This window comes from Aeromonas sp. OTU364 (assembly GCF_038440395.1).
Classification (GTDB): domain Bacteria; phylum Pseudomonadota; class Gammaproteobacteria; order Enterobacterales; family Aeromonadaceae; genus Aeromonas.
In genome coordinates this window covers 1-82071 of sequence record NZ_JASATR010000021.1, presented here as the reverse complement: position 1 = coordinate 82071, position 82071 = coordinate 1, and the positions used below count along the sequence as shown (strand labels likewise).

The window sequence follows — 82071 nt, the reverse complement described above, 5'->3', positions numbered from 1 at the left end:
CTTGTAAGGCCGCGTTGGGATCAACTATGGGGCGGGGGGGCTTGGGCCCCCGCGCTTTTTCTTTGCTGAGGCCTGCGCCGCCTATGCCGGACGCGGCGGTGCGGGCAGCAGCACGCTCACCTCAAGGCCCCCCTCTGGCCGGTTGTGGATGTCGAGATCCGCGCCGTGCAGCTGCACTATGCGCTGGACTATGGCCATGCCAAGGCCCACCCCGTCCCCCTGCTGGGGGTTGACCCGGAAGAAGCGCTCGCACAGGCGCGACAGGGCGGCGGTGGGGATGCCGGGGCCATTGTCCCGCACATCCACCCTGACCCTGTTGCCCTCCTGGCTGATCACCACGGCGACCTCGCCGCCCACCTGGGTGTAGCGCAGCGCGTTGTCGATGAGGTTGCCAAACATCAGCTCCAGCAACATGGCCTGCCCCATCACCTGCAGATGCTCGTCCCCCTCCAGGGAGAGCTGCAGATCCTTCTTCAGGGCGATGGGGGCCAGGGTGGCCAGGGTGCCCTGCAACAGCAGGCTCAGATCCAGCTTGCCGAGCGCGGGGGCCTGCTGGTTGTCGATGCGGGCCTGGGTCAGCAGCTGGCGGATCAGGCGGTCGCTGCGATCGAGCGCCAGCAGCATCTTGCGCAGCGCCTGCTCCCGGCTCTGCTCATCCTCGGCGGCCAGGGCGTTCTCGCTGTGGATGCGCAGCACCGCGAGCGGGGTGCGCAGCTCGTGGGCCGCCTCGTTGGTGAACTGTTTCTCCCGCTCTATGGTGTCTGCCAGGGTGTGCATCAGCCGGTTGATCTCCGCCACCAGCGGCGTCAGCTCCTCGGCCTTGATGGCCAGGTTGAGCGGGCTCAGGTTGGCGGGATGGCGCTCGCCGATGGCCTGGGTCAGCTGGTGCAGCGGGGCCAGCCCCCGGGTGACCAGCCACCACAGCAGGGCGAGCAGGAAGGGCAGGGTGATGAAGAGCGGCAGCATGGTCAGGGTGGCCATCTTGCTGGCCAGCTCTCCCCGCTCGTCATCCCGCTCCGCGACGATGAGCCAGGTGTGCTCATCCTCGTTGTAGAGGGTGAAGGTGCGCCACTCGTGGTGATCCTTGGTCTCGCTGTCGAAGCCGCGCTCCAGGGTGGCCAGGGGCTGACTCGGCGCATTGGGTGAGCGCAGCAGTATGTTGCCCTGCTCGTCGAGCAGCTGGAAGGTGAGGTTGCGCTCGAACTCGTGGCCGTAGGGGGTGAACTCGTTGTCCCGCCCCAGCTGGCTGAAGCTGCGCTTCTCCTGATGGGGGTCGTCGGGCACGGCCTGCTCCCACTCCTGGTAGACGGCCCCGTTGCTGGGCAGCTCGCCGCGCTGCTTCAGATAACGGCTGAGCAGCTGGTTGGTGATGCGGGCGGACTGGGCGAGACGGGCATCGAACAGCTCCTCCATCTCGTGGTTGGCTTCCAGGTAGCCGATGAGGCCGCTGACGGCCAGGCTGAGGCTGACCAGGGCCAGGATGCCGGAGAGCAGGAAGCGGCGGATGGAGCGGACGCGACTCATCGGGTGGGCATCCCTCTGCTGCCCGGGGTATCTGGCTGCGGCACTATGTAGCCGACGCCGCGGATGTTGCGGATGAGCTCGGGGAAGAACTTCTTGCGCAGGTGGTGAATGTGCACCTCCACCGCATTGCTCTCGGCCCCCTCGTCCCAGCCATAGAGGCTCTGCTGCAGCTGATCCCGGCTCAGCACCCGGCCGCTCTGGGTGATGAGCTCCTGCAGCAGCTTGTATTCGTGGGGGGTCAGTCTGACCGCCTCCCCCTGATAGGTGACCTGCTGGGATTCGGGGTAGATGAGGATGTCGCCATACTCCAGCACCGCCTGGGCCTGCCCCTTGCTGCGGCGCACCAGGGCGCGCAGGCGGGCGTTGAGCTCCTGCAGGGCGAAGGGCTTGACCATGTAGTCATCGGAGCCCGCATCCAGCCCCAGCACCCTATCGTCCAGGGCATCCCGGGCGGTGAGGATGAGCACCGGCAGCGTCTGCCCCTCCCGCCGCAGCTTGCGCAGCAGGCTGATGCCGTCGATGTCCGGCAGGTTGAGATCCAGGATGAGGGCGGCAAACTCCTCGCTCTTGAGCGCCGACAGGGCGGGCAGCCCCTGCTGCAGCCAGTCCACCGTGTAGCCGCTGCTGCGCAGGGCATCCACCATGCCATCCCCCAGCATCACATCATCTTCCACCAACAGGATCCGCATTGTTCTCTCCCTCAAATGACGCTGCCCACCAGTATGCAAGTTGGTGGGCAGAGTTTAAATAGCGCACTGATCTGCTTGTGTTTATAGCTTGGCAAGACGCTCGCGGATTTCCGTCCTGCGCCCTTCGTCCGCCAGCTCGCGGCCCGGTCTGGCCGGGGCGGCCAGGGCCTTGTCCAGGTAGCGCTTCGCCTGGGCCTTGTCCCCCTGATCCAGCAGGAAGTCGCCGTAGAAGAAGTTGGGGTCGATGCCGTTGGGGTTGATGGCGAGCGCCTGCTTGAGCAACTGCTCGGCCTTGTCGTCATCCCCGAAGCCGACCGGCCAGCCCGGCACCTGGTAGTAGAGCGAGCCCAGGCTGGTGTAGGCGGAGCCCTCCAGCGCCTTGGGATCCTGCTTGATGGCGATCTCCAGCCTGGCCTTGGCCTCCTTCACCAGGCTGAGGGCCCCGAGGCCGCCCTTGGCGCCGGCCCAGGTGCTCTTGACGATGGCGGACCAGATCAGCAGATCGGTGCGAAAGGCCTCCTTGGCACTGGCCTGATCCGCCTGGGCGCTCAGGGCCTCCAGGCAGCTCTCCTTGGCCTTGCCGGTCTCCTGATACTGGCAGTGGGCCCACTGCTGCTGAATGGTAGGCAGGGCATCGGCGGCCTGAACCAGGCTGCTTGCCAGGGCGAGCAGCAGGAGGCTGTGACCAAATCGAGGGCGCAAAGTGGCGTGTTTCATCTCAATGTTCCTTCTCGTTCGTGGCACAGGCGGAGTTGTCCCCGTGATCTGTGGCCAGGGGGGCGGGGTGGCGGGCATGGCGTTCGATGACGGGCAGCTGTCTGGCCAGCGCCTTGTCGACCAGGGCGGGCAGCAGGGCATTGAGCCGCACGAACAGCTTCTCCGGCCAGCCGAGCCAGCGGCGGCGCGTCTCGTTGCACAGGGCGATGACGGCCTCCTCGGCCACGTCCTGGGGGCTGTCGGTCCGGGTGCCGAGCTCCGCATTCATGGCGTAGGCCGCCTCGGAGTTGAGGTGAGTGCGGGTGGCGCGGGGGGCAAAGTGCAGCACCTTGATGCCGGTGCCCTCCAGCTCCCGTCCCAGGGCCTCGCTAAAGCCGCGCAGGGCGAACTTGCTGGCGCAATAGACGCTGTAGCCGGGATAGCCGATGGCCCCGAGGCTGGAGCCTATGTTCATGATGACGGCGGGCTTGCGTAGCCGGGGCAGCAGGGCGCGGGTGAGCTGGATAGGCGCCTCTATGTTGAGCAGCAGCTGGCGCGTCACCTGCTCGCCGCTCTGATCCTCCAGCCAGGCGAACTGGTTGCAGCCCGCGCTGTTGATCAGCACATCCAGGCCTTCTTCCAGCGCCGGGTGCTGCAACAGCCTGGCCCGCTCCTGGGGCGAGCCCAGATCGGCGGTCACCGTCTGATGGCGATCCGAATGGGGCAGCTCCTTGCGCAGGCGCTCCAGGGCGCTGGCCCGGCGTCCGTGCAGCAGCAGGTGCGCCCCCTGGGCCGCCAGCTCCATGGCCAGGGCTTCCCCTATGCCGCCGCTGGCGCCGGTGAGCAGTATGCGTTTCCCTTCAAGCTTCATTGGCAGGATCCCGTGAGCTGATGGAGCATGTCGCCATAGAGGCGGTAGACCACCCTGGCCGAGTGAATGATGGCGGCCTGATCGGCGGCGTCTTCCACCTGGTTCATCAGGGATTCGAAGAACTTGAGGTGCTCCTGATCCAGGGCGCCGTGGGAGCTCAGGTAGCTCATCGCCTGGGGCGGCAGGCCCAGACCGCGCTTGAGCTGGTCCGCCACCGTCAGGGCGATGGCGACGCTGGTGCCTTCCAGCACCTGTACCATGCCGAAGAAGCCCATGGGGTTGCCGCGCTGGATCTGGTCGTAGAGGAAGGCCACCATCAGCTCGATGGGCAGGCCGGGCCGGCCGTGGCGCACCGCCTCGGCGTCACCGCCGCAGGCGCGGATGTCGTTCAGGATCCACTCCTGGTGGCCGTACTCCTCGTCGATGTACTCCCGGATGGCGCCGCGCACCCATTCGTACTCCTGTCCCAGCTTGCCGCCGGTGGCCATCAGGAGCGGCACAGTATGGCGCACGTGGTAGTAAGCCTCTGCCAGGAAGGCGAGGTAGGTCTCCCGGCTGATGTCGCCGCGGCGGCAGGCCTCGATGATGGGGGCATTGAACAGGTGCTCGCGCTCGGAGGCGGTGGCTTGTTGCAGGGTCTGGTAGAAGCTCATGAGGTCTCTCCTGTGAGGCCTTGGGTCAGGCATTGGTCGATCTGCCGGGAAAAGTGGTGATAAATCTCGTTGCGACGGGGGCGGCCGTTGGCGGTCAGCAGGCCGGGGTGCTGATCCAGCGCCACCGGCAGCCAGTGATGGATGCGGGCGTAATCGGGCAGTTGCTGGTTGAGCCGGGCAATCTGCTCGGCCAGCTGGAACTGGGTGCCCGGCAGCGGCTGGATCAGGGCCACGTTGGCGGGCTGGCCGTCACCGAAGATCACGATGCGGGCGATGGCCGGGCAGAGCTGGGCCTGGGCCTCCACCCATTCGGGGGAGAAGTTGCGGCCAAAGGCGGTGATCTGCACGTTCTTCTTGCGCCCCGTGATGTGGAGAAAACCATCCTCGTCGATCCGCCCCAGATCACCGGTGGCGATGAGCGGGATGGCGGGCGCCTCTTCCCCCAGATAGCCGAGCATGGCGCTGCCGCTCACCATGACTTCGCCGTCGGCGGCGATAGTCACCTGGCAGTGGGGCAGGGGGCGGCCGACGCTGCCCGGACGGTCGGCGTCCGGGCCGTTGAGCGCCACGACAGAGCCGCATTCCGACAGGCCATAGCCCTCATAGACAGGGAGCCCCAGAGTGCGGGCATGTGCGATGAGCTCGGGGGCCACCTTGCCGCCACCGACGGCGACGAAGCGCAGCCCCTTGAGCCGCTCGGCCAGGGCCGGGGTAATGGCGCACAGCGCCAGCAGCAGGCGCAGCAGCTCGGGCACCAGCACCAGGCTGTGGCTGGGCCAGCGCGCCAGGGCCTGGCCCAGCATGGCCGGGTTGAGGGTGCTGGAGCCGGTGAAGCCCAGCTCGCCGAGGGACGGGATGCGGCTGCAGGCGCCAGTGAGCAGCGGCACGTACAGACCGGTCAGATTCTCGAGCAGGGTGGCCAGGGGCAGCAGGGTCAGGTGCTGTTCGACCCGGGCAGGGGCGACCCGCAGGGCCAGGGACTCGCAGACCGCCGTCATCTGGGCAAGGGAGAGGCAGACCCCCTTGGGCTGGCCCGTGGTGCCCGAGGTATAGGTGATCTTGGCGGTGCCCGCCGGCAGCTCGGGCAGGCTGGCGGGGGTACGGCGCCACAGGGGCAGCGCCTGTTCATCCGGCCTGCCCGTCATCAGGATGAGGGGGGCGGCTGCCTGCCAGGCCTCATGCTCGGGGCCCACCAGGGCATCGGCCCCGCTGCTCTCCAGCAGCCATGCCTGCTGGGCCGGGCTGAAGAAGTGGGGCACCGGGATGACCACTATGCCGGCCCGGGTGCAGGCCAGATCGATCAGCGCCCAGGGCAGGCCGTTGTCGAGCTGCAGGGCCAGGCGGCGAATGCCGGCTTGCCGCAGGCGGTCGGCCAGGTGCTGGATCTGCTGCCACAGGGTCTGGTAATCCAGCTCGCCCTGGCTGCCTTGCAGTGCCGGTTGGCTCGGCGTCAGGCCGGCGTGGCGGGCGATGGCGTCGAACAGGCTCATTGGGCGCACCTCTTGTCATGGCCAGCCTGGTTAAAAAGCATGGGCATGGGCCCCAGCAGGTTGAGCAGCAGGCTGCTCTGGGCGAGCACCTCGCGCCCCTGGTTGATGTCCCCGGCCATCACCTTGGGCTGGCAGCGGTAGTACTCCCCCCAGGCGCTGGCGTCTTCCCCCACCTGATGGGCCTGGGCGGGGGCCAGCTCCACCGGGTTGAGGCGCAGCCGGGCAAAGCTGTTGCGCAGCTTGGCGGTGCCGGTGAACACCACGTAGTCGAGGGCGTTGTCACACAAGAGCCGGCACAGGGCGGCAAACATCAGGCGGGCATTGCCCGGCTCGCTGCAGGCCAGGTTGCCCACTTCGATGATGCGGCTGCGGGCCGGACGTACCCCGAGGCGGGTTTCGATGGCGGCCTCGATGGGTTGCTCCAGATACTGCTCCAGATAGAGGGGCTGCCCACCCTCGCCGTTGCAGGCCTGGTTGAGGCCACAGGCGCCGACCAGCACCCCATCGGCCCGGTAGAGCCCGAGCAGGCAGGGCAGAAAATGGGGGATGCGGGCGTTGAATTCGAGGGTGTAGGCGGCCTGGATATAAGCTTGCAGCGCCATGACCTGCTGCGGGGAGTCGGCCAGGATCAACCTGTAGGGGGCTTGGATCTCTATGGTCATGGTTGGCTCCTTCTCTTGGGATGGCTTGAGAGTAAAAGGGCAAACTTAAGAAACCCTTAAGGAGTAAAAAAAGTTGTCAGGGAGGCGGCGGGCAGGCAATCTGCGCGGCTGTCACCCAGGAGGATCCGTCATGTCATCAAGCGCCAGCTGCCCCCTCTGCTCGGCTCGCCACAGCTACCCCCTGCCGGTGGCGGGCAAGCGCTATCACCGTTGTCTGGACTGCGAGCTGGTCTGGCTGGATGAGGCGGATCACCTTGACGAGGGCGCCGAGAAGGCGGTCTATGACGGGCACGACAACCAGGTGGACGATCCCCGTTATCGCGGTTTTCTGATGCGGGCCTTCGGCGAGGTGCTCTCCCGGGTGAGCCCTCCTGCCAGCGGCCTCGATTTCGGCTGTGGTCCCGGGCCTGCCCTCATCGCCATGGGGCGGGAGGCGGGCTTTGAGATGGCGGGTTACGACAAGTTCTATGCCGACCGGCCCGAGCTGCTGACGCGGCAGTATGACTTCATCACCAGCACCGAGGTGATCGAGCACATCGCCACCCCGCGCGCCGTGCTGGACCGGCTCTGGGGCTGCCTCAAACCCGGCGGCCTGCTGGTGTTGCAGACCCAGAGGGTGCTGGGAGACGAGCGTTTCAGGCAGTGGCGCTACCGCCACGATCCGACCCACATCGTCTTCTTCGCCGAGTCCTCGTTCCGCGCCCTGGCAGCCCGCTGGCAGGCGCAGCTCGAGTTTCCCCACGCCGATGTGGCCGTGCTCGTCAAACCCTGAGACGGGCGTTTTCATTTGGCCATGAGTTGGGCATGCTGGTGGCCTGAAACCTAGGAACGGATGCCCCTATTTCCATGTCGATCCCCCATTTGTCATTGCAAGACGCCCGCCACCTGCAACTCGCCGCCCAGGGGCTGCTGACCCCGCGCCGCGCCAAGGCTTCTCCCTCCGATCTGCTGGCCTGCATCAGGCGCATGGCGCTGCTGCAGATAGACACCATCTCGGTGGTGGCTCGCAGCCCCTATCTGGTGCTGTTCAGCCGGCTCGGCCATTACGATCCGCGCTGGCTGGAGCAACTGCTGGTCGATGGCGAGATCTATGAGTACTGGGCCCACGAGGCCTGCTTCGTCCCCCGGGAAGATTACCGGCTGTTGCGCCATCGCATGCTGGATCCCGCCGCCATGGGCTGGAAGTTCTCCGCCCAGTGGCTCAAGACCCACGGCGGCGAGATAGAGCAGATAGTCGAGCGGATTCGTCGGGATGGCCCGGTGCGGGCCGCCGATTTTGAGCGCAAGGAGGGCAAGGGCAACGGCTGGTGGGACTGGAAGCCCGAGAAGCGCCACCTGGAGGTGCTGTTCACCGCAGGGCGCCTGATGGTGCGCGAGCGGCGCAACTTCCAGCGGGTCTACGATCTCGCCGAGCGGGTCATGCCCGAGTGGGACGACGGGCGGGATCTGCCGAGCCCTGAGCTCGCCCAGCGGGACATGGTGCGGGCCAGCTGCCGGGCGCTGGGGCTGGTCAAGACCGGCTGGGTGGCGGATTACTACCGGCTCAAGCGAGGCAAATACGACTCCCTGCTCCATCAACTGGCGGACGAGGGGGAGCTGTTGCCGGTGCGGGTGGAGGGGTGGCAGCACGGCGCCTTCGTGCACGCATCGCTCTTTGATGAGCTGGCCCGGGCCCAGGCAGGCAGCCTCAAGGCGACCCACACCGCCGTGCTCTCCCCCTTCGATCCCCTGGTGTGGGATCGCAAGCGGGCCAGCGAACTCTTTGGCTTTGACTACCGCATCGAGTGCTACACTCCGGCCCCCAAGCGCCAGTACGGCTACTTCGTGCTGCCCCTGCTGCATCGCGGCAAGCTGGTGGGGCGTCTGGATGCCAAGGCCCATCGCAAGGAGGGGGTGTTCGAGGTCAAGAACCTCTATCTGGAAGCCGGGGTCAGGGTGACGCGCACCCTGGCGCAGGATCTGGGGAAGGCGCTGCAAAAGCTGGCCGACTGGCACCAGACCCCGACCCTGAAACTTGGCGCCATCCCTGCGCCCCTGCTGGCCCTGTGGCCAACGCCGGGCCCTTAGCCCGCCCGCTGCATATCAGCCAAACAAAAACCGGGCACTGGGCCCGGTTTTATCATCTGTTGCTGGCAACTTAAGGATTACTGGAGTACCAGCACCATCAGCAGGCCGACCGTGATGGCGGACACCAGGAAGGCGAAGCCATAGAACACATAGTGGTGCAGCTTGGTGGTGTGGATCCCGAGATCATGCAGGCCGTGGTAGATGCGGTGCATGCCGTGCCAGATGGGCAGGGCTATGATGACCAGCAGGATGCAGGCACCCCACCAGGAGCTGGCGAAGGCGAGCACGCGCTCGTAGCTCATGGTCTCCACGTCCATGATGCCCATGGGCACCAGCAGACCGGTAATGAGGACAATCACCGGCAGCAGCATGGCAACCACCATGCCACCGGCACCAAAGAGTCCCCAGTAAATGGGTTCGTCAGAACGTCTCATCATTAATCTCCTCAAGCCACGATGATCAGGATCAGCAGGGATACCGCCGCCAGTGCCACATATTGGGCGATGACGATTGGCTTCTCCGGCACCAGGTCTTCGCCACGGAAGATGCGCATGGCCTTGGGGGCCAGTGCGAACCAGGTCTTGGCGTGGAACAGGCAGGCGGCCAGGGCGATAACGTGGAACAGGATGGCGATGGGGCTCTGCAGGGACTCCAGCCAGCCGTTGAACGCCTCCTGACCCTGCACCAGACGCATCAGACCCCACATCAGCACCACGGCGTAGATGGAGACGAAGATGCTGGTGCCTTCGCGGATCATGTAGCCGGTGTAGAAGGCATTCTTCAGCCACCAGTCTTTCTTCATCTCGCGCACGTAGGGCTTACGTTTGCTTTGGGTGTTGTTCATGGTCTCACTCCTCAATCCGGCTTGAACATGGCGATCATGTAGTCCTTGGCGCTCTCGACCTTGCCAAGCTGGATGGCGGCGGCCGGGTCCACGCCTTTCGGGCACACGTCAGAGCAGTAACCCACGAAGGTACAGCCCCAGACGCCCTCGTCCTGGCTGATGATCTTCATCCGCTCCTTGGACGCGCTGTCGCGGTTGTCGGCGTTGTAGCGATAGGCCAGCGCCAGGGCCGCCGGGCCGGTGAACTTCTTGTTGATGCCATACTGCGGGCAGGCGGCGTAGCACAGACCGCAGTTGATGCACATGGAGAACTGGTGATACTTCGCCATGTCGGCCGGGGTCTGGGTGTACTCGCCGTCGCACAGGCTGCGCGGCTCGCTCGGGATGATATAGGGCTTGATGCTCTCCAGCTTCTCGATGAAATCGGACATGTCGACCACCAGGTCGCGTTCGATCGGGAAGTTGTTGAGGGGCTCTATGGTCATCTTGCCCGGCAGGTAGTCCCGCAGGAAGGTCTTGCAGCCCAGCTTCGGAATGCCGTTGACCATCATGCCGCAGGAGCCGCAGATCGCCATCCGGCAGGACCAGCGGAAGCTCAGGGTGGAGTCCAGCTGATCCTTGATGTACTGCAGCGCATCCAGCAGGGACATCTCTTTCAGGTAAGGCACCTGGAAGGTCTGCATCCAGGGCTCGTTATCCTGCTCGGGACGGTAGCGCAGGATTTCAATTTCGATCATCTCAGCCATTCTTCTTAGCCTCGTCTTGTTTCTCACCCTCGGAACCGTACACACGCTTCGCCGGTTGGGATTTAGTGATCTTCACATCGGAGTAATCGATGGTCGGGGCCCCTTCCGGTGCATAGAAGGAGAGAGTGTGCTTGAGGAAATTCACGTCATCACGCTCCTCATAACCGTCCAGACGCTGGTGGGAGCCACGAGACTCTTTACGGTTGATGGCGGAGTGGGCCATGGCTTCGGCCACGTCCAGCATGTAGCCCAGTTCGATGGCGTACAGCAGATCGGTGTTGAAGACAGAGGACTTGTCGTTGATCTTGATCTTCTTGTAACGGGCTTTGAGCTCGTTGATCTTGTCGATGGTGCCCTGCATCAGCTCTTCGGTACGGTAGATACCGACGCCAGCTTCCATGGACATGCCCAGCTCGTTGCGGATGTCGGCCGGGTTTTCGGTCCCGTCGATGTCCATCAGCGAGAGGTGCTGCTTGATCAGCGCCTCTGCCTTGGCGGCCAGCGCTTCGGTGTTGCCGTGCTGCTGGGTCGCCGCGAATTCGGCTGCCTGTTCACCGGCCACCTTGCCGAATACCACTATCTCGGACAGGGAGTTGGAACCCAGACGGTTGGCACCGTGCAGACCGACGGAGGCACACTCGCCAGCGGCGTAGAGGCCGGGCATGCGGGTTGCGCACTTGCCGTCAGTTTCGATGCCACCCATGGTGTAGTGGGCAGTCGGACGGACCGGGATCGGCTCCTTGACCGGATCCACACCCACGTAGGCCTTGGCCAGTTCGCAGATGAAGGGCAGGCGCTCTTTCAGGTACTTCTCGCCGAGGTGGCGCAGGTCGAGGTGAACCACGTCGCCCATGGGGCCCTGGATCACGCGGCCTTTCTGCTGCTCCTGCCAGAATGCCTGGGAGAGACGATCGCGCGGACCCAGCTCCATGTGCTTGTTCTTCGGCTGGCCGACTGGGGTTTCCGGGCCCAGACCATAGTCTTGCAGGTAGCGGTAGCCATCCTTGTTGAGCAGGATGCCACCCTCGCCACGACAGCCTTCGGTCATCAGTATGCCGGTGCCCGGCAGGCCGGTCGGGTGATACTGGACGAACTCCATGTCACGCAGGGGCACGCCATGACGGTAGGCCAGCGCCATGCCGTCGCCGGTGACTATGCCGCCGTTGGTGTTGTAGCGGTAGACTCGACCGGCACCGCCGGTGGCCAGCACCACGGACTTGGCCTGGATGAAGCGGGTGATGCCGTTCTGGATGTCGAAGGTCAGTACCCCCTGGACGCGGCCATCGTCCACGATGAGATCCAGACAGAAGTGCTCGTCATAGCGCTTGATGGTCGGGTACTTGATGGAGGTCTGGAACAGGGTGTGCAGAATGTGGAAACCGGACTTGTCTGCGGCGAACCAGGTGCGCGGGATCTTCATCCCGCCGAAGCGGCGGACGTTGGCCTTGCCATCCGGCTTGCGGCTCCAGGGGCAGCCCCAGTGCTCCAGCTGGATCATCTCGTTGGTGGCGTTGTTGACGAAGTACTCGACCACGTCCTGCTCACACAACCAGTCGCCACCGGAGACGGTGTCGTTGAAGTGGTTTTCGAGGGAGTCGTCATCACGGACGACGCCTGCGGCGCCACCTTCGGCGGCCACGGTGTGGCTGCGCATCGGATAGACCTTGGAAATCAGGGCGATTTCCAGCTCCGGGTGGGCTTCTGCAATGGCGATTGCGGCACGCAGGCCACCGCCACCGGCACCGATGATGGCAACATCGGTCTTGATAATATCCACATCTGCCTCCTTAGGGATAGATTTGCTGGGCACGATTTTGCTCTATGAAAAAAATTCAGGCTTGATGCAAGTCAAACTGCTTTGTTTTAGTGCTTGGCAACGGTGATTTTTATTACAACCACCCCATTCCTTGGATGAAAATGCCGTCATTATCGCCATCCATCAGTGATCTGGATCAGCCGTACTCGCTACTCTGATGATTTTAACCCCAAGATTGTACGTAGTTTTCTTTCAAAAAAATGAGAAATGCCTCTCTTTTTAGGTATTGCCCCTAAAGTTTTTAAGTTTTTTATCAAAAATGTTTAGTGATAACTATTATCACCTTGGGGATGCTAAAAAAACATCGAAAAAAGTAATGCGAATATAGTCAGGGCAGGCACCAGTCGCGTCAGAATGATACTCGAATGGAGAGGCGGATCACAGAGTGTCCGGTGTCGAAAGGGAATTATAACCATTGAAACGAAAAGGGTTTATAGAAAAAAAGGGGCCTGGACGGCCCCTTTTCATTGTCTCGATCAGATGCGGAACATGCCGACCTGATTGTTGAGCTCACCTGAAATATTTTTAAGTTGAGCCGAGAGATTGCGGGAGCTGTCCGCATCCACCGCCAGCTCGTCCGAGACGTCCTTGACCGCCTGGATATTGCGGCTCACCTCGTCGGTCACCGCCCGCTGCTCCTCGGCGGCACTGGAGATCTGGGTCGCCATGTCGGAGATCTGGTTGATGGAGGTGGTGATCTGCTCCAGGGCCTGGGTGGCATCGTTGGCATCTTCCACGCTGTTCTGGGCCAGCAGCTGGCCCTCGTGCATGGTACTGACGGCCCCCTGGGTGTTGCGCTGCAGCGTCTCTATCATGCTGCGGATCTCGACGGTGGAGCTGTGGGTGCGTTGTGACAGCACCCGCACCTCGTCGGCGACCACCGCAAAGCCGCGACCCTGCTCACCGGCCCGGGCGGCCTCGATGGCGGCGTTGAGCGCCAGCAGGTTGGTCTGCTCGGCGATGCCCTGGATGGTGGAGAGGATGGTGTTGATCTCCTGGGCGTTCTTCTCCAGCTCCTGGATGATGCCTGAGGCCTGCTTGACCTGGGTGGCGAGATCCGTGATGGAACGCTGGTTGCGGGCGATCACCTGCTTGCCGTGCTCGCAACTGCTGGAGGAGCTGCGGGCTGCCTCCGCGGTCTGCTCGGCATTGCTGGCGACCTCGACGGCAGTGGCGGACATCTCGTGTACCGCTGTGGCTATCTGGGAGATCTCGTTCTGCTGGCGCGCCAGACCCTGGTTGGATTTCTCCGCCATGTCGTGGGAGGACCTGGCCTGCTGGTTGAGCTGCCCGGAGGAGTTGGAGATGTCCTGCACCATGACGTGGATGCGCTCGATGAAGGTGTTGACGTGCTTGGCGACGGTGCCGACCTCGTCTTCCCGCTCGATCTTGATGCGGCGGGTCAGGTCGCCATGGCCGCGGGAGAGATCCGCGATCGCCTCGCCGAGGGTCTTCAGCGGAGCCAGGGAGCTGTTGATGGCCACGTAGGAGAAGCCCGCGACGATGAGGATGGTCAGCAGACCCTGCAGCAGGGCAGAGGTGACCATGCGGGAGACGGACTGGTAGGCGACCGCCTCGTCCACCACTATGCCGAAATACCAGTTGGTATTCGGGATCTCGGTGAGGTCGAACACGCTGGCCTTGCCGCTGATATCCATCTCGGAGATGGTGTTGTCATGGGCCAGCTCGTTGACCTTGGCCGCCGTCAGCTCGGGGGAGAGGGCGGTGGCGGGCTTGAGGGTCAGCGCCTTGTCCGGGTGGGCTATGATGGTGCCGTTGCTGTCCACCAGGATGGCGTAGGTGCCTTCCGAGTTGATGGCCAGCACGTCGCGCACCAGGCCGTCGATGGAGACGTCACCGGCGATGACGCCGTCGGTGTTGCCACGGCTGAAGGGCTCGGCGATGGTGATGATGAGGTTGCCAGACGAGGCATCGGCATAGGGGGCCGTGATGGCGAGCTTGCCGGCGGCCATGGCGTCCTTGTACCAGGGACGCTGGCGCGGATCATAGCCGGCAGGCAGGTTGGTCTGCTTGCTCTGGATCATCCGGCCATCCTTGGTGCCCACATAGACCAGGTCGAAGTTGCCTGCGTTCATGGACTGGGCCAGGTGGCTGAGGGGCTCATCCTCCTTGGTGAAGGCTTCCTTGGTGGCGGTGACGAGATTGATGCGCGCATCGAGCCAGCGGGAGATCCCCTTGACGTTGGAGATGGAGCTGTCGTCGATGAAGCTCCAGATCAGCCGCTGGGTTTCGCTGCGCAGCTGGGTGGTGTTGTACCAGACCTGCAGGCTGGAGATGACCAGGATAATGGCCCCGATGGCGAGGACCAGCTTGTTCTTGATGGATAAATTCATGTTTACATCCTTGTGAGCGTCGGTCTGAGATCTGTGTGGTGTTTGTTATTGTTATGAGCCAACTCTGTATCGGCTGAAAGTGGACTTTATGTATCCCGGTGCACAGGAAATTTTCGATCTTTTTTCACCTCCTGATGGGCCGCCAGGGCGCGCCGATACTCAGCTGAATCGATCTGGTCGGTTGGTAAAGATGCCATCGACACCCATGGCCGCCAAGGCAGCCCCATCACTCAGTTCGTCGACCGTGTAGACCAGGATCTTGAGCCCACGGCGATGGGCATCCGCCACCAGCCCGGCGTCGACAAAATCCACGTCGCAATTCAGGGACCAGGCTCCCAGCTCTTCGGCGAAACGGGCACCGTGCAGCGGCAGGCTGGCGGTCAGGGCGCCAAGCCGGATCTCTGGCCGCAGTGCCTTGAAGTGCGCCAGTTCGGGATGGTGAAAGGAGGAGACGACCCAGTGGGCCGGGGTGAAGCCAAGCTCTGCCTCGGCGCGGAGGGTCAGGGCCGCCACCGGCTCGGCGGTGTGCGCCCCCTTGAGCTCGATGTGCAGCTCGCAGCGCCCCGCCACCAGGCCCATCACCTGCCACAGGGTCGGGATCCGCTCCCCTTCTCCCGCATCCAGGCTCGCCAGATAGTCCCGGGACTGCTCGGTCAGCACCCCGTGGCCGTCGGTGCAACGTTCCAGCCGCCGGTCGTGGAAGACCCAGAGCTCGCCATCTGCCCACTGCACGTCGAGCTCGATGGCGCCGACTCCGAGTGCGATGGCTATCTCCATCGCCTTGAGGGTGTTCTCCGGCGCCAGTTTGCTGGCACCGCGATGGGCAATGATCTGCATTCGTTGCTCCTGTTGTCGTCATTGGGGGATGGTGATGACCCCACCCCGGCCCTCCCCTTCACAAGGGGAGGGGGTCCATCATCCCCGGCTCATCCGAATGTCGATCTGCTGGTGTGGCAGAGGCATGCCGAGCTGGTTGAGTTTCTCCAGGATCAGCGAGTGCACCTCGTGGGTGATCGGCATCCGGTGATCCATGTTGTTGACGTAGAGCCGGATCTCGTAGATGAGGGCCGAGTCGGTGAATTCGATCAGGAACACCTCTGGGGTGGGGGTATCCAGCACCAGAGTGGACTCCTGCACGCACTGCTCCAGCAGCTGTTGTACCCGCTTGGGTTCCTGGGTCAGACCGATGCGAATGCGCAGCTTGACCCGGGTGATGGCGTCAGACAGCGACCAGTTGATGAACTGCTCGGTGATGAAGGCCTTGTTGGGGACGATGATCTCCTTCCTGTCCCAGTCCACGATAGTGGTGGCGCGGGTCTTGATCTTGGTGACGGTGCCGGTCAGATCGCGAATGGTGACGGTGTCACCGAGCCGGATCGGCTTCTCGAACAGGATGATGAGGCCGGAGACGAAGTTCGCGAAGATCTCCTGCAGACCGAAGCCCAGGCCCACCGAGAGCGCCGCCACCAGCCACTGGGTCTTGGACCAGTCGATGCCGAGCATGGAGAAGCCGGTGAGGGCGCCGATGAGGATCACCAGATACTTGCTGACCGTGGTCAGGGCGAAGCCGGTGCCGGGGGAGAGGCTCAGGTGCTGGAGCAGGGTGAGCTCCATCAGCCCCGGCAGGTTGCGGGCGGTGACCACCGTCAGGATGAAGGCGAAGGCGGTCAGCATCAGATCCTGCAGGGTGATGGCGGAGAGCTGCTCTATGCCGGCCACCTTGCTGCTCACCTGCCACACCTCGATGCTGCTGAGGAAGCTGAAGGCGGAGTTGAGATCCGACCATTGCACCACCACCAGCATGGTGAAGCCCAGCATCAGCAGGGTGCGCACCAGACCGAGGGACTGGGCGCTGATGGTGTCCAGATCCAGCTCGGGCTCCTCCACCGCGTCCGGGATCTCGGAGCTCAAGTCGTCCTCGTCACGCTCCCGCTGGGCCAGGATCTCGGCCCGCTTGCTCTTGGCGCGATCGAAGGCGAGGCGGCGGCGCTGGATCAGCATCCAGCGATGGGCCAGGTAGTAGATCAGCAGGCAGCCGAGCCCCGCCAGCAGACTCAGCTCCAGCTGGCGCAGCAGGATGCGGGAGGTATAGAAGTAGCCGAACAGGGAGCCCAGCACCGCCAGCAGGGGGGCCAGCATCAGGCTGTTCCAGATGAAGTGGTGCAGCAGGTGGGGCTTGGTCATGTCCGCCTGGCCCCAGGTGAGCGGCAGCCTCTCCCGGTTGAGGCGGGCGAAGAAGAGCAGCAGCCAGAGGGCACCGATGATGAAGGCGAGGCGACCCAGGGAGTCGTAGACGGCGTGCTCCTGATAGCTGTTGGCCATGCCCTGCACGAAGAAGCTGGGGATCAGCACCAGCAGCAGGGTGCGGAACTGGCCCCAGACCCGCTGTACCGGCTCCTTTGGCCAGCGGAAATGGAGGATGAGGATCCCCTTCTCCAGGGTCAGATGGCGGGCGACCAGCAGCGCCAGCAGCAGGAACCAGATCTCGCCAAGGCCCCGGGCCACCGCCACCGCAAAGGGGTATTGCCAGGCGCCGTCCAGCAGGCCGCGCATCATCAGCACCATGGCGGGCAGCGGCAGGGCCGCCAGCAGGGAGCGCACCAGCAGCCGGCTGGTGAGGCTGAACTTGTCCTGGGTCACCTTGCCGATGCGCGGGGCTATGTAGTGGCTGTACTGCACCAGGTGGCGCCCCAGCTTGGCCCAGCACCAGGCCAACACCAGCAGGCCGAGCCCCGCCAGGGTCAGGGTCATGGGGTTGTTCTCCACTATGGCCCTGGGCAGTTGCAGCCAGTTGACGGGATCGAGCAGCAGGCTCAGGGCGGTGGGCACGCCGAGCAGGACGGCCGGGGTGAGCGGGCGTACGTCCGGCATCCAGAACAGGTGGCTGGCGCTGATCTCGCGGATCTCGTCGATCTTGCTGTTCTGGCGGCTGTAGAGCAGCTTGAGCCGGGTCTGCTCCTGAATGAGGGTATCCGAGGCGTCGTTGAGCCGGGTCAGCAGCTGGCGCCTGGCCTTGAGCAGGTTGTCGAGCACGGCGCGCTGGGCCCTGTCCAGGGTGATCTCATCCCCGCTCAGCAGGTTGTTGCGGATCTGCACGGGATCCTTCAGGGCATCCTGCTCTGTCTCGTATTGGTACTTCGCCATGCGCGCCTTGACGATGTCGGACTCCAGCTTCTCCAGGGGGAAGTAGGCAGGCAGATCCGCCAGCTTGCTGCGCAGGTTTTCGCCGTAGGCGTTGCTTATCTGCAGCCACTCCAATTGCTCCCGCACCGAGTTGACCAGATCGCTCAGCCCTGACAGGGAGGTGTCGATGCCGCGCTGTTCGTCCTGTACCCGCTCTATCTGATCTTCCAGGGCGCCGAGTTGCAGGGAGAGTGCCTGGTTCTGCTGTTGCTGCTCCTGCAGCAGGGGCAGATCCGAGGTGAGCTGCCGGCGCAGCCGCTCGCTCTCCGCCAGCGCCTGCTCCGTTTTTTCTCGCCGCAGCTGGTTTTGCTGGTTGAGCAGGCTGTTCTGCCATTCGTCCTCGTCCGTGATGGCGAGGTTGAGCTCCTGCAGCTTCAGCTTGCCGAGATCGTTGCGTTGCTGGGCGGAGAGCTGCTCCAGCTCCAGCATCTGGATCCGGTCGGAGAGGCTCTGCTCCTTGAGGCGGGTGGCCAGTTGCTGGGCCTCCTGCAGCCTGTCCGACTCGTTGCTGAAGCTCAAGCGATCGAGCTGGGAGCGGGTCTGCAGCAGCTGCTTGCGCAGTTCATCGACCCGGACATGGTACTCCTGGCCCGTGCTCTCCAGCTGGTTGAGGCTGTCGGTCACCGCCTGGCGCTCCTTGCGCAGGTTGATCTGGCGGTTGCTGCTCAGGCTGATGGCCTGGCGCAGCGCCTCCTCCTTGAGGGAGGAGAGGGGCGGGCGGGACTGGGGCTGATAGTTGTGCAGGCTCTCCTTGAGGCGGGCCGACTCCTTGGGATAGTCGATGAGGATCTGCTGATAGGCCTTGCCCTGCTCCCGGTAGCGCTGGGCATCCCGGGCATACTGCAGCGCCTGCTGATAGCTCTCCCGCAGTTGCTGGTTCTCGGGGCTGTCGGTCTTGGGGACGCTTTGCAGCAACTCTTCCACCTGGGTGACGGCATCATCGGCCTGGGCAGCGGAGAAGGGGAGCAGGCTGAGACAGAGCATCAGGCAGAGCAGGCGTTGCAACATGGCGCACGTTTCCGTTCATGAGAAGTCGCCTTAGCCTAAAGCAGGGGCAGGGGTGGGTAAAGCCTTCCACATTAATGATCTGCAACATAAATAACGGGTGATCCGGGTCTTGTTTGGCTATTATTCTGGCCGTTCCCCTCCCTTGAGCAATTTATGTCCACTGTCGAGCTGGGCACGGCCCCCCTCTCTCGTCTCTTTTTGCGTTACGTCACCCCGACGGTGGCCGCCATGCTGGTCACCGGCATCTACGTCACCATAGACGGCATCTTCGTCGGCCATATCCTGGGTCAGGACGGCCTGGCGGGCATGATGCTGGCCTACCCCATCTGCGCCGTGCTCTATGCGGTGGGGGCGCTGATCGGCATGGGCTCATCGTCGCTCGCCTCGTTCTATCTGGGCAAGGGGGAGCAGGCCAAGGCGCGCCACATAGTCGGCAACGCCCTGGTGATGGTGCTCATCGCCTCCGCCGTGCTCGCCTTCATCGGCATCCGGTACGGCAAGGAGATGCTGACCTGGATGGGGGCCGAGGGGGTCATCTTCGACGCCGGGTTCGCCTACCTGCAGTGGTACGCCTGGCTCGGGGTCTTTGCCGTGCTCTCCATGGCGTTCACCGCCCTGCTGCGCAACGACGGGCGACCCGGCCTCACCACCTGGATCCTGGTGGGGGGTGGCGTGCTCAACGTGCTGCTCGACTACCTGCTGATGGCGGTGATCCCCTGGGGACTGGCGGGGGCGGCGATTGCCACCATGCTCTCCCAGGCGGTGACCGGCGGCCTCTGTCTGTGGCACTTCTTCACCCCCCGCAGCCAGCTGCGCATCCGCTGGGATACCCTGGTGCCGGACTGGCGCCTGATGGGGGAGACATTGCGACTCGGGGTGTCGAGCTTCCTGATGTACCTCTATCTGTCTGTGGTGCTAGCGCTGCACAACAAGGCGCTGCTGTCGGTCGGCAGCTCCCTGCACGTGGCCGCCTACGGCGTCATCAGCTACAGCGAAGCCTTCTTCTATCTCATCTTCGAGGGGATCGCCATGGGCATCCAGCCCATCGCCAGCTTCAATGCCGGGGCGGGTAACTGGCAGCGGGTGCTGCGGGTGCGCAACCTGGCGCTGGGGGTGACCCTGGGGGTGGCGCTGTGCGGCATGATACCGCTCTATGTCTGGCCCGAGGGGGTGGTCTATCTGTTTGCGGGCGACAACGCGGCCCTCCTGCCGGTGGCGACGCTCGGCATCTGGCTCTACTTCTGGGGGCTGCCGATGGAAGGCCTGCTGCTGGTGGGGGCCACCTATTTCCAGGCCATCAACCGGGCCCGCATCGCCTCCCTGCTCACCGGGGGCAAGCTGGTGCTGATTGGCGGCTTCCTGTGGGGCTTCTCCTCCCTGTGGGGAGTGGCCGGGGTCTGGCTGGCGCTGCCCACCTGCAGCACCCTACTGGTACTGGTGATGTGGCGGGCCATGGGCAAGGAGGCCGGGTAGCATGCCGCAGCTCCGTGACTAGCCCCCTCTCTCCATGAACGACAAAGGCAGCCCGGGCTGCCTTTGTCGTTTCGTGCTGCCCGGATCAGGGCTTGAAGGCGCCGATGAAGATGGCGGGGTCGACGCGGGCATCGTTGAGGCTGACGTTCCAGTGCATGTGGGGACCGGTGGCGCGACCGGTGGCGCCGACCCGACCGACGATGCCGCCGCGAGGCAGGCTCTGGCCCAGCGTCACGTCCACCTTGGACATGTGGCAGAACATGCTGATGAGCCCCTGACCGTGATCGACGAACACCGTATTGCCATTGAAGAAGTAGTTGCCGATGAGGATCACCTTGCCAGCGGCCGGTGCCTTGATGGGGGTACCGGCACCGACCGCGAAGTCGAGGCCGGAGTGGGGGTTGCGCTCCTCGCCGTTGAAGAAGCGGCGCAGCCCGAACGGGCTGGAGAGGGGGCCCTGGACCGGTTTGTCGAACAGCAGGTTGCTCGGCTGGGCCGGGCTGAAGGTCTGGTAGGCCTCGTTCTGTTCGGCCAGCTCACGGTTGATGCGGGCCATGTCCTCGGCCAGCGGATTGACCTGGCGGGTGTTCTTCAGCTTGATGTGCTGCTCACGGTAGTGCTTGTTGCCGACCGTGAAGCCCAGGGTGCGGCCATCGCTCACCTGCAGCTGATGGGGGCCCGCCTGACTCTTGAGCGGAATGCCGACGATGGCAATCCAGTGCCGCCCCTCTTCCCGCACCACCAGGACCGGTTTGTCCTGATAGCGCGCGGCGGGCGCCTTGGGCCCATCTCCCAGCGGCACCACGGCCACGCCCCCCGGCACCGGGTGGTTAAGCAATCGGCTGATGAAGCCGGGTTCGGCATGAAGGGAGGCGCTGCCGAGCAGCAGAACGAGGAAGAACAGGCGGCGCATGGTGGCTCCATCGAACAAGGCGGTGAGATAAAAGGGGGAAAATGATGCCACATTCTTGCCCGGCTGTCCGTCACCTCGGGCCATGGGGTGCGTCAGGGTTTGCCTGGAACAGGGCAGGAGTGAGAACTCTGTGCTATTTACTAATGTGTCACTAAAGGTGTCTTTGAATGGCACCTATGGCGGCAGGCAGCAAGGCACTGGCAGGAGAAAAGCAGTCGCCAGCGCCATCCAGGGACAGGTGGAGGTTGTGATGAAGACGAAGGCTCTCTTGATACTCGGACTCACCATGGGGATGTCGGCACCCGTTGCCGCCTTCAACGGGGTCATTACCATCAATGGCGAGGTGACCGCCGGGACCTGTGCCATCGCGGTCAATGGTGGGACGGCGTCGGCGACCGTGACCCTGCCGACCGTCAGCACCAATGCGCTCGGCAGCATAGGCCAGACCGCGGGGGCGACAGGCTTCAACCTCGCCCTCACCAGCTGCCCGACCACGGGGTCGGTGCGGGCCTACTTCGAAAACATCGGGGTGGAGCAGACCACGGGCAACCTCAGCAACAAGGCCGTCGCCTCGGGCGGCAAGAACCCGGCCCAGAACGTCGAGGTGCAGATCCTCTCGGCCAACAGCACTCCCATCGATCTGAGGACCAACACAGGCAACAACGTGCTGGTCAACTTCAGTGCTACCGGGGGGGCAACCCTCTATTACAGCGCCCAGTACATAGCCACAGGTGCCGTCGGTGCCGGCCTGGTCTCGGCGGATCTCATCTACTCCCTGGACTACCACTGAGCGCTCTGCCATGAAGGCGCTTCGCATCCATCGGCCCCGCAGGGCGGGGCTGATGCTCATGCTCTGGTGCGTGCTGCTCCTGCCCTGGCTGGCCTGGGGCCATGTCCAGATCTCGGGCACCCGGGTCATCTACCCGGCCAACGCCCGTGAGGTCACCCTGGAGCTGACCAACAAGGGGAACACCCCCTCGCTGGTACAGGTGTGGATAGATGCGGGCGATCGCCGCATCCGGCCCGGCGCCGAGGTACTCCCCTTCCTGGTAACCCCTCCCATCACCCGCATCGAGGCCCAGCGTGGCCAGTCCCTGCGACTGGCCTATGTGGGGCAGGGGTTGCCCCAGGATCGGGAGTCGGTGTTCTGGCTGAACGTGCTGGAGGTGCCGCCGAGCGTGAAGTCGACCCAGGCGGGTCAGAATCTGGTGCAGCTCGCCTTCCGCTCACGGATCAAGATGTTCTACCGGCCATCCGGGCTGCCTGGCAATGTCGAGCGCTCCGCCAAGCAGTTGAGCTGGCGCCTGATCCGGCAGGGGGACGGTTACGCACTGCGTGCCAGCAACCCCAGCCTCTATCACGTCAGCATCAGCAATCTGGAGCTGCAGGCGACGGCGTCGTCGCAGCGCTACAGCAACTCAAGTGGCGGCATGGTGGCGCCGGGGGGCAGCTTCGATTTCCCCCTTGAGCCGCTGTCCGGGGTCGTCCATGCCAAGGCCGTGACCTTCTATTGGCTCAACGACTATGGTGCCCGCGAGGTGGGCCAATTCGTCTTCAATTGATCCCGGAAGATGCCGGAGCGGGACCCTGGGGTCGGCGCTCCCGGTGCACAGGCCGGCGCTGAGGGGGAGGTTTGCCGTGACAGCCAGAATGCCCCTCTCTTGCTGCCTTCATGCCACCGTCCTCTGGCACGCCGCCTGCGGTATCTCCCTGTTGCTCTGGGGCGCCCTTGCCATGGGGGAGGAGCTGGCCGGACAAGCGATCAGCCCACCCGCTGACATCGAGTTTGACAGCCGCCTGCTCGACAGCCTGGGGGTCAACATCGACCTGGCCCGCTTCTCCCGTGCCGACTTCATCCCCCCCGGGCGCTATCAGCTCGACATCACCATCAATGGCAAGGAGAGGATAAGCCAGCAGGTGGAGGTGAGAGCGGGGCAGGACCCCGGGACGCCTCTGTTCTGCTTTCATCCGGATCAGCTGACCCAGTGGGGGCTCTTGGTCGACAAGCTGCCCGACCAGGGGGCGGTGCAGCAGCAACTTCGGAGCGACTGCATCGAGGTGGGGGCCCTGGTGCCCGGCGCCAGCTTCACCTTCGATCTGGCCAGTCTGAGCGGGGCACTCAGCCTGCCCCAGGCTTATCTCGGTCAGGCCAGGCGGGACTATGTGGGGCCTGAGCAGTGGGTGCAGGGGATCAATGCGGCCTTCGTCGGCTATAACGCCAACCTCTATTACAGCGAGCAGGGGAGCACAGGGAAGCCATTGAGCAGCAGCGTCAACTTCAACACCGGCATCAACCTCGGCGCCTGGCGCCTGCGCCACAACGGCTCCTGGCAGGGCAATCAGGGGGGCGGCTATCAGCCTCTCAACAGCTATGCGCAGCGGGATGTCACCTCCCGCAAAGCCCAGCTGACCCTGGGGGAGTACTTCACCCCGGGCGACAGCTTCGACAGCGTGCCCTTCACCGGCGTGCAGCTCGCCAGCGACGACGCCATGCTGCCGGATTTCGAGCGGGGTTTTGCCCCCGTGGTGCGCGGGGTGGCCCAGAGCAATGCCAGGGTCACCATACGGCAGGGCAGCGCCCTCATCTATGAAACCCAGGTCGCCCCCGGCGCCTTTGCCATCGACGATCTCTACGCCACCAGCTTTGCCGGTGATCTGGATGTGACCATCACGGAGGCGGATGGCAGCGAGCGCAGCTTCACCCTGCCGTTCTCCTCCGTGGTGCAGATGTTGCGAGACGACACCTCCCGCTTCAGCCTGACCCTGGGACGCTATCGCAATGATGCGGGCCCCGATGGTCCGGATTTTCTGCAAGGCACCTACAGGCGCGGCTTCTCGGATGCCCTGACCCTGTATGGCGGAACCATAGCCGCCGAGGATTACGGTGCCCTGCTGGGGGGCGTGGCCATGGGCTCGGACTACGGCGCCCTGGCCCTGGATGTGACCGGCTCCTGGGCACGGGCGTTGCCCGCCAGCGCGAACGTGCCCGATTCCCTCGCCGGTCAGAGCTATCGCCTCACCTACAGCAAGCAGATGGAGAGGACCCAGACCTATTTCACCCTGGCCGCCTATCGCTTCTCCAGCGAAGGCTATCTCGACCTCAACGACGTGGCGGCGATACAGGTCCAGGCGCTGGACCGGTTGCAGCGGGAGCGCAATCGCTTCCAGCTCAACATCAACCAGCCGGTGGGGGAGTGGGGGGATCTCTATTTCAACGGCATTCGCCGCGACTACTGGGGGGGCCAGGGGGAGAGCAGCAGCTTCCAGCTCGGCTACAACCGGGGGTTTGACTGGGGCAGCCTGACCCTGTCGGCCAGCCACTCCCTGGACGAGGGGGTGGGGGATCAATACGTGCTGAGCCTCAGCATCCCCATCGGGGACAAGCTGGGATCGCCGCGTCTTGGCAGCACCCTCTCCTATCAGGAAGGCCAGGGCGCCAGCGCCAGACTGGATCTCAACGGAGGGACCCGGGACGGACGCTTCTATTACGGTGTCTATGGCAATCAGAGTCGGGTGAGTGGCAGCTCGGCCCTGAGCTATGGCGCCAACCTGCAGTATCAGACGGCGGCCACCCAGCTGGGGTTGAGTACCAGCCAGGGGGAGGGTTACGCCCAGTACGTGGCCTCGGCCAAGGGAACCCTGTTGGTCCATGAGGAGGGCTGGGTGCTGGGGCAGACGCAAGGGGAGACGATGGCGCTGGTGGAAGCCAAGGGAGCCCAGGGGGCCAGGGTCAGCCACGGGATCGGCAGCGAGGTGGACGGGGATGGCTATGCCGTGCTGGCCGGGCTCAACCCCTATCGCACCAACATCATAGGCCTGGATCCCAGCGGCCTGCCGCTGGATGTGGAGATAGATGGCAGCGCCCAGATGGTCGCCCCGCGCCGGGGGGCCATCGTCAAGCTGGCATACGAGACCCATGTCGGCCAGCCCTTGCTGCTCAAGGCCGTGCGCCAGGATGGCAGTGCGCCGCCCTTTGGGGCCGAGGTGGTCGATGGCCGCGGCGATGCCGTGGCCGTGGTCGGTCAGGGGGGGCTCATCTTCGTGCGTGGCGAGCAGGGGACCCTCCATGTCCAGTGGGGCAGGGAGGGGGATGAACGGTGCCGGCTCGATTATCGGGTCCCTCGGCCGGATCCTGCCGTGCCCTATCAGCAGGTTGCCGCCCGCTGTCTCGCTTCGGGAGCAAGTTCATGAGAGACCCTCTTGATTGCCATGGCTGGCGCCGGGCCCTGGAAGGATACGCCATGCTGTCATGGCTGGCGTTGGGCTCCCTGCTGTGGTGCTCAAGCAGCGAGGCCGCCCTGAACCTGATGCGTACCCGGGTGATCTATGAGGGGGGCTCTGAGGCCAGCCTGATGGTGCGCAACGACGGTAGCGAGCCCAGCCTGCTGCAGGCCTGGATCGATGGCGGCAATGAGCAGCAGGGACCGGCCGATGTCTCGACCCCCTTTCTGGTGGTGCCGCCCATGATGCGGCTGGGGTCGCAGAAGGGGCAGGTGCTGCGCATCCTGGGAGCGGATCTGAGCGGGCTTCCCCAAGACAGGGAGTCCCTGTTCTGGCTCAATGTCCTCGGACTGCCCCCCAAGGCGCAGGCCTCGCAGGGGAGCGTGCAACTGGCGTATCGCACCCGCATCAAGCTGTTCTACCGGCCGTCCGGCCTGGCGGGTTCCCCGGCCGACGCGGTGAGCCGGCTTGGCTGGCAGGGGCTGGCGGGGGGCGGACTTAGGGTCAGCAATCCTGGCCCCTTTCACATCAGCCTGAGCGAGGTGCTGCTGCGCGCACCGCACCTCGCCTGGCGCGAGGGCGGGGTGCTGCCGCCTTATGGTTCCCTGTCGCTTCCCATGGCGGAAGCCGTGCCGACGGGGGCCCGCGGGCGGCTGCGCTGGATAGACGACGATGGCAATTATCATGAGCAGGAATTTGTCCTGGGCAGGCATGGAGGAGAGCGGGATGAGTGACGGCGTCGGCAACCTGGGCCTGCCTTCCTTGCTGGTGGCGGCGCTGCTGTTGCTGGGGAGCTTGTGGGCGGACGAAGCACGGGCCGTCAATGGCCAGTGCACCAGTCCCTTCGTGGCGACCGGCGCCATCACCGCCGATAGCGGTCTCTATCAGCCCGGGGGGACCAACGCTCCCACCTCCTTCTCGACCACGGGCACGGCCACCTGTGATTGCACCGGCATCTCGGTGGGGCTGCTGGTGACCGTCTATTACCAGGGCACCACCAGTCTGCCCACCGTCTCCGATCCTCTGGGGACACTCATCAAGCTCAACCCCTATTTCGGCCTCAAGGTCGAGTTCAATGCGGCAGGGAATTATCGGACTATACCTTTCAACGCGACCAGCAGCGGGTTGCTGGCCGTCTGCATCGGCAACGTGTTGAATCTGGCCTTGGGCGGGATTGATGTTAACGGCGGCCGCTATACCCTGAAACTGCTCAAGGGGGTCACGGGTACCCAGACCTTCAGCGGCACCGTCGCCCATCTCTTCGTGCGCCGCGCCAGTGCGCCGGACACCAGCCCGGTCAATGCCTTCAGCACCCTGGCGATGAACATCAGCGTCACCTCGACGCCGACCTGCCAGTTCCCCGCCGGCACCAGTATTCCCATCGATCTTGGCGCCGTGGCGCAGAGTGCCTTCGTCGAGGGGGAGATCCCCAGGGGCTATGCCCCGCGCAGCGTCAATGTGAGCGTGACCTGCAGCCAGGTCCCGAGTGACTACCTGGTGCCGCTGCAGTACAGCTTCGGGGGGGCGCTCAGCAGCCAGAATCGCTTCATCACCACTAGCCTGGCCGGGGTCGGGGTGGGCATGGTCGAGCAGGATACGCTGACCCCTATTCCATTTGATACTGCCATCGCGGTACCCTACTCGGCGGCCAGCCACAACACCCAATATCAGGTGAGGCTGTATCCGACCCGGTTGCCGGGTCAGGTGGTGCGCACCGGTGCTTACACGGGCACCATCATGGTCACGGTGAGCGTGCCCTGATGACAGGGTTATCTGCCCCTATTTTCGACGAGGTCAATGATGAACAGTGACAGCGCCCTGCGCCGCGAACCCAGACGCCACACCATAGGGCAGGGCTGGATCTGGATCCGCACCGGGTTCGACATCTTCAACAGGGGCATGGGCGCCAGCGTGGCCATGATAGTGATCTGGTTCCTGGTGGGCATGTTGCTGGAACAGCTGCCGGCAGGGGGCTTCATCTCCCAGCTGCTCTACATGGTGTGGGGCGCCGGCTGGGTGGCGGTGGCCCGCCGGGGTCATGAGGGCCACCCCCTGCAGTTCGCCGACTTCTTCGCCGGTTTTCGTCACCGGCTGACCCCGCTGATGCTGGGGGGACTGATGGTGCTCGCCCTGTTCATGGGGATACTGCTCATCTGTGCCTTCATGCTGCATCAGTGGGGCCTGACCGGCCTGCTCTCCCAGGATCCGGAGACCCTGACCCTGACGCCCGAACAGGCGCAGGGGTTCCTGCTCTGCCTGTTGCTGGGGCTGGCCTTGCTGGTGCCCGTGCTGATGGCCATCACCTTCGCTCCTGCCCTCATCTTCTTCCACGGCGTGGGGGCCTGGCAGGCGGCCAGGCTCAGCTTCAAGGGCTGTCTGTGCAACATGTGGCCCTTCCTCTGGTGGGGGCTGCTGGGGGCCGTGCTGATTTTCTTTGGCGCGCTTTTGATGCTGGTGGGTCTGCTGGTGGTGTTGCCGGCCATCAACTACTCCATCTACGCCGCCTATCGCGACATCTATGTGGACGAGGAAGCTGCCGACGACGGCGAGTCGCCGGTCAAGGCGTTTGGCTTCGAGGCATAAGCCGACACAGGATGACAGGGGCCGACAGGCCCCTTTTTCATGGGCCCTCAGCGGGCCTGCCACAGGGGATCGTCCGCCATGTGCGCGATCAGGAAGTCGAGGAAGCTGCGCAGCAGGGGGGACATCTGCTTGCGGGTGCCATAGACGGCATAGACGCCGAGCTGCTTGGGCTGCCACTGGGTCAGCAGAGGCACCAGGGCGCCGCTCTCCAGGTGGGCCTGCACCGAGTAACGGGGTTGCAGGCTGATCCCCGCCCCATCCAGGGTCGCCGCCAGCAGCAGGTTGGAGATGTTGGCGCTGAGGTTGCCGCTCACCGGCACGGACTCCGGGCCCCCGGGCCCCTGAAATTCCCACAGGCTCTTGCCGAAATAGGTGTAGGTGAGGCAGTTATGCAGGGCCAGATCCTGCACCTGCTGCAAAGGCGCATGGCGGGCCAGATAGGCGGGGCTGGCGCAGACGACGGAGTGGCAGGTGCCGAGGCGGCGCGCCACCAGGTTGGGATCCAGATCGTTGGTGATGCGCACCGCGAGATCGATCCGCTCCTCCACCAGGTTGACGGTTCTGTCCAGCAGCAGGATGTCGATGGCCGTACCGGGGTAGCGAGCCAGGTAGTCGTCCGCCACCTTGACCAGCAGGGCTTCCGAGAGAGAGTAGCTGCTGGTGATGCGCAGTTGCCCCTTGGGGGCCTCGTCACTGCGGATGGCCAGATGCTCCATCTCTTCCCCCAGCGCCAGCATGGCCCTGGCCCGGTTCAGTGCCTCTTCCCCCGGTCCGGTCAGGCTCAGCCGACGGGTGGTGCGGTGCAGCAGTCTGGCCCCCATCCAGCGCTCCAGCTCGGCCAGATAGCGCGAGACCATGGCGCGGGACATTTCCAGTTTCTCTCCGGCGCCGCTCAGGCTGCCCTGTTCGACCACGCAGACGAAGACCCGCAATGCGGTCAGTCGGTCCATGCTCAGTGCCTCTATATGTTCGATATGTGCAACAGTTATGCGCTTTTTATGCTGTATTTGCACATTAGGAGATCCAATACACTGTGTCCATCACATGAACCCCGAATACTTAATGAGGAATAGATGATGAACAACACCCTGGTCCGCAACCTGACTCTGGCCACCACCCTGTTGAGTGGTGCCGCGCTGGCCGCTCCCCTGAATGTGACCGTCTACAACCCTGGCGAGAAGGCGATCTTCCCGGTCTCCTCCTCACTGGTGACCGGTGACAAGGAGGCGATCCTGATCGATGCCCAGTTTGACGTGCAAAATGGCCAGGCGCTGGTCGAGATGATCAAGCAGAGCGGCAAGAAGCTGACCACTGTTTATATCAGTGCCGGTGACCCCGACTTCTACTTCGGTCTGGAGCCCGTCATGGCGACGTTCCCGGATGTCAAAGTGCTGGCCGACCAGCATGTGGTTGACCATATCAACCAGACCAAGGATGCCAAGCTGAGCTACTGGAGCCCGATCCTGGGCAAGGGCGCACCGAAGAGTCTGACCGTGCCGCAGGTGATGACTGCCTCCCACCTGACCCTGGATGGCGAGAAGATAGAAATCAAGGAGATGAACACCCCGAATGCCTACCTCTGGGCTCCCTCCATCAAGACGGCGTTTGGCGGCGTGCCGGTATACAGCGGGGTGCATGTCTGGATGGCGGACAGCCAGACCAAGGCGGCCCGCAGCAACTGGGTCAAGGCGCTGGACAACCTGCTGGCCTTGAAACCCGAGCGCGTGGTACCGGGCCACTTCCTGGGCACCGCGCCCAAAGGCACTGCCGCCGTGACCTTTACCCGTGACTACGTCCAGCGCTTCGAGCAGGCGTTGGCCTCCGCCAAGAACAGCGATCAGCTGATCGACGGCCTGAAGAAGGCGTTCCCGTCCCTGCCGGTGGACGATGGCCTGGCCATAGGTGCCAAGGTCAACATGGGCGAGATGAAGTGGTAATGGCCTGAGTCCCTTTCCCTGTGTTTTTACCGGGCCCGAGGGCCCGGTTTTTTATCCAAGATTGAAGCGAGAATGACGATGAGCGAACAACAAACTACCCTCCATTATGTCTATGACCCCCTCTGTGGCTGGTGCTATGGCGCCGCCCCCCTGCTCGAGGCCGCAGCCGGGATCCCGGATTTGCAGATCGCGCTGCATGCGGGCGGCCTCTGGCTGGGCCCGCGCCGCCAGCCCATGGGCCAGTCCCTGCGGGACCATGTCCGCCCCCATGACGAGCGGATCCAGGCCCTGACCGGCCAGCCTTTCGGTGAGCGCTACTTCAACGAGCTCCTGCTCAGGGACGGCCTCCTGCTCGACTCAGAGCCCCCCATCCGGGCCATACTGGCGGTCACCGAGCTGGGTGGTGATGGTTTGAGCCTGCTGCATCGCATTCAGCAGTCCCATTACCTTGACGGTCAGTGGGTCGGCGACCAGGCCCATCTCGCGCGGCTGGCGCAGGAGCAGGGGATCGCGCCGGAGGCGTTCGCCCTGGCCTTTGGTCAGGTGGATCTCGCCGGGCATCTGGCCCAAAGCCAGGGCTGGCTGCGTCGGCTTGGCGGGCAGGGGTTCCCGACGCTCGGGCTGATGCGGGGGGGAAGCCTCATCCCGCTGCCCGTCTCCTCATTCTTGGGTGAGCCGCAAGCCTTCGCGAGCCGTCTCGCCGCCCTGATGGCGGCCTGATCCGGGCTATGCCCGGGTTTGCCGCATCGGCCCTCAGGGTCACGGCAATGGGCATGTCGGGTGAGCGGGGCAGGGGAGAGCACTCCCCGTTTCGGGCTTCCCTTGTCCCCCGCACCGTTCTTGGGCATGCTAACGGCCTCTTTGATTGGCAGGATGCAGTACCTATGAACCTTCGCGATCTCGAGTACCTGGTAGCGCTGGAAGAGGAGAAACATTTTCGCAAGGCGGCGGAGCGCTGCTTCGTCAGCCAGCCGACCCTGAGCGGCCAGCTGCGCAAGCTGGAAGATGAGCTGGGGGTGATCCTGATCGAGCGCACCTCCCGCAAGGTGTTGTTTACCCCGGCCGGCGATGCCATGGCCCGGCAGGCCCGCAAGGTGCTCAAAGAGGTGCGCGAGCTCAAGAGCATAGGCCAGCACTTCGCCGAGCCCATGTCAGGCGAGATCCACATCGGCTTCATTCCCACCGTGGGTCCCTATCTCTTGCCCCACATCATTCAGGATCTGCGGGAACACTTCCCCAAGCTGGAGTTCTATCTCTACGAAGAACAGACCCAGGTGCTGCTCAAGCGGCTGGAGGAGGGGGAGCTGGATTGTCTGGTGCTCGCCGAGCTGGAGGGCATGGACGGTTTTGGTTCCATCCCTCTCTATCAGGAGCCCATGTGGCTGGCGGTGCCCCAGCATCACCCGGAGGCGAGCGCCAAGGCGGTGCCCCTGCACAATCTCAAGGGCAAGAAATTGCTGATGCTGGCCGACGGTCACTGCCTGCGGGATCAGGCGATGGGCTTCTGTTTTGCCGCCGGCATCGGCGAGGATCAGCGCTTCAAGGGCACCAGTCTCGAGACCCTGCGCAACATGGTGGCGGCCGGCAGCGGCATGACGCTGGTGCCCAGGCTGGCGGTGCCCGCCAACGCCGAGGAGGGAGGCGTCAGCTATCGTCCGGTGATAGACCCGGTGCCGGGGCGCACCATCTCCCTGCTCTATCGCCACTACTCGGTGCGTCGCCCCTGTTTCAATGAACTGGCCTCCCGCATCTCGGCCCTGATGAAGGGGCTGCTCGGCTGAGGGCAGATAAAAAAACCGGCGCCAGGGCGCCGGTTTTTTTTGCCTCAACGGGCAGCTTAGAAGATGTCGTCGGTGGAGACGGGGCCATCGCTGCTGGAGCCATCGCCGCCGTAGACCTGATTGCCATCGGAGAGCTGGCTCGCATAGCGGGTCGGTTCAGTCCCCTCCTTGAAGAACTCCTCCATGCTGGCGCCATCGGTGCGGTTGGTCAGCAGACCGGTCTCCCGATCGATGCGTACCTGCATGATCCCTTCGGGAACTGGCATCTTGCGCTCGGGCACTTGCTGCAGAGCCGTCTTCATGAAGTCGATCCAGATGGGCTGGGCGGCGCCGCCACCGAATTCGGCCCGGCCGAGACCGCGCTGGTGGTTGTCAAAACCTATCCAGGAGGTGGCCACCAGATTCGGGGTGTAACCGGAGAACCAGGCATCCCTCGATTCGTTGGTGGTCCCCGTCTTGCCCGAGATGTCGTGACGCTTGAGGTCACGGGCCGCACGCCAGCCGGTACCACGCCAGCCATTGCCACCCCAGATGGCGGTGGTCAGGGTGTCGGTGATCAGGAAGGCGCTCTGGGCACTGATGGTCTGGGGGGCCATGTTGTTGGGCACGACAGGGTCAATCGGACACTGGGCCTTCCAGTCAGGGACGGTATTGGCGTAGGCATCGGCGCTGTCGAGCCCGGCGGCGGCCAGCACACCGCAGTCGCGGCAGGCGGCGGCCGGATTGGCCTGATACAGGGGGGTGCCAAAGCTGTCGGTCACTTCGGTGATGAAGTAAGGCGTCACCTGGAAGCCGCCATTGGCCAGCACCGAGTAACCGCGCACCACTTCCAGCGGGGTGAACTCGGCGGCCCCCAGGGCCAGGGATTCGTTGGCCGAGATGTGCTCGCGGGCGAAGCCGAAGCGGGTCAGGCCATCGATATAGGTATCCAGCCCGATGGCGCGCATCAGCCGGACCGACATCACGTTCTTGGACTTGGCGAGGCCAAGGCGCAAGGTGGTCGGGCCCTCATAGATGGCCGGCGAGTTCTTGGGCTGCCACATGGGGCCCTTGGCGGGATCCCACTGGTTGATCGGGGCGTCGTTGATGAGGGACGCCAGGGTATAGCCCTGCTCCAGCGCGGTGGCATAGAGGAAGGGCTTGATGTTGGAGCCGACCTGACGGCGAGCCTGATCGACCCGGTTGAACTTGGAGATCTCGAAGCTGAAGCCGCCGACCAGGGCCTCGATGGCACCGTCCTGCGGGTTCATGGCGACCAGGGCGGCGTTGACGTCGGGGATCTGGGAGAGCAGCAGCTCTTCCCCTTTCTCCCGCACCCAGATCTGGGCGCCGACCTTCAGCACGTCCCGTGCCGATTTAGGGGGATAGGTCTGGCGATCGTCGGTGATGAAGGTTCGGGCCCACTTGATGCCGTTCCAGCCGAGTTCGGCCTGCTTGCCATTCTTCAGCACCAGAGTAGCGCTCTTGTCGCTGACCTTGGTGACCACGGCGGCCATCAGCGGCTGGTAGGTCGGTTGCTTGGCCAGGTGGGCCATGATCTGGTCGTAGTCCCAGGCCGTTTCCCCGGCCTTCCACAGCAGGGCGGTCGGGCCGCGATAGCCGTGGCGGGTGTCATAGTCGAAAACGCCATCCAGCAGCGCCTGGTGAGCGGCACGCTGACGCTTGGCGGTGACAGTGGTGTAGACGTGCAGCCCCATGGTGTAGGCATCTTCGCCAAACTGCTCCACCATCTTCTGGCGCACCATCTCGCTCAGGTAAGGGGCGTTGAGAGTCGTTTCGGCACCGTGGTAACGGGCCTTGACCGGCATCTTGGAGGCCTCGTCAAACTGGGCCTGGGTGATCTTGCCGGTCTCCAGCATGCGACCCAGCACCACGTTGCGGCGCGCAAAGGCACGCTCAGGCGAACGTATGGGGTTCAGCATGGAGGGGGCTTTCGGCAACCCGGCGATGATGGCGATCTCGTCCAGGGTCAGATCCTTGACGTCTTTGCCGAAGTAGACCTGGGCGGCGGCGCCGACCCCGAATGCCCGGTAACCCAGGGGGATCTTGTTGAGATAAAGGGTGAGGATCTCGTCCTTGGAGAGATTCTGCTCGATGCGCCAGGCCAGGAAGACTTCCTTTATCTTGCGCACCAGGGTCTTCTCGTTGCTCAGGAAGAAGTTGCGCGCAACCTGCTGGGTGATGGTACTGGCGCCCTGGCGGGCCTGGCCGGAGACGGCCCAGACGGTGGCGGCCCGGATGATGCCGATGGGGTCTATGCCCGGGTGCTCATAGAAGCGGGCATCTTCGGTGGCAAGCACGGCATCTATCATGGACTGGGGAATTTCATCCAGCCGCAACGGGATACGACGAATTTCGCCAAATTGGGAGATCAACTCCCCATCCCGGCTGTACACCTTCATCGGGGTGGCCAGTTTGACATCGCGCAGGGCGCTCACATCCGGCAACTGGGGCTTGATGTAGAAGTAGATGCCGATGAGGCTGGCAACACCCAGCACTGCACCCAGCATCATGACAATAAACAGGCGAACGAGCCATTTCAGCATGGAAGAACTACCAATCGTCTTAAAATTAGCCAACGGGCGCAGAGTATAGCCTTTTTACCCTCGCGGATTCGAGGTTTTCCTGTCCGGGGACATCGACCTCGAGAAGAGGCGGGAGGGTAGCATTCCAGGACGCAATTACCAAGGGGGCCGCATTCAAGGCCGAAAGGAGAGGAGCGTCAACTTTTGACATAAACTTTATGACATTGATAGATAGAGCATTATATTGAGTTAAGTCATCACGTCGTGATGCGCTGTCCTACAATAAGTCCTAAAACCCAATAACGCATGGATGTGTATATGTTTGGGCTACTAAGTAAGGGATCCCTCCTCTCCTTGGCGGGCATTGATTTTGGCAGTCAAACCATCAAGGCCGTCACCCTCAGCGGACGTCCTGGCAAGGTGCATCTCGAATCGGTTGCCGAGATAACCATGCCCAAGGGCACCCTGGTCGATTATCAACTGCAGGACATTGAACGGGTCAGCCAGTCCCTCAAGTCGCTCAAGCGGCTCATTCAAGGGGACTGTCAGCTCGTGGCCACGGCCGTGACGGGCTCCAATGTCATCACCAAGGTCATTCAGGTTGATGCCAACATCAACGAGAACGAGCTGGAGAACCAGGTTCACCTGGAGGCAGAACAGCTCATTCCCTTCCCCCTCGATGAGGTCAGCCTGGATTTCGAGATCCTCGGTCTGACGGCCGACGAGAGCCGCCAGGAGGTGCTGCTGAGCGCGGCGCGTACCGAGAGCGTCAACGGCCGGGTCAGTGCGCTGATGGAAGCCGGCATGAAGACCATGGTGGTGGACGTGGGGGCCCATGCGCTGGGGCGTGCCGTGCTGGCCTGTTTTCCCGAGCTGAAGACCTGGGACAAGCCGGTCGGTATCGTCGACATAGGCGCCAGTGCCATGACCTTTGCCGCCCTGCTCAGGGGGGAGGTCGTCTACTCCCGCCTGCAGAATTTCGGTGGCGATCAATACAGCCAGGCCCTGGCCTCTTTTTACAGCATGAGCCTGGACGAGGCGGAGCTTGCCAAGGTACAGGGTCGCTTGCCTGCCGACCATGAGGTGGATGTGTTGTTGCCTCATCTCAGCACCCTGGTGTTGCAGGTAAAGCGCAATGTGCAGCTATTTTGCAGCTCGTCTGGCAACAAGGAGCTGTCAAAACTGGTGCTGACGGGAGGGGGCAGCCTGCTGCCTGGTCTAGTCGGGCAGATAGGCAGCGAGCTCAACTGTGAAGTGCTGCATCCCGACCCCTTCGCCTTGTTTGGCAAGCCGAAGGGGGAAGGCGGCCTCATCCATGGAGCCAAATACATGGCGGCATTCGGTCTGGCACTGCGGAGCTTCACACCATGTCAAATATAAACCTCCTGCCCTGGCGGCTGGCCAGGGCCCAGCGCCAGAAGAAGCAGTTTGGCATCATGATCGGCCTTTTTCTGGCGGCCACCGCCTCTCTTGCCTTTGCCGTCGACTGGTTGGTGCAGCAGCAGATCGGGTCTCAGCAGCAGCGCAACCAGCGTCTGCAGCAGGAGATGGCCACGCTCGATACCCAGCTCGGCGAGATCCGGCTGCTCAAGGAGCGCCGCAAGGAGCTGATCGATCGGATGCAGCTTATCGAGCAGTTGCAGACAAGGCGCAACATACCGGTACGCCTGTTCAACCAGCTACCCGTGCTGGTGCCCAATGGGGTCTATCTCAATACCCTGGCCTTGCAGGCCAACAGAATCGATGTCAACGGCAAGGCAGAAGCCTATGGCCGGGTTGCCAGCATGATGAGGCGCATCGATGGGTCTGGCTGGTTGGGGCAGTCTCAGCTCAGCACCATCTTCTCGGCAGACGTGGCGCCCGTGGCCCTCAGCCAGTTCTCCATGATGTTCCAGATTGCCGGCGTCGCTCCGGTCGCGACTAAGGGGCAAAAATGAACCTGCAACAGCTCAATGACCTGGATCTCAATGACATCGCGCGCTGGCCGAAAGTCGCCAAGGGGATCTTCATCCTGTTCTGCTGCGCCCTGCTGGGCGGCGCCATTTACTACTATGTGATTGCCAACTCCCTGACGGCCTTGCGTCAGGAAGCCGCTAAAGAGCAGGAGCTGAAGGCCCAATTCGAGAGCAAGGCCATGCTGGCTGCCAATCTGGAGGCGTACAGGAAGCAGATGGTGCAACTGGAGCATCTGGTGGATACCCAGCTCAAGCAGTTGCCCAACACCCATGAAGTGGCTGGGCTGCTGGATGACATCAGCTTTATCGCCACCGACAACGGGCTCAAATTGAACAGGATCAACTGGGAGGCAGAAGTCAAACACGAGTTCTCGACCGAACTGCCCATGCGCATCGAGGTGGTGGGTACCTATCACGAGCTCGGCAAGTTCACGGCAGACATGGCCGCGTTGCCGCGGATCGTGATCCTGGAGTCGTTTCAGCTCAATCAAGGACCGGGTCAGGACGAGTTGATAGGCATGTCCATGCAGGCCAAGACCTACAAGTACAACGGTAAAACCCTGGAGCAGAAGCCATGAGCATGAGAGTGATCGGACTCCTCTTGCCGGTGCTGTTGTTGACGGCCTGTGGCGGGCAGGAGGACATGGACGAGTACGTACAACAGACCAAGGCGAGGAAACCCACCCCGATCGAGCCCTTGCCGGAGATAAAACCATTCTCCCCCATGGCCTATCAGCACAGTGATCAGCGCAGTCCCTTCATTGAACCACAACCGGAGACCAGCTCCAGGGTGGATGCCAAGACCAAGCCGGACTGCGCCCAGATAGTGGCCAGTCGGGAGAAGGAGGTGCTGGAGCGTTACTCGCTGGCCAGTCTGAGCATGAAGGGGTCCATCGGCAAGCAGGGACAGTTGTGGGCACTGATCAGGACCCCGGACGGGCAAGCCGTGCGTGTGGGGCTCAATCAGTACATGGGACTGGATCAGGGGAGAGTCATCAAGATAACGAATACTCATGTTGACTTGATGGAAACGGTACCGGATGGCAAAGGATGCTGGGTCACCCGAGAAACTCAGCTGGCCATGGCCAATCTCGACGCAAAACTATGATCAGGGATGAGCAGAGATGAGAACAATAAGAAGGATGAGGGGTGTGGCGCTGCTGTGGCTGGGCGCATGCACTCAGGTGTGGGCGGTGCCGGCGTTGCAGGAGGTCAAGGTGAATCCGCTGCTGGCCGATCAACTCCTGCTGGAGCTGAGCTTCAGCGAGCCAGTGAGCGGATTTACCGACAGACTGTCTTATGAACCCAATCAGCTCCTGCTGCACGTGCCAGGCGCCATAGGGGCGCTGACGGTCAATCCGCTGCCCATCAAGCAGCAGGGGGTGGACAACCTCAAGGTGGAGGGCAAGGGAGAGGGGCTGGATATCAAGATAGCGCTCGATCAACTGACCCCCTATCAGGTCCATCAACAGGGCAACAAATTGCTGGTGTCATTGGGAGAGAAGGCCGGCCAGCCGGTGGCTGCGACGACGAGCTCCCCTGCTGCCAGTCCGTCGGCCCTTGTCAGGAGTCAGCCTGCGACCCAGTCTGCACTGATTGATACCCAGCGGGTTGCCCAGAACCAGTCTCAGTACCAGCCCGCGGCTGTCTCCTCTCCCGTGGCGGCTCCCACCCCCGCTGCGGCCAGCAAGCCCGTGCTGTCCGTCTCGCAGGCGAATGCAGGCGGTGCTTATTTCAACTCGGTCAAGGGGGTGGATTTTCGCCGTGGCAAGGAGGGGCAGGGGGAGTTTCTCGTGACCCTGGACAACAGCTCGGCGGCGGTGGATGTGAGCAGTCGTGGCCAGAAGGTGCTCGCCAAGTTCCACGGTACCCGGATCCCGGATGATCAGCTGAATCTTATCAATGTGCAGGATTTTGCGACCCCGGTCTCCCAGGTGGAGGTGTTCCGCCAGGGCAATGACACCCTGTTTGAGCTCTCGGTCAATGGCCAGTTTGATTATCGCTACGACCAGGCTGACAAGATGTTCATCATAGAGGTGAAAAAGCGGGTCGCCACCACGACAGCGAAACAGTATCAGGGCAAGCCAATCTCGCTGAACTTCCAGGATATTCCTGTTCGAACCGTGCTGCAGATCATCGCCGACTTCAATAACCTCAACCTGGTGACCACGGATTCCGTCTCCGGCAACATTACCCTGCGCCTCGATGGCGTGCCCTGGGAGCAGGCGCTCGACATCATCCTCAAGGTCAGAGGGCTCGACAAGCGACTGGACAACAATATCCTGCTGGTGGCTCCGGCGGACGAGATTGCCGCACGAGAGAAACAGCAGCTAGAGAGCCGCAACCAGGTGGCCGATCTCGCGCCGCTCTATACCGAGTATCTGCAGATCAACTATGCCAAGGCATCCGAAGTGGCGGCCCTGCTCTCCTCCGAGAGTACCAAGCTGCTCTCTCCCAGAGGGGCTGTGAGCGTGGATGAGCGCACCAACGTGCTGGTGGTCAAGGATACGGCGGATGTCATCGGCAACGTCAAACGGATGCTGGATATCCTCGATATCCCGGTCAAGCAGGTGGTGATCGAGGCACGCATGGTGACCATAGACGACGGCTTCGACGAGGCTCTGGGGGTGCGTTGGGGGGTGACCAAGACGGATGGTCATGGCAACGGCACCTCGGGCACCATAGAGGGCAATGATGGCGCCGGTAATAATGACGGCAGCTCCACCATCACGCGCCCCGGCATAGAAGACAGGCTGAACGTCAACCTGCCGGTGACCAACGCCGCTGGCACCCTGGCCTTCCAGGTTGCCCGTCTGGCCAATGGCACTCTGCTCGACCTTGAACTGTCGGCGCTGGAGAAGGAGAGCAAGGCCGAGATCATCGCGAGTCCTCGCGTCACCACGGCGAACCAGAAGCCGGCCCTGATCGAGCAGGGGACCGAGATCCCCTATGTGGAGTCCTCGTCCAGCGGGGCGACCTCGGTCACCTTCAAGAAGGCGGTGCTGAGTCTCAAGGTCACGCCACAGATCACCCCAGACAACAGGGTCATCCTGGATTTGACCGTGACCCAGGATACCAAGGGGGAAACCGTCCCGACCGGTACCGGGGATGCGGTCTCCATCAACGCCCAGTCCATCACCACCCAGGTGCTGGTCAACAACGGCGAGACCCTGGTGCTGGGCGGCATCTATCAGCAGACCATCAAGAGCGACGTCAGCAAGGTGCCGCTGCTGGGGGACATTCCCGGTCTCGGTTACCTGTTCAAGAAAACCACCAGCGAGAACAAGAAGCGTGAACTGCTGATCTTCGTGACCCCGAGGATAGTCACCGACGCCCTCTGAAAACTTTACATGTGAGGGTAAAACACATATAACCTTACGCCCCGATGAGGCTGGGGCGTAAGGGCTGCGGTTGCCAGTCCTGGTTTCTATTGAGATAATCCCCCTCCTGATCCATCGCAAGATAAGGTTCATAGGTACCCCGGTCGAGTAGTTACCGGGGCCATACAGTTTGTAATTACTAACGAAAAGACATGGCTGAGAAACGCAATATTTTCCTGATAGGTCCCATGGGTGCGGGCAAGAGCACCATAGGTAGACATCTGGCAGAACAACTGCATATGGAGTTTTTCGACTCAGATCATGAGATTGAGCGCCGCAGTGGTGCCGATATCGGCTGGGTGTTCGATGTTGAAGGCGAAGAGGGTTTCCGGATCCGCGAAGAGAAGGTGATCGGTGAACTCGCCGAGCAGCAGGGTATCGTGCTTGCAACGGGCGGCGGCGCCATCAAGAGCCGTGAAACCCGCAACAAACTCTCTGCGCGCGGCATCGTGGTCTACCTCGAAACCACCATTGAAAAGCAACTGGCGCGTACCCAGAGAGACAAGCGTCGCCCCTTGTTGCAAACCGAAGAGCCGCCCCGCGAAGTGCTGGAGCGTCTGGCCCTCGAGCGCAACGCCCTGTATGAAGAAGTCGCTGACTTTGTCATCCAGACGGATGATCAAAGTGCAAAAGTTGTAGCTAATCAAATCGTTAAGTTGATTGGCATGTAATCAATAGAGGACGTCCATGGAAAGGTTGAAGGTCGAACTGGGTGAGCGCAGCTACCCGATTGAGATAGCTGCTGGTCTGTTGCAACGCCCCGAGGTGCTGGCGCAGACGATCAAGGGCAAGCGGGTCATGATAGTGACCAACACTGTCGTCGCCCCCTTGTATCTTGAGCAGATCATTCAGTTGCTGCCCGGTTTTCAGGTTGAACACCTGATACTGCCGGATGGCGAGGCCTACAAGACCCTGGCTACCTTCGAGCGGATCATGTCTGCTCTGCTGGAAACCAGTCATGGTCGTGACACCACCCTCATCGCCCTGGGGGGCGGCGTGATAGGCGACGTTGTCGGCTTTGCTGCGGCAAGCTATCAACGAGGCATTCCGTTCATTCAGGTGCCTACCACACTGCTCTCCCAGGTTGACTCCTCCGTCGGCGGCAAGACCGCCGTCAACCACCCTCTTGGCAAAAACATGGTGGGCGCCTTCTATCAGCCCAAGCATGTGATCATCGACACCGATTGCCTCAAGACCCTGCCTGCGCGGGAATTTGCCGCCGGCATGGCCGAGGTGATCAAGTACGGCATCATCTGGGATGCGGCCTTCTTCTCCTGGCTCGAAGTCAACATGGCGCGGCTGCAACGCCTTGACGCCGATGCCCTTTCTTATGCCATTCGCCGTTGCTGCGAAATCAAGGCCGACGTGGTCGGTCAGGACGAGACCGAGCATGGCGTGCGCGCCCTGCTGAATCTGGGTCACACTTTCGGCCATGCCATCGAGGCCGAGAAGGGCTATGGCAACTGGCTCCATGGGGAGGCGGTGGCGGCGGGCATGATGCTGGCGGCCGAGACTGCCCTGGCCCGTGGCGACATGACGGCGCAAGAGGTTGCACGAGTCCGCGATCTGCTGCTGGCGGCGGACCTGCCGGTGCTGGCGCCGCCCGAGATGGATTTTGCCGCCTTCATTCGCCATATGCGCCGTGACAAGAAGGTGCTGGAAGGCAAGCTGCGGCTGGTGTTGCCGATCGGGATCGGACAGGCCCAGGTAGTGGCCGATGTGACGGATGCGCAGTTGATGGCGGTGATCGAGTCTGGTCGTGACCAATAACAAATTGCTGAAATTGCCTTCCCAGCGGCAGCTGGTTGACCGGCTGCTGCATCTGATTGAGTTCAATCACCCCTTTATCTTTCTCTCGGGCAAGCCCGGCAGCGGCCGTGGCACCCTGTGTGAATCCCTGCTTGCCCAACTGCCTGAGACTGTTCGGGTGGTGAGCCTCATCGGCAGCCCGGCCATGAAGATGGCTGACGTGCGCCAGTTGCTGCTTCAGCAGGTGGTGGCGCGCCCCCTGTTCAATGCGCAGGATGCGTTGGCCGACAGCTTCTTCCGCATGCTGGAAGGCAAGTCTTCCACCCTGCTGCTCATGATCGAGCGCGCCGACAGCCTGCCCGCCGAACTGGTGGGGGAGCTGTGGGCGCTCTGTCGCCACAACGATACCCTGGCCTCTCCCCATAAACTGGCTATCCTGCTCTCGGGCAGTGACGTCTGGTGTCGCGATCAGAAGAGTGCCCTCAAGGGGCGTGCCATGCCCGCGCTCGAGCTGGAAGTCGCGCCACTGAGCGCGCCTGAGCAACGGATCTTCCTGTATGAGAAGGCCAAGGAGCTGAAGATCCCGGCGGCCCTCTTGCCCAAGCCGAAAGTGGAAGAGATCCTGAAGGGGGCGGGGGGACACCCGTCCGCCATCATGCAGTCATTGGAGGATGTCATGACCGACAGAAGGCCCAAGAAACGTCAGGCCGAGTTGCCCGTCAAGAAGATTGCGACCGTGCTGGCCCTGGCGGCCGCCGGTTTGCTGGCCCTGAGCTATCTCCCCCTGTTCGAGGAGGCGGGCAAGGAACAACCCCAGACCTCGACCCAGGGGATGGCGTTGCCCGACCCCGTCGCGACCGATCCGCTGAGCGTCGGCGCGGCGAGCGGTGCCCAGGGGAGCCAGGCGAGCAGTGGCACCGATGCCAGCGTCTCAGGCAACCAGGTCGCCCGGGATTGGCAGCCCGATGCCAAGACCTTGCCCAAGAAGGTCGAGAGCGAGACGGTCACCACGGAATCGAGCAATTACGAGGGGCGCCGGGTCGTCATCTCCGACGAAGTGGTTGAGAAACTGATGACACAGCCCAACGTCAGCGGTGCCCTGCCGACGGCCGTGGTGGACGAGCTGGTCGGAGGTAGTTCCCGTGCTGCTCCGACCGGGGCGGCGGCACAGGCACAGAGCACGGCGTCCGTTGCCAAGACGACGCCCACTCCTGCCGCGACTGCGCCCGCCGCGGCGCCGGCACCCAAGGTGGCCCTGACGCCGGTGGCGACCCTCAACAAGAAGGCGAGGAACCACTACAGCATCCAGCTGATGGGGGCGAGCAACACCCAGGCGGTCGACAGCTTCGTGGCCGAGCATGGGCTGGCGGGCAAGGTCTGGGTCTACAAGACCCGCTTCCGTGGCAGCCCCTGGTACGTGGTGGTGCAGGGCGACTATGCCAACAGCACCCAGGCCAAGGCGGCGATCCGCAAGCTCTCCCCCGCCTTGCTCAAGGGACAACCCTGGCCCAAGTCGTTTGCCCAGATACAAAAAGAATTGAAGCAATAGCCAGTCGCCCCGGGAAGGGGGTAGAATCGTCCCCCTTTTTTGGGCATTGCCTTCTTAACACCGGACTTCCATGAAAAAAACACGCGCGTTTTTAAAATGGGCCGGGGGAAAATACTCCCTGGTCGAAGAGATTGCCGAGCGCTTGCCGGCCGGGCGTGTGTTGCTGGAGCCCTTCGTCGGAGCGGGCTCGGTGTTTCTCAACACGGATTACGATGCCTATGTGCTCAACGACATCAATCCGGATCTGATCGGTCTCTACAATCACCTCAAGCGGCAGCCGGACAACTTCATCCGCGAGGCGCGCAAGCTGTTTGTGGCCGAGCACAACCACAAGACCGCCTATTATCGGCTGCGCACCCAGTTCAACCAGACCGAAGCCGGGTTTGAACGGGCTCAGCTGTTCCTGTTTCTGAATCGCCACGGGTTCAACGGCCTGTGCCGCTACAACAAGAAGGGCGGCTTCAACGTGCCGTTCGGCTCGTACAAGAAGCCCTATTTCCCGGAGAAAGAGCTGTGGGCCTTCGCCGAGAAGGCCCAGAAGGCCACCTTCATCTGCGAGAGTTATGCCGATGCCATGGCCAGGGCGGAGGAGGACTGGGTGATCTACTGCGATCCCCCCTACGCGCCGCTCTCCACCACGGCGAGTTTCACCACCTACTCGGCCGGCGGCTTCACCCTGGATGATCAGGCCCTGCTGGCCAGGCTGGCCCGTCATACCGCCGCCCACAAGGGGGTGCCCGTGCTCATCAGCAACCACGACATCGAGCTGACCCGGGAACTTTACCGCGGGGCCCGGCTGGACGAGATCCTGGTCAAGCGCACCATCAGCCGCAACGGTGGCAGCCGCAACAAGGTGGCCGAGCTGCTGGCGCTCTACCCGCCCGGCATAGCCCCCGAGCAGGGCCATTACCCCGGTGAGACCGAGCTGGTCTCTGTCGGTTGAGTCATGAACGGTTCCTGCGGGGACCGTTGTCGTTTCTGCCCAGGCATTGCGCCTGTCTGGTCGGGCAAGCGCGGGTCGTTTTCATTCCGTGTTTGCGGTGAGACTCGCGGCTTGCGTCTTCTGCACTTGCGGGTCGTTTTCATTCCACGTTTGCGGTAAAATTGCGCCGCTTTTTCTGCCACGCTGCCAATGGATGACGCTGATGAAAGACTTTCTGATTGCCCCCTCTATCCTCTCCGCCGACTTTGCCCGTCTGGGCGAGGATGTGGCCAAGGTGCTGGCCGCCGGAGCCGACGTGGTGCACTTCGACGTGATGGACAACCACTATGTCCCCAACCTGACCATAGGCCCCATGGTCTGCCAGGCCCTGCGTGACTACGGCATCGAGGCCCCCATCGATGTGCACCTGATGGTCAAGCCGGTGGATCGCATCGTGCCCGATTTTGCCAAGGCGGGTGCCAACCTGATCACCTTCCACCCGGAAGCCTCCGATCACGTGGACCGTACCCTGGGTCTCATCAAGGAGCAGGGTTGCCAGGCCGGTCTGGTGCTGAACCCGGCCACGCCGCTCACCTGCCTGGAGTACGTGATGGACAAGCTGGACGTGATCCTGCTGATGTCGGTCAACCCGGGCTTTGGTGGTCAGAGCTTCATCCCCGGCACCCTCGACAAGCTGCGTCAGGTGCGTCGCCTGATCGACGAGAGCGGCCGTGACATTCGCCTCGAGATCGACGGTGGCGTCAAGGTGGAGAACATCCGCGAGATCGCCGCCGCCGGGGCTGACATGTTCGTGGCGGGCTCCGCCATCTTCGGCAAGCCGGATTACAAGGCGGTGATCGACCAGATGCGGGCGGAGCTGGCTCATGTCCGTTGAACGCCCCTTCGATCTGGTGCTGTTCGATCTGGATGGCACCCTGATTGACAGCGCCTCCCAACTGGCGCTGGCGGTCAACCGCACCCTGACCGATCTGGGGCTGGCCGAGGCCGACGAGGCCGTGGTGCGCACCTGGGTTGGCAATGGCGCCGACAAGCTGATCCAGCGTGCGCTGGACTACCGCGAGGCGCCCGAGCTGTTTGCCAAGGCCCGCCCTCTGTTCGACCAGCACTATCAGGCTTGTCTGCTGCAAGGGCTGGCCATGTATGACGGGGTGGAGCAGAGCCTGCGTCGCCTGCAGGCGCTCGGTTACCGGCAGGCCGTGGTGACCAACAAGCCGAGTCACTTCGTGCAGCCCATTCTGGATGCCCTCGGCATCGGCGACTGTTTCGCTCTCTGGCTGGGGGGCAACTGCGTGCCCGTCAAGAAGCCGAGCCCGGATCCGCTGCTGCATGCCTGCCACGAGCTTGGGGTCAGCCCGTCCCGCACCCTGATGGTGGGGGACTCCGAAAATGATGTGCTGGCCGCCCAGGCTGCCGGCATGAAGGTGGTGGGGCTCACCTACGGCTACAACTATGGCCGTCCCATCGCAGATTCCCGCCCTGACTGGGTATGCGAGCAGTTTTCAGAGCTCGATGCCCTGTTGGCAGAATAACAAGGATCAACACATTCATGGCTAAACCAATCGTATTGAGCGGGGCCCAACCCTCGGGCCAGCTGACCATAGGCAACTACATGGGAGCCTTGCGTCAGTGGGTCAACATGCAGGATGACTTCGACTGCCTCTACTGCATCGTCGATCTGCACGCCATCACCACCCGCCAGGAGCCTGCCGCCCTGCGCAAGGCGTGCCTGGATGCCGCCGCCCTCTATCTGGCGGTCGGCATAGATCCGGCCAAGAGCACCGTCTTCATCCAGTCCCACGTGCCCCAGCACGCCGAGCTCGGCTGGATCCTGAACTGCTACACCCAGATGGGCGAGCTGTCGCGCATGACCCAGTTCAAGGACAAGTCCGCCCGTTTCGAGAACAACGTCAACGTCGGCCTGTTCGGCTATCCGGTGCTGATGGCGGCGGACATCCTGCTCTATCAGGCCAACCAGGTGCCGGTCGGCAACGACCAGAAGCAGCATCTGGAGCTGACCCGCGACATCTGCACCCGGTTCAACAACCTCTACGGCGAGGTGTTCACCCTGCCTGAGCCCTTCATCCCGACCGACGGTGCCCGGGTGATGAGCCTGCAGGATCCCACCAAGAAGATGTCCAAGTCCGACGACAACGAGGCGAACTTCATCGGCCTGCTGGAAGATCCCAAGCAGATCGTCAAGAAGATCAAGCGGGCGATGACCGACTCCGACGAGCCGGCGGTGGTGCGCTTCGATCCCGAGAACAAGCCGGGGGTCTCCAACCTGCTGACCCTGATGTCCGGGGTGACTGGTCGCTCCATCCCCGAGCTCGAGCAGCACTTCGAGGGCAAGATGTACGGCCACCTCAAGAGCGAGACGGCCGATGCCGTGGTCGCCCTGCTGGAGCCCATCCAGGCCCGCTTCCGCGAGCTGCGTCAGGATGAGACTCATCTGCAGGCAATTTTGGCGGCTGGCGCACAAAAGGCGCGGGAAAGGGCTGAAAAAACCCTGATCAGCGTATATGATGTTGTCGGCTTCGTTCCTCGAGCCTGACATACTGGGAAGGTGTAGTTGTAGAGAGCTGGGTATTTGCCTGGCTTTCTTTGTTTTGCCCGACCCCTGGTTCGTCATCTCCTCTTCCAATGTCAAACGCGGGCGCTTGCCCCAAGAGAAAGCATGTCTGTCGAATCAAATACAGTGATTGAAGAACTGAGTGACAAGGGCCACTGGCTGCGAAAGTTCCGCAAGGCCAAGAACCTCAACACCCTGCAGCTGATGGTCTCCAATGCCATCGACAAGCACCACAAGACCCCGGCCATCGCCGCCGCCATTTATCTGGCCGAATGCCAGCGCGAGCGCGAGCTGGAGCAGGGGCGTTATCTGGATCGCTGAGGCGCTCCCGGGCTCTGCCCATCTGCCGATGGGCCGCCATTTCACACCCCGCTTTCGGCCCTTGCGCCTTGCCTCGCCTTTTCCCCTGCCCAGTCATGGGCTATCCGGCGTCTTCTGCCTGCTCTCGCCTGCTTTCCCGCTGAAGGTATGGGTTGACCAGCGCCATGGGGTTATCTCCTCGAGATGGCAGACAGTTAATCTTGTAGTAAAGAGGCCGTCTCCATACCCGTGCGACAGCCCCTCAGCGGTTTATTAACCCAGGCAGACATGCCAGAATGCGCGGCGTTTGTCCGTAGATAGCCACAATGGGCTGTCCGATCACCGCCTCGACCTCATTCTCAGGGCTTTTGCATGCTGTTACTCATCGACAACTACGACTCCTTTACCTGGAACCTGGTGCAATATTTCGGCGCCCTGGGGCAGGAGGTGGTGGTCAGGCGCAACGACGAGCTCAGCCTGGAAGAGATAGCCCGGCTTGCCCCAAGCCATCTGGTGATCTCTCCCGGTCCCTGCACGCCGAACGAGGCGGGCATCTCGCTGGCGGCTATCTCCCGTTTTGCCGGTGAGATACCCATTCTTGGGGTATGCCTCGGCCACCAGTCCCTGGCCCAGGCGTTCGGCGCCCATGTGGTCCGTGCCCGTCAGGTGATGCATGGCAAGACCTCCCTCATCCGCCACCGGGGGGAGGGGGTGTTCAAGGGGCTCAAGGATCCGCTGCGGGTCACCCGCTACCATTCCCTCATCGTGGAGCGCGAAACCCTGCCCGACTGTTTCGAGGTGACCGCCTGGAGCGAACACGCCGATGGGTCCATGGACGAGATCATGGGGCTGCGGCATAAAACACTGGCGCTGGAGGGGGTTCAGTTCCATCCGGAGAGTATTTTGAGCGAGCAGGGGCACCAGTTGCTGGCCAACTTTTTGGCCGTTTCCTGAAAAAATCGTGATCCTCGTCTCATAATCGAAATGAGGCCAAAAAAATTTTCCCTGACACTTTATTCACCCTGCTTCCTGCCCAAATTATCTCTTGCCAACACCCCCTGAGCCGTTATGCAATGCGGTTGCCTAAAATCTCACGGGCAATCGAACATTGTTCCTCATTGGCGGTTAAGTTACAGACTTTTTACTTTTTTTCTGTGATAATTCCGCCACGTTTACACGGATTTAACTTTTGGGCGGTGGATTATTCTGCCGCGATATAGCAGGAGAGCAATATGTCAGAGTTGTTGGCAGTGACACGTGAAGTGTTTGATGAAGTGATGGTTCCCAACTATGCGCCGGCCAAGATCATTCCGGTACGCGGCGAGGGATCACGTGTCTGGGATCAGGAAGGCCGCGAGTATGTCGACTTCGCGGGCGGGATCGCGGTCAATGGCCTGGGCCATTGCCATCCCAAGCTGGTCGAAGCCCTGAAAACCCAGGGTGAGAAGCTGTGGCACCTCTCCAACGTGATGACCAACGAGCCGGCCCTGCGCCTGGCCAAGAAGCTGGTCGCCGCCACCTTTGCCGAGAAGGTCTATTTCTGCAACTCCGGCGCCGAAGCGAACGAAGCCGCCCTCAAGCTGGCCCGTCGTTACGCCATCGACAAGTTCGGTGCCCACAAGACCCAGATCATCGCCTTCCACCAGGGCTTCCACGGTCGGACCTTCTTCACCGTCAGCGTCGGCGGCCAGGCGGCCTACTCCGATGGTTTCGGTCCGAAGCCCGCCGACATCACCCACGTGACCTACAACGATCTGGCCGAGCTGGCCTCCGTCATCTCCGACAATACCTGCGCCGTGGTGATGGAGCCGCTGCAAGGTGAGGGTGGCATCATCAGCCCCACCGACGAGTTTGCCAAAGGGGTGCGTGAACTCTGTACCAAGCACAATGCCCTGCTGATCTATGACGAGGTGCAATCCGGGGTCGGTCGTACCGGCGAGCTGTTCGCCTACATGGGCCTTGGCGTCACGCCGGACATCCTCACCAGCGCCAAGGCACTGGGCGGCGGCTTCCCCATCGGCGCCATGCTGACCACCACCGAGATCGCGTCTCACCTGAAAGTGGGTACTCACGGCTCCACCTACGGCGGCAACCCGCTGGCGTGCGCCGTGGCCGAAGCCGTGCTGGACGTGGTCAACACCCCGGAAGTGCTGAGCGGCATCAAGCAGCGCGAGCAGCTGTTCCGCGACGGTCTCGCCGCCATCAACGCCAAGTACCACTGCTTCAGCGAAGTGCGTGGTCAGGGTCTGCTGCTGGGCGCCGTGCTGAACGATGACTTCAAGGGGCGCTCCCGTGACTTCCTGCTGGCCTCCATCGACCAGGGGTTGATGGCGCTGGTGGCGGGCACCAACGTGGTGCGCTTCGCCCCCTCCCTGGTGATCCCGGAAGCGGACATCAAGGAAGGGCTGGCACGGTTCGAGAAAGCGGTTGCTCAGGTGGTCAACGCCTGATCCAAGTTGAGGTGGGGAGCCCTCCCGGCAGGAGCCGGGACCCCACCTGTCGTCAATGAAAGGGAGTTGTCATTTATGTTGGTTATCCGTCCTATCGAGCAGCGCGACTTCGCCGGCCTCAAGACCTGTGCCATCGAATCCGGCACCGGCATGACCTCGTTGCCGGTCAACGATGAACTGCTGCAACGCAAGATCGATGCCTCGACCCAGACCTTCCTGGACAAGCCCGCCGGCAAGGGCGACTGCCTCTACTTCTTCGTGGCCGAAGACCTGGAGACCGGCGAGATGGTCGGTACCTGCGCCATAGACGCGGCGGTCGGCCTGTCCCAGCCGTTTTACAACTACCACATCGGCAAGGTGGTGCACTCTTCCCCCAAGCTCGGCATCTACAACGTGGTGGAGACGCTCACCCTCTCCAACGACTACACCGGCAACTCCGAGCTGTGCACCCTGTTTCTGCGCGAATGTGCCCGCGAGGGGCTCAATGGCCGTCTGCTCTCCAAGCACCGCTTCCTGTTCATGGCCGAGCACCCCGAGCTGTTTGACAAGACCGTCTTCGCCGAGATGCGCGGCGTCTCCGATGAGAACGGTCACAGCCCCTTCTACGAGTGGCTGCAAAAGCATTTCTTCTCGATGGACTTTCCCACCGTCGATTACCTCACCGGCATCGGCAAGAAGCGCTTTATCGCCGAGCTGATGCCCAAGTACCCCATCTACGTGAACCTGCTGAGCAACGAGGCGCGCGCCGTCATAGGCCAGACCCACGAGAAGACCCGTCCGGCCATCAAGATGCTGCAGGACGAGGGCTTCGTGAACCGTGGTTATGTCGACATCTTCGATGCCGGCCCCACCGTCGAGTGCGACGTGAAGCACATCCGCAGCGTGCGCCGCAGCCAGAAGCTGGCGGTGCTGGTGGGTGAACCCATCGGCGGTCATACCTATCTCGTCTGCAATGCCAGATTTGAACAATACCGCGCCTGCTACGGCAACATCCGGGTCGATCTGGACAAGCACGAAGCCATCATACCGCCCAAGATGGCGGCCGCCCTCAAGGTGGAGAGTGGCGACATGGTTCGGGTCGTCGATCTGGAATAACGGATCCATATCACCACATTGAAGCAGGCTGCCGAGGCGGCCTGTGCACCACAGGGAGTGAATTGATGATGTCTTTAGTCCAGTTTATCGATGGCCAGTGGCTGGCCGGTGAAGGCAAGCCGTTCGAATCAAAAGATCCGGCCAGGAACGAAGTGATCTGGCAGGGGGGGGCGGCCAGCGCAGCCCAGGTGGACGCCGCCGTCAAGGCTGCCCGCGCGGCCTTCTACCATTGGTCCGATCTGGCCCTCGAGGATCGTCTGGCCATAGTGCGCCGTTATGCCGATCTGCTCGGCGAGCACAAGGAGGCGCTGGCGCTGACCATAGCCCGGGAAACCGGCAAGCCCCTGTGGGAGACCCGCACCGAAGTGGCGGCCATGCAGGGCAAGATCGCCATCTCCATCCGCGCCCATGACGAGCGTACCGGCACGGTGGAGAACCCCATGCCCGGTGCCAAGGCGTTCGTGCGCCACAAGCCCCACGGCGTGGTTGCCGTGTTCGGCCCCTACAACTTCCCGGGCCACCTGCCGAACGGTCACATAGTGCCTGCGCTTATCGCGGGCAACGCCGTGGTGTTCAAACCTTCCGAGCTGACCCCCATGGTGGCCGAGGCCATGCTGAAGATCTGGCAGGAGGCGGGGCTGCCCAAGGGCGTGCTCAACCTGGTGCAGGGCGAGGTGGAGACAGGCAAGGCGCTGGCCGGCAATCCGGACATCGACGGCCTCTTCTTCACCGGCTCGTCCCGCACCGGCCACTTCCTGCACCAGCAGTTTGCCGGTCAGCCCGGCAAGATCCTGGCCCTCGAGATGGGGGGCAACAACCCGCTCATCGTCAAGGATGTGAGCGACATCGACGGCGCCGTCCATGCCATAGTCCAGTCCGCCTTCATCACTTCCGGCCAGCGCTGCACCTGCTCCCGCCGCCTGTTCGTGGAGCGCGGCACCCAGGGCGATGCCCTGGTCAAGCGCCTGGTAGAGGTGGTCGGCCAGATCCGGGTCGGTCACTACGATGACGAGGCTCAGCCCTTTATGGGCGCTATGATCAGCGAGCGGGCGGCGCTCGGCATGGTCGAGGCACAAGCCAAGCTGCAAGCGCTCGGCGGCGAGAGCCTGCTCACCCTCAAGCACCTGGAGGCGGGCACCGGTTTCGTCTCTCCGGGCATCATAGACGTGACCGCGGTCAGCGCGCTGCCGGACGAAGAGTACTTCGGCCCGCTGCTGCAGCTCATTCGTTACGACGATTTCGATGCCGCCATCGACCAGGGCAACGCCACCAGCTTCGGCCTCTCCGCCGGCCTGCTCGGTGACAACGAGGCGGACTGGAACCACTTCTTCAAGCGGATCCGTGCCGGCATAGTCAACTGGAACAAGCCCATCACGGGCGCCTCCAGCGCCGCGCCCTTCGGCGGTATCGGTGCCTCCGGCAACCACAGGGCGAGCGCCTACTACGCCGCCGACTACTGTGCGTACCCGGTTGCCTCGGTAGAAGACAGCAAGGCGAGCATGCCGGATCAGCTGTCCCCGGGTTTGACGTTTTAATCGTTCATGGAGATAGCGATGCAGACGAGATGGCTCAATGCCGACGACTGCTGTGTCATATCTCCGGTCGCCTCCGTCGAAGACAGCAGGGCGAGCATGCCGGATCAGCTGTCTCCCGGTCTGACCTTCTGATAACAAGAAAATAAAAGAGGGGCACTGAACAGGTGCCCTTGTCTGTACCCGCAATCAAAGGAAAGAGAGATGCAAAAGGATATCGAGACCCTGTTTGGCCATCTGTGGGACAACTACATTCAAGTCACCCCCAGTGCCCACAAGGTTCACCAACTGCTGGGGGGCGGTGCCCCCATCATCAACGATCACGTGGCGTTTCGGACCTACAACCTGCCCAAGCTCGGTCTCGAGAAACTGGCGGCCCACTTCCGCGCCCTGGGGTACGAGGAGAAGGGCGAGTATGTGTTCAAGGCCAAGAAGCTCTATGCCAAACATTTCGAGCATGCCGATCCTGACGCGCCCAAGGTGTTTATCAGCGAGCTGAAGGTGGAAGAGCTCTCCGAAGGCGCCCAGGCCATCATCCACAAGCTGGTGGATCAGGTGCCCGATCACCTGACCGACACCCCGGCCTTCCTCTACGCCGGCGCTCCCTGGCAGGTCTCCCACGCCGACTACCAGACCCTGCTGGCAGAGAGCGAGTATGCCGCCTGGATGGCCGCCTGGGGTTATCGTGCCAACCACTTCACCGTCAATATCAACCGCCTGAAGGACTTCGACACCATCCAGCAGGTCAATGCGGCGCTCAAGGCGGCAGGCTTCGTGCTCAACACCGTCGGCGGCGAGGTGAAGGGGGATCCCCAGGTGATGCTGGAGCAATCCTCCACCATGGCGGACAAAGCCGAGGTGCCCTTCAGCGACGGCGTGCGCACCATACCGAGCTGCTTCTACGAGTTTGCCCTGCGCTACCCCCAGCCGGACGGCGTGCTCTACCCGGGCTTCGTCGAGGCGTCCGCCGACAAGATCTTCGAATCCACCAACGCCATGTAACGGCGGTTGTTGGTAGAAACGCCCCGGACGGGGCGTTTTTTTATGGCACTTTGCGCCTGGCCTACGCCCCCTTGGCCCTGTGCTCCCGGGTTTTTCGCTGGCATGAAACTGCCCGCTTGAGCGGACCATCGGCCCTCTGGCGGTGGGTATCACGCCTTGTGCGGAGTCATGTCATGAAGAGCATTCGGCCCCTGTTTGAGACTGCGTTGGCTACCCATTCGGGGTGAGCCAGTTTGCAACCGCCGGTGTAGAGTGGGGGTCCAATGCTTCGGAGCCCACCATGTCTCGCTATCACTTCTTCAAACAAGGCCAGTCATTTACCTATCTCGAACCCTGGGCGGTCGGTTATGACGATGAGCGTCGCCAACTGGTCGAGCAGGGGTTTGTGACTGTCGTTGCCCCCTCTTTTGCCGATACCCCGGCCGAGGTGCTGACGCTGTTGCAGAATCATGAGGCGCTGGAAGAGGAGCGCAGGGTGCACAATCCGTGGTACACAGTCGCCGGCATTCTCGGCCTGCTGGGGATGAGCTGATGGCCCTGTCTGGCAAGGGGGCCGGCGTTGCCACGCTGCTGCGCTGGTCTGTCTTGAAAGGGCCGCTCTGTCGCGGCCTGTTCAGCGTCCTGTTTATCTATCTGGTGTCCCTGCCGGCGGATCTCTATTTCACTTTCCATTGGGAGGTGGCTCTGGGCCTCTTCCTGCTCGCCTTCCTTGGCGGACTCTGGCAGCAGTGGCGGGGGCTTCGCTAACCCGGTCTCACACTCGTTGCAGCGCGCCTTCGGTGGCCAGCAATGTGGTCATGCCGCCGGCCTTGCCCGCCTGGATGCCGATGGGGGTGTCTTCAAACACCAGGCAGTTGGCCGGGTTGGCGCCGAGCAGCTCGGCCACTCTCAGGAAGGTGTCGGGATGGGGCTTGTGGTTGGTCACGTCGTCGGCGCTCACCAGCACGGGGATGAAGGCATCGAGGCCGGTATTTCTCAGTATGTGCGTCGCATGATCCCGGGTTGAGCCTGTGCCTATGCCCATGGGCACCTTGCCGTGGCAGCGCTTGACCAGCTCCCACATGGCGGGGAAGACGCGGACCTTGTCGATCCGCTCCAGGTAGAGGGCTATCTTGCGGCGGGCGAAGGCCTCCACGTCGATGGCCAGCCCGTGCTGCTCGGCCAGCATGGCCACTATCTTGCGGGTGGGAATGCCACCGTACTCGTTGAGCTGTGCCCGATCGAACGGCAGGCCGAACTCGGCGCTGGTGGTTTCCCAGGCATCCAGGTGCAGGGGCATGGAGTCCACCAGGGTGCCGTCCATATCGAAGATCAGGGCGTCGTATTGTTCAAACTGGAACTGCTCGGACATGGGGTACTGCCTCCTCGGCCAAAAGAGCACAGTACCAGATCCGCTCCCCGGATGCCGCGACCGCCGTCATGGCCTGGGCAGGCGGCGGGTTTGACCATGGGCTGCTGATTTATGAGACAATAATGCGCTCTGCGCCTCGGGTGCCGGCAACTCACAGTAGCGAGCCTCTTTTATGTCCCCAAAAACCGTCTTCTCAAGCGTGGCCCTGGTGATCGCCCTGGGCTCACTGGAAAAGAGCATAGTCACCACCCCCTTGCCCATCATAGGGGCCGAGCTGAACGCCGGTGCCGCCCTCACCTGGGTGGTCACCGCCTACCTGCTGGCGGCCACCGCCGCCCTGCCCATCTACGGCAAGCTGAGCGACATGTTCGGCCGGGTGCGGATGCTCAACATCGGCATAGGCCTGTTTCTGGCGGGGTCGGTGGCCTGCGCCCTGGCCCAGGATCTGCCGACCCTGCTGGCGGCCCGCGTGCTGCAAGGATTGGGGGGCGGTGGCCTGATCGCGCTCGCCTTCACCGTCATCGCCGACTGCATTCCCCCGCGGGAGGTGGGCAAGTATCAGGGCTACATCTCGGCGGTCTATGCAGTCTCCAGCATCGCCGGCCCCCTGCTCGGGGGTTATTTCACCGAGCAGCTGAGCTGGCGCTGGATCTTCTGGATCAACCTGCCCCTCGGGGCCCTGGCGCTCTGGCTGGTGAACCGCAATCTGGGCCACCTCAACGTGCGCCGGCACAGCCGCTTCGACTGGAAGGGGGCGGGGCTGCTCATCACGGTCACCACCCTCTCCCTGCTGCTGCTCTCGCCGGAGACGGCGCTGTCCGCCATCTGGCTGGCGGCGGGGCTGGCGCTGGCCCTGCTGCTGCTCATCCTGGTGGAGCGACGGGCCCAGGATCCCATACTGCCCGCCCATCTGGCCCGCTTGCCCGGTTATCTGGTGAGCGTGCTGCTGGCGCTGGCCTCGCAACTGCTGATGTTCGCGGTGCTGGTCTACCTGCCGCTGCAGATGCAGTGGCAGAAGGGGATGGGGGCCAGCGAGAGCGGTCTCTACATGGTGATCTTCATGGTCTGCATCACGGCGGGGGCCTTCGTCGGCGGCAAGCTGATCGGCCACTCCGGTCATTACAAGCGCTTCGTGGTGATGGGCTTCGCCCTGGCGGCGCTGGCCCTGTGGCAGATCCATTTCGATCTCCTTGCCAATCTGGGGCTGGGCTTCGCCGGTCTGGGGCTGGGACTGGTGCTGCCGGCCCTCTCTGTGGTGGTGCAAAACGCCCTGCCGCGGGAAGATCGCGGCATCGGCATGTCCCTGTTCAACTTCGGTCGCGAGCTGGGGGGCGCAGTCGGGGTGGCCATCTGCGCCGTGCTGTTCCACGGGGCCCTGCCGGCCGGGACCAGCCACAACCTGGCGAGCCTGAGCCCGGCCGAGCTGGCCCCGGGGTTCAGCGCCACCTATGTGGGCATGGCGCTGATCGCCAGCGCCGCCTTCCTCATCACGTTGCTGGCGTTGAAGCGCCACGAGCTGGCCAGCATCCCGGCCTGATGCGCTCCCTTGAGACGAAAAAGGGCTCCCGAGGGAGCCCTTGTTGTGTGCGAGCGTGGGGATCAGCCCATCAGGCCCCGGGTCGGACGGGGCGCAGGGCGACGATGGCCCCGCCAAAGAGCGCCATGGCCAGCAGTGCCAGGGCCACAGGCCCCGCACTGTAGGCAAACCCGGCGACGGCGGACCAGAGCGCCACCCCGAGGTGCATCATGGTCATCGCCAGCGACATCAGCATGCCCCTGTGGGTCGACGAGAGCCCGGCAATGTGGCCCTGCAGGGCGGGGGAGCCTATGCCGCCCGCCAGCGCCCACAGCCCGAGCGGCAGCAGCAGGGCAGGCAGTGAGGCGGGAGAGAGATAGAAGCCGACGCTGACCGGCACGCAGACCATCAGGGCCAGGCGCATCAGGACGCGCCCGCTCTCGACCCGGCCAGACAAGCGGGGCATCAGCAGGTTGCCGATGACGCTGATGATGCCGAGAGCCCCATAGAGGAGCCCCACAGACCCCATCGACAGGCCCTGGGTGTCGCGCAGGTGCTGGCCGACCAGGTTGAACAGGCCAATGCCGCCGCCCAGGCCCAGGCACATGGCCAGCAGGGCGCCGGCCGCACCCGGGATGGCCAGCAGGCGGACGCCCTTATCCTCCTGCCGCGCTGCCGATCTGTCTGCCAAAGACCTGCCAGCGGGCAGCAGGGCCAGGGCCGCCGCCACTCCCCAGGCACAGAGGCCGAGCAGGATAAAGGCGGCGCGCCAGGAGTGCCACTGCGCGAGCAGCGCCCCCAGGGCCGGGCTCGCTATCATGCCCAGCGTCAGGCCGGACTGCACCCAGGCAATGCGCTTCATGGCATCTTTGCCCGTGCCGTCTGCCGCCATGGCAAAGGCGATGGGCAGCATGCCGGCACTGGCGAGGCCGGTGAGCACCCGGCTTGCCAGCCCCCACTCGAAGCTATCGACCAGGCCGGTGGCGATGGAGGCGGCCCCGAACAGCAGGGCGGCGGGCAGCATGATCCTCACCCTGCCGAGGCGATCCGAGAGGCTGCCGAGCAGGGGGGCGATCAGCGCCAGCGCCAGGCTGTAGGCGGTGATGAACAGCGTGACCCGCTCGGGCTGGACCCCCAGCTCCCGGCCTATGGGGGTCAGCAGGGGGCCCAGCATCAGCTCATCGGCACCCACCAGGAACGCAATAAAAAAGAGCAATACTTTCAATAACATGATCTTCACCTTACGCATGTGATACCGAGTTGGTGGCCGCGAGGGCGTGAATGTCCAGCACCCGATCCGGCCAGCCGGCCACGAAGGCCTGCTCGTGGCAGACCACCACCACAGTCCCGGCATAGCCCTGCAACGCCTGTTGCAGGGCTGCCTTGAGGGCGGCATCCAGGTGGGTGGTCGGTTCGTCCAGGATCAGCAGGTTGCTGGGTTGCAGGGCCAGACGGCACAGTTTCACCCTGGTCTGCTCCCCGCCACTCAGGGCGGCGATCGGTTGCAGTGCCAGCTTGCCCCTGATGCCGACCCGGGCCAGATGCAGCCTGGCGCCCTTGTCATCGAGGGCGGGGCAGGCGGCCTTCACCAGGGCGAGCGGGCTGGCATCCGGATGGGGCCAGTGCAGCGCCTGTTCGAAGTAGCCCGCCTTGACCCCGGGGGCGAGACTGAGCCCACCGCCCAGGGGAGCCAGCTCCCCCGCCAGCGTCTTGAGCAGGGTGGACTTGCCGACGCCGTTGAACCCGGCGATCACCACCTTTTCCCCCCGGCTGAGGGTCAAAGTCAGGGGCGCCAGCAGCGCGCGATCATGGCCGATGACCAGTTCAGAGGCGGCGAGCACCTGCTGGCCGCCGCCCCCGGCGCTGCGAAACGCGAGGGAGACCCCCTTGTCCCGCTCCGGGCTGGTCAGGCGCTCGATGCGTGCCAGCTGCTTCTTGCGACCGTTGGCGATGCTGGCGTTGACCCCGGCGCCGTTCTTGGCGATGAACCGCTCCAGCTTGTCGATCTGCCTCTGCTGCGCCTGGTATTGCCGGGCGTGAGCGGCATCATCCGCCCTCTTCTGGGCCATGGCCTTGTCGAGGTTGCCCTGGTATTTGCGAAGCTGCAGGCGATCGATATCGCAGATGCCGGTGGCGATGCGGTTCACGAAATCCCTGTCGTGGGAGACCACCAGGAAGGCGCCCGTGAAGCCTTCCAGGTAGCTTGCCAGCCAGGCGACGTGGGCGCTGTCCAGGTAGTTGGTCGGCTCATCGAGCAGCAGCAGATCCGGCGAGCGCAGCAGCAAGCCGGCCAACATCACCTTGTGGCGCTGGCCGCCGCTCAGATTGGCCAGGCGGGTCTGCATGCCGAGCTGGGTGAGGCCAAGGCCGGCGGCCACCTCGTCGATCCGGCTCTCTATCTGGTAAAACGACTGGCTCTCCAGGGTGGTCTGGAGGCTGGCGGCCAGGGCCAGCTGGTGGGGCTGGGCACAGCGCGCCGGGCTGGCATAGATGGCCATCATCTCCGCCTCGGCCCGATAGAGGGGGGCAAAGGCCGTTTGCAGATATGCCCGTATCGTCAGTTGCCCGTCCAGCTGGGCATGCTGGTCGAGATAGCCACGGTCAAGACCGGGCTGCCAGAGAATATCCCCGGCGTCAGGCTGGCGCTCCCCCTGGAGCAGCTTGAGCAGGGTGCTTTTGCCGACGCCGTTCCTGCCGCTGATGCAGATATGTTCGCGGGGAAGCAGGGTGAAGCTGGCGTCCTGGTACAGTGTCTTGTCACCGAGGTGACAGGTCAGATGGTGAATGCTGAGCAGACTCATGGTGCTATATCCATAAAAAAACGGGGGCGGTACTTGGCGTACCGGCCCCCGTTTCACGCAATATTGAAACTTTGTCCTGAAGATCAGAAACAAAAAGGCCGGCGATGAAGCATCTCGCCGGCCTTTCTCCTGTTCTCATCAGATGCGGGGTCACCTCCCTCTATGGAGGGCGCAAGCGCTATCTGATGAAGATTCAGAAGAGATGTGGCTCCGGGCAACACTTCATCGTGTTAGTGCACGGAGCACAGCCTCCTGACAGAACATTTGAACAGGATGTACAACATTGCAGAGCAGTCCAACATGAAATCTGGACGCAAAATACGCAGATTCCGGGGGAGAGTCAACCCGCTAGCCCCTGACCAGGCCTGCTCAGCTCGGTTCTATGGGGGTCTGGCGGGAGCGCCATGGCGGGCTCCACAAGAAGCCAGACCGCCGTCTGGTAGGGGGCAAAGCAGGGCCCTGGCTGGCCGGGGTAGTTGCCCATCAGCAAGCTGGCGTCGCTGGCTAGCTTGTCAAAATAGGGCATGGGCAAGGGGGTTGCGGTGAGATTGGCGAGCAGCAGCAGAGTCTGCGTCTGGCCGGTGGCCGGATCCCGCCAGCGGCGGCGGTAACTGATGCGCAGGGGATCGTCCCCATCCAGCAGTTCGAAGTCGCCATGGCGAATGACGGGGTGGGCCTTGCGCAGGGCGATGAGCTGGCGATAGCAGTGAAACAGGGAGTCGGGGCGGGCCAACTGCTCGGCGGCGTTGATCTCCAGGTAGTTCTCGTTGAGCGCTATCCAGGGCTCTGCCGTGCTGAAACCGGCCCGGGGGCCCGAGTCCCACTGCATCGGCGTGCGGGCGTTGTCGCGACCGATGGCATCGAGGCGGCGGGCGAGCTCGGCGGGGTCCAGTCCCGGCTGGCTGGCGCTGTAGTTGATGGCCTCCAGATCGCGCAGCTCCTCTGGCTGCCAGCGGCGGTTGGTCATGCCAAGCTCCTCCCCCTGATAGATGAAGGGAGTGCCCTGCATCATGTGCAGCACCAGGGCCCACTGCTTGGCACTCAGCTCGCGCCACTCGGGGCTGTCGTCGCCGAAGCGGGAGACGGCGCGGGGCAGGTCGTGGTTACCCAGAAACAGGCTGTTCCAGCCTTGGCCGTGCAGTCCGCTCTGGTGGCGGGCCATGGCGCCTTTGAAGGTGAAGAGGTCAAAGCGGGAGGTCCATTTATCGCGCCCCAGCCCCAGGTGCTCGAAGTTGAACACCATGCTGAACTCGCTGTCATCCGGGTTCGAATAGTGCCGCATCTGGGCCAGATCTGCCCCCCAGGTCTCACCGACAGTGATGATCCCCTTGCCGCCGAAGCTGGCGCCATTGAGTTCGCGGATATAGTCGTGCAGGCGGGGGCCGTTGCTCATGGCAAGCTGTGACCACTCCTTGCTCACCATGTCGATCACATCGAAGCGAAACCCCTTGATGCCCCTGGCCAGCCAGAAGTTGATCACCTCCGCCATCTCGGCCCGCACCGCCGGATTGTCCCAGTCGAGATCGGCCTGGCTCGCATCGAAGTTGTGCAGGTAGTAGCGATCAAGCGCTGGCACGTATTCCCAGGCACTGCCGCCGAAGATGGAGTTCAGCGGGTGGGCATCGACGAAGCTCTGGTCCCGAAAGACGTAATAGGCCTGGTAGCGGGGATCCCCGGCCAGCGCCTGCCTGAACCACGCATGTTCAGTGGAGGTGTGGTTGGCGACTATGTCCATCATGATGCCCATGCCGCGCGCTCCCGCCTCGGCAATGAACGAGTCCATCTCGGCCAGGGTGCCGAAGGCGGGGTCGATAGCGCGGTAATCCGCCACGTCGTAGCCGTTGTCCCGTCTGGGGGAAGGGTAGACGGGGGTGAGCCAGAGCAGGTCCACTCCGAGGGTCGCCAGGTGGTCCAGGCGCTGGCGGATGCCGTTGATGTCCCCCATGCCATCACCGTCGCTGTCCTGAAAGCTCATGGGGTAGATCTGGTAGATAACGCACTGATCGAGAGTGAGGGCGGTGTGAGGATGCATCAGCGTGGCCGGTGGCGAAGTGGTCCCGCCATGTTACGCAGTGGGAGCCGGGGTCGACAGGGTGAGGTGGGCCTTGAAAAGGGTTCCATTGTTGGCTGATAGCCAAAACTGCGGGCAGTGTCACAAAGCCACCATCCCGACCAGGGCCTGGTCGGGATGGTGGCGTACTCATATGCCCGCCGGCGTGCCCTTATCGGGTCGCCTCGGGCTGTTCGGCGCCGGGTGTCTGCTGGCGTTCGGCCTGGGCCTCCAGCTCCTTGCCGAGGAAGTAGTTCAGGAAGGTGCGGATCACCGCGATGATGGCGAGGCGGATCAGCTCCTCCTTGCTCGGCGCCACTGTGGTGGCCAGGATATCGGCGGCGAGCTGGAACTCCAGCGCCAGGATGAGCCAGCTACCGAAGCAGAGGCGAATGCGCGGAAAGCCGGGCTGGTGATCCCGCACCCGTGCCGCCAGCCAGAGGGTCTTGCCAAGTCCTATCACCACGCAGGCGATGGAGATGATCTCCAGCAGCAGCTGGAACAGCTCGACCCCGTGCATCATGCCCTCTTTCAGGCTCGCTATCTCAAACACTAGGGTCACCTCCCTGATTCAAAAGAGACACTTTTAGCACGGCATGGGGGTTGGAGCCAACTCAGAGCCCCTTGATCAGCATGGCGACCTGCGCGATGGCATGACGGGCCGCAGGGCTGATGCCCGCCAGCTGGAAGAAACCGTGGATCACCCCGAGCTGCCGCTGACAGGTGGCGGCAACACCGGCTCGCAGCAGTTTGCCATAGAAGGCCTCTCCCTCGTCACGCAGGGGATCGCACTCGGCTGTGAGGATGTGGGTGGGCGGCAGTCCCGCAAGATCAGGATGGTGCAGCGGACTCGCCTCGGGATGGCTGGCGGGCAGCCTGCCCAGATAGGCCTGAAACCCGCTGAGCAGCATGTCACGGGTGATAAGGTAGTCCTCACCGAGCTGCTGATAGCTGTCACTGTCGCCCGCAGCATCGAGCATGGGATAGATGAGGATCTGGGCGGCGGGCAGTGCCGCTCCCGCCTCCTTGAGCCGCAAGGTGGTGACCAGGGCGAGGTGGCCACCGGCGCTGTCGCCTGCGAGTGCGACCCGCCCGGGATCGCCGCGCCACTGCGGCAGCACGGCCATGATGGCGAGGGTCGCGGCCAGCGCATCGTCATGGGCGGCAGGATAGCTATGCTCGGGGGCGAGGCGTGTGTGGACGGCAAACACCAGGGAATTGGCACTGTTGCACAGCATCCGCATCTGGCGATCGTGGGTCTCGAAATCCCCGCTGACGAAACAGCCGCCGTGGAAATAGATCAGCACCGGATAGGCGGGGCAAGGGGGGCACTTGGGCTGGTAGAGCCGGATGGCGTAGTGATCGGCCTGCCACTCTTCGATGGCGCCCACCTCTGCCCGCTCTCCCCCCAAGACGGCAGAGGCAAGATAGCCCTCACGCCGCTCTTGCCAGCTCAGGCCGCTCGCCTTGGGGCGGCCTGCTGCGATGAAGTCCGCCACCATGGTCGCAATGGCCGGTTCAAGTTGTGTATCCATAACGCACCCATCAACTGTATATAAAAACAGGTATTGTGCGCTTTTGGCCCGGGAGCGCAACCGGCGTTAGCTGAGGCCGCTCACAAAATCAGGCTTCAATCAGTGTGAATTCAATCATATAGAGCGGCGGCAGTGCGGGGTAGATGTCCCGGATGACGGTTTTGAGCTCGGCTAGGGTCATGTTCTCCTGGCGAGCGTGCTCGTCGGTCAGCTCATCGAAGGCCACGGGGGTGACCGAGAGCACCTCTATGGCACCAAAGGGCTGGTGTTCCGGATTGGTGAAGAGTGCGAGCCGCTGGCCGGGCTGCCAGTTGGCCTCGCTCTCGTCGCGGATGGTGATGGTCTTGCGGCCGGACTGGATATCGGCGACGAAGCGGCCGAAGAAGGTGAATTCCGGGTAGGTTGGGGTGTGAACAGACATCTTCTCTCCGAAGGACAAGGGGTGGGCAGGGGCCGGATCAGCCAGCGGCTGGCCCATTCTAGGTGTGCCGATGAGGTCGCGCAGCACTTTTTGCCTGGGCGTGCGAGGGGCGGGCGCCGGCGCCCTTGCTCTGCCGTGCAAAGTGGCCGCAAGTGAACCCGAATGTGCGATGATGTGGGCTCCTCTTTCTTGATATGTAACAAAATGGAGGGGGACTGGCTGTGGTCTGATGGCGTCTGGCGCGGTTCTCCGCCCGGCGGACATGAACGAAAGGAGCGAGTGTGAATTCCGAGTTGATCTGGGTGCTCAGTATGCTGGTGGGCGCCATCTTCCTGTTTATTACCAACAGGGTGCGCATGGATGTGGTGGCCTTGTTGATCATCATCCTGTTCGTGTTGAGCGGCACCCTGACGCTGCCGCAGGCGCTGGCGGGGTTCAGCGATCCCAACGTCATCCTGATCGCCGCCCTGTTCGTGGTGGGGGAGGGGCTGGTGCGCACCGGCATCGCCTATCAGGTGGGGGATGCCCTGGTGAAGGTGGCGGGCAGCAGCGAGACCCGGCTGCTGGTGCTGCTGATGGTGGCGGTGGCGACCCTGGGGGCCGTGATGAGCAGCACAGGGGTGGTGGCCATCTTCATCCCCGTGGTGCTGAGCGTGGCGAACCGGATGGGGATCCCGGCGGGACGGCTGATGATGCCCCTCGGCTTTGCCGGTCTCATCAGCGGCATGATGACGCTGGTGGCCACGCCGCCCAACATGGTGGTGAACAGCGAGCTGATGCGCCATGGCATCCAGGGCTTCGGCTTCTTCGGTTTCACCCCCATGGGGGTGCTGATCCTCGGGCTGGGGGTGATCTACATGCTGCTGATGCGTCATCGTCTGGTGCACGAGGGGGAAGAGGGCAAGGGCAAGCAGGCGGGGCGCAGCACAATGCGCGACCTCATCCGCGACTATCGCCTGGCCGGCCGGGCACGCCGCCTGGCGATCCGCCCCGACTCTCCCCTGATAGGCCAGACCCTGGACGAGCTGCAGCTGCGTGCCCGCTTCGGGGCCAACGTCATCGGGCTGGAGCGCTGGCGCAAGTTTCGGCGGGTGATGGTGACCGTCTCCGGCGTCACCGAGTTCCAGGCCAAGGACGTGCTGCTCATCGACATGTCCGACCCCGAGGTGGATGTGCGGGAGTTTTGCAGCGAGGCGCGGCTCGAACCCATGATATTGCGCGGGGAGTACTTCTCGGATCAGGCGCGGGAGGTGGGCATGGCCGAGGTCTCCCTCATTCCGGGATCCCGGCTGCTCGGCAAGAGTATCCGCGAGGTGACCTTCCGCTCCCGCTACGGCCTGAGCGTGGTGGGGATCCGCCGCAACGGCGAGGCGCTCACCGGCAAGCTGGTGGATGAGCCGCTGCTGATGGGGGACAGCCTGCTGGTGGTGGGCAACTGGAGCCTCATTCGCCAGTTGCAGACCCACCACAGGGATTTCCTGCTGCTCGGCCTGCCCGCCGAGGTGGACGAGATGGCGCCGGCCCGCAGCCAGGCCATCCACGCCCTGATCGCCCTCGCGGTCATGATAGTGCTGATGGTGACGGATCCCGTGCCCAACGTCATAGCGGCGATCATCGCCTGCCTGCTGATGGGCAAGTTCCGCTGCATCGACATGGAGAGCGCCTACAAGTCCATCCACTGGCCGACCCTGATCCTGATCGTCGGCATGTTGCCCTTCGCCCTGGCGTTGCAGAAGACCGGCGGGGTTGATCTCATCGTCGGCGGGCTGATCTCGGCGGTGGGGGAGATGGGGCCCCGTGTCATGCTGGCCAGCCTGTTCGTGCTCTGCGCCGCCATCGGGCTCTTCATCTCCAACACCGCCACCGCTGTGCTGATGGCCCCCATTGCGCTCGGCACGGCCCAGCAGATGGGGGTCTCTCCCTATCCCTTCGCCATGACCATCGCCATTGCCGCCTCGGCGGCCTTCATGACGCCGGTCTCCTCACCGGTCAATACCCTGGTGCTCGGGCCCGGCAACTACAAGTTCATGGACTTCATCCGCGTGGGCGTGCCCTTTACCCTGCTGGTGATGGTGGTGAGCGTCATCGCCATCCCCTGGTTCTTCCCGTTCTGACAAGGGGAACAGAGACAAGCGGCCTGCGGGCCGCTTTTTATTGGCCATCAATCCCGCCGCTGTGGGATGAGGTTTGGGCTGACAAGCCAGTGAGCAGGGAGAACGGCAGGGAAGGAGAGGAGACAAGGGCTGAAATCCGGGCACAAAAAAACCAGCATGAGCTGGTCTGTTTGGTACTGCCTTGATGGTGCGGAAGGAGAGACTCGAACTCTCACGCCTAGGGCGCCAGAACCTAAATCTGGTGCGTCTACCAATTTCGCCACTTCCGCAATATTAATGGTGGCTATGACGGGATTCGAACCTGTGACCCCCGCATTATGAGTGCGATGCTCTAACCAACTGAGCTACATAGCCGTCTTGTGACCGACTCTCGTCGAAAACAAGTAAAAATGGCTGGGGTACTAGGATTCGAACCTAGGGATGGCGAGATCAAAACCCGCTGCCTTACCGCTTGGCGATACCCCAACGACGATGCCTGACAGAGACTATCAAACATCTTCTAAAAATGGCTGGGGTACTAGGATTCGAACCTAGGGATGGCGAGATCAAAACCCGCTGCCTTACCGCTTGGCGATACCCCAACTGAACAACTTGTAAATGGTGGCTATGACGGGATTCGAACCTGTGACCCTCGCATTATGAGTGCGATGCTCTAACCAACTGAGCTACATAGCCGTCTTGTGACCGACTCTCGTCGAAAACAAGTAAAAATGGCTGGGGTACTAGGATTCGAACCTAGGGATGGCGAGATCAAAACCCGCTGCCTTACCGCTTGGCGATACCCCAACAGTGCTCCTCGACAGTCATGAGACTGGCCAAAGAACTTTTAAAAATGGCTGGGGTACTAGGATTCGAACCTAGGGATGGCGAGATCAAAACCCGCTGCCTTACCGCTTGGCGATACCCCAACTGAATGATTAATGGTGGCTATGACGGGATTCGAACCTGTGACCCTCGCATTATGAGTGCGATGCTCTAACCAACTGAGCTACATAGCCAACCGTGCTTCCAGTGAGTCGTTGCCTCGTCACTGTGCGGCCGGAATTATGCGTATCTGGCTCTGGGGCGTCAACCCTTTTTTTGCCAGAAAAACCGAATTTGGGTGCGTTTGGCGAGTTATTGGACGCTGTCGCGCAAAAGCCCAACAATCTGGTTTTTTTTGCGACATTTGGCAGCAGATCCGCAACCTGCGCCCATAACAAAGAGGCCAGCAAATGCTGGCCTCTCATGGGGTTAGACGTTGAACAGGAAGTTCATGATATCGCCATCCTTGACGATGTAGTCTTTCCCTTCGGCGCGCATCTTGCCCGCTTCCTTGGCGCCTTGCTCACCCTTGTAGGTGATAAAGTCGTCGAAGGCGATGGTCTGGGCGCGAATAAAGCCTTTTTCAAAGTCGGTGTGGATCTTGCCCGCCGCCTGCGGGGCGGTGGCGCCGACCGGAATGGTCCAGGCGCGCACTTCCTTCACCCCGGCGGTGAAGTAGGTCTGCAGGTTCAGCAGCTCGTAACCTGAGCGGATCACCCGGTTCAGGCCCGGCTCTTCGATCCCCAGATCGGCCATGAACTCGGCGCGGTCGGCGTCGTCCAGCTCGGCGATGTCCGCCTCGATGGCGCAGCAGACCACCACCACAACGGCGTTCTCGGCGGCGGCGATCTCACGCACCTTGTCGAGGAAGGGATTGTTGTCGAAGCCATCTTCCGCCACGTTGGCGATGTACATGGTGGGTTTCAGGGTCAGGAAGTTGAGGTGGGCAACGGCCGCCAGCTCTTCCTTGTCCAGCTTCATGCCGCGGATCATCTGGCCGTTTTCCAGGGCAACCCGAATCTTTTCCAGGGTCTCCACTTCCAGCTTGGCATCCTTGTCGCCGCCCTTGGCGCGCTTGGACTGACGGTGGATGGCGCGTTCGCAGGCGTCCAGATCCGACAGGGCCAGTTCGGTGTTGATCACCTCGATGTCATCGGCCGGGGAGACCTTGCCCGCCACGTGGATGATGTTCTCGTCCTCGAAGCAGCGCACCACGTGACCTATGGCTTCGGTCTCGCGGATGTTGGCCAGGAACTGGTTGCCCAGACCCTCGCCCTTGGAGGCGCCCGCCACCAGACCGGCGATGTCCACAAACTCCATGGTGGTCGGCACCACGCGCTGGGGGTTGATGATGGCCGCCAGCTGGTCGAGGCGGGGATCCGGCATGGGGACCACACCCGTGTTCGGCTCAATGGTGCAGAACGGGAAGTTGGCGGCTTCGATGCCGGCCTTGGTCAGCGCATTGAACAGGGTGGATTTGCCTACATTGGGCAGGCCCACGATACCGCATTTAAAACCCATGAATTGTTACCTTACGTGATGGATGCTGTTGAGGGCCGCTTAACCTGTCCACGCTCTTACTGCGAGGCCGTGATCAAGGCTCATGTGCTGCTCGGAATCCTCACGTATGCCTATACGCTCCGGTTCCTGCGCTGCGCTTCACCTTGCTGACGACCTCTCGTCACAGTGCGTGGACAGGTTCTTGGGCAGCCCTGTCATATTGTGCGAGCCTGACTCATGTCAGGCATCTGTATTCAGACTTTCTCGGCCTTGAAGCTGTGCAGCCGGTTCATGGCCTTGGTCATGTCCTGCTTGAACAGGATGTCGGTGGCGCGCAAGGACTCATCCAGTGCTGCCTCGATCAGGCTCTGTTCACTGCTGGGCGCCTTGGTCAGCACGAAACCGGCGACCAGCTCCTTGGCACCGGGATGACCTATCCCGAGGCGCAGCCGGAAGAAGTTATTGTTGTTGCCCATCCTGGCGATGATGTCTTTCAGGCCATTGTGGCCGCCGTGACCGCCGCCCTGCTTGAACTTGGCGATGCCGGGGGGCAGGTCCAGTTCGTCGTGGGCCACCAGTATCTCCTCCGGGACTATCTGGTAGAAGCGGGCCAGGGCCGCCACCGCCTTGCCGGAGAGGTTCATGTAGGTGTTCGGGATGAGCAGCCGCACATCCTGCCCCTCCACCAGGAAGCGGGCGGTGTGGCCGAAGAACTTGGGCTCTTCGCGCAGGCTGACATTGTGCCAGCGGGCTAGCTGCTCCACATACCAGGCCCCCGCGTTGTGGCGGGTCTTGGCATATTCGGGGCCGGGATTACCCAGCCCGACAATCAGTTTGATTTGATGGGTCACGCTTGATGTCTTCACTCGCTACTTGCCATGAGCGGATGGCCCGGGGCAATGGGACGCAATATTCTAGCCGCCGAGTGGCGATCACTCAACCAAAGCTCGGCAAGCGGGGGGAATAACCCGGGAACCGGGTGCCAACGATCGCCAAAACGGGTCTGGTCAGGCCCGTTTCTGACGCAGTGGCTCAAGGGACGTCGGCTTGACCGGCACGCAGCAGGGTCACCGTCTCTTCATCCAGGGCGGTCACCAGGGGGCGGGCATGACGCACATAGTCCACGAACGAGGCTGCGTCTGTGCCGCAATCCACCTTGGCCGCCTTGCAGTCGAGGGCCTTGCCCGGCCCATAGACGGCGCTGAGCTGCTCGCCGCGCTGTGCCACTGCCAGCACCGGGAAGGCGGTCAGCTGGCCTGCTACCCAGGCGAGATCCACCCGCTCGGCACTCTGACTCTCTGGACTCTGGTTCTCTGGACTCTGGCGCTGGGCCCGTGCCAGAGCCTGCCAGCCGTCGTTGCCGTTGGCGCTGTAGGCGTTGGTCACCACCCGGTAGCGCTTTGTATCCACTAGATCCTGCCACTGACCCTCGGCCGTTTTCCACTGCAGGCGAGTCAGTTGGCCCGCCTTGCCTGCGTCGGTCTCCTGGAAGCTGTAACGTAGGTGGCCGCCATAGGGGAACTTGCCCGCATGGGCGCTGGCGGGCAGGGTGGCGGTGATGGTCTCGGTCAGCAGGGCCCGCACCTCGGCGCCGGAGAGGGTCAACACGGTGAGCGGGTTCTTGAACGGCAGCAGGCTGAGGGCCGCCTCCCCTTCACGCAGTTCACCGGCGGGCAAGTCGGCGCGCACGCCCCCCACCGCCAGCAGGGCGAAGTCGACCGGGCCGCCGGTCAGGGCCTGCACCTGCGGGCTATTGGCCCAAAAATATTGGCCTTCCGCCACCAGGGGCGCGACGTCGGAGCCGTGGTTGTCGCTGCCGTTGTCGCCGGGGCGGCGGGCATTTTGCAACGGCGCGGGAAGGGTGCCGATGACGGGGCCGTAGGCCTGCTCCAGCGCCGGTTTGTAGTGGCTGTCGATGATGCCGCGCAGGCGCGGATCTTCATCCACCGTCACCAGGTTGGGCTGGGCGTCGATGAACTTGCCGGCCTGCTGGCTGCGGGTCTTGTCCAGCGTCTGCTGGCGGGCCGGATCGGCGAAGAAGTCGCGGCTGGCCAGCAGCTGGTTCTGACCCTTGCAGGCGATGACCCGGCCCTGGGCGTCGAAGCTGACCCGGGCAAGGCCGATGGCCTGGGCGTAGGATCCCGCCTGCACCACGCAGGTCAGGCCGACGCCGTCCGGATTGGTGACCAGCGCCGCGTATTCCCCCGTCTTGCCCCAGCCGATGTTGCGAAAGTCTCCGAGCAGGCTGTGGGAGTGGCCGCCGACGATGGCATCGATGCCATTCACCCTGGCCGCCAGCGCCAGATCCCGGGCGTTGCCGATGTGGGTGAGGGCGACGATCCGGTTGATCCCTCTGGCTTGCAGCAGGTCGACCGTGGCCTGGGCCGAGGTCACTTCCTTGGCAAAGCGCAGCTTGCCGACGTTGGGGGAGATGTTGGCCATGTCCTCCAGCACTAGCCCGACGACGGCGACCAGCTGCTTGTCTGCGGGCAGATGGTCGAGATCGGTGACCGGGCTCTTCTGGTTGCCATCGAAGGCATAGACCACGAAGGGCTTGAGGTTGCTGGCCTGGCTCAGATCCGGATCGTCGCGGCTGTCCAGATTGGCGGCCAGCACCGGGAAGTTCACCCCCTGGATGAAGCGGGCCAGCTTCTGGTTGTCGAGATCGAACTCGTGGTTGCCAAGGGCCATGGCATCCAGGCCGAACTGGCTCAGCAGTTCGGCATTGGCCATCCCCTCGTTGAGCTTGAAGTAGCCGCTGCCCTGCCAGGCATCGCCGCCGTGCAGCAGCAGTATCGGCTGGTTCTTGGCGAGCGCCTCGGCCTGGAAGGCTTTCGTCATGGTGAGCAGGCGCGGATAACCGCCGAGGCGGGTGTAGAGGGTGTCGGTTTCCCCCTGCCTGCCGAAGAGGGGTCCCTTCAGCTCGGCATTGACCGGGTCGAACTGGGAGTGGGTGTCGTTCATGTGTGCCAGGGTCAGGGTGAAGGGCGGATCCTGCTGGCCGGTCAGGCAGGCAGAGAGCAGGGCGCACAGCGGGAGGAGAGTGAGGAGACGCAAGCACTTCATGGGGACATCCTTAACCTGCGGGGGCAGGGCATTACATTGACCAGGCTTGAAAAAACAAAAACCGCCAGTTGGCGGTTTTTGTCACAACGGGGTCTATCAATGCTCAAACATGGCAGAGATGGACTCTTCGTTGCTGATACGACGGATGGCCTCGGCCAGCACGGAGGAGAGGGTCAGCTGCTTGACCTTGCCGACGGCTTTCATCTCCGCGGTGAGCGGGATGGAGTCGGTGATGATCAGCTCGTCGATGACCGAGTTCTTGATGTTCTCCACTGCGGTACCGGAGAAGACCGGGTGGGTCGCATAGGCGAACACGCGCTTGGCACCGCGCTCTTTCAGCGCTTCTGCGGCCTTGCACAGGGTGCCGCCGGTGTCGATCATGTCATCGACGATGACGCAGTCACGGCCAGCCACGTCACCGATCAGGTGCATGACCTGGGAGACGTTCGGACGGGGACGACGCTTGTCGATGATGGCGATGTCGGTGTCGTCCAGCAGCTTGGCGATGGCACGGGCACGGACCACGCCGCCGATGTCCGGCGAAACGACCACGGGGGATTCGAGGTTCTTGGACTTCATGTCTTCCAGCAGCACAGGGCTGCCGAACACGTTGTCTACGGGGACATCGAAGAAGCCCTGGATTTGCTCGGCATGCAGGTCAACGGTCAGCACGCGATCCACACCCACGCTGGAGAGGAAGTCGGCGACGACCTTGGCGGTGATGGGCACACGGGCGGAGCGGACGCGGCGGTCCTGACGGGCATAACCAAAGTAGGGAATAACGGCAGTGATACGGCCAGCTGAAGCACGACGCAGTGCATCCACCATGACGATCAATTCCATCAAATTGTCGTTGGTCGGGGCACAGGTGGATTGAATGATGAAGATATCGCCACCGCGTACATTCTCATTGATCTGTACGCTGATCTCGCCGTCGCTAAAGCGACCTACGGCAGCATTGCCGAGTTTGATAAACAGGCGATCTGCGATCTTCTGGGCTAGTTCCGGCGTTGCGTTACCAGCAAACAGCTTCATGTCAGGCACGGTTTGAAACCTCGGGGTTGCATCCAGTATGTGGGGAGTCTGATTCAGACCCGTATCGTTTGGGGGCAAACGATTTATCAAGATAACGGACAAGGTCTCTGGAAGTTCATGGTGGCGCCGGATTACCCGGGTGGACGGCAGAGCCACCACCTCAGGCGCCATTATGTCAGATTGGCTGGGGTACTAGGATTCGAACCTAGGAATGGCGAGATCAAAACCCGCTGCCTTACCGCTTGGCGATACCCCAATCACTGACTTGTTGCAAAGTGACGAAGAGTGGTGATATGTTCTCGCCCTTGGCGACAAACCCATCCCAGCCTTCCGGCACCCTTGCCAACACCTTCCGAGCAGCCACTTCGTCTTCAAATTGAGCAAAGACGCAGGCGCCAGTGCCCGTCATTCTTGACGGCGCGTATTCTAGCAACCAGCCGAGCGCATTGGCAACCTCGGGGTGGCGCTTTTTCACCAGCAATTCGCAATCGTTTTTCCACACCCCTTCCAGCAGGTTGTGTAATGTCATCCTGGGGGTGTCGCGGGGCAGCTCGGGATCCTGAAACACCGCCGCCGTTGCCACATGGCAATCGGGCTTGAGCACCAGATACCAGGCGCTCGGCAGCTCCACCGGTTGCAGCCTCTCGCCGACCCCTTCTGCAAACGCGGCCCGGCCGCGCACGAACACAGGCACGTCGGCCCCCAGCTGCACGCCGAGCTGTGCCAGCTCCTCTTCGCCGAGACCCGCCTGCCAGAGATGATTCAGCGCCACGAGGGTGGTGGCGGCATCAGACGAGCCGCCGCCGATGCCGCCCCCCATGGGCAACACCTTCTCCAGCCGGATATGGGCCCCCATCGGGCTTGGCAGCCTGGCCTGCAACAGGCGGGCGGCCCGGATGATGAGGTTCTGTTCATCCGGCACCCCGGGGATGGCCGGGCTCAGGGTGAGCAGGTCGGTATCGGCGAGCGGCTCGAACTCCAGCCAGTCGCCGTGATTGAGGAAGATGAACAGGGTCTGCAGCTCGTGATAGCCGTCGGGACGGCGGCCGTTGATGTGCAGGAAGAGGTTGAGCTTGGCCGGTGCCGGCCAGCGGATCGGCGCCTGCCGGATGGTGTCCTGCATCATGGCGCCAAGGTCCATTGGTTGATCTGCAACTTGAGGCGGCTGCCCTGGCCCGTCATGGTCAGCAGGTGGGGCAGCCGGTAGTTGTCCTGATCCCGGTAGTCCCCATAGACGATCTGCCACTGGCCGTCGCGCACCGAGGCCAGGCTGGCATCGGGATTGAGCTCGAATTCGGCCTGGCCCGGCAGCCCCTTGATCCACTCCGGCAACCCGGCGACCGGAATATTCCAGCCGGTGAGTTGATAGACGAGGGCTTCGGCATCCTGGCTCTGATGCACCTTGCCCTCGTTGTCGGTCAGGGTGATCTCCCCCTTGCTGCGGGAGAGTTCCAGGATATGGGTGCCGATCAGGCTGGTGAGGTTGAGGCGATAGTCATCGCCGTTCTGCTGCCAGTTGAGGCGGGCGCTGCCTTTCTGGCGCGCCGTGATGATGGCCATCTTGCCCGACAGCTCCCAATGGGTCAGCTGCTCGAGACGGGCCCGTTCCTGCTGCCAGTTGACCTGATCCCGCTGGGGTTGAGTGGTGGTACAGCCGGCCAGTACCAGCAGGCAGGCGAGGGAGAAGATACGCAACAACAAGGTCGTGCTCCGGATAAGAGATTTGCCACAGTATAAGGGGCGGCCGTATTGCTTTTAAAGACTTACCCTTTCTCGTACAATTGTCGGCCTTCATACCCTGTGCACGAAACGATCATCACCCACCCATGAGTCTGCTTGCCCTCGGAATCAACCACAACACCGCCAGTGTCGCCTTGCGGGAACGGGTCGCATTTGGCCCGGACTGCATCGATCGCGCCTTGCGTGAGCTGGTGGAGCAGCCCGGCGTCAGCGAGGCGGTGATCGTCTCCACCTGCAATCGCACCGAGCTGTACTGCAGCCTGGAGCAAGGGCAGGGGGAGCAGGTGCTGAGCTGGCTGCAGCGGTTCCACGCGCTGGAGGCGAGCGAGGTGCTCTCCGCCATCTACCGCCACCAGGACGAGGAGGCGGTGCGCCACCTGATGCGGGTGGCCTGCGGGCTGGACTCCCTGGTGCTGGGAGAGCCGCAGATCCTGGGGCAGATCAAGCAGTCCTACGCCCACGCCCAGCAGGCGGAAGCGGTGAAGGGCTCGCTGGAGCGCCTGTTCCAGAAATCCTTCTCGGTGGCGAAACGGGTGCGTACCGACACCGAGATCGGCGCCAGTGCGGTCTCGGTGGCCTTCGCCGCCGTGAGCCTGGCCCGCCGCATCTTCTCCGATCTCTCCCAGACCAAGGTGCTGCTGGTGGGGGCGGGCGAGACCATAGAGCTCGTCGCTCGGCATCTGCGCGAGCAGAGCGTCACCCAGATGATGGTGGCGAACCGCACCCTGCAGCGGGCCCAGCTGCTGGCCGAGGAGTTCGGCGCCCAGGTGATGACCCTCGAAGAGATCCCGGACTACCTGCACGAGGCGGACATCGTCATCAGCTCCACCGCCAGCCCCCTGCCCATCATCGGCAAGGGCATGGTGGAGCGCGCCCTCAAGGCCCGCCGCTTCAGGCCCATGTTCCTGGTGGACATCGCCGTGCCCCGCGACATCGAAGCCGAGGTGGACGAGCTCTCCGACGCCTATCTCTACACGGTGGACGATCTGCAGGGCATCATCGAGCAGAACCTCGAGACCCGCAAGCGGGCGGCCGCCGAGGCCGAGCTCATCGTGCAGGAAGAGCGCGACGACTTCATGGGCTGGTATCGCAGCCAGCACTCGGTGGATCTCATTCGCGATTACCGCCACCAAGCCCAGCAGGTGGCGGATGAAGAGTTGCAGCGTGCCCTGCTGGCCCTGCAACAGGGCGAGAATGCCGAGCAGGCGCTCAAGGCCCTGGCCCACCGCCTCACCAACAAGTTGATCCACGCACCGACCCAGGCCCTGCGCCAGGCCGCCGCCCAGGGGGACAGCCACAAGCTGTCCCAGCTGCGCCAGGTGCTGGGATTGTCACAAGAGTCATAGTTTGGGGGTGGCCAGCCGGCTGCCCCTCCTCCATCGAGAACACAAGATTTATGAACCCGTCATTGATCAGAAAGCTGGAAGGCCTCATCGAGCGCCACGAAGAAGTACAGGCCCTGCTCGGGGAGCCCGGGGTCGCCTCGGATCAGGACAGATACCGTGCCCTGACCCGGGAATATGCCCAGCTCGAAGACATAGTGCACGCCTTCCAGCGCTTCCGTCAGGCCGAGGAGAACCTCGAGACCACCAAGATGATGCTGGAAGAGGATGACGCCGACCTGCGCGAGATGGCGCAGGAGGAGCTGCCGCTCGCCAAGGCGACCTTCGAGGAGCAGGAGCAGGCGCTGCAGGTGATGCTGCTGCCGCGGGATCCCAAGGATGACAACAACTGCTATCTCGAGATCCGTGCTGGCGCCGGTGGCGACGAGGCGGCCATCTTCGCGGGGGATCTGTTCCGCATGTACTCCCGTTACGCCGAACGCCAGGGTTGGCGCGTCTCCATCGTCAGCTGCAACGACGGCGAGCACGGTGGCTACAAGGAGGTGATCGCCAAGGTGGACGGCGAGCACGTCTACGGCCGTCTCAAGTTCGAGTCCGGCGGCCACCGGGTGCAACGGGTGCCCGAGACCGAATCCCAGGGCCGGGTGCACACCTCCGCCTGTACCGTGGCCGTGCTGCCGGAAGTGCCGGAAGCCGAACAGATCGAGATCAACCCCTCAGAGCTGAAGATCGACACCTTCCGCGCCTCCGGGGCCGGTGGCCAGCACGTCAACAAGACCGACTCCGCCATCCGCATCACCCACCTGCCCACCGGGCTGGTGGTGGAGTGCCAGGATGAGCGCTCCCAGCACAAGAACCGCGCCAAGGCGATGTCGGTGCTCTCCGCCCGCCTGCAGGCGGCCGAGGACGAGCGTCACCGTGCCGCCGAGCAGAGCACCCGCCGCAACCTGGTGGGCTCTGGGGATCGCTCCGAGCGCATCCGCACCTACAACTACCCCCAGGGTCGCCTCTCCGAGCACCGCATCAACCTCACCCTCTATCGGCTGGGGGAGATCCTCGAAGGGGATCTGGATTGCGTCATCACGCCCCTGGTGCAGGAGTACCAGGCGGATCAGCTCGCCTCCCTGGCCGAGAGCAACTAATGCCCATGCAGATCCAGCAGGCTCGTGCCCACATCATGGCGACCCTGGCTTTTGGGGAATCCCCCCGCGCCGACGCCGATGCGCTGCTCTGCCATCTGCTGGGTTGCCGGCGCAGCTACCTGATGACCTGGCCGGAGCGCGAGCTCGATGCCGCCCAGCAGGCGACTCTGCAAGGGTGGCTTGACCGTCGGCTGGCCGGTGAACCCATCGCCCACCTCATCGGCGAGCGGGAGTTCTGGTCCCTGCCGCTGAAGGTGAGCCCGGCCACCCTGATCCCGCGCCCGGACACCGAGGTGCTGGTGGAGCAGGCGCTGGCACGCTTGCCGGCCGGCCCCTGCGCCCTGCTGGATCTCGGCACCGGCACCGGCGCCATCGCGCTGGCGCTCAAGTCAGAGCGGCCCGATGCCGATGTATGGGCGGTGGATCGGATGCCGGACGCCGCCGCCCTGGCCCGCGCCAACAGCGCGGCCCTGGGGTTGCCCATCGCAGTGCGGGACGGCAGCTGGTTCGCGCCCCTGGCGGATGCACCGCGTTTTGCGATGATCGTCTCCAATCCGCCCTATATCGACGGGGCGGATCCCCATCTCGACGAGGGGGACGTGCGTTTCGAGCCGCGCTCCGCCCTGGTGGCGGACGAGCAGGGGCTGGCGGACATTCGCCTGATAGTCGCCGGTGCCCCCGCCCATCTGTGCCCGGGGGGCTGGCTCCTGCTGGAGCACGGTTGGGAGCAGGGAGCCGCGGTGCGTCAGCTTCTGCTGCAACAGGGCTACTGCCAGGTGGAAACCGTGCGGGATTATGGGGATAACGAGCGGGTGACCCTGGGTCGTCTGGCGCCGTGATGATGACGGGCGGAACTGTCCGCCCCTGTGCAAGGAAATCATATGTATGTTGCTCTCAAACATCTGCACCTCACCCTGATTGTCGGGGCCGTGCTGATGTTTATGCTGCGCTTTTACTGGGCCCAAACCGGCTCCATTCATGCCCGTAACGGCCGGGTGCTGCAGGCCAGCGGCTGGCTCAATGGCCTGGTGGTGCTCTCCGGCGTGCTGCTGTGCATGGTGCTGGATCTCAATCCCCTCAACAACGGGATCCCCTGGCTCAGCGAGAAGCTGAGCGCAGTGCTGGCGGTGGCCTTCCTCGGCATGATGGCGCTGCGCCTGGCGCGCAGCAACAGCATCCGCTGGTTTGCCTTCCTGGGCGCCCTGGGGTGGATCTTCTTTATCGCCAAGCTGGCGGTGCAAAAGCAGGCCAACCTGTTCGGTTAGGGATGACGACGATGATACGTGTGGATGAGTGGACCGACTTCGAGGCCCACGACCTGGCCGAACTGGCGCTGTCGGTGAGCGACGAGATCCTGGGCCATGGCGGCGCGGGAGAGGCCGAGCTGGCCCGCCTCGATAGCTGGCTGGACGAGGCCATAGTCGAAGGGGACTGTGACGAGGTGCGCCGTCAGCTGTTGCAGGGCTTCTACCAGACCCTGGGGTTTCGGGGCGACTGGCAGGATTACTTCTCTGCCGCCAACTGCGACCTGAACCAGGTGCTGGTGCAGCGCAAGGGCATACCGGTGAGCCTTGGCATCCTCATCATCCAGCTGGGTCGCAAGATTGGCCTGGATGTGGAGGGGATCTGCTTCCCGGGCCATTTCCTGGTGAGCTTCGCCGGCCTGGAGGGGGAGGTCTATGTGGACCCCTTCAACGGGGACGAGCTGAGCCTGCACCGCATCGAGCTGCTGCTGCGCGGGGCCCTCGGCAACCTGGCAACCCTGAGCAACGACCATTTGCAGCCTGCGGGGCAGTGGGAGATCATCGAACGCCTGCTCAACGTCAGCAAGGGGGCCCTGCTGCGGGAGGAGCGCATGGCCGAGGCGCTGCGCACCAGCGAGCTGTTGCTGCGCATGAAGCCCGGTGATCCGCTGGAGACGCGGGACAGGGGCTTCATCTACGAGCAGCTCGACTGCCCCCGTTTCGCCGCCGACGATTTTGAATACTTTATTGAACAATGCCCGGACGATCCTGTGGCCGACGTGCTGAAAACCCAGCTGGCCAGCCTGGATCTTAGCCCCAAGCCCCTCCATTGAGGGCCTCTGGGGAAGCCCTTTCACTTAAGGATGCTGAGATGGAACAGAAGAATATCAAGATCAACGCGATCGACGTCGCCAACGACAAGCCCTTCGTGCTGTTCGGTGGCATGAACGTGCTGGAATCCCGCGACATGGCGATGGCGGTGTGCGAGAAGTACGTGGAAGTGACCAGCAAGCTGGGCATACCATTCGTGTTCAAGGCGAGCTGGGACAAGGCGAACCGCTCCTCCATCCACTCCTACCGCGGCCCGGGTCTGGAAGAGGGGATGAAGATCTTCCAGGAGCTCAAGGCGACCTTCGGCATGCCGGTCATCTCCGATCTGCACGAGCCCCATCAGGCCAAGCCGGTGGCGGAAGTGGTGGATGTCATCCAGCTGCCCGCCTTCCTGGCGCGCCAGACCGATCTGGTGGAGGCCATGGCCCGCACCGGCAACGTCATCAACATCAAGAAGCCGCAGTTCCTGAGCCCGAGCCAGATGAAGAACATCACCGACAAGTTCGAGGAGTGCGGCAACGATCGCCTGATCCTGTGCGAGCGCGGTGCCAGCTTCGGCTACGACAACCTGGTGGTGGACATGCTGGGCCTGGGCGTAATGAAGAAGAGCACCGGCGGCTACCCCGTCATCTTCGACGTGACCCACTCCCTGCAGTGCCGCGATCCGCTGGGGGCCGCCTCCGGTGGTCGCCGCGAGCAGGTGACCGAGCTGGCCCGTGCCGGCATGGCGGTCGGTCTGGCGGGTCTCTTTATTGAGTCCCACCCGGATCCCAAGATCGCCCGCTGCGACGGCCCGAGCGCCCTGCCGCTGGAGAAGCTGGAAGGCTTCCTCAAGCAGATGAAGGCCATCGACGATCTCATCAAGGGCTTCGAGCCCCTGGATACCTCCGTCTGATCCAGCACGCCGGTTGAGTTATGCCAAATGCCCCGCCATGCGGGGCATTTTTTTATCCAGCATGTTTTCATTGGGCTCCTAAATACATCGCCGACCAAATATATCAAGGTTGCCGTGGTGTTAATGATGTTAAATATATTGTGTGATTAATGTCTCTTAATTGCTTCTTATAACGTGTGACAGTGGCGCCGTTGCGATGACGAAATAGCATGACGCCGGCGAGGGAAGGATATTTTCTCGTGACCGCTCCCTGCATGCCTATTTCTGCCATATGAGCTGTCAATTAATTAACAGGACGTTAATCATGCACAAGAAAGTATTCAGCAGCCTTTATTTCCAGGTGTTGCTTGCGATCACCCTGGGGGTATTTCTGGGACATGTCTATCCCGATCTCGGGGCTGATATGAAGCCGCTGGGTGATGGCTTCGTGAAATTAATCAAGATGATCATTGCCCCCGTTATTTTCTGCACCGTAGTGACCGGCATCGCCGGCATGGAGAGCATGAAGGCGGTGGGGAAAACCGGTGCCATCGCGCTGCTCTACTTTGAAGTGGTGAGCACCATAGCCCTGGTCATCGGGCTGTGCGTGGTCAACCTGCTGCAACCCGGGGTCGGCATGAACGTGGATCCCGCCACGCTAGATGCCAGCGCCATCTCGGCCTATGCCGAGCAAGCCAAGTCCCAGGGCATCATCGCCTTCCTGCTTGACGTGATCCCGGGCAGCGTGATCGGCGCCTTTGCCAGCGGCAACATTCTTCAGGTGTTGCTGTTTGCGGTGCTGTTTGGCTTCTCCCTGCATCATATCGGCGAGAAGGGGAAACTGGTCTTCAATATGATTGACAGCTTCTCCCAAGTTATTTTCGGCATCATCAACATGATCATGAAATTGGCACCGGTTGGCGCCTTTGGTGCCATGGCGTTTACCATAGGAAAATATGGTATCGGCTCCCTGGTTCAGCTCGGTCAGTTAATTGCCTGCTTCTATGTGACCTGTCTGCTTTTCATCTTCATGGTGCTGGGCAGCATTGCCAGGGCAAATGGTTTCAGCATAGTGCGCTTTATTTCCTACATCCGGGAAGAGCTGCTGATCGTGCTGGGCACTTCCTCTTCCGAATCCGTATTGCCGCGCATGCTGGTGAAGATGGAGGCGCTCGGCTGCAAGAAGTCGGTGGTGGGCCTGGTGATCCCGACCGGTTACTCCTTCAATCTGGATGGCACCTCCATCTACCTGACCATGGCGGCCGTCTTCATCGCCCAGGCGACCAATACGCCGCTGGATCTGTTCCAGCAGCTCACCCTGCTGGTGGTGCTGCTCATCTCCTCCAAGGGGGCGGCCGGGGTCACCGGCAGCGGCTTCATCGTGCTGGCGGCCACCATCTCGGCGGTGGGGCACCTGCCGCTCGCCGGACTGGCGCTGATCCTGGGGATAGATCGCTTCATGTCCGAGGCGCGGGCCCTGACCAACCTCATCGGCAACGGTGTGGCGACCCTGGTGGTGGCGCGTTACTGCGATCAGCTCGACGAGCAGAAGATGAACGAGGTGCTCGCCAACCCGGTCAAGGGGCTGAAGGTCGACCAGCACGGATAGCCGGCAGGTGCGGCCTGCGAGGCGAGGATGGGCAGGCACTGTGGCTTGCCCATAAAAAAACGGCCCGAGTGGGCCGTTTTTTTATGGTGCAGATGACAGCAGAGCGACTTACAGGCTCTGGGTGAAGGTGCGGGTGACCACATCACGCTGCTGTTCCGGGGTCAGGGCGTTGAAACGCACTGCGTAGCCGGATACGCGGATGGTGAGCTGCGGGTATTTCTCCGGATTGGCGATGGCGTCTTCCAGGGTCTCGCGGCGCAGCACGTTGACGTTCAGGTGTTGACCACCCTCGACCACGGGTTCGGTCTGGACCGGCAGTTCACGGTATTCGAACTGGCCCAGGTCGGACAGTGCGACTTCCTGATCGGCGACGAAGCTGTCGCCCTTGGCGCAGATGCAGCGAGCCTGCTGCTTCTCTTCATCCAGCAGCCAGAAAGAGTTCAGCAGTGCGGCGTTGGCGGACTGGGTGATTTGGATGCCCTTGATCATGGTATGACTCCTCATAGGAAAGCGGATTCAACGGTAAGCACATTACCCTGATGTTTTTAAACCACCTTGGTGACGGGATGATTTAACGGGGCCTTGCCTTACACCTTTACTTCGTTGGGGTCATATATATCACGATGGTAATAATACGAAAATTGATCCAAATCAATAAATGCGCGATTTGCGCGCGAGAAAAGGGATTAATTCATTGAGATTAATCAAAAAGAGATCATTTTTATGATTTCGTAAGATATATGAATTATGCATTTTTTATTGGGTATATCTAGTAATTTAACTACACCTTTAGCCGTTATTCTCTTTATAAGGTCAGGGCCGGGTGTCTTATCAGGTTAGGGGGGCGCCGCTGGCTGAAGCCATTGACCGTCATCTCGATCGCCAGGGTGCCAGGGGAAAGGGGACACCGGGATGCAGGTGCGGCCATCTCCTTGAGCCGAGTCGCGGTTGCGTCTTGCTGCCCGGCCACCTATCCTGAGCCCCTTGCGGCATTCATCGAGGATATCGGGGTGCCAGAGGCAGTGGATTCACAGAGAGAGGAGACTGGCGTGCTGACCTGGAAGGACGTGATCGGTTCTGAGAAAGAGCAGGACTATTTCAAGGCAACCCTGGCGACCGTCAGGGAGGAGCGGGAAGCGGGCAAGGTGATCTACCCCCCGGCCACCGAGGTGTTCAATGCCTTCAAGCTGACCGAGCTGGACAGCGTCAAGGTGGTGATCCTGGGGCAAGACCCCTATCACGGGCCGAGCCAGGCGCACGGCCTCTGCTTCTCCGTGCTGCCCGGGGTGCGCACGCCCCCCTCCCTGGTCAACATCTACAAGGAGATGCAGCGGGATCTGCCGGGTTTTGTCACACCCGGTCACGGTTATCTGGAGTCCTGGGCCACCCAGGGGGTGCTGCTGCTCAATACGGTGCTGACGGTGCAGGCGGGCATGGCCCACTCCCATGCCCACCTGGGCTGGGAGACCTTTACCGACAGGGTCATCGAGCGGATCAACTCCCACTGCCAGGGGGTGGTCTTCCTGCTGTGGGGAGCCCATGCCCAGAAGAAGGGGCGCTTCATCGACAGGCAGCGTCACCATGTACTGACGGCTCCCCATCCCAGCCCATTGTCCGCTCACCGCGGCTTCATCGGCTGCGGCCACTTCTCCGAGGCAAACCGCCTGCTGGTGCAGCAGGGGATGAGCCCCATCGACTGGCTCTCGGTCTGCCATGACCAGCCCGTGCCGGCCTGACCGTCTTCCCGCCTCTGCGAGTGGCCAGGGCACGCAGGCCTGCCCGCTGGTCTGCGCCGCCGGGGCGGGGATTGTCTGCAACTGATTTGATTGAGTGCAAAGTTCGGGTAATAAATGACCGTATACTCGAGACAGTCTCTTTTTCAATTCAGCGCAAGGAGTGCTCATGTTATCCAGTCTCCATAAGGACCACCTCAACATCGCCAGGCTGCTGACGCTGCTCAAGCACAAGCTGGCAGCCATCCGCAATGAGCAGCCGGTGAGCTATTTCCTGCTCCGGGACGTGGTGGACTACTTGCGGGAGGTCTCCGACAAGTTCCATCACCCCAAGGAAGACATGATCTATGACTACTACCTGAAGTACAGGGTGGTGGAGGGGGAGGTCGCCAACCGGCTGCATGAGGAGCACGCCCGCCTGCTGGTGGCCGGCACCGAGCTCAAGGAGATGGTGGAGATGATACTGATGGACGCCGTCATTCCGCTTGAGCAGTTCACCGCCAAGCTGGAGCAGTTCATCGAGCAGCAGGAGGCCCACATGAACTATGAGGAAGGGGTGATCTTCCCTCATCTGCGTGACTCCCTGACCGAGGATGACTGGCGCCACCTGGAGCAGCTCTGGCAGAACAGGGCCATCAATGATCCCCTGTTCGGGGCCGAGGTGAGCCAGCACTTCCAGGCGCTGGCCAAGCAGCTCTCGCTGCCCCCCTCATCCTGAAATGGCAGGCGGACCAAAAAACGACGCCCCCGCGTGGCCGGGGCGTGGTGTTTTTAATTGTGGGGGGGGGTGTGGCGCCCAACG

At 62.9% G+C, this 82071-nt stretch carries 74 protein-coding genes and 9 tRNA genes; 43 read left to right on the top strand and 40 right to left on the bottom strand.

Annotation, left to right across the window (positions count from 1 at the left end; genetic code table 11):
- Window positions 1-81: 81 nt before the first annotated feature.
- From AAHB08_RS18275 to AAHB08_RS18245, 7 genes are all read right to left on the bottom strand, one after another.
- Entirely contained in the window at window positions 82-1524 is a 1443-nt protein-coding gene (locus AAHB08_RS18275; protein ID WP_342059716.1) for an ATP-binding protein, read from the bottom strand.
- Complete coding sequence (locus AAHB08_RS18270; protein WP_342059715.1) at window positions 1521-2213, bottom strand: response regulator; 693 nt, start codon at window positions 2211-2213, stop codon at window positions 1521-1523. Before AAHB08_RS18270 ends, AAHB08_RS18275 begins: the two co-directional genes overlap by 4 nt.
- Before the next feature lie 81 nt (window positions 2214-2294).
- Window positions 2295-2930, bottom strand: a complete 636-nt coding sequence (locus tag AAHB08_RS18265; protein ID WP_139435762.1) for a tetratricopeptide repeat protein — start codon at window positions 2928-2930, stop codon at window positions 2295-2297.
- A 1-nt stretch (window position 2931) separates the two neighbouring features.
- The gene (locus AAHB08_RS18260; protein ID WP_342059714.1) at window positions 2932-3780 is read right to left on the bottom strand and encodes an SDR family oxidoreductase; all 849 of its coding nucleotides are present in this window, start codon (window positions 3778-3780) and stop codon (window positions 2932-2934) included.
- Window positions 3777-4433 (bottom strand): TenA family transcriptional regulator, encoded by a 657-nt coding sequence (locus tag AAHB08_RS18255; RefSeq protein ID WP_342059713.1) that lies wholly within the window; start codon window positions 4431-4433, stop codon window positions 3777-3779. Before AAHB08_RS18255 ends, AAHB08_RS18260 begins: the two co-directional genes overlap by 4 nt.
- On the bottom strand, window positions 4430-5923 hold the full coding sequence (locus AAHB08_RS18250; RefSeq protein ID WP_342059712.1) for an AMP-dependent synthetase/ligase: 1494 nt from the start codon (window positions 5921-5923) through the stop codon (window positions 4430-4432). The genes AAHB08_RS18255 and AAHB08_RS18250 overlap by 4 nt, the downstream gene beginning before the upstream one ends.
- Entirely contained in the window at window positions 5920-6585 is a 666-nt protein-coding gene (locus tag AAHB08_RS18245) for a thermostable hemolysin (RefSeq protein ID WP_342059711.1), read from the bottom strand. Before AAHB08_RS18245 ends, AAHB08_RS18250 begins: the two co-directional genes overlap by 4 nt.
- 130 nt (window positions 6586-6715) lie before the next feature.
- Between AAHB08_RS18245 and AAHB08_RS18240 the strand changes: the two genes are divergently transcribed.
- Window positions 6716-7357 carry a class I SAM-dependent methyltransferase gene (locus AAHB08_RS18240; protein WP_342059710.1) on the top strand — a complete coding sequence of 214 codons (642 nt, stop codon included), beginning with the start codon at window positions 6716-6718 and terminating at the stop codon, window positions 7355-7357.
- Between the two features lie 74 nt (window positions 7358-7431).
- Window positions 7432-8652, top strand: coding sequence for a winged helix-turn-helix domain-containing protein (locus AAHB08_RS18235; RefSeq protein ID WP_342059709.1), 1221 nt, complete (start codon window positions 7432-7434; stop codon window positions 8650-8652).
- 77 nt (window positions 8653-8729) lie between these two features.
- On the opposite strand, the gene frdD is transcribed toward AAHB08_RS18235, so the two are convergent.
- The 7 genes from frdD to mscM all read right to left on the bottom strand — a co-directional run bounded on the left by frdD (window position 8730) and on the right by mscM (window position 18603).
- Window positions 8730-9086, bottom strand: coding sequence for a fumarate reductase subunit FrdD (gene frdD / locus AAHB08_RS18230; protein WP_025326128.1), 357 nt, complete (start codon window positions 9084-9086; stop codon window positions 8730-8732).
- Between the two features lie 11 nt (window positions 9087-9097).
- A complete protein-coding gene (locus AAHB08_RS18225) occupies window positions 9098-9496 on the bottom strand; it encodes a fumarate reductase subunit C (RefSeq protein WP_342059708.1) in 399 nt (132 codons plus the stop codon).
- A gap of 11 nt (window positions 9497-9507) precedes the next feature.
- Entirely contained in the window at window positions 9508-10242 is a 735-nt protein-coding gene (locus tag AAHB08_RS18220; protein ID WP_059168380.1) for a succinate dehydrogenase/fumarate reductase iron-sulfur subunit, read from the bottom strand.
- A complete protein-coding gene (gene frdA / locus AAHB08_RS18215; RefSeq protein ID WP_342059707.1) occupies window positions 10235-12019 on the bottom strand; it encodes a fumarate reductase (quinol) flavoprotein subunit in 1785 nt (594 codons plus the stop codon). Before frdA ends, AAHB08_RS18220 begins: the two co-directional genes overlap by 8 nt.
- A gap of 515 nt (window positions 12020-12534) precedes the next feature.
- A complete protein-coding gene (locus AAHB08_RS18210; protein ID WP_342059706.1) occupies window positions 12535-14412 on the bottom strand; it encodes a methyl-accepting chemotaxis protein in 1878 nt (625 codons plus the stop codon).
- Window positions 14413-14571: 159 nt separating this feature from the next.
- Window positions 14572-15249 carry a glycerophosphodiester phosphodiesterase gene (locus AAHB08_RS18205; protein WP_342059705.1) on the bottom strand — a complete coding sequence of 226 codons (678 nt, stop codon included), beginning with the start codon at window positions 15247-15249 and terminating at the stop codon, window positions 14572-14574.
- A gap of 78 nt (window positions 15250-15327) precedes the next feature.
- Complete coding sequence (mscM, locus tag AAHB08_RS18200; protein ID WP_342059704.1) at window positions 15328-18603, bottom strand: miniconductance mechanosensitive channel MscM; 3276 nt, start codon at window positions 18601-18603, stop codon at window positions 15328-15330.
- Between the two features lie 153 nt (window positions 18604-18756).
- On the opposite strand from mscM, the gene AAHB08_RS18195 reads away from it, so the two are divergent.
- On the top strand, window positions 18757-20076 hold the full coding sequence (locus AAHB08_RS18195; RefSeq protein WP_342059703.1) for an MATE family efflux transporter: 1320 nt from the start codon (window positions 18757-18759) through the stop codon (window positions 20074-20076).
- Between the two features lie 85 nt (window positions 20077-20161).
- On the opposite strand, the gene AAHB08_RS18190 is transcribed toward AAHB08_RS18195, so the two are convergent.
- Window positions 20162-20989 carry a peptidoglycan DD-metalloendopeptidase family protein gene (locus AAHB08_RS18190; protein ID WP_342059702.1) on the bottom strand — a complete coding sequence of 276 codons (828 nt, stop codon included), beginning with the start codon at window positions 20987-20989 and terminating at the stop codon, window positions 20162-20164.
- Between the two features lie 250 nt (window positions 20990-21239).
- Here AAHB08_RS18190 and AAHB08_RS18185 point away from each other — a divergent pair, with 250 nt between their 5' ends.
- The 6 genes from AAHB08_RS18185 to AAHB08_RS18160 all read left to right on the top strand — a co-directional run bounded on the left by AAHB08_RS18185 (window position 21240) and on the right by AAHB08_RS18160 (window position 27793).
- Window positions 21240-21779, top strand: a complete 540-nt coding sequence (locus AAHB08_RS18185; RefSeq protein WP_025326137.1) for a fimbrial protein — start codon at window positions 21240-21242, stop codon at window positions 21777-21779.
- A 52-nt stretch (window positions 21780-21831) separates the two neighbouring features.
- The gene (locus AAHB08_RS18180) at window positions 21832-22551 is read left to right on the top strand and encodes a fimbria/pilus periplasmic chaperone (RefSeq protein WP_342059701.1); all 720 of its coding nucleotides are present in this window, start codon (window positions 21832-21834) and stop codon (window positions 22549-22551) included.
- Window positions 22552-22627: 76 nt separating this feature from the next.
- Complete coding sequence (locus AAHB08_RS18175) at window positions 22628-25180, top strand: fimbria/pilus outer membrane usher protein (RefSeq protein ID WP_342059700.1); 2553 nt, start codon at window positions 22628-22630, stop codon at window positions 25178-25180.
- Window positions 25177-25944: a fimbrial biogenesis chaperone gene (locus AAHB08_RS18170; protein ID WP_342059699.1), complete on the top strand. Its 768-nt coding sequence runs from the start codon at window positions 25177-25179 to the stop codon at window positions 25942-25944. Before AAHB08_RS18175 ends, AAHB08_RS18170 begins: the two co-directional genes overlap by 4 nt.
- Window positions 25937-26971 carry a fimbrial protein gene (locus AAHB08_RS18165; RefSeq protein WP_342059698.1) on the top strand — a complete coding sequence of 345 codons (1035 nt, stop codon included), beginning with the start codon at window positions 25937-25939 and terminating at the stop codon, window positions 26969-26971. The genes AAHB08_RS18170 and AAHB08_RS18165 overlap by 8 nt, the downstream gene beginning before the upstream one ends.
- Before the next feature lie 39 nt (window positions 26972-27010).
- Complete coding sequence (locus AAHB08_RS18160; RefSeq protein WP_139435716.1) at window positions 27011-27793, top strand: BPSS1780 family membrane protein; 783 nt, start codon at window positions 27011-27013, stop codon at window positions 27791-27793.
- A gap of 47 nt (window positions 27794-27840) precedes the next feature.
- Here AAHB08_RS18160 and AAHB08_RS18155 read toward each other — a convergent pair whose 3' ends face one another.
- Complete coding sequence (locus AAHB08_RS18155) at window positions 27841-28743, bottom strand: LysR family transcriptional regulator (RefSeq protein WP_342059697.1); 903 nt, start codon at window positions 28741-28743, stop codon at window positions 27841-27843.
- Between the two features lie 126 nt (window positions 28744-28869).
- On the opposite strand from AAHB08_RS18155, the gene AAHB08_RS18150 reads away from it, so the two are divergent.
- The 3 genes from AAHB08_RS18150 (at window position 28870) to oxyR (ending at window position 31511) form a co-directional block, all read left to right on the top strand.
- The gene (locus AAHB08_RS18150; RefSeq protein WP_342059696.1) at window positions 28870-29730 is read left to right on the top strand and encodes a Vmh family MBL fold metallo-hydrolase; all 861 of its coding nucleotides are present in this window, start codon (window positions 28870-28872) and stop codon (window positions 29728-29730) included.
- A 72-nt stretch (window positions 29731-29802) separates the two neighbouring features.
- The gene (locus AAHB08_RS18145; protein ID WP_342059695.1) at window positions 29803-30450 is read left to right on the top strand and encodes a DsbA family protein; all 648 of its coding nucleotides are present in this window, start codon (window positions 29803-29805) and stop codon (window positions 30448-30450) included.
- Window positions 30451-30614: 164 nt separating this feature from the next.
- Window positions 30615-31511, top strand: coding sequence for a DNA-binding transcriptional regulator OxyR (gene oxyR / locus AAHB08_RS18140; RefSeq protein WP_342059694.1), 897 nt, complete (start codon window positions 30615-30617; stop codon window positions 31509-31511).
- 56 nt (window positions 31512-31567) lie between these two features.
- On the opposite strand, the gene AAHB08_RS18135 is transcribed toward oxyR, so the two are convergent.
- The gene (locus AAHB08_RS18135) at window positions 31568-34057 is read right to left on the bottom strand and encodes a penicillin-binding protein 1A (RefSeq protein WP_342059693.1); all 2490 of its coding nucleotides are present in this window, start codon (window positions 34055-34057) and stop codon (window positions 31568-31570) included.
- 297 nt (window positions 34058-34354) lie between these two features.
- Between AAHB08_RS18135 and tapM the strand changes: the two genes are divergently transcribed.
- The 20 genes from tapM to AAHB08_RS18035 all read left to right on the top strand — a co-directional run bounded on the left by tapM (window position 34355) and on the right by AAHB08_RS18035 (window position 53307).
- Complete coding sequence (gene tapM, locus AAHB08_RS18130; protein ID WP_342059692.1) at window positions 34355-35416, top strand: PilM family type IVa pilus assembly protein TapM; 1062 nt, start codon at window positions 34355-34357, stop codon at window positions 35414-35416.
- Window positions 35404-35973: a PilN family type IV pilus biogenesis protein TapN gene (tapN, locus tag AAHB08_RS18125; protein ID WP_202046468.1), complete on the top strand. Its 570-nt coding sequence runs from the start codon at window positions 35404-35406 to the stop codon at window positions 35971-35973. The genes tapM and tapN overlap by 13 nt, the downstream gene beginning before the upstream one ends.
- A complete protein-coding gene (gene tapO / locus AAHB08_RS18120; RefSeq protein WP_139435696.1) occupies window positions 35970-36569 on the top strand; it encodes a PilO family type IV pilus biogenesis protein TapO in 600 nt (199 codons plus the stop codon). The genes tapN and tapO overlap by 4 nt, the downstream gene beginning before the upstream one ends.
- Before the next feature lie 2 nt (window positions 36570-36571).
- Complete coding sequence (locus AAHB08_RS18115) at window positions 36572-37099, top strand: pilus assembly protein PilP (protein WP_202046674.1); 528 nt, start codon at window positions 36572-36574, stop codon at window positions 37097-37099.
- A 34-nt stretch (window positions 37100-37133) separates the two neighbouring features.
- Complete coding sequence (locus AAHB08_RS18110; RefSeq protein ID WP_446699544.1) at window positions 37134-39332, top strand: type IV pilus secretin PilQ; 2199 nt, start codon at window positions 37134-37136, stop codon at window positions 39330-39332.
- 191 nt (window positions 39333-39523) lie between these two features.
- Entirely contained in the window at window positions 39524-40042 is a 519-nt protein-coding gene (gene aroK / locus AAHB08_RS18105) for a shikimate kinase AroK (RefSeq protein ID WP_005329951.1), read from the top strand.
- Between the two features lie 16 nt (window positions 40043-40058).
- Window positions 40059-41141, top strand: a complete 1083-nt coding sequence (aroB, locus tag AAHB08_RS18100) for a 3-dehydroquinate synthase (protein WP_202046466.1) — start codon at window positions 40059-40061, stop codon at window positions 41139-41141.
- Complete coding sequence (locus tag AAHB08_RS18095) at window positions 41131-42669, top strand: SPOR domain-containing protein (protein WP_342059690.1); 1539 nt, start codon at window positions 41131-41133, stop codon at window positions 42667-42669. Before aroB ends, AAHB08_RS18095 begins: the two co-directional genes overlap by 11 nt.
- Window positions 42670-42739: 70 nt before the next feature.
- Complete coding sequence (locus tag AAHB08_RS18090; RefSeq protein WP_342059689.1) at window positions 42740-43612, top strand: Dam family site-specific DNA-(adenine-N6)-methyltransferase; 873 nt, start codon at window positions 42740-42742, stop codon at window positions 43610-43612.
- A gap of 202 nt (window positions 43613-43814) precedes the next feature.
- On the top strand, window positions 43815-44486 hold the full coding sequence (rpe, locus tag AAHB08_RS18085) for a ribulose-phosphate 3-epimerase (protein ID WP_041205203.1): 672 nt from the start codon (window positions 43815-43817) through the stop codon (window positions 44484-44486).
- Window positions 44476-45141 (top strand): phosphoglycolate phosphatase, encoded by a 666-nt coding sequence (locus AAHB08_RS18080; RefSeq protein ID WP_342059688.1) that lies wholly within the window; start codon window positions 44476-44478, stop codon window positions 45139-45141. Before rpe ends, AAHB08_RS18080 begins: the two co-directional genes overlap by 11 nt.
- 17 nt (window positions 45142-45158) lie before the next feature.
- Complete coding sequence (gene trpS, locus AAHB08_RS18075) at window positions 45159-46163, top strand: tryptophan--tRNA ligase (protein WP_025326158.1); 1005 nt, start codon at window positions 45159-45161, stop codon at window positions 46161-46163.
- 123 nt (window positions 46164-46286) lie between these two features.
- Entirely contained in the window at window positions 46287-46502 is a 216-nt protein-coding gene (locus tag AAHB08_RS18070) for a hypothetical protein (protein WP_106887541.1), read from the top strand.
- Between the two features lie 351 nt (window positions 46503-46853).
- Window positions 46854-47435, top strand: a complete 582-nt coding sequence (locus AAHB08_RS18065; RefSeq protein ID WP_342059687.1) for an aminodeoxychorismate synthase component II — start codon at window positions 46854-46856, stop codon at window positions 47433-47435.
- A gap of 278 nt (window positions 47436-47713) precedes the next feature.
- Window positions 47714-48931 carry an aspartate aminotransferase family protein gene (locus AAHB08_RS18060; RefSeq protein WP_342059686.1) on the top strand — a complete coding sequence of 406 codons (1218 nt, stop codon included), beginning with the start codon at window positions 47714-47716 and terminating at the stop codon, window positions 48929-48931.
- 75 nt (window positions 48932-49006) lie between these two features.
- Window positions 49007-50026 (top strand): arginine N-succinyltransferase, encoded by a 1020-nt coding sequence (gene astA, locus AAHB08_RS18055; RefSeq protein WP_025326162.1) that lies wholly within the window; start codon window positions 49007-49009, stop codon window positions 50024-50026.
- 65 nt (window positions 50027-50091) lie between these two features.
- Window positions 50092-51561, top strand: a complete 1470-nt coding sequence (gene astD / locus AAHB08_RS18050) for a succinylglutamate-semialdehyde dehydrogenase (RefSeq protein WP_342059685.1) — start codon at window positions 50092-50094, stop codon at window positions 51559-51561.
- 201 nt (window positions 51562-51762) lie between these two features.
- Entirely contained in the window at window positions 51763-52560 is a 798-nt protein-coding gene (locus AAHB08_RS18045) for a DUF1338 domain-containing protein (protein WP_247625772.1), read from the top strand.
- A gap of 280 nt (window positions 52561-52840) precedes the next feature.
- The gene (locus AAHB08_RS18040) at window positions 52841-53092 is read left to right on the top strand and encodes a hypothetical protein (protein ID WP_342059684.1); all 252 of its coding nucleotides are present in this window, start codon (window positions 52841-52843) and stop codon (window positions 53090-53092) included.
- A complete protein-coding gene (locus AAHB08_RS18035) occupies window positions 53092-53307 on the top strand; it encodes a hypothetical protein (protein WP_342059683.1) in 216 nt (71 codons plus the stop codon). Before AAHB08_RS18040 ends, AAHB08_RS18035 begins: the two co-directional genes overlap by 1 nt.
- Before the next feature lie 7 nt (window positions 53308-53314).
- On the opposite strand, the gene AAHB08_RS18030 is transcribed toward AAHB08_RS18035, so the two are convergent.
- On the bottom strand, window positions 53315-53911 hold the full coding sequence (locus AAHB08_RS18030; RefSeq protein WP_202046456.1) for an HAD family hydrolase: 597 nt from the start codon (window positions 53909-53911) through the stop codon (window positions 53315-53317).
- 172 nt (window positions 53912-54083) lie between these two features.
- Here AAHB08_RS18030 and AAHB08_RS18025 point away from each other — a divergent pair, with 172 nt between their 5' ends.
- Window positions 54084-55448, top strand: a complete 1365-nt coding sequence (locus AAHB08_RS18025; protein ID WP_342059682.1) for an MDR family MFS transporter — start codon at window positions 54084-54086, stop codon at window positions 55446-55448.
- Between the two features lie 70 nt (window positions 55449-55518).
- Here AAHB08_RS18025 and AAHB08_RS18020 read toward each other — a convergent pair whose 3' ends face one another.
- The 6 genes from AAHB08_RS18020 to yqfB all read right to left on the bottom strand — a co-directional run bounded on the left by AAHB08_RS18020 (window position 55519) and on the right by yqfB (window position 62234).
- Complete coding sequence (locus tag AAHB08_RS18020; protein ID WP_342059681.1) at window positions 55519-56658, bottom strand: MFS transporter; 1140 nt, start codon at window positions 56656-56658, stop codon at window positions 55519-55521.
- 10 nt (window positions 56659-56668) lie between these two features.
- Window positions 56669-58228 carry an ABC-F family ATP-binding cassette domain-containing protein gene (locus AAHB08_RS18015; protein WP_342059680.1) on the bottom strand — a complete coding sequence of 520 codons (1560 nt, stop codon included), beginning with the start codon at window positions 58226-58228 and terminating at the stop codon, window positions 56669-56671.
- A gap of 340 nt (window positions 58229-58568) precedes the next feature.
- Window positions 58569-60260, bottom strand: coding sequence for an alpha-glucosidase (locus AAHB08_RS18010; RefSeq protein ID WP_342059679.1), 1692 nt, complete (start codon window positions 60258-60260; stop codon window positions 58569-58571).
- A gap of 190 nt (window positions 60261-60450) precedes the next feature.
- Window positions 60451-60831, bottom strand: a complete 381-nt coding sequence (locus AAHB08_RS18005; RefSeq protein WP_342059718.1) for a DUF1622 domain-containing protein — start codon at window positions 60829-60831, stop codon at window positions 60451-60453.
- 61 nt (window positions 60832-60892) lie between these two features.
- Entirely contained in the window at window positions 60893-61813 is a 921-nt protein-coding gene (locus AAHB08_RS18000) for an alpha/beta hydrolase (RefSeq protein ID WP_342059678.1), read from the bottom strand.
- Window positions 61814-61901: 88 nt separating this feature from the next.
- Entirely contained in the window at window positions 61902-62234 is a 333-nt protein-coding gene (gene yqfB / locus AAHB08_RS17995) for a N(4)-acetylcytidine aminohydrolase (RefSeq protein ID WP_342059677.1), read from the bottom strand.
- Between the two features lie 281 nt (window positions 62235-62515).
- Here yqfB and AAHB08_RS17990 point away from each other — a divergent pair, with 281 nt between their 5' ends.
- Complete coding sequence (locus AAHB08_RS17990; RefSeq protein ID WP_202046449.1) at window positions 62516-64348, top strand: SLC13 family permease; 1833 nt, start codon at window positions 62516-62518, stop codon at window positions 64346-64348.
- A gap of 185 nt (window positions 64349-64533) precedes the next feature.
- On the opposite strand, the gene AAHB08_RS17985 is transcribed toward AAHB08_RS17990, so the two are convergent.
- The 15 genes from AAHB08_RS17985 to lolB all read right to left on the bottom strand — a co-directional run bounded on the left by AAHB08_RS17985 (window position 64534) and on the right by lolB (window position 72454).
- A tRNA-Leu gene (locus AAHB08_RS17985) sits at window positions 64534-64617 on the bottom strand.
- 8 nt (window positions 64618-64625) lie between these two features.
- A tRNA-Met gene (locus AAHB08_RS17980) sits at window positions 64626-64702 on the bottom strand.
- A 36-nt stretch (window positions 64703-64738) separates the two neighbouring features.
- Window positions 64739-64813, bottom strand: a tRNA-Gln gene (locus AAHB08_RS17975).
- A 41-nt stretch (window positions 64814-64854) separates the two neighbouring features.
- Window positions 64855-64929 (bottom strand) — tRNA-Gln (locus AAHB08_RS17970).
- Window positions 64930-64946: 17 nt separating this feature from the next.
- Window positions 64947-65023 (bottom strand) — tRNA-Met (locus AAHB08_RS17965).
- 36 nt (window positions 65024-65059) lie between these two features.
- A tRNA-Gln gene (locus AAHB08_RS17960) sits at window positions 65060-65134 on the bottom strand.
- A 47-nt stretch (window positions 65135-65181) separates the two neighbouring features.
- Window positions 65182-65256 (bottom strand) — tRNA-Gln (locus AAHB08_RS17955).
- Window positions 65257-65269: 13 nt separating this feature from the next.
- Window positions 65270-65346: transfer RNA gene (locus tag AAHB08_RS17950), tRNA-Met, on the bottom strand.
- A gap of 235 nt (window positions 65347-65581) precedes the next feature.
- Window positions 65582-66673 carry a redox-regulated ATPase YchF gene (gene ychF / locus AAHB08_RS17945; protein ID WP_005330171.1) on the bottom strand — a complete coding sequence of 364 codons (1092 nt, stop codon included), beginning with the start codon at window positions 66671-66673 and terminating at the stop codon, window positions 65582-65584.
- A 233-nt stretch (window positions 66674-66906) separates the two neighbouring features.
- On the bottom strand, window positions 66907-67503 hold the full coding sequence (gene pth, locus AAHB08_RS17940; protein WP_005330168.1) for an aminoacyl-tRNA hydrolase: 597 nt from the start codon (window positions 67501-67503) through the stop codon (window positions 66907-66909).
- Window positions 67504-67684: 181 nt separating this feature from the next.
- Entirely contained in the window at window positions 67685-69718 is a 2034-nt protein-coding gene (locus AAHB08_RS17935) for a bifunctional metallophosphatase/5'-nucleotidase (RefSeq protein ID WP_342059676.1), read from the bottom strand.
- A 96-nt stretch (window positions 69719-69814) separates the two neighbouring features.
- A complete protein-coding gene (locus AAHB08_RS17930; RefSeq protein WP_139435637.1) occupies window positions 69815-70762 on the bottom strand; it encodes a ribose-phosphate pyrophosphokinase in 948 nt (315 codons plus the stop codon).
- A gap of 172 nt (window positions 70763-70934) precedes the next feature.
- Window positions 70935-71009 (bottom strand) — tRNA-Gln (locus AAHB08_RS17925).
- Window positions 70989-71879 carry a 4-(cytidine 5'-diphospho)-2-C-methyl-D-erythritol kinase gene (gene ispE / locus AAHB08_RS17920; RefSeq protein ID WP_342059675.1) on the bottom strand — a complete coding sequence of 297 codons (891 nt, stop codon included), beginning with the start codon at window positions 71877-71879 and terminating at the stop codon, window positions 70989-70991. The genes AAHB08_RS17925 and ispE overlap by 21 nt, the downstream gene beginning before the upstream one ends.
- Entirely contained in the window at window positions 71876-72454 is a 579-nt protein-coding gene (lolB, locus tag AAHB08_RS17915; protein ID WP_162519166.1) for a lipoprotein insertase outer membrane protein LolB, read from the bottom strand. Before lolB ends, ispE begins: the two co-directional genes overlap by 4 nt.
- 125 nt (window positions 72455-72579) lie before the next feature.
- Here lolB and hemA point away from each other — a divergent pair, with 125 nt between their 5' ends.
- The 7 genes from hemA to AAHB08_RS17880 all read left to right on the top strand — a co-directional run bounded on the left by hemA (window position 72580) and on the right by AAHB08_RS17880 (window position 79536).
- The gene (gene hemA, locus AAHB08_RS17910) at window positions 72580-73839 is read left to right on the top strand and encodes a glutamyl-tRNA reductase (RefSeq protein ID WP_139435633.1); all 1260 of its coding nucleotides are present in this window, start codon (window positions 72580-72582) and stop codon (window positions 73837-73839) included.
- Between the two features lie 50 nt (window positions 73840-73889).
- Window positions 73890-74978: a peptide chain release factor 1 gene (prfA, locus tag AAHB08_RS17905; protein ID WP_041205238.1), complete on the top strand. Its 1089-nt coding sequence runs from the start codon at window positions 73890-73892 to the stop codon at window positions 74976-74978.
- Window positions 74979-74983: 5 nt separating this feature from the next.
- Window positions 74984-75817: a peptide chain release factor N(5)-glutamine methyltransferase gene (gene prmC / locus AAHB08_RS17900; protein WP_342059717.1), complete on the top strand. Its 834-nt coding sequence runs from the start codon at window positions 74984-74986 to the stop codon at window positions 75815-75817.
- 42 nt (window positions 75818-75859) lie between these two features.
- Window positions 75860-76243, top strand: a complete 384-nt coding sequence (locus AAHB08_RS17895) for a SirB2 family protein (protein ID WP_139435631.1) — start codon at window positions 75860-75862, stop codon at window positions 76241-76243.
- Window positions 76244-76254: 11 nt separating this feature from the next.
- Window positions 76255-77055 (top strand): SirB1 family protein, encoded by an 801-nt coding sequence (locus tag AAHB08_RS17890; protein ID WP_342059674.1) that lies wholly within the window; start codon window positions 76255-76257, stop codon window positions 77053-77055.
- A 38-nt stretch (window positions 77056-77093) separates the two neighbouring features.
- Window positions 77094-77948, top strand: a complete 855-nt coding sequence (kdsA, locus tag AAHB08_RS17885) for a 3-deoxy-8-phosphooctulonate synthase (RefSeq protein WP_139435627.1) — start codon at window positions 77094-77096, stop codon at window positions 77946-77948.
- A 304-nt stretch (window positions 77949-78252) separates the two neighbouring features.
- Complete coding sequence (locus tag AAHB08_RS17880; RefSeq protein WP_342059673.1) at window positions 78253-79536, top strand: dicarboxylate/amino acid:cation symporter; 1284 nt, start codon at window positions 78253-78255, stop codon at window positions 79534-79536.
- 108 nt (window positions 79537-79644) lie between these two features.
- Here AAHB08_RS17880 and grcA read toward each other — a convergent pair whose 3' ends face one another.
- The gene (gene grcA, locus AAHB08_RS17875; protein WP_025326187.1) at window positions 79645-80025 is read right to left on the bottom strand and encodes an autonomous glycyl radical cofactor GrcA; all 381 of its coding nucleotides are present in this window, start codon (window positions 80023-80025) and stop codon (window positions 79645-79647) included.
- Window positions 80026-80585: 560 nt separating this feature from the next.
- On the opposite strand from grcA, the gene ung reads away from it, so the two are divergent.
- Together ung and AAHB08_RS17865 are read left to right on the top strand one after the other, a co-directional pair.
- Complete coding sequence (ung, locus tag AAHB08_RS17870; protein WP_202046444.1) at window positions 80586-81272, top strand: uracil-DNA glycosylase; 687 nt, start codon at window positions 80586-80588, stop codon at window positions 81270-81272.
- A 166-nt stretch (window positions 81273-81438) separates the two neighbouring features.
- Complete coding sequence (locus tag AAHB08_RS17865; protein WP_202046443.1) at window positions 81439-81987, top strand: hemerythrin domain-containing protein; 549 nt, start codon at window positions 81439-81441, stop codon at window positions 81985-81987.
- Window positions 81988-82071: the final 84 nt, after the last annotated feature.

Coding starts and splice junctions, on each gene's coding strand:
- mscM (WP_342059704.1), bottom strand. CDS start 18,603: ATGTTGCAACGCCTGCTCTGCCTGATGCTCTGTCTCAGCCTGCTCCCC.
- AAHB08_RS18070 (WP_106887541.1), top strand. CDS start 46,287: ATGTCTGTCGAATCAAATACAGTGATTGAAGAACTGAGTGACAAGGGC.
- rpe (WP_041205203.1), top strand. CDS start 43,815: ATGAAAGACTTTCTGATTGCCCCCTCTATCCTCTCCGCCGACTTTGCC.
- AAHB08_RS17890 (WP_342059674.1), top strand. CDS start 76,255: ATGATACGTGTGGATGAGTGGACCGACTTCGAGGCCCACGACCTGGCC.
- AAHB08_RS18025 (WP_342059682.1), top strand. CDS start 54,084: ATGTCCCCAAAAACCGTCTTCTCAAGCGTGGCCCTGGTGATCGCCCTG.
- astD (WP_342059685.1), top strand. CDS start 50,092: ATGATGTCTTTAGTCCAGTTTATCGATGGCCAGTGGCTGGCCGGTGAA.
- AAHB08_RS18020 (WP_342059681.1), bottom strand. CDS start 56,658: ATGTTATTGAAAGTATTGCTCTTTTTTATTGCGTTCCTGGTGGGTGCC.
- ispE (WP_342059675.1), bottom strand. CDS start 71,879: ATGATGCAGGACACCATCCGGCAGGCGCCGATCCGCTGGCCGGCACCG.
- AAHB08_RS18275 (WP_342059716.1), bottom strand. CDS start 1,524: ATGAGTCGCGTCCGCTCCATCCGCCGCTTCCTGCTCTCCGGCATCCTG.
- tapO (WP_139435696.1), top strand. CDS start 35,970: ATGAACCTGCAACAGCTCAATGACCTGGATCTCAATGACATCGCGCGC.
- AAHB08_RS18145 (WP_342059695.1), top strand. CDS start 29,803: ATGACGATGAGCGAACAACAAACTACCCTCCATTATGTCTATGACCCC.
- AAHB08_RS18190 (WP_342059702.1), bottom strand. CDS start 20,989: ATGCGCCGCCTGTTCTTCCTCGTTCTGCTGCTCGGCAGCGCCTCCCTT.
- AAHB08_RS18115 (WP_202046674.1), top strand. CDS start 36,572: ATGAGAGTGATCGGACTCCTCTTGCCGGTGCTGTTGTTGACGGCCTGT.
- tapM (WP_342059692.1), top strand. CDS start 34,355: ATGTTTGGGCTACTAAGTAAGGGATCCCTCCTCTCCTTGGCGGGCATT.
- AAHB08_RS18065 (WP_342059687.1), top strand. CDS start 46,854: ATGCTGTTACTCATCGACAACTACGACTCCTTTACCTGGAACCTGGTG.
- AAHB08_RS18010 (WP_342059679.1), bottom strand. CDS start 60,260: ATGCATCCTCACACCGCCCTCACTCTCGATCAGTGCGTTATCTACCAG.
- trpS (WP_025326158.1), top strand. CDS start 45,159: ATGGCTAAACCAATCGTATTGAGCGGGGCCCAACCCTCGGGCCAGCTG.
- AAHB08_RS18185 (WP_025326137.1), top strand. CDS start 21,240: ATGAAGACGAAGGCTCTCTTGATACTCGGACTCACCATGGGGATGTCG.
- AAHB08_RS18240 (WP_342059710.1), top strand. CDS start 6,716: ATGTCATCAAGCGCCAGCTGCCCCCTCTGCTCGGCTCGCCACAGCTAC.
- oxyR (WP_342059694.1), top strand. CDS start 30,615: ATGAACCTTCGCGATCTCGAGTACCTGGTAGCGCTGGAAGAGGAGAAA.
- AAHB08_RS18265 (WP_139435762.1), bottom strand. CDS start 2,930: ATGAAACACGCCACTTTGCGCCCTCGATTTGGTCACAGCCTCCTGCTG.
- AAHB08_RS18155 (WP_342059697.1), bottom strand. CDS start 28,743: ATGGACCGACTGACCGCATTGCGGGTCTTCGTCTGCGTGGTCGAACAG.
- astA (WP_025326162.1), top strand. CDS start 49,007: ATGTTGGTTATCCGTCCTATCGAGCAGCGCGACTTCGCCGGCCTCAAG.
- AAHB08_RS18015 (WP_342059680.1), bottom strand. CDS start 58,228: ATGAGTCTGCTCAGCATTCACCATCTGACCTGTCACCTCGGTGACAAG.
- ychF (WP_005330171.1), bottom strand. CDS start 66,673: ATGGGTTTTAAATGCGGTATCGTGGGCCTGCCCAATGTAGGCAAATCC.
- prfA (WP_041205238.1), top strand. CDS start 73,890: ATGAACCCGTCATTGATCAGAAAGCTGGAAGGCCTCATCGAGCGCCAC.
- AAHB08_RS18170 (WP_342059699.1), top strand. CDS start 25,177: ATGAGAGACCCTCTTGATTGCCATGGCTGGCGCCGGGCCCTGGAAGGA.
- AAHB08_RS17935 (WP_342059676.1), bottom strand. CDS start 69,718: ATGAAGTGCTTGCGTCTCCTCACTCTCCTCCCGCTGTGCGCCCTGCTC.
- kdsA (WP_139435627.1), top strand. CDS start 77,094: ATGGAACAGAAGAATATCAAGATCAACGCGATCGACGTCGCCAACGAC.
- AAHB08_RS18135 (WP_342059693.1), bottom strand. CDS start 34,057: ATGCTGAAATGGCTCGTTCGCCTGTTTATTGTCATGATGCTGGGTGCA.
- AAHB08_RS18035 (WP_342059683.1), top strand. CDS start 53,092: ATGGCCCTGTCTGGCAAGGGGGCCGGCGTTGCCACGCTGCTGCGCTGG.
- tapN (WP_202046468.1), top strand. CDS start 35,404: ATGTCAAATATAAACCTCCTGCCCTGGCGGCTGGCCAGGGCCCAGCGC.
- AAHB08_RS18205 (WP_342059705.1), bottom strand. CDS start 15,249: ATGCAGATCATTGCCCATCGCGGTGCCAGCAAACTGGCGCCGGAGAAC.
- frdD (WP_025326128.1), bottom strand. CDS start 9,086: ATGAGACGTTCTGACGAACCCATTTACTGGGGACTCTTTGGTGCCGGT.
- aroK (WP_005329951.1), top strand. CDS start 39,524: ATGGCTGAGAAACGCAATATTTTCCTGATAGGTCCCATGGGTGCGGGC.
- AAHB08_RS18030 (WP_202046456.1), bottom strand. CDS start 53,911: ATGTCCGAGCAGTTCCAGTTTGAACAATACGACGCCCTGATCTTCGAT.
- AAHB08_RS17865 (WP_202046443.1), top strand. CDS start 81,439: ATGTTATCCAGTCTCCATAAGGACCACCTCAACATCGCCAGGCTGCTG.
- AAHB08_RS18160 (WP_139435716.1), top strand. CDS start 27,011: ATGAACAGTGACAGCGCCCTGCGCCGCGAACCCAGACGCCACACCATA.
- aroB (WP_202046466.1), top strand. CDS start 40,059: ATGGAAAGGTTGAAGGTCGAACTGGGTGAGCGCAGCTACCCGATTGAG.
- AAHB08_RS18040 (WP_342059684.1), top strand. CDS start 52,841: ATGTCTCGCTATCACTTCTTCAAACAAGGCCAGTCATTTACCTATCTC.
- grcA (WP_025326187.1), bottom strand. CDS start 80,025: ATGATCAAGGGCATCCAAATCACCCAGTCCGCCAACGCCGCACTGCTG.
- yqfB (WP_342059677.1), bottom strand. CDS start 62,234: ATGTCTGTTCACACCCCAACCTACCCGGAATTCACCTTCTTCGGCCGC.
- AAHB08_RS18250 (WP_342059712.1), bottom strand. CDS start 5,923: ATGAGCCTGTTCGACGCCATCGCCCGCCACGCCGGCCTGACGCCGAGC.
- AAHB08_RS18165 (WP_342059698.1), top strand. CDS start 25,937: ATGAGTGACGGCGTCGGCAACCTGGGCCTGCCTTCCTTGCTGGTGGCG.
- AAHB08_RS18060 (WP_342059686.1), top strand. CDS start 47,714: ATGTCAGAGTTGTTGGCAGTGACACGTGAAGTGTTTGATGAAGTGATG.
- AAHB08_RS18225 (WP_342059708.1), bottom strand. CDS start 9,496: ATGAACAACACCCAAAGCAAACGTAAGCCCTACGTGCGCGAGATGAAG.
- AAHB08_RS17895 (WP_139435631.1), top strand. CDS start 75,860: ATGTATGTTGCTCTCAAACATCTGCACCTCACCCTGATTGTCGGGGCC.
- AAHB08_RS18150 (WP_342059696.1), top strand. CDS start 28,870: ATGAACAACACCCTGGTCCGCAACCTGACTCTGGCCACCACCCTGTTG.
- AAHB08_RS18000 (WP_342059678.1), bottom strand. CDS start 61,813: ATGGATACACAACTTGAACCGGCCATTGCGACCATGGTGGCGGACTTC.
- AAHB08_RS18090 (WP_342059689.1), top strand. CDS start 42,740: ATGAAAAAAACACGCGCGTTTTTAAAATGGGCCGGGGGAAAATACTCC.
- AAHB08_RS18260 (WP_342059714.1), bottom strand. CDS start 3,780: ATGAAGCTTGAAGGGAAACGCATACTGCTCACCGGCGCCAGCGGCGGC.
- hemA (WP_139435633.1), top strand. CDS start 72,580: ATGAGTCTGCTTGCCCTCGGAATCAACCACAACACCGCCAGTGTCGCC.
- AAHB08_RS18080 (WP_342059688.1), top strand. CDS start 44,476: ATGTCCGTTGAACGCCCCTTCGATCTGGTGCTGTTCGATCTGGATGGC.
- AAHB08_RS18245 (WP_342059711.1), bottom strand. CDS start 6,585: ATGACCATAGAGATCCAAGCCCCCTACAGGTTGATCCTGGCCGACTCC.
- AAHB08_RS17880 (WP_342059673.1), top strand. CDS start 78,253: ATGCACAAGAAAGTATTCAGCAGCCTTTATTTCCAGGTGTTGCTTGCG.
- AAHB08_RS18255 (WP_342059713.1), bottom strand. CDS start 4,433: ATGAGCTTCTACCAGACCCTGCAACAAGCCACCGCCTCCGAGCGCGAG.
- AAHB08_RS18235 (WP_342059709.1), top strand. CDS start 7,432: ATGTCGATCCCCCATTTGTCATTGCAAGACGCCCGCCACCTGCAACTC.
- AAHB08_RS18220 (WP_059168380.1), bottom strand. CDS start 10,242: ATGGCTGAGATGATCGAAATTGAAATCCTGCGCTACCGTCCCGAGCAG.
- prmC (WP_342059717.1), top strand. CDS start 74,984: ATGCAGATCCAGCAGGCTCGTGCCCACATCATGGCGACCCTGGCTTTT.
- AAHB08_RS18195 (WP_342059703.1), top strand. CDS start 18,757: ATGTCCACTGTCGAGCTGGGCACGGCCCCCCTCTCTCGTCTCTTTTTG.
- AAHB08_RS18210 (WP_342059706.1), bottom strand. CDS start 14,412: ATGAATTTATCCATCAAGAACAAGCTGGTCCTCGCCATCGGGGCCATT.
- AAHB08_RS18180 (WP_342059701.1), top strand. CDS start 21,832: ATGCTCATGCTCTGGTGCGTGCTGCTCCTGCCCTGGCTGGCCTGGGGC.
- AAHB08_RS18270 (WP_342059715.1), bottom strand. CDS start 2,213: ATGCGGATCCTGTTGGTGGAAGATGATGTGATGCTGGGGGATGGCATG.
- AAHB08_RS18045 (WP_247625772.1), top strand. CDS start 51,763: ATGCAAAAGGATATCGAGACCCTGTTTGGCCATCTGTGGGACAACTAC.
- AAHB08_RS18110 (WP_446699544.1), top strand. CDS start 37,134: ATGAGGGGTGTGGCGCTGCTGTGGCTGGGCGCATGCACTCAGGTGTGG.